The following is a 113,776-nucleotide window of genomic DNA, read 5'->3' as shown; positions in this document are numbered from 1 at the left end:
TGCTGGGGCTTGCGCAGCACCTCTTCCTTCGTGCCGCGCTCCACGCACCGGCCGCCGTACATCACCAGCACGTCGTCCGCGATGTCGGCGATGACGCCGAGGTCGTGCGTGATGAACACGATGGACGTACCGAACTCCTGCTGCAGGTCCTTGAGCAGATCGAGGATCTGGGCCTGCACCGTCACGTCGAGGGCCGTCGTCGGCTCGTCCGCGATGAGCAGCGCCGGGTCGCAGACCAGGGCCATCGCGATCATCGCGCGCTGCCGCATGCCGCCGGAGAACTGGTGCGGGTAGTCGTCGACGCGCAGATCGGGCTGCGGGATGCCGACCTTCGTGAGCATCTCGATCGCCCGCGCCCGCGCCTCCTTCTTGGAGGCCCCGGTGTGCTTGCGATACGTCTCCGCGATCTGCCGGCCGATGGTGTGGTACGGCGACAGGGAGGCCAGCGCGTCCTGGAAGATCATGGCCATCTTGTTGCCGCGCAGCCGCTCCAACTCCCGCTCGGAGGCGGTGAGAAGCTCCTGCCCGTCGAGGACGATCTCGCCCTCCAGGTGAGTGTGGGCCCGGTCGTGCAGGCCCAGGATCGCCATGTTGGTCACGGACTTGCCGGAGCCGGATTCGCCGACGATGCCGAGGGTGCGGCCGCGTTCGAGGGTGAAGCCGAGCCCGTCGACGGCCTTGACCACGCCGTCCTCCGTGGGGAAGTGGACGTGCAGGTCGCTGACGGCGAGGAAGGGTGCGCTCATGGGTGTTGCTCCTAGGCCAGCCGCACGCGCGGGTCGATGAGGGCGTAGACGGCGTCGACCACGATGTTGAAGACGACGATGGCCGCGGCGGCCACGAGGACGACGCCCAGCAGCGTCGGCAGGTCATTGGTGGAGACGGCCTTCACGGACAGCAGACCGATGCCCTGCAGGCTGAACGTGGACTCGGTGATGATCGCGCCGCCGAGCAGCAGGCCGAGGTCCATGCCGAAGATGGTGACGATCGGCCCCATCGCGCCGCGCCAGGCGAACCGGAAGAAGACCGCGCGCCGCGAGAGACCCTTGGCGCGGGCCGTGCGTACGTAGTCCTCGGTCAGCTTCTCGACCATCTGGGAGCGGGTCATGCGCGTGTAGTTGGCGGTCCAGATCAGGGAGAGCACGATCCACGGCAACAGCAGACCCTTGGCCCAGGCGCCCGGGTTCTGCGTGAACGGCGTGTAGGACGCGCGGTCGAGCAGGTGCCACTGGTCGACGAAGTAGTACGTGGCGATGATGCCGACGACGTAGATCTGCATCGAGGAGGCGACGAGGGAGGCCGAACTGGCCACCTTGTCCAGGGCCTTGCCCTGCTTGACGGCGGCCAGCATGCCGGTGCCGACACCGAAGATCACGAAGACCACGGCGGAGCCGATGGACAGCGAGATGGTGGTCGGGAAGCGGTCGAGGATCGTGCCGAGGACCGGCTCGCGGTTCTGGAAGGAGAAGCCGAGGCACGGCGCCGGGCAGTGCCCGAACGAGGAGTAGTCGCGGCCCACGAACACGCCCTGGAGCCAGTGCCAGTACTGCACCGGTATCGGATCGGCGATCCCCAGGTTCTTCTTCACCAGCGCCAGCGTCTCGGGCGTGCAGACCTTGCCGCAGGCGATGCGGGCCGGGTCGCGCGGGGCGGCGTAGAACAGGACGAACACGATGGCGCTGATGATCAGAAGGATCACCAGGGCGCCGATGGCGCGTCGAAGGATGAAGCGGAGCATGGCAGTTGGGTTTCCTGACGGATGCCGATGGGCCTCGGTGCGGCCTTGAGGAGACTCGAAGAGACCTGAGGAGGGCTCGGGGAGGAGGAGCGGCGGGGGCGCCCCGGGGGTGCGACGCCCCCGCCGGACGGGGTGCTCGTCAGGCCTTCACGAAGGTCTTGTAGAGCAGCGTGGCGGAGAAGTTCGGGTCGAACATCGCGCCGCCGACCTTGGAGCCGCTGATGTACCAGCGGCGCTGGAAGGTCTCGGGGATGATCGGCGCGACCTCCTTCATGATCCGCCGGTCGAGCGCGGACCAGGCCTTGCCGGCCTTCTCCTGGTCGCTGATCAACTCGTTCTTCTTGATGGTCTCGTCGATCCAGTCCACCTTGACCTGCGAGACGTTGTTCATGCCGTTGCCGATGGAGGCGCTGTCGAACAGCGGCTGCATCATGGTGAAGGCGGTCGGCCAGTCCGGGGACCAGCCGAACCACATCACGTCGTAGTTGTTGTCGACCTGCTGGACCTGGTCGTAGTACGTCGTGGAGTCGATCGGCTTCATGACGGGCTTGAAGCCGGCCTCGGTCAGCGCGTTCTCGATGACGACCTTGGTCTTGTCGTAGACCGGGTCCTGCTCGTACGCGTAGACGATCTTCGTGCCGAGCTTGCCGGCCTTCTTCAGCAGCTCCTTGGCGCGCTTCGGGTCGCCCGCGGGCTTCTTGAGCTTGCCGTAGAGGTCGTACTTCTCGTACCCGATGATGTCCGGGCTGAGGATGCTGGTCGCGTAGTCGCCGGCCGAGGTACCGCCGTAGATCTTGCGGATCTGCTCCAGCGGCCAGGCGATGTTGAGGGCCTGGCGCACCGCGAGGTCGGTGACGCGCTTGCAGTTGATGGCGTAGTAGTAGCTGCCGGTCAGCAGGCCGTTGAAGGTGCGCTGCTTGAGCTCCGGCGTGGTCAGGATCTTCTGCATCCGCTCGGCCGGGATGCCCTTGTAGATCGAGACGGCGTACTTGTCGTTGCCCTGGTCCGCGATGAGGCGGTCCGTGGAGTCCAGGCCCTCGACGCCGAAGGTGAACTCGAAGCCGTCCGGGTAGGCGTTGCGGATCGAGTCCGTTGCCGGGTCCCAGTGCTTGTTGCGCACGAGGGTCATCGACTTGTCGGTCGTGTGCGCCTTGATCTTGTACGGGCCGCAGGAGACCGGGTTCTTGTCGTACTTCTCCTTGGTGTCCAGCTTCACCGGCGTGGCGGCGTAGGTGTGCATCGCCAGGGTGAAGTTGAAGTCCGGACGCGCTTCCTTGAGGTGGAAGGTGATCGTCTTCTTCTTCTTGTCGGTGACGATCGCGTCCAGGTGCTTGCCCTTGTACGGGCCCTCGTAGTGGTCACGCCACTTGGCGTCGTCGCCGGTCAGGGCTATCTGCGCGAAGGTGGCGCCCTCGGTGATGAACGGGGCCCAGCCGCGCTCGAAGCCGTGCCGCACGTCGTCGACGGTCAGCTCGCTGCCGTCGTCCCACTTGAGGCCGTCCTTGAGCGTGAACGTCCACGTCTTGTTGCCGTCGGAGGCGGTGCCCGCGTCGGTGGCGAGGTCGCCGACGAGCTTCTGGTGCCCGGCCGAGTCGACCTTGTAGCCGGTCAGGCAGCGCGCGTAGAGCAGCGCGAGCGTCGAGTTGAACGCGTAGTAGATGCGCTGCGGGTCCAGGTGCGAGAAGTCGTCGGGCGAGTAGCCGTAGATCGTGCCGCCCTTGCGCGCGCCCTTGACCTCGGGCGCCGGGCCCTTGGAGTCGTCGGCCGTGCCGACCGCCACCTTGGCGCCCGTGTACTGGGTGGCGCCGCCCGCGCCGCCCTTGCCGCCGCCACCGCCGGCGTTGCCGCTGCTGCATGCCGTCAGGAGCGAGCCGGCGCCGATGGCGACGGACGTTCCGATGACGAAGTTTCTCCGCGAAAGGGACATGGCTTCCTGCCCTGGTGCTGGTTGGGGAGTGAGCTTGCCGGCCGGGCCCCGTCGCCCTGACCCGCATGAAGTGGGTGGAACCTGAGTGGGGGGAGCCTCAGCGTTTGGTCTTGGGGTCCATCGCGTCCCGGACCGAGTCGCCGAGCAGATTGAACGCGAGGACGAAGATGACCATCGTCAGACCCGGGACGAGCATGAAGGTGATGTCGGCCTGGTACGTCTTGGCGCCGTTCTGGAGCATCACGCCCCAGTCGGGCGTGGGGTTGGTGAGGCCGACGCCCATGAAGGCGAGGCCGGCCTCGGTGGTGACGTACATGGGGAGCGCGAGGGTCGCCTGGATCAGGATCGGCGTCCACAGGTTCGGCAGCAGTTCCTTGAAGATGATCCGTGCGGGGGAGGCGCCGGTGACCTTCGCCGCCTCGACGAACTCCCGCTCGCGCAGGGCGAATACCTCGCCTCTGAGCAGGCGAGCGACCGATGACCAGCCGAAGGCGGTCATCACGAGGATCAGGCTCAGTACGGTGAGCCAGACCGGAGTGCTGTCCGTCGGCGACACGAAGATCGAGATGACGACCGGCCAGAAGGCGATGAAGAACAGGGTCTGCGGGAAGGCGAGCAGGATGTCGATGAGCCAGCCGACGAAGTAGTCGGTCTTGCCGCCGAGATAGCCGGCGCTCACGCCGATGACGATGCCGAGCACGGTGGTCAGGATCGTCGCGATGCCCGCGATGAACAGCGAGTTGCGGATGCCGTAGAGCAGGAACGTGAAGACGTCCCGGCCGAGCTGCGGCTCGACGCCGAGCCAGAAGTCGCTGCTGATCCCGCCGTTGGCCTTGACCGGGTACCCGAAGTCGTTGAGCAGACCGCCCTGGTTCATTCCGTACGTGGTGTACGGGTCCTTGCCGTAGAGCTTGGCTATGAGGGGCGCCAGGATCGCGATCAGGACGAAGAAGGCGACGACGTAGGCCGACACCACGCCGGTGCGGTCCCGCTTGAAGCGCCGCCAGGCGAGCTTGCCGGGGGAGAGGCTCTCGTCGCCGCGGGTGACAGGCGGCTTCGGTGCCTGCGGTGCGTCGTCCTCCACCACCTCAAGGGAGGCGGTGGCGGGAGGAGTTGGGGTCGTCATGGTGCTCCAGGCCCTGAGGGGTCCACATGGGCACGGGCGACCCGTGCGCTCAGCGGGACCTTTTCAAGGCCCGGATGTACGGTCAACGAATTCTTGAGGTCTTGATCCCGTCTTTGAATCTTTGGTCCGGACTTTGCTCCGAGTAGGCATGCCGGTGGCGGGAGCTTGGCAGTACCCGGGGTCCAAAAGGGCGCTTATGGGTGCTACTTGGGGCGACAGGTTCGATATCCGGACGTGAGTGTCTCGCTATGCGTACACACTGGCCGCTCACCGCCCGTCCCGGTCACCCGCCTTCCCGTACCGGCGGAAATCCGCGGTGTCCACGGTCCAGGGGCCGAAGGGGACCGTGTCGCCGTAGATGTACGGCTCCTTCGAGAGGTAACGGCCGTTCGCGGGGTCGGAGTGGACCTCGACGGTGCCCGTGCGCGGGTCGACGATCAGGTAGTGCTCGATGCCCATCGCCGGGTAGTCGGCGAGCTTGTCGCGGTAGTCGTTGTCGGGGTTGGAAGGCGAGACGACCTCGATGACGGCCGGCACCTGTGAGGCGTCGACCGCGAGGCCCGCCTCGTCCAGGGACTCCTCCGGGATCACCACCGCGTCAGGGCGACGCATCCGACCGATGCCCGGGTGTTCGATCTCGTTCCTCGGCGATCGCGCGCATCTTCGCGTACTCCATGAGCCCACGGTAGCCGCGACGCCGAGCCCGTCGCCCCCGCGCCCGTGACTCACCTCATTCGGGTGACCCAGCAGGCGGCACCCGTTCACCGCAGGTCAAATGGCCCCAAGGCCCGTCCCCGCACCGCCCCCTGGAGGACCCTGATGCGCCTCGGCCTGCGTACCGGCGCCCTGGCCGCCGCCCTGGTGCTGGCCGTGCCCTGGCTGGCGTCCTGCGGGGCCACCGCCACCGAGTCGGGCATCGTGCGGGCGAAGTGGGGTGACCCGCAGAACCCGCTGGAGCCCGCGAACACCAATGAGGTCAACGGCGGCAAGGTCCTCGACATGATCTTCCGGGGGCTCAAGGTCTACAACCCCGAGACCGCCGAGCCCGAGTACGCCGTCGCCAAGTCGATCACCAGCGACGACGCGCAGAACTTCAAGGTCACCCTGAAGGACGGCTGGAAGTTCGCGGACGGCAGCAAGGTCACCTCGCAGTCGTTCGTCGACGCGTGGAATTACGCCGCCTACCTGCCGAATGCCCAGATCGGCGCCGACTTCTTCGGCTACATCGACGGGTACGACAAGCTCCACCCGGTCAAGGGCAAGCCCAGCGCCAAGAAGCTCTCCGGGCTCAAGGTCGTCGACGATCTGCACTTCACCATCAAGCTGAACCAGAAGTTCTCGCTGTTCCCCGACATGCTCGGGTACGCCGCCTTCTCCCCGCTGCCGAAGAAGTTCTTCACCGACCACGACGAATGGCTGGAGAAGCCGTTCGGCAACGGCCCGTACGCGGTGACGGACTACGAGCGCGGCGGCCGCATGAAGCTGCGGCTCAACCACGAGTACAACGGCACCAAGCCCCGCAACAAGGGCGTCGACCTGCTCGTCTACACCGACGACAACACCGCGTACACCGATGTCGTGGCCGGCCAGCTCGACGTGACCGACGCCGTGCCCGCCGAGCAGCTCAGCAACCTCCACAAGGACATCGACAACCGGTACATCAACACCCCGGCCGGCATCATCCAGACGCTGATGTTCCCCATGTACGACAAGCGGTGGGACACCGCCGACGCCCTCAAGGTCCGCCGGGGCATCTCGCTCGCCATCAACCGCGAGCAGATCACCGACAAGATCTTCCAGAAGACCCGGATCCCGGCCAAGGACTGGACGTCCCCCGTGCTCCGCGACGAGGGCGGCTACAACCCCGACATCTGCGGCGACCGCTGCGAGTACGACCCCAAGAAGGCCAAGCAGCTGATCGACGAGGGCGGCGGCTTCCCCGGCGGCAAGCTCGTCCTCAGCTACAACGCCGACACCGGCAACCACAAGCAGTGGATCGACGCCATCTGCAACAGCGTCAACCGGGTCATGGGCGACTCGAAGGCCTGCGTCGGCAACCCGGTGGGCACCTTCGCCGACTTCCGTACGCAGATCCAGAGCGGGAAGTTCAGCGGCCCGTTCAGGAGCGGCTGGCAGATGGACTATCCGCTGATCCAGAACTTCCTCCAGCCCGTCTACACCACGGGCGCCCCCAGCAACGACGGCAAGTGGAGCGACAAGCGGTTCGACGCGCTGATCAACAAGGCCAACGCGGACCCGGACCCGAAGAGCGCGATCAAGGACTTCCAGGACTCCGAGCGGATCCTCGCCGAGCAGCTCCCCGCGATCCCGCTCTGGTACCAGAACGGCACCGCCGTCTACGGCACCCGCGTGCACGACGTGAAGCTCAACCCCTTCAGCGTGCCGGTCTTCGAGGAGATGACCGTCGATGACTGAGTCCGTAAGCCGATCCGTGGACCCGAGGGAGGTGTCGTGGGGCGTTATGTGATCCGACGGCTGCTGCAGATGATCCCGGTGTTCATCGGCACCACGCTGCTGATCTTCCTCATGGTCAACGTCATGGGCGACCCGACCGCGGCGCTCTGCGGCGACAAGGCCTGCGACCCGGCCACCCAGGCGGCGCTGCGCGAGCAGTTCCACCTCGACAAGCCGCTGGTGCAGCAGTACCTGATCTATCTCGGCAACATCTTCCAGGGCGACTTCGGCACCGCCTTCAACGGGGACTCCGTCGCCGACCTGATGCTGCGCGCCTACCCCGTCACCATCAAGCTGACGTTCGTGGCGATCGTCTTCGAGATCGTCATCGGCATCGGCCTCGGCGTCATCACCGGCCTGCGCCGCGGCAAGCCCATCGACACGGGCGTCCTCGTCCTCACCCTGGTCGTGATCTCCGTGCCGACGTTCGTCACCGGGCTCGTCGCCCAGCTCCTGTTCGGCATGCAGTGGGGGATCGTCAAGCCCTCGGTGGCGTACGAGGCGCCGCTGGTCGAGCTGATCCTGCCGGGCCTCGTCCTCGCCTCGGTGTCCCTCGCGTACGTGACCCGGCTGACCCGCACGTCCGTCGCTGAGAACGCCCGCTCCGACTACGTCCGCACCGCCGTCGCCAAGGGCCTGCCCAGGCGCCGCATCATCTGGCGGCACCTGCTGCGCAACTCGCTGATCCCGGTCGTCACGTTCATCGGCACCGACATCGGCGCCCTGATGGGCGGCGCCATCGTCACCGAGCGGATCTTCAACATCCGCGGCGTCGGCTACCAGCTCTACCAGGGCATCCTGCACCAGTCCTCGCCGACGGTGGTCGGCTTCGTGACCGTCCTGGTGATCGTCTTCCTGCTCGCCAACCTCATCGTCGACCTGCTCTACGCCGTCCTTGACCCGAGGATCCGCTATGCCTGAGCCCGTCACCCCGGTCACCGTCGAGGCCCAGCTCACGCCCGGTACCCCCGAGGGCGGCGGCGCCGAGGGGCCCGCGCGCTCCCTGTGGTCGGACGCCTGGCGCTCGCTGCGCCGCAACCCCGTCTTCATCATCTCGGCGCTGATCATCCTGTTCCTGGTGATCGTCGCGATCTGGCCGCAGCTCCTCGCGAGCGGCGACCCCAACGACTGCGACCTCGCCCACGGCCAGGAGACCTCCACCTCCGGACACCCCTTCGGCTACGACGCCCAGGGCTGCGACGTCTATACGCGCACGGTGTACGGGGCCCGGGCCTCGATCACCGTCGGCGTGTGCGCCACGGCGGGCGTCGCGCTGCTCGGCGGGATCCTGGGCGCGCTCGCCGGCTTCTTCGGGCGGTGGGCGGACGCCCTGCTGTCCCGCGTCGCCGACATCTTCTTCGGCATCCCGGTCGTCCTCGGCGGCCTCGTCCTGCTGTCGGTCGTGACGTCGACGACGGTGTGGCCGGTGGTCGGGTTCATCGTGCTGCTCGGCTGGCCGCAGATCTCCCGCATCGCGCGCGGCTCCGTGATCACGGTCAAGGAGAACGACTACGTGCACGCCGCGCGCACGCTCGGCGCCTCCAACTCCCGGATCCTGCTGCGCCACATCCTGCCGAACGCCATCGCCCCGGTGATCGTCGTCGCGACCATCGCGCTCGGCACGTACATCGCCCTGGAGGCGACGCTCTCGTTCCTCGGTGTCGGCCTCAAGCCGCCCGCGGTGTCCTGGGGCATCGACATCTCCAACGCCGCCCCGTACATCCGCAACGCCCCGCACATGCTGCTGTACCCGGCGGGAGCGCTGGCCCTCACGGTCCTCGCGTTCATCATGCTCGGCGACGCGGTGCGCGACGCCCTCGACCCCAAGCTGAGGTAGCGCCCATGCCCCTGCTCGAAGTACGCGATCTGCACGTCGAGTTCCGTACGCGCGACGGAGTCGCCAAGGCGGTCAACGGCGTCAACTACACCGTCGACGAGGGCGAGACGCTCGCCGTGCTCGGGGAGTCCGGCTCCGGCAAGTCCGTCACCGCGCAGGCCGTGATGGGGATCCTGGACATGCCGCCGGGGCGGATCAGCAGCGGCGAGATCCTCTTCAAGGGCAAGGATCTGCTGACGCTCAAGGAGGAGGAGCGGCGGAGGATCCGCGGCGCCGAGATGGCGATGATCTTCCAGGACGCGCTCTCCTCGCTGAACCCCGTGCTCACGGTGGGGGAGCAGCTCGGCGAGATGTTCGTCGTCCACAAGGGGATGTCGAAGAAGGACGCGCGGGCCAGGGCCGTCGAGCTGATGGACCGGGTGCGCATCCCGGCGGCGAAGGAGCGGGTGAGCCAGTACCCGCACCAGTTCTCCGGCGGCATGCGCCAGCGCATCATGATCGCGATGGCGCTCGCCCTCGAACCCTCGCTGATCATCGCGGACGAGCCGACGACCGCCCTCGACGTCACCGTGCAGGCCCAGGTCATGGACCTCCTCGCCGAGTTGCAGCGCGAGCTCAACATGGGGCTCATCCTCATCACCCACGACCTCGGGGTGGTCGCCGACGTCGCCGACAAGATCGCCGTGATGTACGCGGGCCGGATCGTCGAGCAGGCGCCGGTGCACGAGATCTACAAGGCACCGGCCCACCCGTACACCAAGGGCCTGCTCGAATCGATCCCGCGCCTCGACCAGAAGGGGCAGGAGCTCTTCGCCATCAAGGGGCTCCCGCCGAACCTCATGAACATCCCGCCCGGCTGCGCCTTCAACCCGCGCTGCCCGATGGCCCGGGACGTGTGCCGCACCGACGTACCGCCGCTCGCCCAGGTCTCCGAGGAACGCCGCAGCGCCTGCCACTTCTGGAAGGAGACCCTCGATGCCGCAACACGGTAAGCACGTGAGCAAGGACGACCTGAAGCGCGAGGGCCGGATCGCCGAGCACCTCCTCCACAAGGCGCAGGCCGAGAACGACTACGCGCAGAACGGCTCGGTCTCGGGGCACGAACCGCTCCTCCAGGTACGCGGCCTGACCAAGCACTACCCGCTCACCCAGGGCGTCCTCGTCAAGAAGCAGATCGGCTCGGTGAAGGCCGTCGACGGAGTGGACTTCGACCTCGGGCAGGGCGAGACCCTCGGCATCGTCGGCGAATCCGGCTGCGGCAAGTCGACGGTCGCGAAGATGCTGGTGAACCTGGAACGGCCGACCGCCGGCGTCATCACCTACAAGGGCGAGGACATCACCACGCTGTCCGGCCGCGCGTTGAAGGCGGTCCGCCGCAACATCCAGATGGTGTTCCAGGACCCGTACACGTCGCTCAACCCCCGTATGACGGTCGGCGACATCATCGGGGAGCCGTACGAGATCCATCCCGAGGTGGCCCCGAAGGGCGACCGCAGGAAGAAGGTCCAGGACCTGCTCGATGTCGTCGGGCTCAACCCGGAGTACATCAACCGGTACCCGCACCAGTTCTCGGGCGGTCAGCGCCAGCGCATCGGTATCGCGCGCGGTCTCGCGCTGCGCCCCGAGATCATCGTCGCGGACGAGCCGGTGTCCGCGCTCGACGTGTCGGTCCAGGCGCAGGTCATCAACCTGATGGACCGGCTCCAGAACGAGTTCGACCTCAGCTACGTGTTCATCGCGCACGACCTGTCGATCGTCCGGCACATCTCCGACCGGGTGGGCGTGATGTACCTCGGCCGCATCGTCGAGATCGGTTCGGACGCCGAGATCTACGACCACCCGACGCACCCCTACACGCAGGCGCTGCTCTCCGCGGTGCCGGTGCCCGACCCGGAGGCGCGCGAGGGCCGCGAGCGGATCATCCTCTCCGGCGACGTGCCCTCGCCGGCCAACCCGCCGTCCGGCTGCCGGTTCCGTACGCGCTGCTGGAAGGCGCAGCAGAAGTGCACGGACGAGGTGCCGCTGCTCGCCGTGCCGGAGGTCTTCCGGGGCGGCGACACCCCGGCCAGTCACCCGTCGGCCTGCCACTTCGCCGAGGAGAAGCAGGTCGTGCCGACGGAGTAGCAGCGGCCGAGTGCGGTGACCGACGGGTCTTTACACGCAGGCAATCCGGTCGACGCGGCGCCGATATGTGACCGGGCCAGAGTGTCTGTTGTACGGCCGTGCGGGTGCCGTGAGCCGGGCCGGAGCGCATTGCGCTCCGGCCCGGTTGCCGTTCGTCAGAGCCCCAACGACCGCTTCAGGAAGTCGACCTGGAGCAGCAGCAGATTCTCGGCGACCTGCTCCTGGGGCGTCATGTGGGTCACGCCGGACAGCGGGAGCACCTCGTGCGGGCGGCCGTCCGCGAGCAGCGCGGAGGACAGCCGCAGGGCGTGCGCCACGACCACGTTGTCGTCCGCGAGCCCGTGCACGATGAGCATCGGACGGTGCTGCTCGGCGGCCTCCGTGAGCCCGTCGTCGGTCACCAGGGAACTCTTCGCGTACGTCTCCGGGGAGGCGGCCGGGTCGCCCAGGTAGCGCTCCGTGTAGTGCGTGTCGTACAGCCGCCAGTCCGTGACCGGGGCGCCCGCGATGCCCGCGTGGAAGACGTCCGGGCGGCGCAGCACGGCGAGCGCCGACAGATAGCCGCCGTAACTCCAGCCGCGCATCGCGACCTTGGAGAGGTCGAGCGGGAACCGCTCCGCCAGCGCGTGCAGCGCCGTGACCTGGTCGTCGAGGGTGAGCGTGAAGTCGCCGTGGATCGACTTCTCGCGGCCCGGCGAGACACCGGGCGTGCCACGGCCGTCCGCGACGATCACCGCGAAGCCCTGGTCGGCGAACCACTGCGAGGTCAGATGCGGGTTGTGGGCGGCCACGACGCGCTGCCCGTGCGGGCCGCCGTAGGGGTCCATGAGGACCGGCAGCGGACCGTCCCCCTCCTCGTAGGAGGAGGGCAGGAGAACGGCGCACGGGATGCCCGCGGCCTCCGTCAGCGTCACGCGCGGGGTGAGCAGCGGGCGGGCGGCGTGCGAGGCGATGTCGGTGACGTGCTTGCCCTCGCGCTCCACGCGCGCCCGCGCGCCGGGCGAGTCCGGCGTCGACGAGACGAGGACGGTGACGGCGCCGTCACCGGAGCGGACCGCGGAGTGGACGCCGGCCTCCGTGGAGACGCGCTGCGTCCCCAGCTCGTTGACCCGGTAGACGTGCACCTCGCCGGTCTCGGGCGACTCGGCGTCGACCCCGGCGGAGGCGGAGACGAGCACGTCGCTGTCGCCCACGTCGAGCACCGCACGCACGTGCAGCTGAGGCCCGGTCAGCGGCCGCTCGCCCACCGCGAGGACCCGCGCGCCGCCCTCGTCGGCGATCCGCACGAGCTGCCCGCTCGGCGACCAGCACGGCACCCCGGGCAGCAGTTCGAGCCACGCGTCGTCCTCGTCGGCGTGCACCATCCGCGTCGAGCCGTCGTCCGTGTTCACCGCGAGGTAGAGCGCGCTGCGCTGGTCGCGGGCCTGGACCAGGAGCAGCGGGGCGCCGTCCGCCGACCAGTGCACGCGGGCCAGGTACGGGTACGCCTTGCGGTCCCAGGTGACCTCGGTGCGGTTGCCCTCGAGGTCGTACGCGAAGAGGCGCACGTCGGCGTTGGGCGTGCCGGCGCGGGGGTAGGCGACGCGGGCCGGCTCCCGGTCCGGGTGCGCGGGGTCGGCGATCCACCAGCGCCGCACGTCCGCGTCGTCGGCGCGGGCCACGAGCAGGCGGTCCGAATCGGGCGACCACCAGTGGCCGCGGTACCGGGACATCTCCTCGGCCGCGGCGAACTCGGCGAGCCCGTACGTCACGGTGTCCGCTTCGGGAGTGGCCAGCGCCCGGTCGCCCTCGCCCTCCGCGCCGACGACGCGCAGCGCGCCCCGGGTGACGTACGCGATGTGCCGCCCGTCGGGGGAGGGGCGCGGGTCCAACACGGGCCCCGGCACGCGCAGTTCCCGCGCGGTACCGACCCGCAGCTCGGCCGTGAACAGCCGCCCCGACAGGGCGAACGCGGCCAACTCGGCGGTGGCGTCCGTCGCGTAGCCCACGATGCCCGCGCCGCCCTCGCGGCTGCGCTCGCGCCGGGCCCGCTCCTCGGCCGACAGGTTCTCCGCCGCCCCGCCGAGCAGGGCCACCGGGTCGGCGGCCACCCGTTCCTGACCACTCGCCACGTCAAGCACCCACAGCGCGTTCGCCCGATCGGTACCCGAGGAGGAACGCAGAAAGACGACACGCTCGCCGTCCGGCGCCACGGTGAAGGCACGCGGCGCCCCCAACGTGAAGCGCTGAGTGCGCGCGTGCTGACGGGGGAAGGTCTCGATGGTCATCCAGGCAGCCTAGGAGAGATGACGTCCGCGCGCCCCCGTGCGCTCCCGGTCGCATCGGGTGCTCCCCGATCGCGACTCGTGCGCGGGTACGGATAGTTATGATCGTTAGCGCTGTGTGGGTACGAGTCGGTCGGCGACCGGATCACTTTGGAGGAGGACCGCTGTGGCACTCTCGATCTCGGCCGTGGTGCTGTTCGCGATCATCGTCTTCATCCTGATCAAGAAGTCGGGACTGAAAGCGGGGCACGCGGTGGTGTGTGTGCTCCTGGGTTTCTACCTGGCGAGTTCGTCCGTCGCTCCGACGATCAAGGAGCTGACGACGAACGTGGCGGACATGGTCGGCGGCATCAAGTTCTAGCGCCCGTCTCCGCGCCGGGTATGTCGGTGGGGCGTTCTAGGCTGTGGGCATGACGGAAATGCCAGGTAGGCGCCTGCTCCTCGTGCATGCGCACCCCGACGACGAGTCGATCAACAATGGCGCCACCATGGCCAAGTACGCCGCCGAAGGCGCCCAGGTCACGCTGGTGACCTGCACGCTCGGCGAGGAGGGCGAGGTCATTCCGGGCGAACTGGCCCATCTCGCCCCGGACCGGGAGGACATTCTCGGCCCGCACCGGATCGGCGAGTTGGCCGCCGCCATGAAGGAGCTCGGCGTCACCGACCACCGCTTCCTCGGCGGCCCCGGCCGGTTCCGCGACTCCGGAATGATGGGCGCCCCGCAGAACGAGCGGGAGGGCGCCTTCTGGTCCACCGATTTCGACGAGGCCGCGGCCCACCTCGTCGCCGTGATCCGCGAGACCCGCCCGCAGGTCCTGATCACGTACGACCCCGACGGGGGCTACGGGCACCCCGACCACATCCAGGCCCACCGCGTCGCGATGCGCGCCGCGGAGCTCGCCGCCGAGACCGCCTTCCGGCGCGACCTCGGGGAGCCGCACGCGATCGCGAAGGTCTACTGGAACCGCGTGCCGCGCACGGTCGTCGAGGAGCGGTTCCGCCGGCTCGCGGGCGTGCTCGACGCCACACCCTTCGACGTCGCCGCCGTGGTGGACGACGTGCCCGGAGTCGTCGACGACGAGCGGATCACCGCGGCGATCGACGGCCGGCCGTACGTCGAGCGGAAGGCGGCCGCGATGCGCGCGCACGCCACCCAGGTCGACGTGCCGGACGCGGGCACCGTCTTCGCGCTCTCCAACGGGCTCGCGCAGCCGCTGTTCGACATCGAGTACTACGAGTTGGTGCGGGGCGAGCCCGGATCGCCGTACGAGAACGACCTGTTCGAGGGTCTTGAGGGAGTGACCGAGCGATGAGCGGCGACAAGAACGGGCGGGCCGCGGCGTCCAGCGGCAAGGCGGCTCCCGGCGGCAGGCCGGCTCCCGGTGGGCCGTCGGCGCAGAACGTCGACCTGCCCTTCGGCTTCGGAGGGTTCGGCGCCGGGCGGACGGTCGCCCTGCTTGTCCTTTTCGTCCTCGGCGCGGTCGTCGCGGTCGGCGGGGCGCTCGTCCAAGGGGGCTGGTTCCCGGGCGGGTTGCTGCTCGCGCTCCTCGGGGCGGCCGGACTGTTCCTCGCGGGGGCGCGCCTCGCGGGCGGTCGCGCGGGGGCGGTCGCGCCCGCGGCCGGCTGGGTGCTCGCGGTGATCCTGCTCACCGCGAGCCGTCCCGAGGGTGACTTCTTGTTCGGCGCGGGAGTCGGCTCGTACCTCTTCCTCCTCGGAGGGATGGCAGTGGCTGTGATGTGCGCCACCTTCTGGCTGCCCGGGCAACCACCCGCGCCCGCCGCCCGACTTGGGAAGTGACGTAGCACTTTGGGTCGTCGTGCGGCGCGCGCCGTTCCGGATTCGTCATCCGTCGCACCGTGACTTCCGGCGGCGGCCAGTATGGTGGTGCGCGCCGCCGAGCAGCCCGCGAGAGGTCGAGACGGGCGGCGGAGCCAACCGGGAGAACCTGCCTTGAGTCGTGAAACTGACAGTTCGTCCTCCGGGCCCCAGGGGCGCGGCGCTGCCGCCTACCCGTCGGGGACGCCTCCGTACGGATCGCCCGCGCAGGGCGCGGCGTCCGGTGACGCCGGTCCGACGCCGCCGGGCGACCAGGGCGCCCCGGAGTCACCCAAGACCGAGACGACGCTGACGACCCGGATCCGGATCAACATCCCCGGCTCCCGGCCGATCCCGCCGGTCGTCATGCGGACGCCGATGAGCGATGTCGACGCCAACCCGGAGAGCGGAGCAGGCAAGAGAGCCGACACAGGCCCCGCAGCCCCCGCCGCGCCCGCGCCCGACGCGACGCAGGGCGGCCGCCCCGCGCCGTCCGTGCCGTCCACGTCGTCCGCCTCGTACGGCGGCCCGGTGGACACGGGCTCCGCGCCCGCGGCCCCCGAGGCCTCCGCGCCCGCCGCTCCCGCGCCGCAGCGCGAGGAGAAGACGAGCGACTGGTTCGCGCCGCGCAAGCCGCGCGGCGGTGCGGGTGCTGCGGGCGGTCCTGCGACCGGCGCGGTTCCGACTGGCGGCACGGGTGGCCAGGGTGCCCCCACGCCGCCCGCCCCGGGCTCCAACGGCGGCGGCCCGTCCGGCACTTCGGGCGGCCCGATGGGCGGACCCACCGGCGGCCCGTCCGGCGGCCCCTCGGGCGGTCCGTCCGGCGGTTCCTCCGGCGGATTCGACGTGTCCGGCGCCGTGGCGGCGGGCCCGCTCGGTGCGGGCGGCGCCCCCGGCCCCCGCGACGACCTGCCGTTCTTCTCCGCCCACCAGGACCCGGGCGCGCCCGACCGTGGCGAAGGTCCCACCGGACCCTCGGGCCCCACCTCGGGCCCGACCGCCGGCGACGGCCCGATGGTGCCGCCCGGCGCCCCCAACCCGCCGGTCCCCGGCGCCGGTCAGTCGCCGCCGCGGATGAGCGACGACACCGCGATCCTCACGCCGCAGAAGCCGGCCCCGGAGCCGCCCGCGGGCGGCAACAGCTCCAGTGGCAACGTCTCGGGTGACACGCTCACCAGCGGCATGCGGGTCGTCCCCTCGGCCGGCGGCGGCCCCAAGACCCCCGGCGCATCCGACCCGTTCCAGCAGGGCCCCGACGGACCCGCGGTGCACACCCCGCCGAAGCTGCCCGACCCGGTGCCGTCCACCCCCGCGCCCAAGAAGAAGGGGCGCAACAAGCTGGTGCTGCTCGGCGCGGGCGTCGTCGGCCTGGCCGGAGTCGCGTACGGCGCGGGCCTGTTGATGAACCACTCCGACGTCCCGAAGGGCACCACCGTCGCGGGCGTCGACATCGGCGGCGGCACCCGCGACGAGGCGACCACCAAGCTGGAGAACGCCCTCGGCAAGCGCACCGAACAGCCGCTGAAGCTGCAGGTCGGCGGCAAGACGGTGCAGATGGCGCCGGAGCAGGCGGGCCTCACCCTCGACACCGCGTCGACCGTGGCCGCGGCCGCGGGCAGCGACTACAACCCGGTGTCGGTGATCGGCTCGCTGTTCGGCAACGAGCGGGTCGTGGCCCCGGTCATGCCCGTCGACGAGGAGAAGCTGGCCGCGTCCCTGCAGCGGGCCGCGGGCGGCGCCGCGGCCTCCGGCGAGGGCACGATCAAGTTCGCGCCGGGCAAGGCCGTTCCCGTCTACGGCAAGACCGGCAAGGGCCTCGACGTCGCCCAGTCCGCCGCCGCGGTCAAGGACGCGTACAACACGCAGATCGAGACCGGTGAGTCCCGGACGGTCCCGCTGGCGACGTCGACGCAGAAGCCGACGATCTCGGACGCCGAGGTCGACCGGAAGATGCAGCAGTTCGCCGAGCCCGCGATGTCCGGACTGATCACGGTCAAGGCGGGCGGCGCCTCGATCCAGTTCGGCCCCGACAAGTCGCTGCCGAAGATCCTGAGCGTGCAGCCGGTCAACGGGAAGCTGGTCGAGAAGTACAACCTCCCGGAGCTCAAGAAGCTGTACGGCACGACCTTCGACGGCGTCCTCGTCACCCGCGGCACCGGCAAGAAGACGCCGGTCCAGCCCACGGACGTGGCCGCCGCCATCGGCAAGGCGCTGCTCGGCAAGACCACCGCCGAGCGCACCGCGGAGATCCAGACGAACGCCTCGTAGCTCCGCCCGCGTCACGAGTCCCGCATGACATCCGTCATGCGGGACTCACGCTTTGCGACACTGCCGCGCACCCCCGCCCACCGGCGACGCTTACTGCCATGACGACACAGGCAGCGGTCACCTTCACCGGGGTGACGAAGACGTACGGGACGGTGCGGGCGGTCGACGACCTGGGCCTCGAACTGCACGCGGGGGAGACGGTCGCCCTGCTCGGCCCGAACGGCGCGGGCAAGTCCACCACCCTCGACCTGCTCCTCGGCCTGCGCCCCGCCGACACCGGCGAGGTCCGGGTCTTCGGCACGAGCCCGCGCGAGGCGATCACGGCGGGCCGGGTCGGCGCCATGCTGCAGAGCGGCGGCCTGATGGACGAGGTGACCGTGCGCGAACTCGTCCGGCTCGGCTGCGCCCTGCACCCGAAGCCGTACCCGGCCGACGAGGTCCTGGCCCGAGCGGGACTCGCGCAGATCGCCGACCGCAAGGTCAACAAGCTCTCCGGCGGCCAGGAGCAGCGCGTCCGCTTCGCCCTCGCCACGGCCGGCGACAGCGACCTCATCGTCCTCGACGAGCCGACGACCGGCATGGACGTGAGCGCCCGGCAGGCGTTCTGGGCGACCATGCGCGAGCAGGCCGAGCAGGGCCGCACGGTGCTGTTCGCCACGCACTACCTGGAGGAGGCGGACGCGATCGCCGACCGCGTCCTCGTGCTGCACCGCGGCCGCCTCCTCGCCGACGGCACGGCCGCCGAGATCAAGGCGAAGGCCGGCGCCCGCAGGGTCTCCTTCGACCTGGAGGGCGTAATCGACGAGGCCGCGATCAAGGGCCTGCCGTTCCTGACGAGTGTGGACGTCTCCGGCCAGACGGTCCGCATCCAGTCCACCGACGCCGACGCGACCGTGCACGCGCTGTACGGGCTCGGCGTCTACCCGCGAGGTCTCGAAGTCGCCGGACTCGGCCTGGAACAGGCCTTCGTGGCGATCACCGAGGCCGAGGAGGCCAAGTCGCTGTGAACGCTCTGATCAAGCTCGAACTCACCCGGGCCTTCCGCAACCGGAAGTTCCTGTTCTTCTCGGTGATCTACCCGTCCGTGCTGTTCCTGCTGATCGCGGGCAAGGCCGACACCGCCACCATGGTCGACGGCACGGGCCTGAGCCTTCCCGCGCTCATGATGGTCTCGATGGCCTCCTTCGGCGCGCTCACCGCCGTCCTCATGGGCAACAGCGAGCGCATCGCGAAGGAGCGGGAGAGCGGCTGGGTACGGCAGTTGAGGCTCACCACGCTGCCCGGACGCGGCTATGTCCTCGCCAAGACCGCGAGCGCCGCCGTCGTCTCGCTGCCGTCCATCGTGGTCGTCTTCGTCGTGGCCGCGGCCCTCAAGGACATTCGCTTCGACGCCTGGCAGTGGCTCGCGCTCACCGGCTCGATCTGGGCCGGCAGCCTCGTCTTCGCCGCGCTCGGCGTGGCCATCGGCTATCTCGCCTCCGGCGACGCCGTCCGCCCGATCACGATGATCACGTACTTCGGCCTGTCGATCCTGGGCGGCTTGTGGATCCCGATGAGCGGATTCCCGCAGTGGCTCCAGAACATCGCGGAATGGCTGCCCACGCACGCGTACGCTGCCCTCGGCCAGGCCATCGAGCTGGGCGGCGCCCCCGACGCCAAGGACGTCGCGCTGCTCGTCGCGTACTTCCTGATCTTCGCGGGCGGCGCGGCCTGGCTGTACCGGAAGGACACGTTGAAGGCGTGAGTACGGAACTGGACGGGCGGACCGGACCGGGCGGGCAGGACACGCTGCCGAAGATCGGCCAGCCGCCGGAGAACCGCCGGGAGACCTTCCTGAAGCTCCTCTGGATCGGCATGTGGCTGGCCTTCCTCGGCAGCCCGGTCGCCGACCTGGTGAAGGGCGAATACGGGCCGACGGCCACGGTCCTCGGCGCGCTCGGCCTGGTCGTCTTCATCGGCTGCTACGTCATCCTCGTCGTACGCCGGATGGCCCGGCCGGTGGGACGGTTCGCGGTGCAGGCGTCCCTGGCCGTGCTGCCGGTGCTCGCCGTGGTCCTCTCACTGACCCTCGGGGCCGACTGGCTCGTCCTGTTCGTGTACATCTCGGTGGCCTGCGGGGCGGTCCTGCCGCTGCGCTGGACCCGGCTCGCGATCCTCGTGACGGCGGCCGTCATGGTCGGCGTCGGACTGCTCCTCGACACGGAGCCGCAGTACTGGCTCCTGGTGCCCGCCCTCCTCGCCGGCTTCTCCATGATCGGTGTCCGCGAACTGGTCCGTACGACCAGGGAACTGCGGGAGGCCCGCGCCCAGGTCGCCCAGCTCGCCGCCAACGAGGAGCGGCTGCGCCTCGCCCGCGACCTGCACGACCTGCTCGGCCACTCCCTCTCGCTCATCACGCTCAAGAGCGAACTGGCCGGGCGGATGCTGCCCGCCCACCCCGACAAGGCGGCCGACCAGGTCGCCGACATCGAGAAGGTCAGCCGGCAGGCCCTGGTCGACGTCCGCGAGGCCGTCAGCGGCTACCGGCGCGCCCGCCTCACCACCGAACTCGCGGGCGCCCAGGCCGCGCTGACCGCGGCGGGCGTCGCCGCGGACGTGCCCCTTGAGGCCCCGGAGCTGCCCGAGGCGCAGGAGTCGGCGCTCGCCTGGACGCTGCGCGAGGCCGTCACCAACGTCGTACGGCACAGTGGCGCGCGGCGTTGCGTCGTGGACGTCACCCGGCGCGAGACCCTCGAAGGGCCCCGCGTCGAACTGACCGTGGAGGACGACGGTTCGGGCCCCTCCGGGGCGCCCCCGGGCAACGGCCTCACCGGCCTCGGCGAACGCCTCACCGCGGTCGGCGGGACCCTGGAGACGGGCGCGGCACGCGGCGGCGGCTTCCGGCTGGCGGCCCGGGTCCCGGCCGCCGTGGACGGGGGCGCCGCGGCTGCCCGTCTAGGATCCGGCGCATGAGCGTGATCAAGGTGTTGCTGGCCGAGGATCAGTCGATGGTGCGCGAGGCGCTGGCCGCGCTGCTCGGCCTGGAGGCGGACATCGAGGTCGTCGCGCAGGTGGCGCGCGGTGACGAGGTGGTGGCGGCCGCCCGCGCGCACGCGGTGGACGTGGCGCTCCTCGACATCGAGATGCCGGGCTGCACGGGCATCGAGGCGGCGGCCCAACTCCGCGAGGCCCTGCCGGAGTTGAAGGTCGTCGTGCTCACCACGTTCGGCCGGCCCGGCTATCTGCGCAGCGCCATGGAGGCGGGCGCGGCCGCGTTCCTGGTCAAGGACGCCCCGGCCGCGCAGCTCGCCGAGGCCGTACGGAAGGTGCTCGCGGGCGAACGCGTCATCGACCCCACGCTGGCGGCGGCGGCCCTCGCGGAGGGCGCGAACCCGCTCACCGACCGCGAACGCGAGGTGCTGCGCGCGGCGGCGGACGGCGCCACCAACGCGGAACTGGCGGCCGCCCTCCACCTGTCCCAGGGCACGGTCCGCAACTACCTCTCGGTGGCGATCCAGAAGCTGGCGGTGCGCAATCGCGCGGAGGCGGTGGCCGCCGCGCGGGAGAAGGGCTGGCTGTGAACTTCGCCGGACCGGCGGCTCAGTTCAGCATCGCGCGGGCCGCCCGCGCCTGCTCCCGCACCGACTCCGCCGCCGTCTCGTCGACGGCCCCGACCACGTCCGCGTACGCCTCCAGCTCCACCGCCCCGTTCACGAAGTCCCCGCGGCGTACGAGGAGCTGGGCCCGCTCGTAGCGCAGCCGCGCCGGGTGCGAGGGCAGCAGCAGCGACAGCTCGACGGCCCACAACGCCACATCGGAGCGCTCGGGCCGCGTCGCCGCCCACGCCCGGATGTTGTTGAGGATCCGCAGCACCACGTCCAGCGGATCGGCGGGCCGCAGCATCGACGGATCCAGCGGCCCACCCGTCGCCCCCGCCACGAGCGTCTGCGCGTCGGCCCCCGTCAGCACCCGGCCCCCGTCGAACGGGTCGGCCAGCACCTGCTCGTCGGCGGGACCGAAGCCGACCACGAAGTGCCCCGGCAGGGCCACCCCGCACACCGGCGCCCCGGCCCGCCGGGCCACCTCCAGCCACACCACCGACAACAGGATCGGCAGCCCTCTGCGACGCCGTACGACCTCGTGCAGGAGCGACGACTCGAGCCGCTGGTAGTCGTTCGGCGTGCCGTGGAAGCCGGTGCGCGCGCCGAGCAGCTCGGCGCACGCGGTGGCCCAGGCGCCCGGCGAGGCGGGCCGGTACGGCAGCCGCCCGGCGAGCTCGTCCAGCTCGATCTGCACGGCGTCCATGCCGGCCTCGTCGAGCGAGGGGTCGCCCTGCGCGGCGAGCAGCAGACACAGCTGCGCGAGGTCGGGCCGCTCGGCCCGCGCCTCTTCGGCGAACCGCCGCCGCAGCTCCGTGGAACGGGGGGAAAGGTGGGGGGACATACGTGCCTCGTGCCCTCTCAGGCCGATCGATACGGCAGCAACCGGTAAGGCATTCGTCGCTGAGGCATCAGCCGGCGTGCCGTTCCGGAGCACGGTAGTGGTGCTGTGTCTCCCGGGGGGCAACCCCCGGACCCCCGGCCGGAAGAGCGCGTCACCCGCCATGCCGTTCCGGAGCACGATAGTGGTGCTGTGTCTCCCGGGGGCAACCCCCGGACCCCCGGCCGGAAGAGCGCGTCACCCGCCATGCCGTTCCGGAGCACGATAGTGGTGGTACGTGTGATGCGTGGCGAAATCCATGCGGTCGTAGAGGGCGCGCGCCCCCTCGTTGTCCGCCTCGACCTGGAGCCAGGCCGCCGACGCGCCCTCGTCCAGCGCCTGCCGCGCGAGCGCCGTCATCACGTCCGTGGCGAGTCCCCGACGCCGCTGCGCTGGATCGACCTCGACGGCGGCGAACCCGGCCCACCGCCCGTCGACCACGCACCGCCCGATCGCGGCGGGCACGTCACCCTCGCCCGGCACGGTCGCGAACCACACCGAAGGCCCGGCGCACAGCACCTTCAGCGCGACCTCGCTCGCTCCCTTGCGCTGGTAGCGCGCGAGCCACGCCTCGTCCGGCTCGCGGCTCAGCAGCACGTGCGGCGCGTCCGGCGCGTCCCCGATGGGCGCGAGCGCGGCGACCCGCAGCTCGGCGCTCACCTCGCGCACCCACCCGCGCGCCTCCAACTCGGCGCACAGCACCTCCTGCGCCCCCTCCGCCCCGGTCGCCGTCTGCGCGTACGCCGGAAGGCCACGGGCCGCGTACCACTCCTGTACGTGGCCCAGCGCGTCGTCGAGCGGACACCCCGGGTCACCCAGAGGGAGTACGGAGTTGGCCCGACGGGTGAACCCGGCCGCGGCCCGCAACTCCCACTCGCCAAGCCGCTCGCTCTCGATCGGCTGCCACGCGCGCGAGGCGGCACGAGCGAGCTCCGGATACGTGGCCGAGGGGCCGCGGCGGCGGGCGGGCGCGGCCGGCACCACCTTCCCCGCGACCAGCGCGGACTCCTCGATCCGCACACCTTCACCGTTTCTCCGTGTGACGAGGAGCACACCGTCGTTCCACGATGTGAGAACTCCGACCGTGTCGGTGAACTTTCGACCCGCGGAACCCTCCCCGCTCACCCGTCGTACAGAGACGCGTTTCCCCACGTCAGCGCCTGTAATGCGGACTTCCAGGCGTCCGCCCGCAGTGAATTCCACAGCTCGGCCCACCCCTCCTGTTCGGATCATGCCCAGGAACGGAGATACTAGAGGCGGGCATCGACGACGCCGCGCTCCCGCGCGCCAGGCGGCGGAGCCTGCGGAGGCCCGCCAGCGCCCTATCGAGGAGGAACGACAGCGTGACCTACGTCATCGCGCAGCCTTGTGTCGACGTCAAGGACAAGGCGTGCATCGAGGAGTGCCCGGTCGACTGCATCTACGAGGGCAAGCGGTCCTTGTACATCCACCCGGATGAATGCGTCGACTGTGGCGCCTGTGAGCCGGTCTGCCCGGTCGAGGCGATCTTCTACGAGGACGACACTCCTGAGGAGTGGAAGGACTACTACAAGGCGAACGTCGAGTTCTTCGACGATCTCGGTTCGCCCGGTGGTGCCTCGAAGATGGGCCTGATCGACAAGGACTATCCGTTCATCGCCGCACTGCCGCCGCAGAACCAGTAACAGCGTTCAGCGGTACGCACAGGCGCTGCCCCGGTCCCGTACGGCTCTGACTGCCGTACGGGACCGAGGCATTTGTCCACCACGTCGCGAAGAGAGCCACGTCGCGAAGAAAGCATCACGAGGAAAGCGAGCCACCCAGGTGTCCACCGTCCCGGCCCCCATCGACCGCATCCCCGCCTTCCCCTGGGACAAGCTGGAGCCGTACAAGAAGACGGCCGCGGCGCACCCGGACGGCATCGTCGACCTCTCCGTCGGCACGCCCGTCGACCCGGTGCCCGAGCTGATCCAGAAGGCGCTGGTGGACGCCGCGAACTCGCCGGGCTACCCGACGGTCTGGGGCACTCCCGAGCTGCGTGACGCGCTCGTCGGCTGGTGCGAACGCCGCCTCGGCGCCCGCGGCTTCGACCACACGAACGTCCTGCCGGTCGTCGGCTCCAAGGAACTCGTCGCCTGGCTCCCCACCCAGTTGGGTCTCGGCCCCGGCGACAAGGTCGCCTACCCGCGCCTCGCGTACCCCACGTACGAGGTGGGCGCCCGCCTGGCCCGCGCGGACCACGTCGTCTACGACGACCCGACCGAGCTGGACCCGGCCGGCCTGAAGCTCCTGTGGCTCAACTCCCCGTCGAACCCCACGGGTCGGGTGCTGGCCAAGGGCGAGCTGAAGCGCATCGTGGACTGGGCGCGCTCGCACGGCATCCTGATCTTCTCCGACGAGTGCTACCTGGAGCTGGGCTGGGAGGCCGACCCGGTCTCGGTCCTGCACCCGGACGTCAACGGCGGTTCGCACGAGGGTCTCGTCGCGGTCCACTCGCTCTCGAAGCGCTCGAACCTGGCGGGGTACCGCGCGGCGTTCATCGCGGGCGACGCCTCGGTGCTCGGCCCGCTCCTCCAGATCCGCAAGCACGGCGGCATGATGACCTCCGCGCCGACGCAGGCGGCGGTCGTCGCGGCGCTCGGCGACGACGAGCACGTGCGGGTGCAGCGGGAGCGCTACGCGGCCCGCCGCGAGGCGCTGCGCGCGGCTCTGCTGGCCCACGGCTTCCGCATCGAGCACAGCGAGGCGAGCCTGTACCTCTGGGCCACCCGCGACGAGTCCTGCTGGGACACGGTGTCCGCCCTGGCCGACCTCGGCATCCTGGTGGCCCCCGGTGACTTCTACGGCGAGGCGGGCGCCAGGTTCGTCCGCGTAGCCCTGACGGCCTCGGACGACCGGGTGGCGGCTGCGGTGAGCCGCCTGACGTGACGGGGGCGGGGGCGCGGCGACGTCCTCCGGGACGTGGCGGCGGTGACCCGCTTGCCCTGACGGGGGCGGGGCCCGCGGCGACGTCCTCCGGACCGCGGCAGCGGTGACCCGCCTATCTCCCGCGCCCACCCGCCCCCTCCGGGGGCGTCGGCCCCACGGGGTGCCGCGCCCGCCTGGGGCACCGTGCCGTGCGGGTTCACGGGGTGCCGCGCTCGCCTGGGGCACGGTGCCGTGCGGGTTCACGGGGTGCCGCGCTCGCCTTGGGTCACCGTGCTGTGCAGGCCCACGGCCGCCCGCGCCCGCCTCTCGCACGCCTATCTCCCACCCGCCCGCCCCTCCAGGGGCGTCGGCCCCACGGGGTGCCGCCTCCGCCTGGGGCACCGTGCCGCGCGGGTTCACGGGGTGCCGCGTCCGTCTTGGGCCACCGTGCTGTGCGGGCCCACGGGCGCCCGCGCCCGCCTATCTCCCACCCACCCGCCCCCTCCGGGGGCGTCGGCCTGACGGGGCGCCGCCCCCGCCTGGGGCACCGTGCCGCACAGGCCCACAGGCCGCCGCCCGCCTAGGGGCACCGCGCCGCGCAGGGCCCACAGGCCGCTGCCCCCGCCTAGGGCACCGCGCCGCACAGGCCCACGGGCTGCCGCCACCCGACTTGGGCAATCTGCCGCCTTGGGCGGCAGGGTGGGCAAGGCGGCCCCCGGTGCCGCGCAACGATGACGAGGGGCGCCGACCCCGGCGAAGCGCCGAACCCCGGTGCCGCGCAACAGGTACGCCGACCCGGCGAAGCGCCGAATCCCGGTGCCGCGCAACGATGACGACAGGCGCCGACCCCGGCGAAGCGACGAATCCCGGTGCCGCGCAACAGTTGCGCACGCCCCGCCCACGGCACCACACCAAAACGGGGTGCCAGGAGCAGAACGCTCCCGGCACCCCGTCCGACCAAACCGGCGGTCAGCCGATCGGCAGGCCACCCAGCGCACCGGTCGGCAGACCGCCACCACCCACCGGCAGCCCACCATCGGTCGCCGCCCCGGCCGTCTCACCGAGCACGTCACCCGCGCTGCCGGCCGCCCCACCCGCAGCCTCCTGCGCGGCCGGCGCGGCGGTCTTCGCGCCCGAGCCCACGACCTTGCCCGCCGCCGGAACGGCCTTCTTGACGGCCTTGCCACCGGTGGAACCGGCGACACCGGTGACGTTCTGCGCCGCACCGTCGACGGTGTTGCCCACGTTCGCACCGTCCAGGGCGGTCACACCGCCCAGGTTCGACGTGGCCGGAAGGTCGACGGCGCTCGCGGAGCCGGCCGCACCGACCACGGGCGCCGCTCCTGCCGCTACGAGCAGCGCGGCACGGGCGATCCGACGGGTCAGGGGGAGGGACATGATGCTCCTTAGACGGGAGAGAACGTTTGATGCCCGGTTGCCGTGCGGCGATCGGACGCCGTGACAACCGCCCCAGGCCCCCGGAAGGTTGCGGGTCGGAAACGTAAAGGGTTCGCAATGTGTCGCATTATCAGTTGTGGGCAGAAACGGGCAAAGTACACGCATCGCCGACCGCTGCAGAACCCTTACACCGCCCCGCCCGCAAGGGTCTTGGGGGCGCGGCCCCACCTCACTCGAAGGTGCCCCGCCGACGTCCACGCGGCATGATCCGCATTACCCGTTCGGGTGAGCCCCGACTACTGCCCGGTGACGATCCGGACCTCGCCGACGGACATCGAGGCCGCCGGACCCGACCGTCCGCCCCGCTTCGCGGACGACGCCTTGCGCCATTTGTCCCCGGACTCACCGGCGGCCCACTCGCGGCCCGCGTAGGAGACCCGCTCGATGCGCAGCGCCGAGGAGTTGGCCACCGCCCACTGCGCCAGCTCCCAGCCGCGCTGCCGCTCCCCGCCCTCGGCCGAGTCGACGGTGGCGGGCACGGGAACGCGGACGGAACCCTCGCCCGACCCCTTCGCGGGCGCCACGTCCCGCCCGAAGTCACGGGTGAGCGCGGCCTTCACGCGCGCGGGTTCGCCGGACCGCGCACCGTCACCACCGACCGCCCGCCCGTCGCAGGTGAGCGACGCGGCCGCGCGACCGGTCAGCGAGGCGGCCAGCAACGTGGCATCCGGCTCGTGCTTCGCGTACGCCTGCGGATAGCCGCTGAGCTGCACGCGCTGCGCGGCCGCGGTCAGCGGGAGCCGCGAGTAGCCGGGGATCTTCGCCAGGTGCGCGTAGAAGCGCTCGGACGCGTACGCCGGATCCATGATCTGGTCCGCGGTGCCCCAGCCCTTGGTGGGGCGCTGCTGGAACAGGCCGAGCGAGTCCCGGTCGCCGTGCTCGATATTGCGCAGCCCCGACTCCTGAAGCGCCGTCGCGAGGGCGATCGTGACGGCGCGCTCGGGCATCCCGCGCGAGGTGCCGACGGCGGCGATCGTCGCCGCGTTGACCGCCTGCTCGGAGGTGAACGTGTACGTCGCCCCGTCCCCGTTCGCCGAGACGACCGTGCATCTCGGTTTGCCGCGGCCCCCGGTGGCGTACTGCACGGCCACGTACGTGGCCACGGCGAGCAGCACGACGACGGCCGCGCCGATACGAAGGAGGCGGCCGCGCCGGACGAGGGTGGGGGGCTCAGGCACGCGTCCAAGGTACTGGAGTCCACTGACACTCCAGCCGCCGAGCGGAAACCGCACGCGTATTAGGCTCGACACCATGGACCGCACCCCCCTTGACCTCACGCAGGACGCCGCTCGCCTCACCGCGCAGTTGGTCGACTTCGCCTCGCCCAGTGGAGCTGAGAAGGAGCTCGCCGACGCGATCGAGGAGGCCCTGCGGGAGCTGCCGCACCTCACGGTCGACCGGTACGGCAACAACATCGTGGCCCGGACGAACCTGGGCCACGACGAGCGGATCATCCTCGCGGGACACATCGACACGGTCCCGATCGCCGACAACGTGCCCTCGCGGCTCGACGAGAACGGCGTGCTGTGGGGCTGCGGCACCAGCGACATGAAGGCGGGCGTCGCGGTCCAGCTGCGGATCGCGCAGACGGTCCGTGAGCCCAACCGCGACCTCACGTTCGTCTTCTACGACAACGAAGAGGTCGCCGCACACCTCAACGGCCTCGGGCATGTGGCCGACGCCCACCCCGACTGGCTGGAGGGCGACTTCGCGATCCTCCTGGAGGGGACGAACGGCGATGTCGAGGGCGGCTGCCAGGGCACCCTGCGCGTCATCCTGAAGACGAAGGGCGAACGGGCCCACTCCGCGCGCGCGTGGATGGGAAGCAACGCGATCCACGCCGCGTCCCCCATCCTGGAGCGCCTCGCCGCCTACGAGCCGCGCAAGCCGGTCGTCGACGGCCTGGAGTTCCACGAAGGCCTCAACGCGGTCCGCATCGAGGGCGGCGTCGCCACCAACGTCATCCCGGACGAGTGCGCCGTCACCGTCAACTTCCGCTACGCGCCCGACCGGTCGATGGAGGAGGCCGAGCAGTTCGTCCGCGACTTCTTCGCCGGCTGCCCCATCGAGGAGTTCGTCGTCGACGACCACACGGGCGGCGCGCGCCCGGGCCTCAACCACCCCGCTGCCGCCGCCTTCGTGGCCGCGGTGGGCGGCGAGGTGCGCCCCAAGTTCGGCTGGACCGACGTCTCCCGATTCAGTGCCCTCGGCGTCCCCGCGGTGAACTACGGCCCCGGCAACCCGATCTTCGCGCACAAGATCGACGAGCGGGTCGACACCTCGCTCATCCTGGAGGGCGAGAAGCGCCTGGCCGCCTGGCTCACCGCTTCCTGATACGTCCAGGTCCCTCGTATGTAACCCGCGTAGACCTACCCTTGCTCTACGTAAGTGCGTGATAACTGCGCAGGAAGGGAGCAGACGATGAGCAACCCGGAGGGCAAGCGACGTCCTGTGGAGCAGCGGACGGGGCCGGTGGTCCGGCGCCGTGATCAGATGCAGCCAGGGACGAGCGACCAGCGTCTGCTCGACACCGAGGGCCCTTCGGGGTGGGTGCACACCGACCCGTGGCGGGTCCTGCGCATCCAGTCCGAGTTCATCGAGGGCTTCGGCACACTCGCCGAACTGCCGCCCGCGATCAGCGTGTTCGGCTCGGCGCGCACCCCGGAGGACTCCCCGGAGTACGCCGCGGGCGTCGCCATCGGCAAGGCCCTGGTGGAGGCCGGCTTCGCGGTGATCACAGGCGGCGGCCCAGGCGCCATGCAGGCGGCCAACCAGGGCGCCGTGGAGGCCAAGGGCACCTCGGTCGGCCTCGGCATCGAGCTGCCCTTCGAGCAGGGCCTCAACCCGTACGTCGACCTGGGTCTGAACTTTCGCTACTTCTTCGTACGGAAGACGATGTTCGTGAAGTACGCCCAGGGCTTCGTGGTGCTCCCCGGCGGCCTCGGCACGCTGGACGAACTCTTCGAGGCGCTCACCCTCGTGCAGACCACGAAGGTGACGCGCTTCCCGATCGTCCTGTTCGGTTCGCAGTACTGGAGCGGCCTGGTCGACTGGCTGAAGAACACGGTGATCGCCCAGGGCAAGGCCTCGGAGGCGGACCTGCTGCTGTTCCACATCACGGACGACGTGGAGGAGGCGATCACGCTGGTCACCAAGGAGACCGGCAAGTAGGGCCCTTCTGCCCCAGGCCCCTCAAGGAGGCCGTTACGCGAGTCCCCGGCGGGCGACCGCCGGGGGCCGGTGTCCCGCGATGGACGCCACCATGTCCAACACCTGCCGCGTCTCGGCGACTTCGTGCACCCGGTAGACCTGCGCCCCGAGCCACGCCGACACCGCGGTCGTGGCCAGCGTTCCGATGACGCGCTCCTTGACCGGCTTGTCGAGGGTCTCGCCGACGAAGTCCTTGTTGGACAGCGAGACGAGCACAGGCCACCCGGTGTCGACCATCTCCGGAAGCCGCCGCGTCGCCTCCAGGGAGTGCCGCGTGTTCTTCCCGAAGTCGTGTCCGGGGTCGATGAGGACGGACTCGCGCGGCACCCCCAGGGCGACGGCCCGCTCCGCGTACCCGACCGTCACGTCCAGGATGTCCGCCATCACGTCCTCGTACGTCACCCGGTGCGGACGCGTGCGGGGCTCGGCACCGCCCGCGTGCGTGCACACGAGGCCCACCTTGTGGCGCGCCGCGACCTCCGCGAGCTTCGGGTCGACACCGCCCCACGCGTCGTTGAGCACGTCCGCGCCCACCTCGCACACGGCGTCGCCGACCTCGTGCCGCCAGGTGTCGACGCTGATGATCACGTCGGGGAAGCGGCGTCGCACCTCGGCGACGAAGCCGACGGTCCGCCGCGCCTCCTCCTCGGCGGTGACCTCCTCGCCGGGGCCCGCCTTCACACCGCCGATGTCCACGATCATGGCGCCCTCGGACACCGCCTGCTCGACGCGGGCGAGCGCGGGCTCGTCGCGGAACGTGGCGCCCTGGTCGTAGAAGGAGTCGGGGGTCCGGTTCACGATCGCCATGATCACCGGCTCGTGCTCACCGAATTCGTGCTGGCCCAGCCTGAGCATCCCCTGTGACTCTCCTTGTCCTGACCGGTTGAACGTCGTCTGTGACCTTAACTGTCAGTGCGGCATGGCACGATCGAAGCCTGACGGTTGAGGGCCGCACGGCCCGGTCGAAGCAGGGGACGGCAGACATGGTCATGTTCTTGTTTCTGGTCGCCGCGCTGGTCGTGGTGATCGCGGCGGTGACGTTCGCGGTCATCGGCGGCGGCGACAGCGGCACGCTGCGCGACGAGCCGTCCCAGTTCTACGCGGACCCGCTGCCGCCCGACCGCCCCCTGGACCCCGCCGACCTGGACGCCCTCCGGCTGCCCACGGCGGTGCGCGGCTACCGGATGGCGGAGGTGGACGACGCGCTGAACCGCCTCGGGGCCGAACTGGCCGAGCGGGACGCGCGCATCACGGAGCTGGAGGCCGCCCTCACCTCGGCCCACACCCGGGCGGGACCGCAGCCGACCGAGCGGGGCCCGGACACGGGCTACGCGCCACCTGGTGACTACGGGTTCGGATACGAGACGGGGGAGGGGTTCCGGTGAGCGAGCCGACAGGAGGCGCCGTCCCGGGACCGGACGGAAAGCCGCGCTGCCCCTGGGGCCTTTCGACCGAGGACTACGTCGCGTACCACGACGAGGAATGGGGCCGCCCGGTCCACGGCGACGACGCGCTGTTCGAGCGCCTCTCCCTGGAGGCGTTCCAGTCGGGCCTGTCCTGGATCACGATCCTCAGACGCCGCGAGGGCTTCCGCGCCGCGTTCTCCGGTTTCAAGATCGCGGACGTGGCGGCCTTCACGGACACCGACCGCGAGCGCCTGCTCGCCGACACCGGCATCATCCGCAACCGGGCCAAGATCGACGCGACGCTGGGCAACGCGCGCGTGCTCGTGGACTGGTCGCCCGGCGAGCTGGACAAGCTGATCTGGTCGTTCGCGCCGGACGCCGCCACCCGCCCGGCCCCGAAGGTGCTCGGCGACGTGGCGGCGATCACCGACGAGTCGAAGGCGCTCTCCAAGGAGCTGAAGAAGCGCGGCCTGCGCTTCGTCGGCCCGACGACCGCGTACGCGCTGATGCAGGCGTGCGGGCTGGTCAACGACCACCTGGCGGACTGCGTGTCCCGCGCGCGTACGGATACGAAGGTGTGAGTCCGGTGTGAACCGGCTCAGCGCCCGAGGTACTTGGGTCGCTCCTTCGCGATGAAGGCCTGCACCGCGATCATGTGGTCCTCGGAAGCGCCGGCCCGGGCCTGCAGCTCGTCCTCCTTGTCGAGCGCCTCGTCGAGGGAGTGGGTCCCGGCGAAGGCGAGCGACTCCTTCAGTGCGGCGTAGGCGACGGTCGGCCCCTCGGCGAGCGTGCGCGCCAGCTTCCGGGCCTCCTCGGCGAGTTCGGCGGCGGGCACCAGCCGGTTCGCGATCCCCAGCTCGTACGCCTCCTGAGCCTTCAGGGAGCGCGGGAAGAGCAGCAGGTCGGCCGCGCGGCCGGGGCCGATCAGGCGCGGCAGCGTCCAGGAGACCCCGGAGTCGGCGGTGAGCGCCACGCCCGCGAACGAGGTGTTGAACGACGCGCTGTCCGCCACGATCCGGTAGTCCGCACAGAGCGCGAACCCGAATCCGGCGCCGGCCGCCACGCCGTTCACCGCGGCCACCACGGGCTTCGGCATCCGGGTCAGGGCCCGCACGATCGGGTTGTAGTGCTCGCGCACCGTGTTCATGGTGCGGCCCTCGCCGGACTCCCGGTCCGCGAGCAGCGAGCCGACGTGCTCCTTGAGGTCCTGCCCCACGCAAAACGCCCGGTCGCCGGCCGCCGTCAGCAGCACCGCCCGTACCGTCTCGTCCTCGGCGGCCGACTGCACCGCGTCGCGGAGGGCGACCTTGGCCTCGGTGTTCATCGCGTTCATCGCCTCGGGGCGGTTCAGCGTGATCGTCGCGAGCCCGTCGCTCACCTCGTAGAGCACGGTGTCGGCCATGGGACTCCTCCTATGCGGTCGCTCAGTCGTCCGTGCTCAGCATGACGTAGATCACGGCCCATGGAATGCCCTCGGCATGTGACCTGCGTCTAACGAATTCGCGTCGGCTTGGGTCCGAAGATGGCGCAGTATCGCAGTCGGATCCCCGAATTGAGTGGTTTTGGTCAAGCGCGTTGCGCAAGCGATGCCGACCGATGTTGGTCATCGGGTCCCGCGATGCGGGATAATGGCCTGGAAGCAATGTGTTCGATGCCGGTGACGTGTGCCCACCCAGAGGGCCGTCGGCTGACGATGAGCTGGTTTCAGGAAGGGGAACGAGCATGGCGGCCATGAAGCCGCGGACGGGTGACGGCCCGCTCGAGGTGACAAAGGAGGGGCGGGGCATCGTCATGCGCGTTCCGCTCGAAGGCGGCGGTCGGCTCGTGGTTGAGCTGACGCCGGACGAGGCCAGTGCCCTCGGTGACGAACTGAAGAAGGTAGTGGGCTGACACCTTCTGCGTCCGCGTCCGTTCCCCGGAGGTGGGGCTGGACCGGCCGTCGGCCGACGCGCGAGCGACCATACCTTTTCGACTGCCCCGGCACACATTTGATGCCGGGGCAGTCGTATGTGTAGTGGCAGGTGGGGCCGGGTGTCGCCGCCCCGCCCGCCTCAGCGCTTGACGGCGCAGAGTAGCCCGTCGCCGACCGGCAGCACCGAGGCCACCAGCTCGGGGCTCTCCCGCACGGCCCGCAGCAATTCGCGCTGGCGCAGCACCTCCACCGGCTGCGGCCCCGCGTCGACGGTCCGCCCCTCGGCGAGGACCCCCTGGAAGACGACCAGGCCACCGGGCCGGAGCAGGCGCAACGATTCAGCGAGGTAGTCGAGGCACTCCAGCCGGTCACCATCGCAGAACACCAGGTCGTACCCGCTGTCGGCGAGCCGCGGCAGCACCTCGAGGGCGCGGCCGGGGATGAACCGGGCCCGGTTGCTGGCGAAGCCGGCCGCGCGGAACGCCTGGCGCGCGAACTGCTGCCGCTCCGGCTCGGGATCGACCGTGGTGAGGACGCCGTCCGGCCGCATCCCGTGCAGCAAGTGGACCCCGGACACGCCCGTGCCCGTACCGATCTCGGCGACGGCCTTCGCCCCTACCGTGGCAGCGAGCATCCCCAACGTCGCGCCCGCGCCGGGGGACACCGGGCACAGCCCTGCCTCGCGGGCCCGGTCACGAGCCCAGCGAGTCGCGTCGTCCTCGGCGACAAAGGCGTCGGCGAACGCCCAACTCGTCTGCCGGTTGCCGGTAATGGCCCTCTCCCGTCCCCGTGGATGCCTGCGCGTGACTTTATCCGTTGGTGGCGGGAACTCGCAGATGGGACCGCGCGTTTGAAGTGGCAGGGGGAAAGAGCAGGCTGGACAAGGGGAACTGCGGGGGAGAACGCGATGGCGGCAGCCGTGCGGGCGGCGGTCGGGAACCGACCGGCAAATCTGAGTAAAAAACCTTATCCGGAGCTAACGGACGGAGTGGTTATGGTAGGTGCTCCACTGGACACCACCAGAGCCGATAGGGGAGGTGCGGCTGCGCCTGTGGATCGGAGGGGACGGCTTCGGCGTCTGCTCAGGTCGGCGGGTGAGCCGAAATCCGTGACCAACACCGCTGACCGAATCCGCACCGTTGACTCCGCGCAGACCGCGACCTTTGCCGCCGATGCGGAATCGCAGGCGTGGACTCCCCCCTCGTGGGAGGAGATCGTCAGCACGCACAGTGGCCGCGTCTACCGTCTCGCCTACCGCCTGACGGGGAACCAGCACGACGCAGAGGACCTCACGCAGGAGGTCTTCGTCCGCGTCTTCCGTTCGCTCTCGACGTACACGCCCGGCACCTTCGAGGGCTGGCTGCACCGCATCACCACGAACCTGTTCCTCGACATGGTCCGTCGCAAGCAGCGCATCCGCTTCGACGCGCTGGGTGACGACGCCGCCGAGCGGCTGCCCAGCAGAGAACCGTCGCCGCAGCAGGTGTTCAACGACGCGCACTTCGACGCCGACGTCCAGCAGGCGCTGGACACCCTCGCGCCCGAGTTCCGCGCCGCCGTCGTCCTGTGCGACATCGAGGGGCTCTCCTACGAGGAGATCGCCGCGACCCTCGGCGTGAAGCTGGGCACGGTCCGCAGCCGTATCCACCGCGGCCGCTCGCAGCTGCGCAAGGCGCTGCAGCACCGCTCGCCCGAGGCCCGCAAGGAGCGCCGCACGCTCGCGACAGCCGGTGGGACGGGCGCCTTTCCCATCCTCGGAGGAGGGGGCGCGACCGCGTGAGTGGATCACGTCTCAATCCTGCCGAACGCCAACAGACCGCGGCCGACGAACACCTGGGGGACAGGCTGGCCGCCCTGGTCGACGGCGAGTTGGATCACGATGCCCGTGAGCGCGTCCTCGCGCACCTGGCGACCTGTGCCAAATGCAAGGCCGAGGCCGACGCCCAGCGCCGCCTCAAGAGTGTCTTCGCGCAGGCGGCTCCGCCGCCGCCCTCCGAGAGCTTTCTCGCCCGCCTCCAGGGGCTGCCCGCGGGAGGTGACGCCGACGGTGGCTCGCCACCGTTCGGGGGAGGCGGATTCGGCAGTGGCCGACCCCTCGGCGGGATCCGGGGCTTCGGCCAGGGAGTCTTCGACGTAGACGCGGAGCCCTTCGGCTACGCGCCGTCCGGCGCGCACGCCGCCGTCCTCCCCAGCGACCAGCGCGGCTTCCGCATCCACGAAGTGACCCGTCCCGACCGGCACGAGAGCGACCGGGCCTCGCGGTCCCGCCGCTTCGCGTTCGCCGCGGCCGGTGCGGTGTCGCTCGCCGCGATCGCCCTCGGCGGGGTCACGACGGCGGCCCCGATCGACAGCACCGACGCGCGTGGTGGCGGCTCCGGCAGCAATGCCACGCCGCTGCGCAGCCAGCAGGCCGGTGCCGCCTCGGCGTCGGACACGCAGCGCCGCCGGACGAACCCCTCGCCGCTCGGCCAGCGCGGGGGCGCCCTCGCGGCGCCCGTATCGCCGACCGAGGCGGGTGCGCCGCTGCTGCCCGGCGGGGGCCACGCGGAGAGCGCGGGCTATCCGTTCTCGACGCCGCTGCTGGCCGGTGCGGCCCGTATGTCGCCTCTCATACGTCCCGCCGCCCCCGCCGTCGCGGTCTCGTACGCGCCGCGGCCCACCGTCCCGCCCTCGGTCTCGTCCGACGGCACCTCCTTCGGGGCGACAGGGTCCGGCCTGACCGCCGCCTCGGCATCCTCGCCGACCGCGTCGTCCCGTCCTTCGTCGCTGCGCTGACACACTCTGCGCCCGCGCCGTCGAACCTGGTTGAATCCAGGTGAGGCGGTGCGTCGGGTGCTGATCCGGGTCGCGCGCGTGGGAGCCGGCGGTGCGGTGCCGTGGGCCAGGCTTGGGGAGAGCGGCGGCATGGACGAGGGGAATCCCACGGGTGAGGTGTCGGGGCGGTCGACCGTTCCCACGTCACGGGGCTCCGCCCCGGACCCCGCTGCTCAATCGCCGCAGGGGCTTGAAATGCCCCACTCCGGCCCCTGGCACCAGCCGGACTTCGGGCCCGCACCGCCCCGGCGGAGGCGCAGGCTCGTGCTGGGGGGTGTGGTGATTGCTCTGGTCGCCGGGGGCATCGGTGGGGCCGTCGGGTCGTATGTGGAGCGGACCGGGGTCGGGGCGAACATCCAACTGCCGCAGGCCGGCGCCGAGTCCAAGCACCGGGACCCCGACAGCGTGGCCGGTATCGCGGCGCGCACCCTGCCCGGCGTCGTGACCATCCACACCGCGGGTTCGTCGGAGGAGGGCACCGGCACCGGCCTCGTACTCGACGGCCGGGGGCACATCCTCACGAACAACCACGTCGTGTCGTCGGCCGACTCCGACGGTGAGATATCGGTCACGTTCTCCAGCGGTGAGAGCGCCCGGGCCGATCTGGTCGGGCACGACAGCGGCTACGACCTCGCCGTGATCAAGGTGTCCGGGGTGCGGGGGCTCAAGCCGCTGCCCCTCGGCAACTCCGAGAACGTGCAGGTGGGCGACCCCGTCGTCGCCGTCGGCGCCCCCTTCGACCTGGCGAACACGGTCACCTCCGGCATCATCAGCGCCAAGGACCGGCCGATCACGGCGGGCGGCGAGAAGGGCGACGGGAGCGACGTCAGCTACGTGGACGCGCTGCAGACCGACGCGCCCATCAACCCCGGCAACTCGGGCGGCCCGCTGGTCGATGCGAAGGCCCGCGTCATCGGCATCAACAGCGCGATCCGGTCGGCCGACACCGGCGGTTCGGAGCTGCCCGAGGGGCAGTCGGGCTCCATCGGCCTCGGCTTCGCGATCCCGGTCAACCAGGCGAAACGCGTGGCGGAGGAGCTGATCAACGCCGGGCGTGCGACGCACCCGGTGATCGGGGTCACCCTCGACATGGACTTCTCGGGCGACGGCGCCCGCGTCGGCTCGAAGGGCAACAGCGGCGGCTCGGCCGTCAGCCCGGACGGCCCGGGCGCCAAGGCGGGGATCGAGCCGGGCGACGTGATCACCGAGGTCGACGGCGTCGGCGTGCACTCCGGCGAGGAGTTGATCGTCAAGATCCGCACCCACCGCCCCAAGGACAAACTGGTCCTCACGGTCGAACGGGGCGGAAAGGAACGGGAGATGTCGCTCGTTCTCGGTTCCGCCGACGGCGGCTGAGCGGATTCCGGCCCATCCCTGACTGTCCCCTGACCGGCGGCTGACCGGCTCTTGACCGGGTATGGCGCGGGATGCGCGATCCTGGAGGTTCCCCGGTGGCTACCGAATGGACAGGTGGGCCGGGTACCGTGGACCGGGTCCGCTGCCGGACCCTGCCGAAGACCTGCTGCTGATGTTCGACCGCGGGCCGAGGACACGCTAGGAGTGCAAGGTGTTCAACGATATTGGCCCGCTGGAGGTCGTGACGATCGTCGTGCTGGCCGTTCTCGTATTCGGCCCCGACAAACTCCCGAAGGTCATTCAGGACGTTTCACGCACTATCCGTAAGATCCGGGAGTTCTCGGACAGTGCGAAGCAGGACATCCGGGACGAACTGGGCCCGGAGTTCAAGGACTTCGAGTTCGAGGACCTGAACCCCAAGACGTTCATCCGCAAGCAGTTGGACAGCGACGAGCTGGGGCTCAAGGAGATTCGCAACGGGTTCGACCTGAAGAAGGAGATGGCCGACGTCTCCGACGCGGTGCACACCGTCGGTGAGCTGGAGGACTCCGGATCGTCGAGCCGCTCGGGCGGCGGCGGCAGCGTGGACATGCAGAAGCGGCCCGAGGCCGTCGACATGCAGAAGCGTCCCGAGAAGTCCGAGAAGCCGGCCGCCATCGATCCGCCGCCCTTCGACGCGGACGCGACCTGAACCACCGCGACCTGAACCCGCGATCCGAACCCCGCGTTCCGAACCCTCTCGAACCACCCCGAACACGGCTGAACCACGCCTGACGAAACCGGGCCCCGCGGACCCGGTGTGGCATCCTGCCTTCTTGTTGCGCGGACCGGACGTGAGAACGCCCGAGGGGGGCGGGCCGCGCCGGTCCGTAACTGAGCGAGGAGGCGGCCGGGTACATGGAGACGACGAGTCGGGTAGGCGCGCAGGCGCCGGCCACCGAGGGGGCCGGCGAGGCTCTCACGGCCCGGCGCACGGTCGACGGCTACCTGCTGGCGCCCTTCCCGTGGTACGGCCTCGACGAGGCCTTCACGGGACCGCGCTGGCTGATGCAGGTCGGCACCACGGCGGACGGTTCCGTCGAGCACGGTTCGATCGGGCACGGTGACGAGCCCTCCGTACGCAGCGAGCTCACGGAAGACACCGAGCGGTTCGCGGTCGTGGTGACCGTCGCCGCCAATCCGGTACGGCGCACCGCCGACGGCACCGGCGTCCTGGAGGCCACGTCGGTCTCCTCGGCGGCCTGGCTCGCCGGCGTCGGGCTGCTCTCCTACACCTGGCCCGTGCAGATGGACCACACGCTGCGCGACGACTGGCTGGAGCAGCAGACCGAGACGGCGTGGGTGCTCGCGGACGATCTCGCGTCCGAGGACTGGGCGACGCTGACGCTGCCGGTGGACGGGGTGCCGACCCCGTTCCACTACCGGGAGTCCGAGTACGGCTGGGTGCTCGCGGGCTCCACGCAGGCCGGGGTGCACCTGGGTGCGTACGGGCGGGGCATGAGCGCGTACGGGCTCGGGTTCTCGGTCGTGAAGGACATCACGGCGCTGGAACCGGAACCGGACGCGTGACGAAGAACGGCGGGCCGCCCGAAATGGGCGGCCCGCCGTTCTCTCAAGGCGTCGGACGGGACGTCAGAACTTATTGCGCGGCGTGATCCCCAGGGACATCCCCGACAGGCCGCGCTGGCGCCCGCCGAGCTTGTCCGCGATCCCGCGCAGCGCGGAGCCCGCGGGTGAGTCCGGGTCGGTCAGCACGATCGGCTTGCCCTCGTCGCCGCCCTCGCGCAGGCGTACGTCGATGGGGATGGAGCCGAGCACCGGCACCTCCGCGCCCGTGGTCCTCGTCAGGCCCTCGGCGACCAGCTTGCCGCCGCCCGTGCCGAACACGTCGACCATCTCGTCGCAGTGCGGGCAGGGCAGCCCGGACATGTTCTCGACGACGCCGACGATCTTCTGGTGGGTCTGCACGGCGATCGAGCCGGCCCGCTCGGCGACCTCGGCGGCGGCCTGCTGCGGCGTGGTGACGACCAGGATCTCGGCGTTCGGCACCAGCTGGGCGATCGAGATGGCGATGTCGCCGGTGCCCGGCGGCAGGTCGAGCAGGAGCACGTCCAGGTCGCCCCAGAACACGTCCGCCAGGAACTGCTGGAGCGCGCGGTGCAGCATCGGGCCGCGCCACACGACCGGCGCGTTGCCCGGCGTGAACATGCCGATCGAGATGACCTTCACGCCGTTCGCCGACGGCGGCATGATCATGTCTTCGACCTGGGTGGGCTTGCCCTCGGCGCCCAGCATGCGCGGCACGCTGTGCCCGTAGATGTCCGCGTCGACGACGCCGACCTTCAGCCCGTCGGCGGCCATCGCGGCCGCCAGGTTCACGGTCACCGAGGACTTGCCGACGCCGCCCTTGCCGGAGGCCACCGCGTACACGCGGGTCAGCGAGCCCGGCTTGGCGAACGGGACCTCGCGCTCGGCGGTGCCGCCGCGCAGCGCCGTTGCCAGCTCCTTGCGCTGCTCGTCGCTCATCACGTCGAGGGTGACCTGCACATCGGTCACGCCGTCGACGCGGGCGACGGCCTCGCGCACGTTGTTCTCGATCGTCGAGCGCATCGGGCAGCCAGAGACGGTCAGATACACGGTGACCGCGACGACTCCGTCCGCACCGATGTCCACCGATTTGACCATCCCCAACTCGGTGATGGGACGGTGGATCTCGGGGTCGTTCACTGTCGCGAGTGCCTCGCGCACCGCGTCTTCCGTAGCCATGCACCCGAGTCTACGGCGGGGTAACCCGCACCCGGAAAGCCCTGTCAGCGGTCGTCTACGTCACGTCCCCGCTCACGCTCCGCGGGGAATACCCCGGAGTCCGGGGCGGAGTGCCGCTGCTCCTCCAGTTCCTTGACGAGGTCCTGCAGCTCGGAGCGGATCCAGTCGCGTGTCGCGACCTCGCCGAGGCCGATCCGCAGGGCCGCCATCTCGCGGCTCAGATACTCGGTGTCGGCGATGGAGCGCTCGTTCTGCTTGCGGTCCTGTTCGAGATTGACCCGGTCGCGGTCGTCCTGCCGGTTCTGCGCGAGCAGGATCAGCGGGGCGGCGTACGAGGCCTGCAGCGACAGCATCAGCGTCAGGAAGATGAACGGGTACTCGTCGAAGCGCAGATCGGGCGGCGCGACGATGTTCCACACCACCCACACGATGATGATCACCGTCATCCAGACGATGAACCGGCCCGTCCCCAGGAAGCGTGCGATCCGTTCCGAGAGCCTGCCGAAGGCCTCGGGGTCGTAATCGGGGATCAGCTTGCGCTTCGGCGCGCGCGGCTGGTCGAGCCGGATGCGCGGCCTGCGCGGGGCGTCGCGCTCGCGTTCCTCAGTCGGCATGGTTCACCTCCCCTGACAGGTGAAATTCCTGTTCGCGCCAGTCGTCGGGAAGCATGTGGTCCAGTACGTCGTCCACGGTCACGGCGCCGAGCAGCGAGCCGCTGTCGTCGACGACGGGCGCGGCCACCATGTCGTACGTCGCGAAGAACCCGGCGATCTCCGGCAGTTGGGCCTCCGGGGACAGGGCCTGCAGATCCTCGTCGAGGATCGAGCTGACCATCGTGTACGGCGGATCGCGCAGCAGCCGCTGGAAGTGGATCGTGCCCAGGTACTTGCCGGTCGGTGTCTCGTCCGGCGGCCGGCACACGTACACCTGTGCGGCGAGCGCGGGGGACAGGTCGGGGTTGCGGATGCGGGCGAGGGCGTCCGCGACCGTCGAGTCGGGGCGCAGCACGATCGGCTCGGTCGTCATCAGGCCGCCCGCGGTCCGGTCCTCGTACGCCATGAGGCGACGCACGTCGGCCGCCTCGCTGGGCTTCATCAGGTCGAGGAGGCGTTCCTTGTCGTCCTCGGGGAGTTCGCCGAGGAGGTCGGCGGCGTCGTCCGGGTCCATCTCCTCCAGGACGTCGGCGGCGCGCTCCTCCTTCAGCTTGCCGAGCACCTCGATCTGGTCGTCCTCCGGAAGCTCCTCCAGGACGTCGGCCAGGCGTTCGTTGGTGAGCGCGGCGGCGACCTCCGCGCGGCGCTTGGGGGAGAGGTGGTGCAGCACGTTGGCGAGGTCCGCGGGGCGCAGCTGTTCGAACGTGGCGAGCAGGCTCTCCGCGCCCTGTCCGTGCTCCTCCAGGTTGAAGCCGTCGACGCCCGACCAGTCGACGGTGATCGCCTCTCCCTTGGCGCGCCGGAAGGCGCCGCGCTTCGAGGAGTTCTTCCGTACGAAGACCCGGTCGATCTCCCAGTCGCGGCGCGCGGGCAGCTGCTGGATGGAGACGTCGAGGACGGTGACCTCCTCGCCGGTCTCCACGAGCCGTACGCGCCGGTCGAGCATCTCGCCGAGCACGAGGCGTTCCGTGGGTCGCTGTTCGAAGCGCCGGACGTTGAGCACCCCCGTGGTGATGACCTGGCCCGACTCGATCCCTGTGACACGGGTCATCGGCAGGAAGATGCGCCGCCGGGTCGACAGCTCGACGACGAGGCCGAGCAGCCGCGGCGGTCTGCGGCTCACGCGCAACATCGCCACCAGGTCCCGCACCCGGCCCACCTGATCACCGTTCGGATCGAAGACGGCGATGCCGGCGAGGTGCGACACGAAGATCCGGGGAGCGCCTCCAGCCATACCGTCGCGCGCCTCCTTCCGCTTTCCTTCGCATTCGTCCGGATATGCAGGCAATTTCTCGCCCAGGCTAGCCGCTACCCGTTCCCCGCGCCTTTGCGCATCGGCCACCCGACCCGGGCGGGTAACCGCAGATCGCGGGGGTACGCTGCCGTACCTGCACACACCCAGCTGCCGTACGAGAGGTAGTCCGCCCGTGACCCTGCGCCCCCTCACCCGTCGTACCCGCAGGACACTCGTGGTGGGCGTGATGTGCACGGGGCTCGCGGTGGGCCTCGCGGCATGCGGCGAGGAGGACCCCGACGCGGGGACGAACGGGGTCGGCAAGCTGACCCCGGCCAAGATCCAGTCCCGTACGGTCAAGGCGGCCCGCGGCGCGGACGCGGTGCACGTCGCCGGCACGGTGGTCGTCAACAAGAAGACGTACAAGCTGGACATGCGGCTGAAGGGCGACGGCGGCACGGGGTCGGTGAGCACCGGCGGCGGCACGTTCGGGCTGCTGCGGGTCGGCGACCACCTGTACCTCAAGGCGGGCGCGGGTTTCTGGACGCACTCCGAGGACGGCAAGGAGGGGCACGGTTCGGGCAACGCCGCGCAGAAGCTCGACGGCAAGTACGTGCGGGTGCCGAAGGGCGACCCGGCCTACCAGCGGCTGAGCACGTTCACCGACAAGGGAGTGCTGCTCGACGGCCTGCTCACGCTGCACGGCACGCTCGCGAAGGGCGAGCGCGGCCGGGCGGGCGGCGTCCGCACGGTCGAGCTGACCGGCGACAAGGGCGCGGGCGGCACGCTCGATGTGTCCCTGGAGGGCGGCGCGTACCCGATGCGCCTGGAGCGCGCAGGGGGCGCAGGCACCATCCAACTCAGCGACTGGGGCACCGACTTCACCCTCCGGGAACCCAAGTCCACAGAAACGGTCGACTATGGGCAGGCGCTGCCGGGATAACCCGCTTCGGGGTCCATTGAGCCTTTCAAGCCCCGCCGTCGGCCGAGCCTTTCAAGCCCCGCCGTCGGCCGAGCCATTTGAGCCCCGCCGGCGTTTGAGCAATTTAAGCCCCGCCGGCGTTTGAGGCGCGGGGTCCGGGGCGGAGCCCCGAGGCGTCAACGCCGCTTCCGCCGCGCGAGCAACTTGGGCAGCCCGGCCGGCACGGCATTCCGGGTGATCGCGGGCGAGCCCACAGGAGGCGCCGCCAACGACCCGTGGGCCACCGGCTCCGTAGGCCCGCCCACCGGCTCGAGCCGCACCACACGGCACTCCCGCGCCCACCGGTCCAACATGGTCTCCGCGTCGGGCGCGTTGAGCCGCTTCCCCTTCAGCTCACCCACGACGGAGCCGTACGCCTCCGTACCCGCCGCCAGCTCGACCACCGTCGCCCGCCAGCCCACGAGCCGCCCGCCCTTGTCCTTGCTGCGCACGGTGACAACGGCCGTGCCGCCGTCGACGAGGTCGGGCAGCGGCTGCTCCCCGGGCCCGTCGCCGACGAGGCACGCCGCACCCTCGTGCCACACATGCCACAGGGCCCGCTCCACGCCCCGGCTCCCGCGCACCCAGATCAGCCCGGACTTCTTCGTGGCCTCCTCGACGAGGGCGGCATCGAGCAGTTCAGCAGTCGTCATACGGAAAGCGTAGCCGCGAGGCTCACAGCCACCCGTTGCGCTTCAGCGTCCGGTGGATCGTGAAGCAGACGCCGCCGATGAGCGCGAGCACCATCGGATAGCCGAACCGCCAGTGCAGCTCCGGCATGTACTTGAAGTTCATGCCGTACACCCCGCACACCATCGTCGGTACGGCGATGATCGCGGCCCACGAGGTGATCTTGCGCATGTCCTCGTTCTGGGCGACGGAGGCCTGCGCCAGATTGGCCTGGAGGATCGAGTTCAGCAGCTCGTCGAAGCCGATGACCTGCTCCTGTACGCGCTCCAAGTGGTCGGCGACGTCCCGGAAGTACTTCTGGATGTCCGGGTCGATCAGCCGCATGGGCCGCTCGCTGAGCAGCTGCAGCGGGCGCCGCAGCGGGGCGACGGCCCGCTTGAACTCCAGTACCTCGCGCTTGAGTTGGTAGATCCGGCCCGCGTCCGAGCCGCGCGGGGAGCCCTTGCCGGGCTGCGAGAAGACCTCGGTCTCGACCTCGTCGATGTCGTCCTGCATCGCGTCGGCCACGGCCAGGTATCCGTCGACGACGTGGTCGGCGATCGTGTGCAGCACGGCGCTCGGGCCCTTGGCGAGCAGCTCGGGGTCGTCCTGGAGCCGGTGCCGCAGCGCGCGCAGCGAGCCCTGGCCGCCGTGCCGGACCGTGATGAAGAAGTCCCGGCCGGTGAAGCACATGACCTCGCCGGACTCCACGATCTCGCTGGTGGCGGTGAGTTCGGCGTGCTCGACGTAGTGGATGGTCTTGAAGACGGTGAACAGCGTGTCGTCGTAACGCTCCAGCTTGGGCCGCTGGTGGGCGTGGACGGCGTCCTCGACGGCGAGCGGGTGCAGCCCGAACTCGGCGGCGATACCGGCGAATTCCTCCTCGGTCGGCTCGTGCAGACCGATCCAGGCGAAGCCGCCGTCGCGCCGCACCTGGTGCTTGGCGCCGCCGGGCGTGAGGCACTCGGAGGACGGGACGCGGACCCCGTCCCGGTACACGGCGCAGTCCACGACGGCCGAGCAGGCGGCCGTGTCACGGGTGAAGTCGTACGAGGTGCGGGCCTCGTTGGCGTACGGGGCGACGCTCTTGCGCAGCGAGGGACGGACGGCGGCTCGCAGGTCGCGCATCATCGACATGGGCAGGCTCCTTCGCGGGCGGGAGTCGCCGTACGTCGGGTGGAACCACCCGGAATGAGGACGTCCTGGCCAACCGGAAACCGGGACATGCTGCACGTCCACAAAGCGGGAAGCACCGCACCGACGCTGGGCGGCTTCGCTGACTGATTCAGATCGCGACGTCCGGGAGGGACGTCGATGAGATCAGGGGAACGAAGTGCTCTTCCGGCAGGCGCGGCCAGCACGGTGTGCAGCTGACTGCGGGTGAGATGAGGCCCTGGGCCCTACAGGCCGGAAGAACGGGTAGTACTGCACGGTCGACTTCGATCCATGACAGCCCCACCTCCTCCGGCCGGTCCCCCGTGGGGGACGTGAAACGGGTCGGTTTCTCGACGGGCCCGCGGGGGCCCTCGGCGGACACGCGCTGCGTGTTGTCCCGACCAGCGGCCAAGACTATCAGCCGACCGGCGAAAGCGGGCCCCGTCCTTACCCGTTGAGCGCGAGATCTATGCTCGCGGGATGGCAGAAGTTCTTGCGCTGGTGGAAGCGCGACTCCGGACAACCCTGGGTGAACCGGACGCGCGGGCGGCGGTCACCTTCCTCGGCACCGACCGCATCGAGGTGTTGCGCTTCACAGATGGCGACGTGGTGCGCTACGCCACCCTCGGCATGTCCGCGTCCCCGATGGCCGATCCCACGGCGGCCCTCGCCGACCCCGTCAAGGGCCCGCGCGCGGAGCTGGTCCTCACCGTCCGCGCCGGCCTCGCCGACACCGACAAGGTGCTGCGCCCGCTCGCGGTCCTCGCGGCCTCCCCGCAGGTCGAGGGCATCGTCGTGGCGCCGGGCGCGTCGCTCGACGTCGGCGAACCGCTGTGGCCCGCCGCTCCGTTCACCTCGGCCCTCGTCGCGGAGCCGGGCGGCCTGGTCGAGGACCTGGACCTGGACGAGCCCCTGGATCCCGTACGGTTCCTGCCGCTGCTGCCCATGACGCCGAACGAGGCGGCGTGGAAGCGGGTGCACGGCGCCGCCGCGCTCCAGGAGAAGTGGCTGAACAGCGGAACGGACCTGCGCGATCCGCTGCGCAAGTCCGTTCCTCTGGACTGACCGTCTGCTGTTCTTCTCGACCGACAGGCTTCTGTCGACCGATCGTCAGTTCGCGTAGACCGAGACGCTGTCCTCGGTGGCGTGCTTCGGCTCCAGCTCCTCGGCCTCGTGGGTGAGTGCGCTCCTGCGCACCCACACCACGACCGCGCCGAGCACCGCCGTGACCGCGGCGACCACGAACGGGATGTGGATGTTGCTCCACTCCTCGATCTTCGGGGCGAAGAACGGGGCGGCCGCGGCGGCGAACCACCGGACGAAGTTGTAGCCGGCGCTCGCCACAGGACGCGGCGCGTCCGAGACGCCGAGCGCGAGCTCGGTGTAGACGGTGTTGTTCACGCCGATGAAGGCGCCGGACAGGATCGTGCAGACGATGGCCGCGGTGTGGCTGCCGTACCCGAGGACGAGCACGTCCAGGGCGAGCAGCACGAGCGAACCGCCGAGCACCTTGAGCGAGCCGAACCTGGCCTGCATGCGCGGCGCGACGATCACCGAGAACAGCGCGAGCAGCACACCCCAGGCGAAGAACACCGCGCCCGACTTGTACGGGGTCATGTTCAGCACGAATGGCGTGAAGGCCAGCACCGTGAAGAACGTGTAGTTGTAGAAGAAGGCCGAGATCGCCGCGGACGCGAGGCCGCCGTGGCCGAGCGCCTTGATCGGATCGAGGATCGAGGTCTTCTGCGCGGGCTTCGGCTGTTCCTTGAGGAACACGGTGATGCAGACGAACCCGATGGCCATCAGCGCGGCCGTGCCGAAGAACGGGTAGCGCCAGCTGGCGTTGCCGAGCAGCGCGCCGACGAGCGGTCCGCAGGCCATGCCGAGCCCGAGTGCGGACTCGTAGAGGAGGATCGCGGCCGCGCTGCCACCGGCGGCGGCGCCGACGATGACCGCCAGCGCGGTCGACACGAAGAGCGCGTTGCCGAGGCCCCAGCCCGCGCGGAAGCCGACCAGCTCCCCGACGGAACCGGACGTGCCGGCGAGCGCCGCGAAGATCACCACGAGGGCGAGGCCGACGAGGAGGGTCTTCTTGCCGCCGATGCGGCTGGAGACGAACCCGGTCACCAGCATGGCGATGGCGGTGATCAGGAAGTACGAGGTGAAGAGCAGGGAGACCTGGCTCGGTGTCGCTTCGAGGCCCTTGGCGATCGACGGCAGGATCGGGTCGACCAGGCCGATGCCCATGAAGGCGACGACGGATGCCCCGGCGGTCGCCCAGACCGCCTTCGGTTGACGCAGGAGGCTGCCCGCCCCTGCGTCGAACGTGTCCCCTTCGGCGGGACCCCCTGTACTGCTGTGACTCATGCCTGCTGCTCCTTCGAGTCCTACGTGGATCGTTGGCGTATACACATAATAAGTTAGAGCAGCTAATTAATGCAAGCTACATCTATCTGTCCTGGTGGGCGCGCCACGGCGCTGCCCTCCGGACGGGTGATCGTCCTTGACGCGGCGCGGGACGGGGAGGACCGTGGGGCTCTATGAGGGGCGAACCCAGTTGCCCGAAGTGTGGTGGCCGGGTCAGGGCTCCCGGACTTTTTGCCGACTCCTGGCAGTGCGATGTGCACGGGACCGTGCATCCGATGCAGCCCGTGATCCCGCCCAGTGTCGAGGCGCTCAGCGTCGTGGTGCGGCGCGCACGGGTGCCGGTCTGGATGCCCTGGCCGCTGCCCGTCGGCTGGCTGTTCACCGGCGTGGCCAACGCGGGGGACGAGCGCCACGGCGGGCGTGCCACCGCCGTCGCCTGCTCGGGCCCGGGTCCGCTCGGCGGCCCCGGCGAGCTGGTGCTCGTCGCCGAGGAGCTGGGCGTCGGGCTCGGCGCGCGCTACGCGGGGATCGACGGCCCCGACCCCGGCCCGTACATGGAGGTCTCGGGGCCACCTCAGGCCAAGGTGCTCGCCGCGGGCCGGCCCACCCCGATGTGGCACGTCTCCGGCGCCCCGGACGACCGGGCGGTCTTCGCCGGTGAGGCGCGCGGCCTGTGGCTGTGGGCGGTCGTGTGGCCGGAGCAGACGGGGATGCTGATGTACGACGAGCTGGTGCTCACGGATCTGCGGGACGCGGGGGCCGAGGTGGACCTGCTGCCGTGCGGGGCGCTGTCGCCGCGCATCATGACGTGAGCCCCGGGGTGCCGGTGAGGTAAGGGTTCCGTGCCCGGTTCGGTGGTGACGGGGGTGCTGGAATCCCCGTTATCCTTGAGCGGTCCCCGTCAGTCCGTCGAGCCTGGAGTACGCAGCCGTGCGCATCGATCTGCACACCCACTCCACCGCCTCCGACGGCACGGACAGCCCGACGGAACTCGTGCGGAACGCCGCCGGCTCCGGCCTGGACGTCGTCGCGCTCACCGATCACGACACCACGCGCGGACACGCGGAGGCGATCGCGGCCGCGCCCGAGGGGCTGACCCTCGTCACCGGAGCCGAGCTCTCCTGCCGTCTCGACGGCGTGAGCATGCACATGCTGGCGTATCTCTTCGACCCCGAGGAGCCGGCCCTGCTCGCCGAGCGCGAGCTGGTCCGCGACGACCGGGTGCCGCGCGCCAAGGGCATGATCGCCAAGCTGAACGAGCTGGGCGTCCCGGTCACCTGGGAGCAGGTCGCCCGGATCGCGGGCGACGGTTCGGTCGGCCGCCCGCACATCGCCACGGCGCTGGTCGAGCTCGGTGTCGTACCGACGGTCTCCGACGCGTTCACCGAGGACTGGCTGGCCAACGACGGGCGCGCGTACGTCGACAAGCACGAGACCGACCCCTTCGAGGCGATCCGGCTGGTCAAGGCCGCGGGCGGGGTCACCGTCTTCGCGCACCCGGGCGCCGCCAAGCGCGGTCACACCGTTCCCGAGGCGTCGATCGCGAAGCTGGCGGAGGCCGGGCTCGACGGCATAGAGGTCGACCACATGGACCACGACGCCGCGACCCGCGAGCGCCTGCGCGGCCTCGCCGCCGACGTCGGCCTGCTGGTCACCGGGTCCTCGGACTACCACGGCAGCCGTAAGACGTGCGTGCTCGGCGAGTACACCACCGACCCCGAGGTCTACGGGGAGATCACGCGGCGCGCGACGGGCGCCTTCCCGGTGCCGGGCGCCGGCGGACGCGACGCCTGACGCGCCCCGTACGCACCTCGACCCACCCTTCCGCACCACTCTCGCAAGGCACCCCACCGTGTTCGACGCTGCCGTCTTCGGATCCCTTTTTCTCACGCTTTTTGTGATTATGGATCCCCCCGGAATCACCCCGATCTTCCTCGCCCTCACCGCGGGCCGCCCCGCCAAGGTCCAGAAGCGCATGGCCTTCCAGGCGGTCTGCGTGGCCTTCGGTGTCATCGCCGTGTTCGGCGTCCTGGGCAACCAGATCCTGGCCTATCTGCACGTCTCCGTCCCGGCCCTGATGATCGCGGGCGGTCTGCTGCTGCTCCTGATCGCGCTCGACCTGCTGACCGGCAAGACGGACGAGCCCAAGCAGACCAAGGACGTGAACGTCGCCCTCGTGCCGCTCGGCATGCCGCTGCTCGCCGGGCCCGGCGCGATCGTCTCCGTGATCCTCGCCGTGCAGGACGCGGACTCGGTGGGCGGCCAGGTCTCCGTCTGGTCCGCGATCATCGCGATCCACGTGGTGCTGTGGCTGGTGATGCGCTACTCGCTGGTCATCATCCGCGTCATCAAGGACGGCGGCGTGGTCCTGGTGACCCGGCTCGCGGGCATGATGCTCTCCGCGATCGCGGTGCAGCAGATCATCAACGGCGTGACGCAGGTGATTCAGGGCTCCTGACCGCCCTCGGCTCCCGAGGGCGCCGGAGCACAGCGAAGCCCCCGTACGCATCGTGCGTACGGGGGCTTCGAAGTGTGTAAGTCGCTTACGCCGTTACGAGGCGGACGACTCGGCCGGGCGGATGTAGAGGCGCTGCCCGATGGCGGCGGCCTGCTGAACGATCCGGTTGACGGAGGCGGCGTCCACGACGGTGCTGTCCACGGCGGTGCCGTCGACATCGTCGAGTCGCATGATTTCGAAGCGCATGGGCTTCTCCCTTCGTCTGGTGATCCTCCTGAAGGAGAACTACTCGTGCGGGGCTTCTCAGCTTGATCCCGCTGTACGGCCGGGCGGTTGCCCGGCCGTTAAGAGTGAATTGCGCGGCCTCAGTGCCGCGCGTTCCAAGGGGTACAACGAGTTGCCCGCTGCAAACATTCCCTACGCTAAGGAAATTTTTCGATCGGCTAATTACTCGTGCGTCAGCAGGGCTGCGAGGGGCTCGTGAGGTGCCGCGTGAGGTGCCGCGTGAGGTGCCGTCTACGCCGCCGGGTGGCGGTCCCAGAAGGCGGCGAGGGCGGCGGCCGTGACCCCCGGCCGGTCGGTATTGGGGGAGTGCTCGGCCCCGGCGACGACGGTGCGCTCCGCGCCGAGCCGCGCCGCCATGTCGTCGAGGAGCGGCACGGGCCAGGTGTCGTCCCGCTCGCCCGACAGCACATGTATCGCGAGGCCGAGCGCCGCGAGCTCGTCGACCCGGTCCGGCTCCGTGCGCAGCTGCCCCGCAGTGGCGATGAGCTGGGCCGGGCTGTTCCGCATCCAGCGGCGGCGCAGGTCCTCGCCGTCACCGCGGAGGTCGGCGGCGTCCTCCGGGGCGTCCAGGCCCTGGATCGCCTCCCACACCTGCGCCATGTCGAGCGCGGCGAGCGTGTCCTGGAGCAGTTTGGCGCGCTCCTGCTGGGGCTGCGCGACGGCCGCGGGGCCCGAGGACATCAGCGTGAGCGAGGCGAACGGGGTGGGGTCCTCGATGACCGCCGCGCGCGCGACGAGCCCGCCGAGCGAGTGGCCCAGCAGATGCACCCGGTCGGCTCCTGCGTCGGCTGCGCCGGCCTGGAGCGCCGCCACCTGCGCGAGCACGTCACGCGCCAACTCCCGCTGCTGGTACGGCCGTTCGTCGTCCTTCGGGCCTTCCGACTCGTACTGCCCGCGGCCGTCCACGGCGACGGTCCGGTAACCGGCCGCGCTCAACGGGGCGTGCAGCTCGATGAAGTCCTCCTTGCTTCCCGTGAACCCGGGCAGCAGCAGGGCGGTGCCCCGGACCGGGCCCTCGGCCGGCTCGCCGGTGAGCGCGGCGAAGTCGCCCCGGGCGGTGCGGAGGCGGTGCGCACGGGTGCCGGGCGGCGGGGTGAAGGTCGCGGGCCTGCTCATGTGCCGAGATTACGCGCAGCCACCGACAACGAAGGCCCGGACCCCGCAGCAGCGGGATCCGGGCCTTTCGCCGTGGATGATCAGGCCTCGGGGGCCGCGACCTTCTTGCGCGTACGACGCGGCTTCGCCTCGGTCGCCTCGGCGGCGGGCTCGGCCTTCTTCCGGGTCCGCGCGGGCTTCGCCTCGGCGGTCTCGGCGGCGGGCTCGGCCTTCTTGCGGGTGCGGGTCCGCGTGGCGGGCTTGGCCTCGGCGGCTTCCGCGGTGTCGACCGCGGCCTCCGCCTTCTTGCGCGTGCGACGCGGCTTCGCCTCGGTCACCTCGGCCGCCGCGGCGGTCTCGACGCTGTCGACGGCGGGTTCGGCCTTCTTGCGGGTGCGGGTCCGCGCGGCGGGCTTGGCTTCAGCGGCTTCCGCGGTGTCGACCGCGGCCTCCGCCTTCTTCCGCGTACGCGTGCGGGCCGGCTTCGCCTCGCTCGCGTCCGCCGCCTCGGCGACGGGCTCGGCCTTCTTGCGCGTACGCGCCGGCTTGGCCTCGGTGGCCTCGGCGGTGTCGACCGCGGCTTCGGCCTTCTTGCGCGTACGACGCGGCTTCGCCTCGGTCACCTCGGCCGCCTCGGCGGCGGGCTCGGCCTTCTTGCGGGTGCGGGTGCGCGTGGCGGGCTTGGCCTCGGTGGCCTCCGCGGTGTCGACCGCGGCCTCCGCCTTCTTCCGCGTACGGGTCCGGGCCGGCTTCGCCTCGGCGACCTCTGCAACCTCAGGGGCCTCGGCCGTGTCGACCGCGGCTTCCGCCTTCTTGCGGGTGCGCGCGGGCTTCGCCTTCGGCTCGGCCTGCTCCGGCTCCGCGGGCGCCGGCACGGCTTCCACCGTCTCGACGGCGGCCTCGGCCTTCTTGCGCGTACGGCGACGCGGCTGGGCGGGGATCTCCGCCTCGACCGTCTCCACGACGGCCTCGGCGGCGGGGGCCACCGGCGCGACCGACTGGGCGCCTGCGCCACCGCGCGTACGGCGACGACGGCGCGGGGTGCGCGGCTCGGTGGACTCCTCCGCCGGAGCGGGAACGGACGTCGGAGCGGACGCGGGGGCGGCCGTGGCCTCACCGGCGCCGACCGGCTCGCCACCGCGCATGCGGCGACGGCGGCGCGGCGTGCGCGCCGGGCGCTCACGCTGTTCGCGCTGCTCGCGGTCCCGATCACGGTCACGGTCGCCTCGACCACCGCGGCCGCCGCGCGAGGACGACGCCCCGCGGCCACCGGTCTCGCCCAGGTCCTCGATCTCCTCGGCCCCGAGCCCGGCGCGCGTGCGCTCCGAGCGCGGCAGGACACCCTTGGTGCCGGCCGGGATGTTGAGCTCCTCGTAGAGGTGCGGGGACGAGGAGTACGTCTCCACCGGGTCGTTGAAGTCCAGCTCCAGCGCCTTGTTGATCAGCTGCCAGCGCGGGATGTCGTCCCAGTCGACGAGGGTGATCGCGATGCCCTTGGCGCCCGCGCGGCCGGTACGGCCGATGCGGTGCAGGTACGTCTTCTCGTCCTCGGGGGACTGGTAGTTGATGACGTGCGTGACGCCCTCGACGTCGATACCGCGCGCGGCGACGTCGGTGCACACCAGCACGTCGACCTTGCCGTTGCGGAACGCGCGCAGCGCCTGCTCGCGCGCGCCCTGCCCGAGGTCGCCGTGCACGGCGCCGGACGCGAAGCCGCGCTTTTGCAGCTGCTCCGCGATGTCCGCGGCGGTCCGCTTCGTACGGCAGAAGATCATCGCGAGCCCGCGGCCGTCGGCCTGCAGGATGCGCGAGACCATCTCGGGCTTGTCCATGTTGTGCGCGCGGTAGACGTGCTGCTTGGTGTTCGCGACCGTCTTGCCCTCGTCGTCCGGCGCCGCGGCGCGGATGTGCGTGGGCTGCGACATGTAGCGGCGGGCCAGGCCGATGACGGCGCCCGGCATGGTCGCCGAGAACAGCATCGTCTGACGCTTCGCCGGAAGCATGTTGATGATCTTCTCGACGTCGGGCAGGAAGCCCAGGTCGAGCATCTCGTCGGCCTCGTCGAGGACGAGCGCCTTGACGTGCGAGAGGTTCAGCTTCTTCTGGCCGGCCAGGTCGAGCAGTCGGCCGGGCGTACCGACGACGACGTCGATGCCCTTCTTGAGGGCCTCGACCTGGGGCTCGTACGCACGCCCGCCGTATATGGCGAGGACGCGCACATTGCGCACCTTGCCGGCGGTCAGGAGGTCATTGGTCACCTGCTGGCACAGCTCGCGCGTCGGAACGACGACGAGGGCCTGCGGGGCGTCGGTGAGCTGCTCGGGCGTGGCCCGGCCCGCCTCGACGTCCGCGGGGACGGTGACGCGCTCCAGGAGCGGAAGGCCGAAACCGAGGGTCTTGCCCGTGCCGGTCTTGGCCTGGCCGATGACGTCCGAGCCCGACAGGGCCACGGGGAGGGTCATCTCCTGGATGGGAAAGGGGTTGATGATGCCGACGGCCTCAAGGGCCTCCGCGGTCTCGGAAAGAATGCCGAGCTGACGGAAAGTCGAAGTCTGCGTAGTCAGGGTGTTGCCTCTTCTGTGAGGTGCGGCGCGAGGCGAACGCGGGGGTCGTGACCGTGCCGGTCTGGTACACCGGACTCGAGCCGCGGTCTGCGGGGATCGGGTGGACCGGATGGCGCGGGACCACTGCCGACGCTCGAGCGCTCGTGCCGCTGAGGGCCCCTCCTCAGATTCGTACGCCTTGTGACGTACGACCCGGAGGGCTGTCGGGTCGGAGCCGATCGGGCCTCCGACCGGGCATCCTCATTCATGAGGCCCGTCCGAAGTGCGCACAGGCGCCTTGGAGGCGCCTTGCTCTCGGCGGGCTCTTTACCACCATACCCCGGATTCGCGCATGTGCGATGGCCGAATGGGTCACGTAGCCGTCGTCACACTCATTGACCAGGGACTTCCGCGACGCGGAGAGCGGGCTATTGTGCGCTTCATGGAGACGCCTGACAACGCCACGCCGACCGCCGAAGCAACCTCCGGGCTCACCGGTATCGCTGCCCAGGACTGGGCCACCGCGTCCGCGGACGAGAACTATCGCGCCGCCGTCGTCGACCTGCTGGGCGCGCTCGCGTACGGAGAGCTGGCGGCGTTCGAGCGGCTCGCCGAGGACGCGAAGCTGGCGCCCACGCTGGCCGACAAGGCGGAGCTGGCCAAGATGGCCTCCGCCGAGTTCCACCACTTCGAGCAGTTGCGCGACCGCCTCTCGGCGATCGGCGTGGAGCCGACCGCGGCGATGGACCCGTTCGTCGGCGCCCTCGACGGCTTCCACCGCCAGACCGCCCCGTCGGACTGGCTCGAGGGCCTGGTCAAGGCGTACGTCGGCGACTCGATCGCGTCCGACTTCTACCGGGAGGTCGCGGCCCGCCTCGACTCGGACAGCCGCTCCCTCGTCCTCGCCGTGCTCGACGACACCGGCCACGCGTCGTTCGCCATCGAGAAGGTGCGCGCCGCCATCGAGGCCGACCCGCGCGTGGGCGGCCGGCTCGCGCTCTGGGCGCGACGCCTCATGGGGGAGGCGCTCTCGCAGTCGCAGCGGGTGGTCGCGGACCGGGACGCGCTGTCGACGATGCTGGTCGGGGGCGTGGCCGACGGCTTCGACCTGGCCGAGGTCGGCAAGATGTTCTCGCGGATCACCGAGGCGCACACCAAGCGGATGGCAGCACTCGGCCTCGCCGCCTGACGACGCCTTTCGGTTCCTGCGGTCCTGCGATTCTTTCGAGTTTCCTGGTTCTCGCGGTTCCGTCGCTTCCGCCGCGTCTACGCGGACGGAGTCAGCTGCTGCCGCGCTCTGCCCCGGGTGGGGCGCAGCAGCAGCGAGAGCAGGGCAACGGACATCGCGACCGCGCCCACGAGCGTGGCGATCGCATGGTCAGGCCCCAGCGCGCTGTGGGTGACGAACGCCCCGAACAGGGCGCCCGCGATGCCGGTCGGCAGCACGAGCGTGCGTGACGGCAGCCTGTGCGGCAGTCGATGGCCCGCCCCGAGGGCGAGTGCCATGCCGAGCAGTACGGAGCCGAGAGCTTCGAGAAGCATGGTGCGGATACCTCCCGCGCGGCCGGTTGGGTGCACTTCGGACGTAGCCGGTCTACCCCTGGCCCCCCGGCCGCAACCCTCCCCGCGGGGATCGGCTGTGTGCTCGCTGTGAACATGCAAAAGGCCTGATGGCAGCAGTGCCATCAGGCCTTTCACGGTCTGTCCGCGCGTCCCTTCCGGGAGGCTCTACAGCGGGCCGAAGCCCACCTTCCGCGCCGACGGTTCGCCGAGCTCGACATAAGCGAGGCGCTCGGCGGGGACCAGGACCTTGCGGCCCTTCTCGTCCTTCAGGGAGAGGAGTTGGGACTTGCCGGACAGCGCCGCGGACACCGCGCTCTCGACCTCCTCGGCGGACTGGTCGCTCTCCAGAACGATCTCGCGAGGCGTGTGCAGCACGCCGATCTTGACCTCCACGGCCTTGTCCCTCCGACGATCCGTGATGTGCGCGGAAGACCGCGCCGTACCCAGCAAAGATTAGCCCGGCCAGGCGAGACTCCCGGCGCCACGGCTGCACGCCAAGAGCGAACAGCCGGACGGGAACAAAGTGAGCCGTGTGGTCGGGGCGTGTGCGCGCAGGCGCGTGCTCGGCGTGCGCGCGGGCGCGTACTGAGTCGGGCGCGTGCTCAGTGCTGCTCTGCGCCGTGCAGCGGGAAGCCCGCGATGCCGCGCCAGGCGAGCGACGTCAGCAGTTGCACCGCCGTGTCGCGCTCGACCGGGCTCGAGCTGGACAGCCAGTAGCGCGCGACGACCTGCGAGACGCCGCCGAGACCCGTGGCGAGAAGCATCGACTCGTCCTTGGACAGGCCCGTGTCCTCCGCGATCACGTCCGAGATCGCCTCGGCGCACTGCAGGCTGACCCGGTCGACGCGCTCGCGCACCGCCGGCTCGTTCGTCAGGTCGGACTCGAAGACGAGCCGGAACGCGCCGCCCTCGTCCTCCACGTACGCGAAGTAGGCGTCCATGGTCGCCGCGACGCGCTGCTTGTTGTCCGTCGTGGAGGCGAGCGCCGTGCGGACCGACTGCAGCAGGGACTCGCAGTGCTGGTCGAGCAGCGCCAGGTAGAGCTCGAGCTTGCCGGGAAAGTGCTGGTAGAGCACCGGCTTGCTGACGCCGGCCCGCTCGGCGATGTCGTCCATCGCGGCCGCGTGGTACCCCTGCGCGACAAAAACCTCCTGGGCGGCGCCCAGAAGTTGATTGCGTCGGGCACGGCGCGGCAGGCGTGTGCCCTTGGGGCGCGCTGCCTCCGTCTGCTCGATGGCTGTCACGCCGCCTCCCAAGATTGTCCGTGCGCGGTGTGCGCCGCGAGGCCATCGTACTTTTCGGTAACCCTGATGTGCGCGGTGCGAGCGCAGAATTTCACGGACCGGACTGCTGTGAAAACCGCATGTAGTGAGCCCGATGTCACGTCTGTGGTCACAAATGGGTGGATCGTGGCGCACCGCTCACCGGTAGTCGTCCTCGTCGATCGCGACGACGCGGGCCTGCTCCGCCCGGTCCGCCTCGTTCGCGGTGTCCGGGTCGGCCGTCGCGTCCGGCTCGTCGTCCTGCTCGGGCGCGAGGTCCGTGTGCTGCTCCGCGGTGTCGGCCTCGGGGGCCTCCACGCCCGCCTCGGTGGGGCGGTGCTCCGCGAAGGTCTCGGGGTCGCTCGGGTCGACGGTCATCGATGGCTCCCTTCCTCACTTGTCCGTGCGTGGGCGGGTGCCCTGATTCGAGCGTAGGAGACACCCGATCGGGGCGCTATGCGACCTTTCGTGGATCCCTTGAGTGAGTGCGGGGTCCTCCTGAGCGAATCCGCCCGGCCGTGCGGCGTTTGGATCTGTGACGGCGAACACGCGATCCACTGCGTGATCGTCTCGTAACATATGTCGCATGTCTTCGACCGAGTCGCCGCGCGTGCCTGCCGTCATCGCCGCCGCGACGCCCACGCCGGGCGCCGTCGAAGTCGCTGAGGGGGAGCACTTGCGATCGGTCGGACTCCCCGGCCTGACGCTGTCGGTCCGAGCCCGTCCCGGGGCGTACGAGGGGCTGCCGCCCGCGCTGTACGTGCACGGGCTCGGCGGCTCCTCGCAGAACTGGTCGGCGCTGATGCCGCTGCTCGAGGACACCGTCGACGGGGAGGCGGTCGACCTGCCGGGGTTCGGCGACTCGCCGCCACCGGACGACGGCGACTACTCGGTGACCGGGCACGCGCGCGCGGTCATCCGTTATCTCGACGCTCAGGGGCGCGGCCCCGTGCACCTCTTCGGGAACTCGCTGGGCGGAGCCGTCGCCACGCGCGTGGCCGCCGCGCGTCCCGATCTCGTCCGCACGCTGACCCTCGTGTCGCCCGCGCTGCCGGAGATCCGGGTGCAGCGCACCGCCCTGCCGACCGGCCTGCTCGCGGTGCCCGGCGTCGCCCCGCTCTTCACGCGCCTGACGAAGGAGTGGACCCCTGAGCAGCGGGTGCGCGGCGTCATGGCCCTTTGTTACGGCGACCCGAACCGGGTCACGCCCGAGGGCTTCAGAGCGGCCGTGGAGGAAATGGAGCGGCGGCTCCAACTGCCGTACTTCTGGGACGCGATGGCCCGCTCCGCGCGCGGGGTCGTGAACGCCTATACGCTCGGCGGGCAGCACGGCCTCTGGCGGCAGGCCGAGCGGGTGCTCGCGCCGACGCAGCTCATCTACGGAGGGCGTGATCTGCTGGTCTCGTACCGGATGGCGGCCCGCGCGGCACGTGCCTTCCGGGACTCGAGGCTGCTCACGCTCCCGGACGCGGGGCATGTCGCGATGATGGAGTACCCGAGTACGGTCGCGACGGCGTTCCGGGAACTCCTCGCCGACACCGAAGCGTTGAACAAGAGGCGCGGGAGCGCCAGTAGTGCCGGTGACGCCGCGAGTGACGCGTCCGGCACCGACGACCACACGACATTGGGGAGCTGAGGCGGCCTGTGGGACGGCATAGCCGCCGAGGATCGGCAGACGGCGCAGAGGACGCTGTCGACGTACATATGGAGGCCGAGGCGCATACCCCGCCCCGGCCGGGCGTGGGCACCGGGCGCAGGCGAAGGGGGCCCGCCGAGGCTCCGCCCCCGCCGGCTCCGCCGTCGGCGTCCGGACGTTCCCCCTTCCCGGGGCACACGTCCGCGCGTCCGGGAAGCGGGCCGGTGCGTGGTGGCCACCCCGAGCCGCGGGAGCCGGGCGGCGGCTGGGGCGCGTCCGTGCCGCGGGTCGCGGGCCCCGTCGCGTCGGCGCGCGGGCCCGAGCACGGTGTGACGGGCCCCGCCGATTCGGCGTTGCCGGGGCCACGGCCCCGGCAGGAGCGAGCGGATCAGGGCGCACCGGGCCAGGGGGCGCCGGACAGGGGTGCACCGGTTCAGGGGCATCCGCGGCAGGACTACATCGACGCGTTCGATGCCCCTGTTCGTGCGGGCTTCAACGCCCCCGTGGGCAACGCCCCTTCGGGTAGCGCCGCCGCGAGTAACGCTTCCGCGGGTTTCGACGTCCAGGCGGGTGCGGACCCGTACGCGCGCGTGAGCGAGTGGGACGCCGAGCCGCCCGCGCCGCCGGAGGACCAGGACCGGACGCCGGCCGAGTCCGGCGGCGGGCGCGAGAAGCGCGGCAGGGGGATGACCTTCACGGGCATCGCCGCCGCGGCCGTCACCACCGTGCTCGCCGTGGTCGTCGCGGGGCAGGTCGCCGACCGGGACAGCAGCTCCGCGCACGGCGCCCAGGCACAGGCCGCCGAGGGCGGTCGCCCGGGCGGCGGCTCCGCCTCGCGTACGGACGAACGGCCCGCCCCGAAGGAGACGGCGCAGGCCGCCCCGGCGACGTACGGGCAGAAGATGGCCAAGAAGTACCCGCTCGCGGCGGATCTCAAGGCCTCTGGTGCGTTCACGACGATCCCGGGGGACGACAAGGCGCCGGGCAGCGGGCAGAAGTTCCGCTACCGCGTCGACGTGGAGAAGGGGCTCGGGCTCGACGGGTCGCTGTTCGCGCAGGCGGTGCAGAAGACCCTGAACGACAAGCGGAGTTGGGCCCACGACAGCGCCCGCACCTTCGAGCGGGTCTCCTCCGGGAAGCCGGACTTCGTGATCACGCTCGCGAGCCCGGGCACGACGGCCGACTGGTGCGCGAAGTCGGGCCTCGACACGACGCAGGACAACGTGTCGTGCGACTCCGCCGCCACCGACCGCGTGATGATCAACGCGTATCGGTGGGCCCAGGGCTCGAAGACGTACGACGACGTGCTCGGCGACACGGCCATCCACCCGTACCGGCAGATGCTCATCAACCACGAGGTCGGGCACCGGCTCGGCTTCAATCACGTGACCTGCTCGCAGAACGGCGCGCTCGCGCCGGTCATGCAGCAGCAGACCAAGTTCCTGAAATCCGGCGGGATCACGTGCAAGCCCAACCCCTGGGCCTTTCCCAAGGGTTGACGCTACGTAGCTATCCGTAGTCGTTCGATCTCTTAGCGCGACCAAACGTCGCGCGTGCGGGAAAGTTACGCCCGTTCACCCCTTTTGGTGGCGTGATGGACAACCGTCCATCACGCCACCGGCATGTCCGCATACGTTCGTCCCGCTGCGAGCCGCCAACCCAACGGCGGCTCCCTGTACGGGAGATCGGGGGTGTACGCGTGCGCATCGGAATGCTTACCGAGGGTGGTTATCCGTATGTGAACGGTGAGGCCAGACTCTGGTGCGACCGGCTTGTGCGCGGGCTCGAGCAGCACGAGTTCGACATCTACGCGCTCGCCACCAGCCAGGAGCAGGAGGACGCGGGGTGGCTCGAACTGCCGCCTCAGGTCATGCGCGTGCGGACCGCGCCGATGTGGGCGGCCGGGAGCGAGAGCGGCGCGCGCGACGGCGCATTCGGGCGGCGGGCCCGGCGCCGGTTCGCCGCGTTGTACCGGGAGCTGGTCGAGGCCGTGGTGTCGGCCGGCGCGACCTCGGATGACCTGGGGTTGAGCGAGGCGGACCGTTTCGCCAACGCGTTGTACGGGCTTGCCGAACTCGCCCGCGACGAGGGCCCTCTCGGCGTCTCCCTGCGTTCCGAGGCCGCCGTGCGCATCCTGGAGCGCGCCTGCCGTGCGCCGGGCGCGCTCCGCGCCGTACGCGCGGCCCGCGTGCCCGATCTGCTCTCCTTCGCCGCGCATGTGGAGCGTGAACTGCGGCCGCTGTCCCTGGACTGGTACGAGGACGGGTCCGGGTTCGACGCTTCGGCTTCGGGCCACGCTTCGGCTTCAGGCCACTTGGCGGGTTCGGCGTCGGTGGTGGCCGGTGGTTCGGCGGCGGCGGCGGGGGCCGGGGCGGGGTCGGTGTCGGGGACTACCGGGGCTTCCGGGACTACCGGGGCTTCGGGGGCGGCGGCGGGCATGTCGTCGGGTGCTTCTTCGGCTTCTTCGGCTTCGTCTTTGTCTTCGGGCTCGGGTTCGGATTCGGGTTTCTCCACGGGGCTGTCCGGAGGGGGCGGGCTCGCGTCCGTCGATCTCTGCCACGCGGCCTCCGGCGGCGCGGCCGCCCTGCCCGGACTGATCGCCAAGCACTTCTACGGAGTGCCGCTGCTCGTCACGGAGTACGGGGTGCAGCTCAGGGCCCGGTACATCGCCGCGGGCGACGCCGAGTTGAGCGCGCCGGTGCGCGCGCTCCTCGCCGCCTTCCACGGCCGGCTCGCCGCCGAGGTCTACCGGCAGGCCGCCGTGATCACCCCCGGAAACGCGCACGCGCGGCGCTGGCAGGAGCGGTGCGGTGCCGACCGCGCCAAGCTGCGCACCATTCACCCCGGCATGGAGGCCGGACACTTCGCCGAGGTGGGCGAGCGGGAAGGGCCGGGCGACCCGGACACCCTCGTCTGGGTCGGGCGCATCGACCCCTCCAAGGACCTGATCTCCCTGCTGCACGCGTTCGCCGAGATCCGCAAGGAAGAGCCGAAGGCCCGGCTGCGCATCGTGGGGGTGCCGGAGGCGGGATCGGTTCCGGGCGCCGGAGCGGGCGCGGGCCTGGTGGACGGCGGTGGCTGGCCGGCCGACGGGTTCGTCTCGACAAGGGCGAGCAGTGGGCACGGCAGCGGTGGGGCGGACGCCTCGGATCTCGCGGCGGACCGCGAGGCCGCGCTGTACCTCGGGCACTGCAAGGCCCTCGCCGCGCAGCTCTTCCCGGACGAGGCGGAGGGGATCCACGCCGTGGGCGAGAACCCCGTCTCCTTCGAGGAACTGGGCGCCCCCGAGGCTCCCGACCTCGCCGATGTCTACGGCTCCTGCGGCATCGTCGTCCTGTCCAGCGTCGTCGAAGGCTTCCCGATCAGCCTGGTCGAGGCCATGTTCTGCGGGCGCGCGACGGTGTCCACGGACGCGGGCGCCGTCGTCGAGGTGATCGGTGGCACGGGGCTCGTGGTGCCGCCGCGCAACCCCCGCGCGCTCGCCGAGGCGTGCGTGGCGCTGCTGCGCGACCCCGCGCGGCGCGAACGGCTCGGTGCGGCGGCACGGGCGCGCGCCCTGGAGCTGTTCACCGCCGAACAGAACATCGCGGCATTTCACAGCATTTACCTGGAGATCGTTTCGCGCTGCCCGGTACGCCGGGACGTCGTCGACGACGCGGGCGCCCCCTTGCCGTTCGCCTACCCGCCAGAAGCCCATGTCCCGGGCCGCTGGACCACGCAGAGCACCGGTGACCGGGGCGGCGCGTGGCTGGCCGGGCGCTCGGGCGGGGCTGCCGGGACCAGTTGGGGAGCCGATGGCGGGGCGCGGGAGCAGTTGGCCGGGATGACACAGGGCTGCGGGAAGGCGGACGGATGACCGGGCGTATCAGCGAACGCACGAGTGAGCGTGCCGCGTTCGGCGCCACCGATACCGGGGGCGACGCCGATGCGCCCCGAGTACCGGTGAGCGCCGGGGCGTGGGGCGCCGGGTCGGCGGAGGCGCTGGGCGCGCGCGGTGTCGGTGCCGAAGGTGGCGGTGCCGGCGGTGGCGGGGCGGTGGGCGGCGACCTGGCCTCCACGGAACAGGTCGACCGGGAGGTTCCGGAGGACCTGGAGGCCCCGGAGGTTCCGGAGGATCTGGAAGTGGGATTGCTGCGTGATCCTGCCGCGTGGCGGTCGTCCGTTCTTGAGAACGGGGCCGGTGCGCCGGTCCTCGCGGGTGCTGCGGGTGCTGCGGGTGGCGACGGAGCGGGCGGTGGTGCCGGTACCGGTGTCGCGGGCCTCCTTGGCGCCGTGTCGAGTGACGTGGGGTCCCGAGACGTGGGGTCCCGTGACGTGGAGCGGAGTGGCGTCGAGCCCAGTGACGTCGAGCCGCGCGGCATCGAGTCCGGTGGCGCCGACATCAGCGGTACCGACTCCCGCAGCACCGATTTCCGCAGCGTCGACTCCCGTGACGTCGATTCCGCTGACCACGAATCCCGTACGGAGGCCGACCACCGTGCCGATGTCGCCCGGATCGTCGGTCCGCGCGACGCCGACTCCCGGGACGCCGATGCCCGCGGAGCCAACTCCCGCTCCGCGCACCGCCGTTCCGGTGCCGACCCGGTCAAGGGGCTGATGCACCGGCACCGCGAACTGTGCGAGCGGGCCGTCGACCCGCTGGAGATCGCCGCAGGTCTTGAGGCCCACGGCGTCACCGACAGGACCGCCGCCCGCTTCCGCCACAAGGACGTGTTCTCGCTCGCCGAGGAGATGTACGCCCGGGCGTCGAGGGACGCCGACCCGTACGAGCCCGTCGTCGAGGTCTCCGGACCCGCCCAGGGCAGGCGCGGCCTGTGGGCCGGGCTCGCGCTGCTGCCGGGCGCCGTCTGCGCCCTCACACTGTTCGGCCTGCACGCCACGGCGGGCACCGCACGCCTGGTCATCGGCCTCGTCGGTGTGCTGGCCACCCTCGTCGCCCTGCGCGCGACGCTGCGCCACGGCCCGCTGCGCGTGGTCGACGGCCCCTCCGCCCCCTCGGCCCGGCTCTGGTCCTGCTGGCTGCTCGCGTACGCGCTCCTCGGCGACGGCCTCCTCGACGCCGCGCTCGCGGGCGGGCCCGACGAACCCTGGGCCCCCGCGACCGCGCCGCTGGTCGCGCTCGCCGTCGCCGTGGCGCCCGCCACCTGGTGCACCCAGCTCTTCTCGGGCGGAGCGCGGCGCCGCCTCGCCACGAGCCGCGGGCTCGCCGAATTCGCCGCCTCCGTACGGCCGTTGCTCCTCGGGGCCGTGGCCTTGTTCGCGCTCGCCCTCGTCGCGCTCCTCGTGTCGGCCGGGGTCGTACTCGACGAGAAGGTGGACTACGCCGGAGTGGGCGCCCTGGGCGTTCTGCTGCTGCTCGCCCGCCTCCTCGCCGCGCACCGTCGTACGCACGCCCCCGCCGTCGCGCTGGGCGCCGCCGTCGCCGTCGAAGTCCTGGCCGTCGCCACGGTCTTCGCCGCCCGACTGCCCGGCTGCGACGTCCTGGGCCTGCCCGTCGAGACCGCGGTCGACGCGGTAGGCACGGGCGTCGTGCCGACGGTCGCCTGCGCCGTCGCCGCCCTCGTCCTCCTCGTGCACGCCACCCGCACCCTGACCCGGGCCTCCGCCCATGCGAACGCGGACGACCCGATCGGCTGGGCGCCATGACCGCCACCCCAGGCTCCGCCGCCTCCATCGGGCGCACCGCGCCACCGCGTCCAGCACTCGCCAGATGACCAGGACCACCCGCGGCCCGCGGGGCCGACACCGCGGGCCCATCCGAAGACCCAGGGCAACCCCCATAAGGAGAACGCCAGATGACCACCCCTCCTCCCGGAGGCGCCGGATACGCCGGATACTCCGGACCTCACGGGCAGCGCGGAACCCACGACCGGTGCGCCCCGCGCGCGGCGCGCGGAGTGCGCGGCGCCCTCGGAGCGCACCGAGGGACCGGAGCGCGACCCCTGGGAGGCACCCGATGAGGGTTCTGCTGATCGGAGCCAACGGGTATCTGGGCCGCTTCGTCACCGACCGCCTGCTGGCCGACCCCGCCGTGCAGCTCACCACGCTCGGCAGGGGCGACGACGCCGACGTCCGCTTCGACCTCGCCACCGGCAGCCCCGGCGCCCTCACCCGCTTCCTGGACGCCGTCCACCCCGGAGTGGTCATCAACTGCGCCGGCGCCACCCGCGGCGGCGCCCGCGAACTCACCCGGCACAACACCGTCGCCGTCGCCACCGTCTGCGAGGCCCTTCGGCGCAGCGGCTGCGGTGCCCGCCTCGTGCAGATCGGCTGCGGCGCCGAGTACGGGCCCTCGCAGCCCGGTTCGTCCACAGCAGAGGACGCGGTGCCCCGGCCCGGCGGCCCGTACGGCGTCAGCAAGCTCGCCGCCACCGAACTCGTCCTCGGCTCCGGCCTCGACGCCGTCGTCCTGCGCGTCTTCTCGCCCGCAGGGCCCGGCACCCCGGCTGGATCCCCGCTCGGCCGGCTCGCCGAGGCGATGCGTCGCGCCATGCAGGCCGGCGACGGTGAACTGAAGCTGGGCGGTCTCGGCGCGCAGCGCGACTTCATCGACGTACGAGACGTGGCGCGCGCCGTGCACGCCGCGTCGCTCTCCGCCGCGCAGGGCGTCATCAACATCGGCTCGGGCCGCGCCGTGCGACTGCGTGACGCCGCCGCCGTGCTCGCTCGCGTCGCCGGATTCGCCGGATCCCTCCACGAACTCGACGGACCCGCCGTCGGGATGCGGCCATCCGTCGGCCACCCCCGAACCGAATCGGACCACGGGATGCCTCCCGGGCCGAGCGCGTATCCGTACCCCGACGGCTGCGGCGGCTGGCAGCAGGCCGATGTGCGTACGGCCCGCGACCGGCTCGGCTGGCGTCCCCGCATCAACCTCGAAGAGTCCCTCGCCGACATCTGGATGGAGGCGGCATGCCGTATCTGACCCCGACCGCGACCGGCCTGTCGAGCACCGACGTACGACTCGGCTTCGGCATCCCCGGTTTCGCGCACCCCCTCGTCGCACCCGCGGAGTGGGCCGAACTCACCCGTCCCGCAACGCCTTTGCACTGGGTTGTTCTGAATGTCGCCAATGGTCCGGGCTCCCGCCCCGACCAGCACTGCCTGGAAGCGGCGGGGCGGCTCAGGCAGGCCGGAGTCCGTGTCCTTGGTCACTTGGACCTGACCTACGGAGCCCGCTCCTTCGGTGAACTCGTCTCCGACGCGCACCGCTTCCTCGACTGGTACCAGGTCGACGGCTTCTACTTCGACCGCTGCCCCACCGAGCGGGCCGCGCTCCCCGAGGTCCGGCGCGCCACCACGACCCTGCGCGCCCTCGTCGACGACGCGTACATCGTGTTCAACCACGGCACCCACCCATACCCCGGATACGCCGAGAGCGCCGACCAGTTGGTGACCTTCTCCGGCCCCTGGAGCGACTACCGCTGGTCCCAGGTCGCAGAGTGGACCGCCGACTACCCGCACGAGCGGTTCTGCCACTTCGTCCACGGAATGCCCCTCGGCCACCTCGAGGAGGCGCTGCGCATCGCGCGCTGGCAGGGTGCGGGCACGATCTACTTCACCGATCAGACGGATCGGGACGGCTCGACCGACCCCTGGGAGGCGATGCCCGGTTACTGGGACGAAATCGTCTCGCGCATCGGACGCGGTGTCTCGGAATGAAGGAGGGCGTGGCAGTGTTACAGGCGGAACAACCGTACGTAGATACCGACCAACGGAGTCCCCGTGTCGCTGCCACCCCTGGTCGAGCCAGCTGCTGAGCTCACCGTAGACGAGGTCCGCAGGTACTCCCGCCACCTGATCATCCCGGATGTCGGGATGGACGGGCAGAAGCGGCTGAAGAACGCCAAGGTGCTCTGTGTGGGCGCCGGTGGCCTTGGCTCGCCGGCCCTCATGTACCTGGCCGCCGCCGGCGTGGGCACGCTCGGCATCGTGGAGTTCGACGAGGTCGACGAGTCGAACCTGCAGCGCCAGATCATCCACAGCCAGGCCGACATCGGCCGGTCCAAGGCGGAGTCCGCGAAGGACTCGGTCCTCGGCATCAACCCGTACGTGAACGTGATCCTTCACGAGGAGCGGCTCGAGGCCGACAACGTGATGGACATGTTCAGCCAGTACGACCTGATCGTCGACGGCACGGACAACTTCGCGACGCGCTACCTCGTCAACGACGCGTGCGTGCTGCTCAACAAGCCCTACGTGTGGGGTTCCATCTACCGTTTCGACGGCCAGGCCTCGGTCTTCTGGTCCGAGCACGGGCCGTGCTACCGCTGCCTGTACCCGGAGCCCCCGCCCCCCGGCATGGTCCCCTCCTGCGCCGAGGGCGGCGTCCTGGGCGTGCTCTGCGCGTCCATCGGCTCCATCCAGGTCACCGAGGCGATCAAGGTCCTGGCCGGCGTGGGTGACCCGCTGGTCGGCCGCCTGATGATCTACGACGCCCTCGAGATGCAGTACCGCCAGGTCAAGGTCCGTAAGGACCCCGACTGCGCGGTCTGCGGTCCGAACGCGACCGTCACCGAGCTCATCGACTACGAGGCCTTCTGCGGCGTCGTGTCCGATGAGGCGCAGGAGGCCGCCGCCGGTGCCACGATCACTCCGAAGCAGCTCAAGGAGTGGATCGACGACGGCGAGAGCATCGAGATCATCGACGTCCGCGAGCCGAACGAGTACGAGATCGTCTCCATCCCGGGCGCCAAGCTGATCCCGAAGAACGAGTTCCTCATGGGTACGGCCCTGGAGAGCATGCCGCAGGACAAGAAGATCGTCTTGCATTGCAAGACGGGTGTCCGCAGTGCGGAAGTTCTCGCCGTGCTGAAGTCCGCGGGCTTCTCGGACGCCGTGCACGTCGGCGGCGGCGTCATCGGCTGGGTCAACCAGATCGAGCCGGACAAGCCGGTCTACTGAGCCTCGGCTCGGTCGCTGTGAGCTGATCGGACGGGCCTCGCGCACTGTGCGCGAGGCCCGTCCGCCGTTTCGGGGCGGACGCTCGCCGTCAGGAGCACACCTTGCCGTCGCGCGGTATTCGCCCCTCCAGGAGATACGCGTCGACCGCCGAGTCCACGCAGGCGCTGCCGGAGCCGTACGCCCCGTGCCCCTCGCCCTTCCACGTCAGCTCGATGCCGACGCCTTTGCCCAGCTCATCGGCCATGCGGCGGGCTCCTTCGTAGAGCGTGGCCGGATCGCCCGTGTTGCCCACGACAAGGATCGGCGCCGCACCCGGTGCGCTCACATCCGGGTCGTCCCACTGGCCCGGGACCGGCCAGTCATGGCACCAGACTCCGGTGTCCCAGCCCATGTACGGCCCGAACACAGGCGACATCTCCCGGAATTTCGCGAGCCGCTCCTTCGTCTCCCGCATCGTGGGACGCGCCTTGTCGTCGAGGCAGGAGATCGCGCGCTGAGAGTGGCTCGTTGTGTCGTAACGTCCGCTCGCGTCACGTTTGTTGTACGCGTCGGCGAGCGCGAGCAGGGTGGTGCCGTCGCCCCGCTCCGCGTCCCGCAGGCCCCGCGTCAGGGCGGTCCAACTGGTCTCGCTGTACAGGGTGACCGCGATGCCGGTCGTCGCGAGCGCCTCGTTCAACTCGCGACCGCTCGGGGTCGGCAGAGGTTTCGCGTCGAGCTTCTTGAGGAGCGCGGCGATCTCACGCGCACCTTCTTGGGGGTCCTTGCCGCGTGACCTGAAGTAGTTGTCGAGGGCCCGCTGGAATCCGCGGGCCTGGTTCTCGGCCTGCCCGACGCGTCCGACGCTCGGATCGACCACGGCATCCAGGGTGAGCCGGCCGACTTTGCCGGGGAACAACTGGGCGTAGATTCCGCCCAGTTCGGTGCCGTAGGAGACGCCCATGTAGTGCAGCTTCTTGTCCCCGAGAGCCTGACGCATCAGATCCATGTCGCGCGCGGCCTCGGTGGTCGACACATGGGCGAGCAGTGCGCCGGCCTGCTTGCCGCAGCCCTTGCCGAACGCGACGGCATCCCGGAGATACGCCGTCTCCTCCGCTTTGGTGTCAGGGGTGAGGTCGAGGGACTCGGCCGCCTGCGTCTCCTTGTCGCTTCGACAGCGCAGCCCTCGGCTTGCCGAGACGCCGCGCGGATCGAAGCCCACCAGGTCGTAGCGCTCGCGCAGCTTGGCGTACTCCGGGGCGAGGGCCGGCAGCAGATCCAATCCGGAGACACCGGGGCCGCCGAAGTTGAACAACAGGGACCCGATCCGCTTGCCCTGCTCGCCCCAAGCCTTGGCGCGGATGAGAGCGAGGTCGATCGTGGGCCCGGTCGGCTCGGCATAGTCGAGTGGTGCCTTGAGCGTCGCGCACTGCCAGTCGGAGCCGGGCGCGGGCGAACCCGCATGCGCACGGCAACGGCCCCAGTCGAGGTGCTGGTCGGTGAGTGACGAGGGGAAGGCAGGGGAGTCGCCGCCCGGTGCCACGTCGGCGGGCTGCGAGGCGGAGGCCGACGGTGGCTTCGCCCTGCCCCCGTCGGCACGCTCGCCCGAACCGCTGCAGCCCGCGACCGTCCCAACCGTCAGGCCGACGACCGCGGCCAGGGCGATCGCGCGGACGGCCTTTCCCCAGCGTGTGCGTGCTCCCGCGGGCGCACGCGAATCCTGTGCCGCCATGGCACCTCCCCCCCCTCAACTGCCCCCGTTCGAAAGACAGTCAAGCCATCGTAGGAGCGCCCACGGATATCCGACTCGGCCTGTGGACAACCCCGAGATCACTTGCAGACCGTTCCCTCGTTCGGGGGTTTCCCGCTGAGGAGGTAGGTGTTCACGGCGCCGTGCACGCACTTGTTTCCGCTGTCATAGGCCCCGTGGCCCTGGCCGTCGTACGTCAACTCGACGCCCGCGTCCTCGCCGAGCGCGTCGACCATCTTCTTCGCACCTTCGTACGGGGTGGCCGGGTCGCCGGTGTTGCCGACGACGAGGATCGGGGCGGAGCCGGGCGCATGGACGTCCGGGTGCTCGGCGGCCCCGTCGACGGCCCAGCCGGAGCAGTTGAGCATGCCCCAGGCCAGGTAGTCGCCGAACATCGAGGACGCCTCGCGGAACTCCGGCAGCTTCGCCTCGACGTCCTTCGCCGTGTAGCGGGGCTTGTCGTCGGCGCAGTTGATGGCGATGTTGGCGGCCTGGATATTGCTGTACTTGCCGTCCTCGTTGCGCCCGTTCATCGAGTCGGACAACGCCATGAGGATCTTGCCGTCACCGTTGTAGGCCTGCTGGAGGCCCTCGGTCAGGTACTCCCAGAAGTCCTGCGAGTACAGGGCCTGCGCGACTCCGTTGGTCGCCGCGGTCTGCGTGAGGTCGCGCGGGAAGATGCCCGGGATCGGCTTCTCCTCCAGCTCGTCGAACAGCTTGGCGATCTTGGCCTTGACGTCCTGCGGGGTGTCCCCGACGGGGCAGTCCTCGGCCTGGGAGGTGCAGTGCTGCGCGTAGTTGTCGAGGGCGAGCTGGAACCCCTTCGCCTGGCCGAGCGCCCCTTCCTCCGGGTCCTGGGTGGGGTCGACCACGCCGTCGAACACCGCGCGGCCCATCTTGTTGGGGAACAAGTGGGCGTAGACGCCGCCCAGTTCGGTGCCGTAGGAGATGCCGAAGTAGTGCAGCTTCTTGTCGCCGAGGACCTGGCGCATGAGATCCATGTCGCGGGCCGCGTCCGTGGTGCGTACGTGGGGGAGGATCTTGTCGGAGTTCTTCTCGCACGCGCCGTTGAACGTCTTGATGTTGTCGACGAGCTTCTTCTGCTCCGCGGTGTCGTCCGGCGTCGAGTCCTGTTGGAAGTACTCGTCGAGCTGTTTGTCGTCCTCGCAGGTGACGCCCGCGCTGCGGCCCACCCCACGCGGGTCGAAGCTGACGAGGTCGTAGCGGGTGCGCAGCTTCGCGTACTCGGAGCCGAAGGCCGGGAGGGTGGTGACCCCGGAGCCGCCGGGGCCGCCGAAGTTGAAGATCAGCGAGCCGATCCGCTTGTCCTTGTCCCCGCTCGCCTTGGCGCGGATCAACGCCAGGTCGATCGTGTCGCCCTTTGGTTCGTCCCAGTCGAGTGGCGCCTTCATGGTGGCGCACTGCCACTCGGCGCCGCCGGGAAGCGGGGAAGGCGCGTCTCCGCCGCCCTGGGACTCCGCCGGCGCGGGGCAGTCCTTCCAGCTCAGCTCCTGGGACGGAAGATCCACGTCGTCCTCCGTGTCGCTGCTGCACGCCGCGAGCGAGACGGACAGCAGGGTGGCGGCGGTCAGGGCAGCGGTACGGGACCAGGACGGATTGGGCATGCGTCCATCCTGCGGCGGCGGGGTGCGGGACGCTCGGGCTGCGGGCTGTGCGAGTGAGGTCCCGGCCGCCCGGGGAAGTCCGAACCCCTTAGAGAGCGCCCTTCCTTGTCAGGTGGTTGAAGAACAGCCATCCGGGGAGGACGGGGAGCCACAGAGTGAGCAGCCGGTACAGCAGCACCGCGGGCGCCGCCACTTCCTTGGGCAGACCGACCGCGATCAGACCCACCGTCAGGGTCGCCTCGACGGCACCCACGCCACCCGGTGTCGGAGCGGCCGAGCCGAGCGCGTTACCGGCGAGGAAGACCACCGCGACGCTGGCCAGGCTGATCGTGGTGGTTGTCTCGTCCCCGAAGGCGCGGATCGAGGCGTCGAGGCACATCACGAAGCAGGCGGTCAGCAGCAGCATGCCGCCGATACCGGTGAGCAGCTTTCGCGGACGCTGCAGCACATCGAGCATGCGCGGCACGACACCGGCGAAAAGTGAGCGCACGCGCGTGACGACGAATTTCCGCAGGAACGGAATCGACGTCACTACAAGGACGAGCACAGCGACGGTCAGCAGGCCCGCGATGACCGTGCGGGACGGCGACAAGGAAGGCGTCTTCTCCGTCCCTGTCAGGTAACCGAAGGTCAGCAGCAGCAGGATGTGGCTGCCCATGCCGAACAGCTGCGAGGCGCCCACACTCGCCACGGCGAGCCCCGGACGCACCCCCGCACGCTGCAGGAAGCGCGTGTTGAGTGCCACTCCACCCACCGCCGCCGGCGCCACGATCTTCACGAAGGACCCGGCGACCTGAGCCGCGACGGCCCGCATGAAGGGGACGCGTTCCGGCACGAAGCCGAGCAGGCTCATCGCGGCGGCTACGTAGCTGAGCGCGGAGAACAGCACCGCGAGGCCGACCCAGCCCCACTCGGCCTCGCCCACGATCGCCCCGAAGTCGATGTGGGTGAGCTGCGACAGCAGGAAGTACGCGCCGATCGCACCGGCGATGAAACTGATCAGCGTGCGCGGCCTGATGCGCTCCAGGCGAGCCGGTTCGACGGGTGCCTGTGGCCGGATGCGCAGCACCTGGTGGCGGATCTGGGTCAGCAGATCCTCCTCGCGGGCCTCTTCCAGGGCCTCGTCGAGGGCCCGCTTCTCGGCCTGTCGTTCCGCCTTCTCGGACTTCTTCTCGGCGCGTACAGCCGCCTTGCCGGTGTCGCCGGTGGTGGTCTCCTCGATGCGCGCCTGCTTGGCCTTGCTGGACGCCTCCAGGACGGCCTCGCGCTCGCGCTGGGCACGCTCACGTCCGAGCTTGCGCAGCGTCGCCCTGGTGGTGCGGGTGAGCGCGATCGGCTGCAGCAGCGGCAGACAGTCCGCGATGGTGTCCGGGCCGAGGACTCCCACGGCGGACGCGACGGTGCGCTCGGCGCCCGCCCGAAGGCCGAGCGTCGTGAGCAGCTGGGCGATGTCCATGCGGAGCACCAGGTCGCCCGCGGCGATCTCGCCGCCGCGCAGATCCGTGAGGACCACGGTGCCGGAACGATCCACCAGAATCGCGTCGCCGGCCAGCCTGCGATGCGCGATCCGCCGTGACTGGAGCGCCTGGACCTGGTGCCAGGTGTCGCGCATCAGCTCATCGGTGATCTCGTCGTCCGGCAGCGAGTCCAGGGAACGGCCGCCGACGTGCTCGTAGACGAGCATGACGGCATCGGGGCCGAGCTCGGACGTCGCGATCAGCTTCGGCGCGTTCGCCCCGGCGGCGATCGCCGCATAGGCGAGCAGCGCCTCCTGCTCCAAGGCCTGGCGCAGCGACTGGAGGCTGCGGCGCTGCGTGATGCCGCGCAGCGTCAGGCGCCTCCACACGCGGTAGAAGAAGCCCTGCGCCTGCTGCTCCCGGTCCACCACGGTGACGTCGAGCGGTGGACCGTCCTCCAGGGTGACGAAGTAGCGCCGCCCCCGGTCGCCGTTCTCCGTAGTGCCCTCATGGGCTTCCTCGCGGGAGGCGTTGACGGGGTGGAAGCCGACGTGGCGCAGGCCGGCGAGGAGCGTCTGCCCTGTAGGGCGCACGTTCGGGGAGCCGACGGCGTACAGCGTTCCGTAGGCGACGGTCCAGCCGATGAGGACCGTCAGGATGATCGAGAACGGTGTCGTGTAGCCGGTGACGAGCATCGCGAAGGCGTCGAGCAGCAGCACCACCCACAGCACGACGCGCCACCGTGGTCGCCGGGACATGCCGACGGCCGTCATGTACGCGATGACGGGCGCCAAGTAGCCGTGCACCGGGTCGGTCAGCGCGTGGATGTCGCCGGGCGACACCGTGGTGAGCGCTTCCTGGATGGACCGCGGGGCGGCCTTGGCGACCCAGAGATCCGTCGCGAGCGTCACCCCGTGCGCGAGGACCGCGGCGAGCACTCCGTCGGCGATCCGTAGGCCGTCGCGCTTGATGAGCCGCTCGATGGCGAACGCGACCGGCACCAACAGGATGGCGATGCTCGACGCGAGACCCGCGAACTTGGTCAGCAGGTCGGGCGCCTGGCCGGTGCCCTTGTCGATGTCCTGGGCGAAGCCCGAGGTCGTGCCGTGCGCGAACGCCGCGATCGCCAGGATCACGACGACGGCGAGCAGGCCGACGAGGAGCCGCATGAGGTCGGAGGGGCGGTGCACGCGCGCGGGGAGCAGCGGTTCGTCGCCGTCGACCTGCTCGGCGTGCGCGTCCCCCTCGGCACAGTCGGGGTCGTGCAACGGTTGCTCGTGCTTCGTTTCGGAGGCCTGATCGGCCGCTTCGTCAGGGCGCGCCGGTGCCACAGAGGTGCCCTCCGCCTTGTCGGGGTGCACGCTCTGCTGCTCCGTGGTCTCTTCTTGATCTCGTATCACCAGTCACCGCCCGCACGATGGTGGCATGCCGCACCGTCATAGGGGGGCATCAGGGTGCATTCGAGGAGGCGGGAGTCCTCGGCGGGCGCCGCTGCCCGCGTCTGTCCTGGCCGCCTCCCGTACGTCCCTCCGCACTGTCGGTGCCGTGCGGCAGGATGGGTCGGATGAGCAAGGAGAGCGAACCGGCGGGAGAGCTTCCCGCGTACGCGGAGCGGGTCCTGGACGTCGCGGAGACGATTCCGCGCGGGCGGGTCATGACGTACGGGGACGTGGCCGAATGGCTCGAGGAGGGCGGGCCCCGCCAGGTGGGGCGAGTGATGGCTCTCTACGGAGGCGCGGTTCCGTGGTGGCGTGTGGTGCGCGCGGACGGGCAGCTCCTGCCGGGGCACGAGCTGCGTGCGCTCGACCACTACAGAGAAGAGGGCACGCCCTTGCGCGAGGCCTCCCGGGCCGCCGAAGGACACGTGCCGCGCCTCGACATGAAGCGCGCGCGGTGGGACGGCCGGGCGGGTACGGAAGCTCACAATTGACAGCTTCGGCCATCCCGCGCGCGGGTGGGGTGCCTGTGGCCCGTATGGGGGAAACGGGGCATGCGGGGCACTTCGGCGCCCCCGTGTCCGTTGGTGAGACCGGGCACATATGGGCCCGGAGGAGTGCGGGAGAGGCACCGGAAGCCCGGCTTCCGCCACACTCGACGGCGTAGCGTCGACGGCACCGTCGATGGCAGACACCTCCTTCACCCCACGGCCACCGCTTCGCGCGGACGGCTCTTCGACCACCAGCAAACCCACCAGGACCAGCGATCCACGTGAGTTCCTCCTCGTCCACCCGGCACCTGTCGCAGCACCAGGTTCGACAGGCGCTCCCCGGTGCGTACCGACTGGTGCGTACCCCGCCGGCCCAGGTGGACCCCCCTCGTCTGGACGCACATCAGCGTGCGGTGGTTGACCATGCCCATGGGCCGCTCCTCGTCCTGGCCGGTCCCGGAACGGGCAAGTCCACGACTCTGGTGGAGGCCGTCTCGGCGCGCATCGCCAAGGGCACCGATCCCGAGCGCATCCTGGTGCTCACGTTCAGCCGCAAGGCCGCGGTCGAACTGCGCGACCGCATGGCGCAGCGCATCGGCGCCGCACACGCCCCACAGGCGACGACGTTCCACTCGTTCTGTTACGCCCTGGTCCGCGCGCACCAGGATGCGGACCTCTTCGTGGAGCCCTTGCGACTGCTGTCGGGTCCCGAGCAGGACGTCGCCGTACGGGAACTGCTCGCGGGGCAGATCGACCTGGAGCAGGCGGGGCTCGCGCATGTGCGCTGGCCCGACGAGCTGCGCGCGTGCCTCACCACCCGGGGCTTCGCCGACGAGGTGCGCGCGGTCCTCGCCCGGAGCCGGGAGCTGGGTCTTGGGCCAGGAGCCCTGGACGCCTTCGCGCGCCGCATCGGCCGCCCGGACTGGCGGGCGGCCGCCACCTTCCTTGCCGAATACCTGGACGTCCTCGACGCACAGGGTGTGCTCGACTACGCGGAACTGGTGCATCGCGCCGTGCTCCTCGCGCGCCGCACGGAGGTCGCGGACCGGCTCGCCACGCAGTACGACGCCGTGTTCGTCGACGAGTACCAGGACACCGACCCCGCCCAGGTGCGGCTGCTGCACGCGCTCGCGGGCGGGGGCCGCACGCTCGTCGCCTTCGGCGACCCGGACCAGTCGATCTACGCGTTCCGGGGCGCGGACGTGAACGGCATTCTGGACTTCCGCGGGGACTTCCCACAGGCGGACGGCGCCCCCGCCCCGGTCGAAGTGCTCACCACATCCCGGCGTTCCGGCGCCCGTCTCCTGGAGGCGACGCGCCGCATCACCCAGCGGATGCCCCTGACCCGGCTGCCCGCCCACAAGGTGCGTGCCCACCGTGAGCTGTCGCCCGTACGCGACGGAGGCAGGACCGAGGTCTACACGTATCCGACGTCCGGTACGGAGCTCGACAACATCGCGGACATCCTGCGGCGTGCCCACTTGGAGGACGGCATCCCGTGGAGCGACATGGCCGTCCTGGTGCGGGCCGGCTCGCGCAGCATCCCGGGGGTGCGGCGCGCGCTCACGGCGGCCGGCGTCCCCCTCGACATCGACGGCGACGACCTGCCGCTGCGCCACGAACCGGCGGTCACGCCGCTGCTGACGGCCCTCAAGGTGGTGGCCAGGGCGGATGCCCCGGACTCCCCGGATGCGTCAGATGCCTCAGACGCCTCAGACGCATCGGATACCTCGGACACCCCGGTCGCCCCGGACACCCCGGGCACCCCGGAAAACGAGTACCGGCTCGACACCGAGACGGCCCTCGAACTCCTCGCCTCGCCGCTCGCCGGGATGGACACGGCCGATCTGCGCCGCCTGGGGCGCGCGCTGCGCGAGGAGGAGCGCGCGTCCGGGAACGCGCTGCCGCCGCCCTCGGACGAGCTGCTCGCGCGTGCCCTCGTCGAGCCCGAGCGGCTCGCCCTGCACGACCCGGCGTACGCCCGTGGTGCGCAGCGTCTCGGCGCGCTCCTCGCCACCGCCCGCCAGAAGCTCGCCGACGGCGGCACCGCCGAGGAAGCCCTCTGGGAGCTGTGGAACGGCACCCCCTGGCCGAACCGGCTCGAGCGCGCCGCCCGTCGAGGCGGCGCGGCCGGGCGCAACGCGGACCGTGATCTGGATGCCGTCTGCGCCCTGTTCGCCGTTGCCTCGCGCGCGGAGGAGCGCACCGGAGGCCGTGGCGCCCGCAACTTCCTGGAGGAGCTGGAGGCCCAGGACATCGCGGCCGACACCCTCGCCGGACGCGCCGTGCGCCCCGATGCCGTGCGCCTGATGACCGCGCACCGCTCCAAGGGACTGGAGTGGCGGCTCGTCGTCGTCGCGGGCGTCCAGGAAGGGCTGTGGCCCGATCTGCGGCGCCGTGGCTCACTCCTGGAGGCCGACCGCATCGGACGCGACGGCCTCGCCGAACCGCTCACCCCCGGGGCGCTGCTCGCAGAGGAACGGCGCCTGTTCTACGTCGCCGCCACGCGCGCGAGGGAGCGGCTCGTCGTCACCGCGGTGAAGGCGCCCGCGGACGACGGCGACCAGCCGTCCCGGTTCCTGACCGAGCTGGGCGTGGAACCCAAGGACGTCACCGGGCGCCCGCGTCGCCCCCTGGCGGTGGCCGCGCTCGTCGCCGAGCTGCGCGCCACGACGGTCGACCCGCGCGTCTCCGAAGGGCTGCGGGAGGCCGCCGCGCGCCGCCTCGCCCGGCTCGCGGCGCTCAGCGACGACGACGGAAGGCCGCTCGTGCCGTCCGCCCACCCGTACCGCTGGTGGGGCATGTACGAGCCGACCGAGAGCAAGGTCCCGCTGCGCGACCGGGACAAGCCCGTCGTCCTCTCCGGAAGCGCCCTCGACCAGCTGGCCAACACCTGCGCCCTGCAGTGGTTCCTCGGCCGCGAGGTGAAGGCGGACGCCCCCGCCACGGCGGCCCAGGGCTTCGGCAACGTCGTGCACGTCCTGGCCGACGAGGTCGCCTCCGGGCGCACACCCGCCGACCTCGCCGTCCTCATGGAGCGCCTGGACTCGGTGTGGGACTCCCTCGCCTTCGACGCGCCCTGGAAGTCGGCGCAGGAGAAGGAGAACGCGCGCGTGGCGCTCGAACGGTTCCTTCAGTGGCACGTCATGGACCGCACGGGCCGCACCGCCGTCGCCAGCGAACACGACTTCGACGTGACGCTCGAAGCGGGCTCCTACGAAGTACGTATTCGCGGCTCCATGGACCGTGTGGAGCGGGACGCCGAGGGCCGCGCCTACGTAGTCGACTTCAAAACCGGCAAGCAGACACCGAGCGCCGCGGACGTCGCCCGCCACCCGCAGCTCGCCGTGTACCAGCTCGCCGTGAACGAAGGCGTGGTCGACGAGGTCTTCGACGGAGCTCGTCCGCACTCCGGAGGAGCGGAACTGGTGCAGCTTCGCCAGGGCGCCGCCAAGAAGGACGGCGGCGAGGCCCTGCCGAAGGTGCAGGCACAAGAGCCCCTGGAAGGGGAGTGGGTCGGCGATCTCCTCGCCACCGCGGCAGGCAAGGTCCTCGACGAACGCTTCGTGCCGACCACAGGGCAGCACTGCACGCACTGCGCCTTCCGTGCCTCGTGCAGCGCGCGACCGGAGGGCAAACACGTCGTCGAGTGACGTGTGCCTCCACTGAGCCGGAACAGGACGGCGCTGTCAGTGGTGCCCGTTAGCCTCGATGAGGTGACCACGCGCCTCACCGACCCCGAGCAGCTCAAAGAGCTGCTCGGGATCCCGTTCACCCCGGAGCAGACGGCCTGCATCACCGCGCCGCCCGCCCCGCAGGTGATCGTGGCCGGAGCGGGCTCCGGCAAGACGACGGTGATGGCAGCGCGCGTGGTCTGGCTGGTCGGTACAGGGCAGGTCGCCCCCGAGCAGGTCTTGGGCCTCACCTTCACCAACAAGGCGGCCGGGGAACTGGCCGAGCGGGTCCGCAAGGCCCTGATCAAGGCCGGCGTCACCGACCCCGACGCCATCGACCCGGACAACCCCCCGGGCGAGCCCGTGATCTCCACGTACCACGCCTTCGCGGGCCGGCTGCTGACCGACCACGGCCTGCGTATCGGGCTCGAACCCACGACGCGGCTGCTCGCCGACGCCACCCGCTTCCAGCTCGCCGCGCGCGTGCTGCGCGAAGCGCCCGGCCCGTACCCCGCACTCACCCGCTCCTTCGCCGACCTGGTCAGCGACTTGCTCACCCTCGACAGCGAGCTGGCGGAACACCTCGTACAGCCCGGCAAGCTGCGCGCATACGACCATGAGCTGCTGCGCGCCCTCGAAGGCGTCAAGCTCAGCAACGCAGACCTGCGAAAGGTGCCCGAGGCGGCCGCCGCGCGCCTGGAGCTGGCCGAGCTCGTGGGGCACTACAGGGCGGCCAAGCGCTCGCGGGACCTCCTCGACTTCGGCGACCAGATCGCCCTGTCGGCGACGCTGGCCGACACGCGGCCCGAGGTCGGCGAGATCATGCGCGACGAGTTCCGCGTGGTCCTGCTCGACGAGTATCAGGACACGTCGGTGGCCCAGCGGATCCTGCTCGCGGGCCTCTTCGGCGGGGGAACGGGCCACGCGGTGACCGCGGTCGGCGACCCCTGCCAGGCGATCTACGGGTGGCGCGGCGCCTCCGTCGCCAACCTCGACGACTTCCCGCGCCACTTCGCGTACGCGGACGGGCGCCCGGCCACCCGCTTCGCGCTCAGTGAGAACCGGCGCAGCGGCGGCCGCCTGCTCGACCTCGCCAACGGGCTGGCCGAGCCGCTCCGGGCGATGCACGCGGGCGTGGAGGCCCTGCGCCCCGCCCCCGGGGCCGAGCAGGACGGCGTCGTGCGCTGCGCCCTGCTGAGCACGCACAGCGAGGAGATCGACTGGCTCGCCGACTCCATCGGCCACCTCGTCGCCACGGGAACGGCGCCCGGAGAGATCGCCGTGCTGTGCCGCACCGCGACCGACTTCGCCGAGATCCAGGGCGCCCTGGTCGCCCGCGACATCCCGGTCGAAGTGGTCGGCCTCTCCGGCCTGTTGCACCTCCCGGAGATCGCCGACCTGGTCGCCATGTGCGAGGTCCTCCAGGACCCCGGTGCCAACGCCTCCCTGGTGCGGCTCCTGACCGGTCCGCGCTGGCGCATCGGCCCCCGCGACCTCGCCCTCCTCGGGCGCCGGGCACGCTTTTTGGTCTCCCACGCGCGCGGGGGAGAGGACGACGACCCGGACCGGCGCCTGGCCGCGGCCGTCGAGGGGGTCGATCCCTCCGAGGTGATATCGCTTGCGGACGCGCTCGACACGTTCCTGGAGACCTCGACCGACACCGAGGAGGACGCCGACGGGCTGCCGTTCTCGCCGGACGCGCGCGTGCGCTTCGCCCGGCTCGCCACCGAACTGCGCGAGCTGCGCCGCTCGTTGTCCGACCCCCTCATGGACGTGCTGCACCGCGTCCTGGCGGTCACCGGCCTGGAGGTCGAACTCTCCGCGTCCCCGCACGCGTTGGCGGCCCGGCGTCGCGAGACGCTGTCCAACTTCCTCGACATCGCCGCGTCCTTCGCGGCCAACGACGGCTCGGCGACGCTGCTCGCCTTCCTCGGATTCCTGCGCACCGCTGCGCAGTACGAGAAAGGCCTCGACAACGCGCTGCCCGGTGGCGAGGACACCGTGAAGGTGCTCACCGCCCACAAGTCCAAGGGCCTCGAATGGGATGTCGTCGCCGTCCCCGGCCTCGTCAACGGCACGTTCCCGAGCACGCAGGGCCGCGAGAAGTGGACGGCACAGGCCAAGGTGCTGCCCCATGAACTGCGCGGTGACGGCGCCACGCTGCCCGACATCGAGACGTGGGACTCCAAGGGCATGAAGGCCTTCCACGCCGACATGAAGGACCACCAGCACACCGAGGAACTGCGCCTGGGATACGTCACGTTCACGCGCCCGCGCTCCCTGCTGCTCGGCTCCGGGCACTGGTGGGGACCGTCCCAGAAGCGCACGCGCGGCCCGTCGGACTTCCTTCAGGCGCTGTACGAGCACTGCGCCGCCGGATACGGCGAGATCGAGGCGTGGGCGGACGAACCGGCGGAGGACGAGGAGAACCCGGCTCTCCAGGAGAATGCGGCCGAGCACGCCTGGCCGCTGCCGCTGGACGAGGAGGCGCGGGCGCGGCGCCGGGCCGCCGCCCACACGGTCCTCGCCCACCTGGAGCGCGCCCCGGGATCCGAGGCCGCGTACGCCCACACGGAGACCCACCCCGCCGCTCTCGATGAGCCGCCCTTCGAGGACCCCGACTGGCCCCCGCCGCCCGAGGACGACGAACCGCCCTACGACCCTTACGAGGACGGCTACGTCCCGGACGAGGGCGATCACGACCCCTACGAGGACGACCACGCCCCCTACGAGGACGACCACGCCCCCTACGAAGGCGACGCGTCCCCGGCCGGTGCCGTCGCGCGCGTGGCCGAGCACGAGCGAGCGGCCCCGGTCGTGCCGCATCCCGCTCCCGCCCCGGAAGCGGAGCTCACCCCGGAGGAAGCGCGCACCATCGCCTCCTGGGACCGCGACCTCGACGCGCTGACGGGCGAGCTGATGCGCGCCCGCGCCGCCGTGCGCGACGTTCCCGTCCCGCACACGCTCACCGCGTCCCAGCTGCTGCGGATGGCCGCCGACCCGGATGCCTTCGCCCAGGAACTCGCCCGCCCCATGCCCCAGCCGCCGCAGCCGGCGGCCCGCAGGGGCACCCGGTTCCACGCCTGGATCGAGGCGCGCTTCGAGGAGCTGCGGCTGCCCATGCTCGAGCCCGAGGAGCTCCCCGGCAGCGATGCCGAGATCGCGGACGAGCGCGACCTGGAGGAACTCAAGGAGGCCTTCGAGCGCACCCTGTACGCCCATCGCTCGCCCTACCGGGTCGAGACGTCCTTCCAGCTGGCCATCGCGGGCCGTGTCGTCCGCGGTCGTATCGACGCCGTCTACAAGGAGGGCGACGGCGACGAGGCGACGTACGAGATCGTGGACTGGAAGACGGCCCACCGGAAGTCCGCCGACCCCCTCCAGCTGGCCGTCTACCGGCTGGCCTGGGCCGAGCAGCAGGGCGTGCCCCTGGAGTCGGTGAGCGCCGCCTTCCTCTACGTACGCACCGGGGAGACGGTCCGGCCGCGTCGGCTGCCCGGCCGGGAGGAGCTGGAGCGGCTCCTGCTGGAGGACCCGCAGCAGCCGGCGGAGCCCGTGGAGGAACCGCCGGACGAACACGTTCGGGCGGGCGGATAGGCTCGTGACCATGAGCAAGCCCGTTGACACCGCCGTCAGCACAGTCCGTGCGTATGTCGAGAACAACCGTGAGGCGTTCCTCGACGACCTCGCCGCGTGGCTGCGGATCCCTTCCGTGTCCGCCCAGCCCGACCATGCACCGGACGTACGGCGCAGCGCCGACTGGCTTGCCGCGAAGCTCTCCGAGACCGGCTTCCCGACCACGGAGGTGTGGGAGACGCCCGGCGCCCCCGCTGTGTTCGCCGAGTGGCCCTCGGGCGACCCCGAGGCCCCCACGGTCCTCGTCTACGGACATCACGACGTGCAGCCCGCCGCTCGCGAGGACGGCTGGGACACCGACCCCTTCGAGCCGGTCGTCGTCGGAAACCGCCTCCACGCGCGCGGGGCGGCCGACGACAAGGGACAGGTGTTCTTCCACACCCTTGGCGTGCGCGCCCACCTGGCCGCGACCGGCCGCACCGCACCCGCGGTCAACCTCAAGCTCCTCGTCGAAGGCGAGGAGGAGTCGGGTTCCCCGCACTTCCGTGCCCTTGTGGAAGAGCGCAAGGAGCGCCTGGCCGCGGACGCCGTGATCGTCTCCGACACCGGCATGTGGTCCGAGGGCACCCCCACGGTGTGCACCGGCATGCGCGGCCTCGCCGACTGCGAGATCGAGCTGTACGGCCCCGACCAGGACATCCACTCCGGCTCCTTCGGCGGCGCCGTCCCGAACCCGGCGACCGCGGCCGCCTGCCTCGTGGCCGCGCTGCACGACGAGCACGCGCGCGTGGCCGTCCCCGGCTTCTACGACGGCATCGTGGAGCTCACCGGCCGGGAGCGCGAACTCTTCGCGGAGCTTCCGTTCGACGAGGAGCAGTGGTTGCGCACGGCGAAGTCCCACGCCACCTACGGAGAGGCCGGGCTCACCACCCTGGAGCGGATCTGGGCCCGCCCCACCGCCGAGGTCAACGGGATCGGCGGCGGCTACCAGGGCCCCGGCGGCAAGACGATCGTGCCGTCCTCCGCGATGCTCAAGCTCTCCTTTCGGCTGGTCGCCGGGCAGGATCCGGACCACATCGAGAAGGCCGTCACCGCCTGGGTCGCCGAGCAGCTGCCCGCGGGGATCCGCCACACCGTCACCTTCGGGGCCGCCACCCGCCCCTGCCTCACACCGCTCGACCACCCGGCGCTGCAGTCCGTCGTACGCGCCATGGGACAGGCCTTCGAGCAGAAGATCCGCTTCACGCGCGAGGGCGGCTCGGGACCCGCGGCCGACCTTCAGGACGTCCTCGACGCCCCGGTGCTCTTCCTGGGCATCTCCGTGCCCTCCGACGGCTGGCACGCCCCCAACGAGAAGGTCGAACTCGACCTCCTCATGAAGGGTGTCGAAACAACCGCCTATCTATGGGGCGATCTCGCGGAGAGCTGGGCAGATGCACACTGATTGAGGCCCCGCGCACCCACCTCGCCGAACCGCCCGCCGAACCACCCATTCCACCGGGGGAGTTGGAAGCACTCGTGACCACCTGGACCGACCGAACCGCCGACCTCGCCGCGACGCGACCCCTCTCGCTCTCCGCGCCGAGCGGAATCGACCGCGCCGCGCACCACCGCCTCGACGAGGCCTGGCTCGCCGCCGCGTGGAGCCACCCCACGACCCGCGTCTTCGTGGTCTCCGGTGGTCAGGCGCTCATCGACGAGACACCGGACGGCACGACGGAACTGGTCATGACCCCGGCCTTCGAAGCGCCCCTCACCGAGGCGCATCGCTACTTCCTGGGCACCGACGAGGACGGCGTGAGCTACTTCGCGCTCCAGAAGGACACGCTTCCCGGACGCATGGACCAGTCCGCGCGCCCGGCCGGCCTGCGCGAGGCGGGCATGCTCCTCTCGCAGCGGGACGCGGGCCTCATGGTGCACGCCGTCGCCCTGGAGAACTGGCAGCGCCTGCACCGTTTCTGCTCCCGCTGCGGCGAACGCACCGTCATCGCCGCCGCGGGCCACATCCGCCGCTGCCCGGCCTGCGGGGCCGAGCACTACCCGCGCACCGACCCGGCCGTGATCATGGCCGTGACGGACGAGCAGGACCGCATCCTGCTCGGTCGCCAGGTGCACTGGCCCGAAGGGCGCTTCTCGACGCTCGCCGGCTTCGTCGAGCCCGGCGAGTCCATCGAGCAGTCGGTGCGGCGCGAGGTCTTCGAGGAGGCGGGCGTCGTCGTCGGTGACGTCGAGTACGTCGCCAGCCAGCCCTGGCCGTTCCCGTCCAGCCTGATGCTCGGCTTCATGGCGCACGCCACGTCCTTCGAGATCAACGTGGACGGTGACGAGATCCACGAGGCGCGCTGGTTCTCCCGTGAGGACCTGCGGGCCGCCTTCGACTCCGGTGAGGTCATGCCCCCCTACGGGATCTCGATCGCGGCCCGGCTGATCGAGCTCTGGTACGGCAAGCCCCTGCCGAAGCCCAGCGACGCGCTGTGACTCATCTGCGGGCCCGCTGACCTCGTGCGAGGGTGGTCCCAGGAGCCCTGACGCAAGGGGGCAGGACCATGGCAGGCTCTGCGGAACAGCGCAGGCGCGAAGAGGAAGCGGCGGCCCGGCGGCGTGAGTGGGCGCTCAGGCGCCGGGGCAACCAGGACATCACCGGCAATCGCGCGGCGAACCTGCTGACGATGATCGTCCTGCTGGTCGTCCTTGCCGTGATGGTCGTGCTGCTGGTCGTCTGACCGTCAGACAGCGAAGAGCGGACAGCGGAAAGCCCCCGTACCCGTGGGCGGGCGGGGGCCGTTCGCGCATTCGCTCGGCGCAGGGTGGCTCAGGCGGCCATGGCCTGCTTGACCTGGGCCAGCGACGGGTTCGTCATGACCGACTCGGCGCCGCTGTCGGACACCACGAGGAGCGTGGGGACCGTCTGGTTCCCGCCGTTCGCCTTCTCGACGAAGGCCGCGGACTGCGGGTCGTGCTCGATGTTGACCTCGGTGTACCCGATGCCCTCACGGTCCATCTGCTTCTTCAGCCGCTGGCAGTAGCCGCACCACGTGGTGCTGTACATCGTCACAGTGCCCGGCATTTCCTCGTGCTCCTTCGGTGGCTGGGGGTGCGTGTTCGCAATGAGTCGAACGTATGCGATCCGGCGACCATTCCCGCACGTCGAACGCATTGGTACGACTAACGGTCGGCACCTGTGGACAACGCGGCGCATCCGTCCCCGCGGACCTGGCAGCATGGCGGGGTGACAGCAGCAACGCACTCCACCCTGTTCCCGCAGGTCCCGGAATCTGCCGACGCGGTGCTCGATGGCCTCGACCCCGAGCAGCGCGCCGTGGCGACGGCCCTGCACGGTCCGGTGTGTGTGCTCGCGGGCGCGGGCACGGGCAAGACGCGGGCGATCACCCATCGCATCGCGTACGGCGTCCGCGCGGGCATCCTCCAGCCCAATACGGTCCTCGCCGTCACGTTCACCAACCGTGCCGCCGGTGAGATGCGCGGCCGGCTCAGGCAGCTCGGCGCCGTGGGGGTACAGGCCCGCACGTTCCACTCCGCGGCCCTGCGCCAGCTCCAGTTCTTCTGGCCCAAGGCGGTCGGCGGGGAGCTGCCCCGGCTCGTCGACCGTAAGATCCAGCTCGTCGCCGACGCCGCGGCCGCCTCGCGCCTGCGCCTGGACCGTGGCGAGCTGCGCGATGTGACCTCGGAGATCGAGTGGGCCAAGGTCACGCAGACCGTCCCCGGTGACTACGCCGCGGCGGTGCACAAGGCAGGCCGTGAAGCACCCCGGCTTCCCGCGGAGATCGCCCAGATCTACTCCGCGTACGAAACCCTCAAGCGGGACCGCTCCGTCATCGACTTCGAGGACGTCCTGCTGCTCACCGTGGGCATCCTCCAGGACCGGCAGGACATCGCCGAGCAGGTCCGCGCCCAGTACCAGCACTTCGTCGTCGACGAGTACCAGGACGTCAGCCCGCTCCAGCAGCGCCTGCTCGATCTGTGGCTCGGCGAGCGCGACAGCCTCTGCGTCGTCGGTGACGCCAGCCAGACGATCTACTCCTTCACCGGCGCCACCCCCGACCACCTGCTCAACTTCCGCACGCGTCACCCTGGTGCCACCGTCGTCAAGCTGGTCCGCGACTACCGCTCCTCGCCCCAGGTCGTGCACCTGGCCAACGGGGTCCTGACCAGAGCGAGCGGTCGCGCCGCCGAGCACCGCCTGGAGCTGATCTCGCAGCGCGAGGCGGGCCCCGAGCCGACCTACGTCGAGTACGCCGACGAGCCCACCGAGGCCGAAGGCGCCGCAAGCCGCATCCGGGAGCTGATCGACTCCGGGGTGTCGGCCGGCGAGATCGCGATCCTGTTCCGGACGAACGGGCAGTCGGAGATCTACGAACAGGCGCTCGCCGACGCGGGCGTGCCCTACCAGCTGCGCGGCGCCGAGCGCTTCTTCGAGCGGGCCGAGGTGCGCAAGGCACACCACGAGCTGCGCGCGGCGGCCCGCTTCGGTGACAACGACGCGGGACTCGACGAGGCCGTCGATCTTCCCTCCCAGGTCAGGGCCGTTCTGTCCGGCGCGGGCTGGACCACGGAGCCGCCCGCGGGGTCCGGCGCCGTGCGGGACCGCTGGGAGTCGCTCGCCGCCATCGCCCGGCTCGCGGGGGACCTCGCGAGAGCCGAGCCCACCGCGACCCTGAGCGCGTTCGTGGAGGAACTCGACGCGCGGGCGAGCGCGCAGCACGCCCCGACCGTGGAGGGCGTCACCCTCGCTTCGCTGCACGCGGCGAAGGGCCTCGAGTGGGACGCGGTGTTCCTGGTCGGCCTCGCCGAGGGCATGATGCCGATCACCTACGCCAAGACCGACGAGCAGGTCGAGGAGGAGCGGCGGCTCCTGTACGTCGGGGTGACCCGCGCGCGGCGCCATCTCGGCCTTTCCTGGGCGCTGTCCCGCTCTCCGGGCGGCCGCCCGAACCGCAGACCGAGCCGGTTCCTCGACGGGCTGCGACCGGGGTCCACGGGCTCGGCCGGACGCGGGGCGAGCGTGGGGCGCGGCGGCATCGAGTTCGGGACCCGTGCGGGCACCCGCGAGCCGCTCGGCGCCACGCGCCCCAGAGGCGACCGGAAGGTGGCCCGCTGCCGCGTGTGCGGGCGCACGCTCGAGGCCGCCGAGATGAAGCTGATGCGCTGCGAGGACTGCCCGTCGGACATGGACGAGGGGCTGTACGAGCGACTGATCGAGTGGCGGGGCCGCACGGCGGAGGGCCTCGGCCAGCCCGCGTTCTGCGTCTTCACGGACAAGACCTTGATCGCCATCGCCGAGACCGCCCCCGAGGACGCGGCCGAGCTGTCCCGCATCCCGGGCGTCGGACGCCGGAAGTTTCGGACGTACGGCTCCGACGTTCTGGCCATTTGTGCAGGTCAGACGATTGGTGATCAGGTCGACGAGGAGGCCGCGGACGACTGACGCAAACTCGTCGAAAAAATAGTTTGCGCATGCCCCAACAATCCCCATAGGTTCTAAAGCACGAAAGCAGCGGCCTTCTCGAAGGCCCTGGTTCCGTGTTGTACTTGAATGCCGTCGGACCGGTTCGCACCGGTCCCCGAGACGCCGAGAGGAGGCGATTCCAGTGATCAGCATCAACGCCAGCTCCATCAGCACCGCCAAAATGACCGATCTCTCGGTCGTCGCTTCCTGCCTGCTCGGCTCCTCGAACCCGGGCACCGGTCTGTCTGGCGTCTCCGCCATGCGTCCGGAGTCCGGCCTGTCTCTCGCGGGTCTTCCCATTCGCGAGCGCAATGAGCGACCGACCAAGGCACCGGAAGCAGTAGCGACGGCACAGGCCCAGGCCTATGCCTTTGCGGCGGCCGGTGCCGGATTCCGGAAGCAGACGACGCAGCACCACACGATGTGGGCCTTCCGTGGGCCTAAACCCTGGAGCGATCCAGCCTGACGAGATCAGGCAGGCGCCTTCAGGGCCGCGGAACCCCATCCGGGATCCGCGGCCCTTCTGTTTTCCCGGAAGATCCAGCGATCTTCCGAGGAACCAGAGCACAGGGGCCTCGGGACAAGAAAAGAACCCGGTACCACCACCACCCGGCCCACCGGCCGGACGACCAGACGAGGAAGAAGACACCGTGCAACTCGAAGCGCACGCCCCGTCCGTACCGCCTTCAGACCCTCTTTCCCAGCCCGTGTCCACGGAGGACTCCACCTTGAACCCGCTGACCGCGCTCACCGCGCTCGACGACGCCATCGAGAACCTCGACGTGCCCGTCCCCTGCCGTGCCTACGACCCCGAGGTCTTCTTCGCGGAGTCGCCGGCGGACGTCGAGTACGCCAAGTCCCTCTGCCGTACCTGCCCGCTGATGGAGGCCTGCCTCGCCGGCGCCAAGGAGCGGCGTGAGCCCTGGGGCGTCTGGGGCGGCGAGCTGTTCGTCCAGGGCGTTGTCGTTGCCCGGAAGCGGCCGCGTGGCCGCCCGCGCAAGAACCCGGTCGTGGCATGAACACCCCCGGAACGATCGATCGCCCCCTGACGCACGACCCCAAGAAGCAGGCCCCGATGAAGCCGTCCACGAGCGAGCCCGCAGGCTCCGCCATCCCAGACTTCACCACTTCCGGCGCGCACGAGTCGCGCCAGAACAGGACCCGTCAGATGCAACTCATCCCAGAAGCCCTGGCTCGTGCGCATATGCACGAGAAGTTGCGTGAGGCCGAGAGCGAACGCCGGGCCGTGCGCCTGGCCACCGCCCGCCGGATGCAGCGCCGTGCCGAGCGCGCTTCGCTGCGCGCCCGACGTGCGCTCGCCATGGCCGTCATGCAGTAACCAACTGAAGCCGTCGACATCGGATTCGTCGACACAAGCCGCGACAGAGCGGCTGCTCCCTCGGGGCCGGTCCCAAGCGGACCGGCCCCGAGGCGTGTGGCGCCCGGCGCTCATCGGTTCATCGAGTTATCGTCGCCGAGTGACGTCTCTTCCTGGCGGGGACTCCGCGCAGCAGCCCGACCACCAGGCCCTCGCGTGCGCGCGGTGTGGCACGACAGCCCGGGAACTGCCGCTGACCTGGACGTGTTCCGTCGAGGGCGGCACCCGGCGGTACTTCTGTGACGCCTGCGCCCGAGAGAACATCAGGGCCATCGAGGGACGGCTCGACTCCGACTGGTGGTGATCAGGCCTCCGCCGCCGGCCAGTCCTCGACCTCCGTCGCATCCCCGGTGGCAAAGCCCGGTACCCAGGCCTCCAGTTCGTCCCGCAGCCGCACGGTGGCCCCGAGCTGGCACAGCACCCCGATCGTGCTGAGCGTCACCCGATGTATCAGCAGGTACGACGGCGGCAGGTTGAGCTGCTTGCCCAGTTGATGGGCGGGGGAGCGGGGGTCGGCTATCCGGGCCGCCTGATGGCGCATCCAGGAGCGGGTGAACGTGAAGGCGTCGACGCGAGCCGGTTCGATGATCGGCAGCAAGTAGTCGAGCACCGCGTCCGGTTCGAGCTCGATCGACTCCTTGACGAAGCCCTCCTCGCAGAGCAGCTCGTAGACCGCCTCCGCCTCACCGTCGAGTGTCCTGCGCAGGGAGACGCCGATCGGTGCGGGCAGGCCGCCGGGCAGTCGGTCGACCGTGCCGAAGTCGAGGACGCCGAGGCGCCAGCCGCCCTTCTCGTCCGGCAGCAGCCGGAAATTGCCCGGGTGGGGATCAGCGTGCAGCAGGCCCGTGCGCGCGGGCCCCGAGAACAGGAAGCGGGCCAGTAGCTGACCTGCGCGATCGCGCTCGTCCTCGCTGCCGTTGTCGATGATCTCGGCGAGCGGTGTCCCGTCGATCCACTCCGTCACCAGCACCTGCTCGCACTGGTGCACCACCTGCGGCACCACGACATCGGGGTCGTCGGCGAACTCTTCCGCGTGTGCCCGCTGGGCCCGCGCCTCCAGCGCGTAGTCCAGTTCCTCGGAAACCCTGTCGCGCAACTCGGTGATGAGCGGCTTGATGTCCATGCCCGGAACCAGCGGGCCCAACAGCCGCGCGAAGCGGCTCAGTTGGCCGAGATCCGACAGCAGGGCCTCGCCCGCGCCCGGGTACTGCACCTTCACGGCGACCTCGCGACCGTCGTGCCACACGGCGCGATGCACCTGTCCGATCGACGCGGCGGCCGAGGGTTTGTCCTCGAACTCGAGGAACAGCTCGCGCCATTGCCCGCCGAGCCGCTCGTCGAGCACCGCGTGTACGGTGCGGGTCGGCATCGGGGGTGCGGCTTCCTGAAGCTTCGTCAGGGCGGCGCGATACGGGCCCGCGACGTCCTCCGGGAGGGCGGACTCGAAGACGGACAGCGCCTGTCCGAACTTCATTGCTCCGCCCTTGAGTTCACCGAGGACCTTGAACAGCTGATCCGCCGTGCGCTGCTGCAGTTCCCGTCCGACGAGCTCGGCGGACTTGCCGCCGATGCGTCTGCCGATGCCCCAGGTCGCGCGACCCGCGAAGCCGATCGGCAGCGCTGCCAGCTTGGCGGTACGGGTAACCGCCTTCCGGGGAAGATCAGACATACACCCCTCCAAATGCCGAACAGTCATGCCGCGCATGCCCGGGTGCCGTGGTGCCGACAGCCATTGCCTACCCCGCCATTGTGTCGTGCGGCTCTGCTTCCACGGAGACCTCCTGCCCGTTACCTCTCTCACCCGCACCGCACGGGCACTGCGGATGTGGCCACACCGGTCGGGCGTGCCAGTCCAGGCCCGGCGCGGCCGCCTCCCAGCGCGCCCCGGTGCTCGACGGCAACTCCCCGTCGAGGAAGGCCAGTCCATGCGCCGCGGCGAGGCCCGCGACGGCGGTGGCAAGGCTCAGGTCGCAGGCCTGCACCTGACGACCGGCCGGGCCCGAACTCCACTGGGCGAGCAGCCGGGGCCAGGTCGGATCGCGGTCCGCGCGCCCGAGGAGCAGGCAGTGCGCGCAGCCCGTCCCGCCGGGCAGCACCAATGGTCCGACCACGCCGGTGGCCTCGACGACACCCGCGTACAGATGGGGAATTCCGGCCTCCAGCAGGTCCTCGGCCGCGGTCGGGTCGGGGGAGTGGACCGCGAGTCCGTCACGCGGAGCAATGATCACGAGGGAGAGCGGGGGCTCTTCGGGATCCGGCTCCGAAAGGCGCTCGGGGGCCGGCCTGCGCCGGTCGGGGCGCGGTGGCCTGGCCGGCGCCATCGAGCGCACCACCCGCCGTGCGGACACGTCCCGGCGCTCGCCCGTCGCCTCCACCGGGTGCCCGCCCGGTGCCACGTCCCATGGCTCGACGCATCCGCCGTCCCGCACGTCGACGTGGCCGACACCCGCGGACGCGAGCACCGAGGCGATCACCGTGCCCACCCGTCCGGCGCCTCTTACCTGGACCCGCATCGCGCGCCGGGCGGTCAACTTCAGTATCGCTTCGGCCGGTTCTGATGTCGTGACCGTCAGGGCGGCGTGGTCGGGGCGGAGCCGATCCATCGCGCGCGTCTGTTTGCGCAGTTCAGCGCCGGGCCTGCCGCCGCCGGTCGCGTCGTCGACGAGTCCCGCTCCGCTCAGCCGCTCCAGGAGCGCGTCCACATGCCCCTCCGGAAGGCCCATCCTCTGGGCCTCCTCCCGCAAGAGCGGGACCCCGCGGGTGCCGTCGAGCAGGGTCAGGAAGCTGCCGGTGGCCGTGTCGACCGGGCCGAGTACCACCGCGTGCGCCGGCGTGAGTCCGAACTGCACCGTGTTCAGGTCGTGCCAGCCGCGCCGCAGGGCCGGTTTCAGGATCGGATGCATGGCTGTCCCCCGTACTGTGCCGACGGCTTCGTTCCCGTCGATCGACCGCCAGCATGCCCGGGTGGCCGGAGCCGTGCGGAAAGTTGTCCACAGGCTGTGGGTGATAGTCGTACTAATCGAGAGGTGGATTGCGGGGCCGCACCGAAGACTTCCGGAGGCGGGACTTCCGCCCGGTCCAGCGGGTAACGTCGGGGCGTGTCCGCCGACCCACTGCACCGTGCCACGAACACAGCGCGCAGCACGACCAGCCCGCCCTCCGGCGGCCTGGGGGCGAGCGCGGTCGAGGTGCGCAGGAGCTCCCGGCGTCGCAGAACTGTCTCCGCGTACCGCGAGGGCGATCGCACCGTGGTGCTCATCCCGGCGCGCATGTCGGAGGCCGAGGAGAAGCGCTGGGTGGGCGTCATGCTCGACAAGCTCGCCGCGCAGGAGAGCAAGCGGGTGCTCGGCGACACCGAGCTGGCGGACCGCGCCGAGCGTCTGTCTGATCAGTACCTCGAGGGGAAGGCCCGCCCCGCTTCGGTGCGGTGGGTCACGAACCAGAACACCCGGTGGGGTTCGTGCACTCCGGCGGAAGGCAGTATCCGGCTCTCCCACCGGCTGCAGGGCATGCCCGAGTACGTCGTCGACTACGTACTCATCCATGAGCTCGCGCACCTGCTGGTCCCCGGTCACGGTCCGCGGTTCTGGAGGCTCCTGGAGGCGTACCCGCGAACGGAGCGGGCACGCGGGTATCTCGAAGGAGTGGTCGCGGCCGACCGGCTCCCGCATCTACCCGCCGCGCGCGGCGACTGATCGCCCTTCAGCGCGGCTTCTGTACCAGGGGTGTACCGACTTCTCCCGCTGTCGGTGTTTGCGGATAGCCTGGCGCGACGCAATCACCATCGGGATGGGGGACGGTCGTTACGCATGGCCAGGGAATTCCAACGCGGCCACAAGGCCAAGATCAGTGACCTCACCGCAGGCACGGATCTGTACGTGGGCGTACAGATCACCGGCCCCGGACTGAGCTTCGACATCAGCTGCTTCGGCCTCGACGCCGAGGAGCGGTTGTCCGACGACCGGTACTTCGTCTTCTTCAACCAGCCGAAAACGCCCGAGGAATCCGTCCAACTGCTCGGCGCACAGGCCGGTGACACGGAGTCCTTCCGCGTCACACTCGACAAGATCCCCGCGAACATCCAAAAGCTTTCGTTCACCGCGACCATCGACGGTGCCGGGCAGATGTCGCAGGTCGCTCCCGGATACATCCGTATCGTCGCCGGTGGTGAGGAAGTCGCGCGGTATTCCTTCCAGGGTGGTGAGTTCTCCACCGAGCGTGCGGTAATGCTGGGCGATTTCTATCTGAAGGACGTGTGGCGGTTCGCCGCTGTCGGGCAGGGCTTCGACGGGGGTCTGGATGCGCTGCTGAAGAACTTCGGCGGGGAGGTCGCAGAGGAGGAGCCCGCCGCCGCGCCGGAGCAGTCCGCAGCTCCCGGCTTCGCGGCTCCCGGCTTCGCGCCTCCCGCCCAGGCCGCCGCACCGCCGTCCTTCTCGGCCCCGGCAGCGCCTGCTCCCGCACCTGTGCCGCCCGCGCCGGCTCCGGCACCCGAGCCGATGCCGCAGAACAACGCCCCGGCGCCGGCCTCCACGCCCCCGCCGGCCCCCGCGCCCTCGGTGCACGCGGCGCCCACCATCGCCGCCCCGCTCGCCACGCCGCCCGGCACGGTCCCGCCGCCCCCGGCGCCGGCCGCTCCGAACCCGTACGGCCAGCAGCCGCCCCAGCAGCCGCAGTTCGGCCAGGTCCCCGGCCAGGGCGGCGCAACCCTGCCGCCCGGCTACGGCCAGCAGCCCCAGACTCCGCCCGCTCCGCAGGGCTTCGGGCAGCAGCCCCAGACGCCCCCTGCTCAGCATGTCTTCGGCCAGCCCCCGGCCGCTCCCGCCCCGCAGGGTGCGCCGCAGGGCATCCCACAGCAGGCCGCCGCGCCGGGCGTGGCCGCCGCCCTGGAGAAGTTCCGTGAGGCTCCGACGGGGCAGCGCTGGACGCTCCAGAACAAGAAGCTGATCCGGGTCGACCTCGGAGCCGGCGGCGACCAGCCCGTCCTCGCCCGCCAGGGCAGCATGGTGCTCTACCAGGGCAAGGTCGAATTCAGCTACAAGGGCGCCGGGTTCGCGGGCCGCATCGTGGGCAACGCCACCGGCCAGGAGATGCAGCTGATGCGCTGCTCCGGCCGTGGCCAGGTCTTCTTCGCGGAAGAGGCCACCCACGTGCACCCCATCGAGCTCCAGGGCGACGCGATCTGCGTCTCCGCGGAGAACGTCCTCGCGTTCGACGAGAGCCTGCAGCACGAAGTCCGCAGGATCGAAGGGCACGGCATCCCCGGAGGGGCCCTGTTCGTGCTCCAGTTCCAGGGCACCGGAACGGTGGTCGTGAAGACCCACGGCACGCCTGTCGTGCTGCCGGTCACGCCCACCACGTTCGCCGACTCCAACGCGGTCGTGGCCTGGTCCGCGGCCTCGCAGGCGATCGTCTCCAACCAGGTCCGCATGCGCCGCAACGCCTATCCGGGCGACAGCGGCGAAGGCGTCAACCTGCAGTTCCGGGGCGCACCCGGCAACTTCATCGTCGTCCAGCCGTACGAGGTCTGAGGGAGCCCGTCATGAACCAGCCGCTCGCGGGCTTCGCCCCGACCCCGGTAGCCGCCCGCATGGAGAACCACGGCAGCAACATGCTGAAGGTCGCCATGCAGACCGGAAACGACCTCTTCGCGCGCGTGGGCTCGATGGTCGCCTACGAAGGCTTCGTCCAGTACGAGCCCAACCCGCCCGCCGTCCGCCAGATCGCCCGTGACTGGATGACCGGTGAGGGCGCGCCCCTCATGAAGTGCTCCGGTGACGGCCTGCTCTACCTCGCCGACTACGGCGCCGACGTCGTCGTCATCAACCTCGGTGGCGAGTCGATCTCCGTCAACGGCACCAACCTCCTCGCCTTCGACGCGCACCTCCAGTGGGGCGTCGAGCGCGTGAAGGGCCTCGCCAAGTTCACCGGGCAGGGCCTGTGGAACATCACGGTCAGCGGGCAGGGGCACGTCGCCCTGACCTCGCGCGGCACCCCCATCGTGGTCGACTGCGGCCGCGGCGAGGACGAGACCTATGTGGACCCCGACGCGCTCATCGCCTGGTCGCCGAGCCTGAAGGTGAAGGGCAAGCGCAGCTTCAGGGCCGGCTCGCTCATCGGGCGCGGCAGCGGCGAGGCCTACCAGATGGGCTTCTCCGGGGAAGGCATCGTCGTCGTACAGCCCAGTGAGGACAGCACCGACCGCCTCCGAGTCCGGGGCTGAGGGGGAGCGAAGAACACCATGCAGAGTCCGCTTTTCGCGCACACCGAGCAGCAGACCCAGGAGCGCTACACGGTGCAGAACCCGCAGATGCTGCGGGTCGCCCTGGAAGGTCACGACGACATCCTCGCCCGCAAGGGCGCGATGGTCGCCTACCAGGGGCTGATGGAGTTCGACGGTGAGTACCAGACGTCCGGACAGCAGCGCGCCCGCGCGCACACCGGCGAGGGCCTCAGCCTGATGCGCTGCCACGGGCAGGGCACCGTCTACCTGGCGAACCTCGCCCAGTACATCCACGTAGTGGATGTCGAACAGGACGGCCTGACCGTCGACAGCAGCTACGTGCTGGCGATGGACTCCTCGCTGCACCATGAAGTCGTGGCCGTGGACAGCCAGTTCGGCATCTCCGGCTCCGGCAAGTACCAGCTCAACATCACCGGGCACGGCAAGGTCGCCCTGATGACGTCCGGCCAGCCGCTGATGCTCCAGGTCACGCCCGACCGGTACGTCAACGCCGACGCGGACGCCATCGTCGCCTGGTCCACCGGGCTCCGGGTGCAGATGCAGGCGCAGACGCATTCGTCCGGCGTCTGGCGGCGCCGGGGCAACACCGGCGAGGGCTGGGAGCTCAGCTTCATGGGAAGCGGCTACGCGCTCGTCCAGCCCAGCGAACTGCTGCCGCCGCAGCACGCGGCGACCGGCGGGGGCCTCGCCGCGCAGTACGGCATGGGGCAGCAGGGCGCCCGTGGCCAGAACCAGGGCAACGTCTGGAGCTAGGCAGGTAGGCATGCGTAAGGGGCGGCCACCATGGTGACCGCCCCTTACGCATGTCCTTCTAGAGCCGCGCTCGGGCTAGAGCCGTGCTCGGGTGGCTTCCACCAGACGGACGACAGAGGCGTCGGCGACCTCTGCGACCTCGGAGTACGGGAACCAGCGCAGGTCAAGGGACTCGTCGCTGATGGCTTCCGTGGCGTCCGCCGGGGCGAGCGCCGCGTACTGCACGTCCAGGTGCTGCGTGCACGGCCCCGGAATCGGGTGCCGGTCCAGACGGACCGGCCCGCCCTCGAGGAGCGTGAGGCCGGAGATGCCCGACTCCTCCGTCGCCTCGCGCAGGGCCGCGGCCCGCAGAGTCGGGTCGCCCTGCTCGCAATGGCCCCCCATCTGAAGCCACATCTGCAGCTTCTTGTGGAGCGTGAGCAGCACGCGCCCGCGCGCCGGGTCGACGACAAGGGCGCTCGCCGTGATGTGCCCCGAGGTGCAGGGCTTCCACAGGCCGTCGGCGCCGTGCTCCGACAGATGGTCCAGGTAGGCCTGGCGCAGTTCCGGCTGGTCCTCGTAGCTCTTGAGCACGAGGACCGTGTCGTCGTACAGGCTCACTTGTCGGAGTCGCCCTCGCTCTTGTCGCCCTCGCTCTTGTCGTCCTCGTCCTTCTTCAGGTTCGGCTTCTCGGTGGAGCCGCCGCTCGCCGCTTCGCCGAGCATCTTGTCGATCTCGGAGAAGTCCAGCTGCTCGTCGCGGTGCACGAAGCCGTCCGGGTCGTCCAGGTCGGACGCCGTCGGCAGCATGTCCGGGTGCGCCCACAGGCCGTCCCGCCCGTCCACACCGCGCGCGTCCGTGAGCGAGGCCCACAGGCGCGAGGCGTCACGCAGGCGCCGCGGACGCAGCTCCAGGCCGATCAGCGTCGCGAACGTCTGCTCCGCGGGGCCACCGGTCGCACGGCGGCGGCGCAGCGTCTCGCGCAGCGCGTCGGCGGACGACAGGCGCGGCTTCGCGGCCGCGTGGACCACCGCGTCGACCCAGCCCTCCACGAGCGCGAGAGCGGTCTCCAGGCGGGCCAGAGCGGCCTTCTGCTCCGGGGAGTCCTCCGGCTGGAACATGCCCTGCTGGAGCGCTTCCTGGATCTGCTCGGGGTTCTGCGGGTCGAACTGGCCGACGACGTCCTCCAGCTTCGAGGTGTCGACCTTGATGCCGCGCGCGTACCCCTCGACCGCACCGAACAGGTGCGAGCGCAGCCACGGCACGTGCGAGAACAGCCGCTGGTGGGCCGCCTCGCGCAGCGCCAGGTAGAGGCGGACCTCCTCCTGCGGGACGCCGAGGTCCTTGCCGAACGCCTCGACGTTCAGCGGCAGCAGCGCGGCCTTGCCGGCCGGGGCCAGGGGCAGGCCGATGTCCGTGGACCCGACGACCTCGCCCGCGAGCACGCCGATGGCCTGCCCGATCTGCTGGCCGAACATGGCACCGCCCATGGAGCGCATCATGCCGATCAGCGGGCCCGCCATGGCCTGCATCTCCTCGGGCAGCACGTCGCCCATGGCCATGCCGACGCGCTCGGCGACCGGGTCGACGAGCTCCTTCCACACCGGGAGGGTCGCCTCGACCCACTCGGCGCGGCTCCAGGCCACCGCCGAGTGCGCGCCCGAAGGCAGCGACGTCGCGTCGTCGAGCCACAGGTCGGCCAGGCGCACGGCCTCCTCGACCGCGGTGCGGTCGGCGGGGCCCACGCTGGTGTCCTTGACGCCGTCCTGCGTGCCCTGCGAGACGGTCTGGCGGGCGATGTCCTTGGCCATGTCCCAGTTCACCGGCCCGCCCTCGTAGGAGAGCATCTGGCCGAGCTGCTGGAACGCAGCCCCGAGATCGTTCGGATTCATCGAGCCGAACATGGCCGCGAACGGGTTGTCCCCGCCCTCGCCGCCCGGGCCGCCCGCGCCGGGCAGGCCCGGGAACCCGAATCCGAACGGGCCGGCCGGTCCCTGACCGCCACCGCCCTGCTGGTCCTTCTTCTTGCCCTCGTCGCCGTCTTCCGGCTCCTCCGGCGGAAGGCCGAAACCGAATGGGGTGTCACTCACGGGATTCCTCGGCTGGTTGGGCCGCCGGTTTTGGGCCCGGCGGCGACTGCCCGACTACACACCCAGCGTAGACACCATGACCGGATCGGGCCTCAGTGCTTCGCCGACTCATTGCCTGCGGCAGGATGGATGCCTCCTGGTACGTACGCGTCATACACGTACGTACTGAAGACAACCGCTGGAGACGCCCGGTGAGTTCCCCAGATCCGCAGGTTCGCGCAGCGCGAAACCCCGCAGCCAGTCCAGCCGTCCGCGGCCCCGTCGTCGCGGTCACCGGTGCCGCGTCCGGCATCGGCGCCCTGCTCACCGAGCGGCTCGCCGCGTCGGACGCGATCAAGCAGGTCCTCGCCATCGACGAGCGGCGCGGCGAGTGCACGTCAGCGACCTGGCACGTCCTGGATGTCCGGGACCCGGCCATCGCCGAGAAGCTGCGCGGCGCCGACGTCGTCGTGCACCTGGCCCTCGACCTCGACCTGGAGTCCGACCCCGCGGCCCGCACCGCGTACAACGTGCGGGGCACCCAGACGGTGCTCACCGCCGCGGCCGCCGCGGGCGTGCACCGCGTCGTCCTGTGCACCTCGACGATGGTCTACGGAGCCCTCGAGGACAACGAGCTCCCGCTCGCCGAGGACGCGGAACTGCGCGCCACCGCGGAGGCGACCGGAGTCGGCGACCTCCTGGAGGTCGAGCGGCTCGCCCGCCGCGCCCCGCGCGCGCACCCAGGCCTGAACGTCACGGTGGTGCGCCCGGCGGTGCTCGTCGGCGGTACGGACACGGCGCTCACCAGGTACTTCGAGTCGCCGCGCCTCCTTGTAGTGGCCGGTTCGCGGCCCGCCTGGCAGTTCTGTCACGTGGACGACCTGTGCAGTGCTCTGGAGCACGCGGCCCTGGAGAAGGTCGACGGAGAGTTCGCGGTCGGCTGTGACGGCTGGCTGGAGCAGGAGGAGGTCGAGGAGCTCAGCGGCATCCGGCGCATGGAGCTGCCCTCCGCCGTCGCCCTGGGCGCGGCGGCCCGGCTGCACCGGATCGGCCTGACGCCCTCCCCGGCGGGCGACCTCGCCTACACGATGTACCCGTGGGTGGTGAGCGGGAGCCGGCTGCACGAGTCCGGTTGGCGACCCCAGTGGACCAACGAGGAGGTCCTCGCGGAACTGCTCGAAGAGGTCGCGGGCCGGCGCACCGTCGCGGGCCGACGCCTCGGCCGCAAGGACGCGACGGCGGCAGGTGCCGCGGGCGCGACCGTCGCTCTCCTGGGCACGGCGGCCGTGGTGCGGCGCGTACGGAAGGCGCGGCGGCGCATCTGAGGCCGGCGTACCTGTAGGAGGCTCCAAGCCGGTACGCGCGCGTGCCGGTCGAAAACGCTATTCACGGTTGTCGGCGGCGTGCGGCACGATGAGGGCATGGCACCCACTGAGCACGACCACCCCGGCGAGCTGAGGGCACAGGACCCGATCCAGCTGCTCGCCATCCGAGAGACGCCGCTCTCCCTCGACGAGGTCTTCCGGGCCGTCGGTGACGACGCGGCGGGCGGCACCGCACTCTTCGTGGGGACCGTGCGCAATCACGACGGCGGGGCCGACGTGGACAAGCTGGGCTACTCCTGCCACCCCACCGCCGAGGCGGAGATGCGGCGTGTCGCGGAGAAGGTCGTCGCCGAGTACCCGGTGCGCGCCCTGGCGGCCGTGCACCGGGTCGGCGATCTGGCGGTGGGCGATCTCGCGGTCGTCGTCGCCGTGTCCTGCCCGCACCGGGGCGAGGCCTTCGAGGCCTGCCGCAAGCTCATCGACGACCTCAAGCACGAGGTGCCGATCTGGAAGCACCAGACGTTCTCGGACGGCACCGAGGAGTGGGTCGGCGCCTGCTAGGCCCTGTCCGGCCGACTCCGGTCGGGACCAAGGTCGTTCCGGTTGCGTAACCGCCCCCCGGCGGTGAGCGTTGGGACTGCGGATGGTTAATCTGCTGATACGTCAGTGGCAGTCGCTCATGGGGTCGGGAGGTCGGCATGGCAGCGCTCCTGTGGTTGCTCATCCCGGTTGTCGCTGCGGTGGCCGCCGGATTCTGGGGCATCTGGGCCGGCCGTCAGCGCCACAAGACCGGTGATGTCACGGAACTCAGTGGTTACGCGCGCTTCCGTGAGGCGATGGAGAAGTCGCACCAGGGGACCTGACGGGCCCGGCCCCACAGGTGCGCCGACAGAGTCGTCCCGTACTGTCGTTCCATGCCACGCCGCACTGCGACGATGCTCGCCTCGACCCTGATGCTGATCGCGCTCTTGTGCGCGGGGGTGCTCATCAAAGTGCCCTACGCGGAGATGTCGCCGGGACCGACGGTGAACACCCTCGCGGACCACGGCGGCGAACCCGTGATCCAGATCTCCGGCCACAAGACGTACGACGCCTCCGGCCACCTGAACATGACGACGGTCCGCGTCACCAGCGCCGACTACAACATGAACCTGGTGTCGGCCGTCTACGGGTGGCTCGCGCACGACAGCATCGTGGTGCCGCACGAGACGCTCTACCCGGACGGCCAGACCGAGCAGCAGTCCTCGCAGCAGAACGCTGAGGAGTTCAGCCAGTCCCAGGAGAGCGCCAAGGTGGCGGCGCTGCACGAGATGGGCATCCCCGTGAAGTCCTGGGTGATCGTCTCCAGTGTCGTCAAGGACAGCCCGGCCCAGGGCAGGCTGCACGCCGGTGACGTCATCAAGTCCGTCGACGGCACCAAGGTCACCAAGCCCGCCGACGTCGCCAAGCTCGTCACCAAGCACAAGCCGGGGGAGAACGTCGTCTTCACGGTCGTGCCCGTCAAGGAGGCGGCCGCCGCCGAGAAGGCCGGCAAGGAGGCGACCCGCACGAAGAACGTGACGATCAAGACGGAGAAGGCCGAGGACGACCGCGCGATCGTCGGCATCCAGGCGGGGACCGACCACACCTTCCCGTTCGAGATCGACATCAAGCTCGCCGACGTGGGCGGCCCGAGCGCGGGCCTGATGTTCTCGCTCGGCATCGTCGACAAGCTCACGTCGGACGACCTGACCGGCGGCAAGTTCGTGGCGGGCACCGGAACCATCGACGAGGACGGCAAGGTCGGCCCGATCGGCGGTATCGGCATGAAGACGGTCGGCGCGCGCGACAAGGGCGCCCAGTACTTCCTGACGCCGAAGGACAACTGCGCCACCGCGGCCAAGGACACCCCGGAAGGGCTGACGCTGGTCAAGGTGGACACCTTGGACGACGCGATGGACGCCCTGAAGGACATCCGCAGCGGCAACACGGCGGACCTGACCACCTGCACGGCCAAGGGCTGAACAGGCGCAAACACCGCACTACGTAGAGGGGCGCCACCGGAAACTCCGGTGGCGCCCCTCTACGTAGACGAGGAAAACGTCTCTACGTAGACGAAGAAAGCGTCAGTCGGCGAACGTCACCGACAGGGCCTCCGCGAGCCCCGGTACGAGGTTCGAGCCCGTGAGGACCTCCGTCGTCGCGTCCTTCTCGCGCAGCCGCAGCGCCGAGTCGCGGGTGCCGTCGCGCAGCACGCCGACCGTCATGCGGACCTCCTGGCGGTCCGGGTGCTCGGCCACCCACTTCGTGAGCTTCGCGTCGCTGAGGCCCTCCGGGACGGACGCCTCCGCCGACGGCGGCAGCATGAGGCGCTCGACCGTCAGGGCGCAGCCCACGACGGCGTCAGGCCACGCGATGGTGCCGAGGAACTCGTCCAGCGGCTTTCCGGCAGGGATCTCGTCCTGCTCGATCGGGGTGAGGCCCGGGGCCTCCTGCTCGCCCTCGAGCCCGAGCTGGGCGGCGAGAGCGGGTTCCTGGGCGCGCAGCGCGGCGGTGTCGACGAGGGCGAAGAGGCGAGCGGGCTGGTCCCAGCCAAGCCCGGCGGCGTACTCATCGATCTCGAGTACGGCTCGGGTGAGGGGGCTCGCTGCCATGGGAGTGTTGGACATGGTCACAATCCTGCCTCGTTCGTCCCCCGAAGCGGGAACTGAGTAAAGCGTGAGTAAGTTGCATAGGTGATGGGTCCGCGTTCTCGGGGGCCCGACCGACCGACCGAATACCGAACTTCGAGGTGCACACCTTGGCTTTCCAGATGCCGGACCGCGGCGGGGGCCCGACGGGACCGCGGATCAGAGTCGGCCGACCCTCCCGGCGTGCCCGAACGCTGTTGTTGACGCTGGGCGTCCTGGCCGTGCTCGGCATGGCCTTCGTCATGTTCGCCGGATTCTGGACCGACTGGCTCTGGTACCGCTCGGTCAAGTTCTCGTCCGTCTTCACGACTCAACTGTGGACGAAGATCGGGCTCTTCTTCGTCTTCGGACTGCTGATGGCGCTCGCCGTCGGCGTGAACGTCTGGCTGGCGCACCGGTTGCGCCCGCCGCTGAGCGCCATGTCGATGGAGCAGCAGAGCCTCGATCGCTACCGGATGGGCATCGCACCCTTCAAGCGGTGGCTGCTCGTCGGCATCACCGCCCTTGTGGGTCTGATCGCGGGAGCCTCGGCCGCCAGCCAGTGGCGTACGTGGCTGATGTTCGTGAACGGCGTGCCGTTCAACCAGAAGGACCCGCAGTTCCACATGGACGTGTCCTTCTACGCGTTCGATCTGCCCTGGTACCGCTTCCTGCTCGGCTTCGGGTTCGCGGCGGCCGTGATCGGCCTGGTCGCCGCCGCGCTGACGCACTACCTGTACGGCGGCCTGCGGATCACCAGCCCGGGGGCGCGTGCCACGGCCGCGGCGACGGGGCACCTCTCCGTCCTGCTGGGCGTGTTCGTCGCCCTGAAGGCGGTCGCGTACTGGCTCGACCGGTACGGGCTCGCGGTGAAGCAGAGCGACTTCAAGGCGACGGACAACTGGACGGGCCTCAGGTACGTCGACGCGAACGCGTATCTGCCGGCGAAGACGATCCTGTTCTGCATCGCCGTCATCTGCGCGATCCTCTTCTTCGCGACCCTGTGGCGGCGCACCTGGCAGCTGCCGGTCATCGGCTTCGGCCTGATGGTGCTCTCGGCGATCCTGATCGGCGGCCTGTACCCGGCCATCGTCCAGAAGTTCCAGGTCCAGCCGAACGAGCAGTCCAAGGAAGCCCCGTACATCAAGAAGAACATCGAGGCGACCCGTAAGGCGTACGGCATCGACAAGGCCAAGCCCGTGGACTACAAGGGCAAGGGTTCGGACGACGCCGCGAAGCAGCGGACGGAGTCCGACTCGGCGGCCAGCTACCGGCTCAACGACCCGAACATCGTCTCGCCGACCTTCCAGCAGCTCGAGCAGCAGCGGAAGTACTACCAGTTCCCGACGACCCTGGACGTGGACCGCTACAACGGCCAGGACACCGTGGTCGGCCTGCGCGAGCTGAACCTGAGCAAGCTCGACAAGCGCAACTGGATCAACGACCACTTCGTCTACACGCACGGCTACGGCGCCGTGACGGCGAAGGGCACGGCGACCTCCGGGGGCGCCCCGCAGTTCACCGAGTCGGGCCTGCCGACCACCGGCGACCTCGGCGACTACAACCAGCGCATCTACTACGGCGAGAAGACCTCGCAGTACTCGATCGTCGGTGGGCCGCAGAAGGAGCTGGACTACGAGCAGGACGACGGCACGCAGAAGACGACCAGCTACAAGGGCAAGGGCGGCGTCAATCTGGCGAACCCGCTCAACCGCGCCGCGTATGCCGTCGCCTTCAGCGAGCCGCAGATCCTGTACTCGGGGGCCATCGGTGAGGGCTCGCGGATCCTCTACAACCGCACTCCCAAGGAGCGCGTCGAGGCCGTCGCGCCGTGGCTGACGATCGACGGGGACCCGTATCCGACGGTCGTGAACGGCAAGATCAAGTGGGTCATCGACGCCTACACGACGTCGAACGGCTATCCCTACGCGTCCCGTACGACGCTGGGCGACAGCACCGCCGACTCGCTCAACGAGGCGGACAGCCAGCGCGCCGTGGTGGCCCAGCAGAACCAGGTCAACTACATCCGCAACTCGGTGAAGGCGACCGTCGACGCGGGCACGGGCGAGGTCAAGCTCTACACGTGGGACGACAAGGACCCGGTCCTCAAGACCTGGAAGAAGGCGTTCCCCGGCACGGTCGAGCCCAAGAGCGCGATCCCGGCCTCCTTGAAGGAGCACCTGCGCTACCCGCAGGACATGTTCAAGGTCCAGCGTGAGCTGCTGAGCCTCTACCACGTGACGAACTCGAACCAGTTCTACAACGCGTCCGACGCGTGGCAGGTGCCGAACGACCCGACCAAGAAGGACAACAGCGCGGTCCCGCCGTACTACCTGTCCATGAAGATGCCGGGTCAGACCAGCCAGCAGTTCTCACTGACGACGACGTTCACACCGAGCGGGCGGCCCAACCTGAGAGCCTTCATGGCGGTGGACGCCGACGCGACCAGTAAGGACTACGGCGCCATAAGGCTGCTCAGAGTCACCGAGGACAAGGTCGCAGGACCCGAGCAGGTGCAGAACACGCTCAACTCCTCGGGCTCCGTGGCCAACTGGGTGCGCGATATGAAGGGTGCCGACTCGACGGTCCTGTACGGCAATCTGCTGACGGTGCCGCTCGACAAGGGCTTCCTCTACGTAGAGCCGATCTACGCCCAGGGCCGCAATGCCGAGTACCCACTCATGCGCAAGGTCGCGGTCTCGTACGGCAACAAGATCGGTTTCGCGGACTCGCTGTCCGCGGCGCTCAACGAGGCCTTCGAGGTGGACGGGGACACGCCGGCCGAGCCGGAGAAACCCGGCGGGGACACGAGCGAGACGCCGGAGAACTCGACGGTGAAGGAAGCGCTCGCGGATGCCGACAAGGCCTTCAAGGACGGCCAGGAGGCCCTGAAGGACAACGACTGGACCGCCTACGGCAAGGCCCAGGACCAGCTGCAGGACGCCTTGCAACGCGCCGAGGACGCGCAGAACAAGGCCGACAAGGCGGCAGGGGACAACAAGAACGACAAGAACAGCGGCAACGGGGACAACAAGGAGGCGGCCGGCGGCTGACCGGTCAAGTGACCCCTCCGCGCCGTGGTACGGTTTCAACACAACGGCGCGGGGTGGAGCAGCTCGGTAGCTCGCTGGGCTCATAACCCAGAGGTCGCAGGTTCAAATCCTGTCCCCGCTACTGATGATCGAAGGCTCGGAAGCTAAGGCTTCCGGGCCTTCGGTGCGTCGGGGCCCCCTGCTGTCATGAGCCCCTGGCATGTGCGAAGCATGTGCGAACGATGCTCCCCTCGGGGGGAGTTGAGAAAACTGTGTTTCACTTGTCTCCCTGTGGGCATGTCGACAAAACGCTGAAGTGACCTCACTGGCTGCGGTATACGAGGTGTACCCAGGTTGCAGGTGGTGCGACGATGGACGTTATGGGGGACAAGGCAACTCTGTTGGAGACAGGGCGGTTTGTGCAGCCGGCAGATCGGGACGAACCCGGCGAGGCTGCGGAAGAAGCACGCCAGCGGCTGGCCGCGGAGGCCGGCGACGTCGAGGCGATGAGCGTCCTCGGCGCCATGCTGCTGCGCCGCGGAGATCTCGACGGAGCCGAGCCCCTTCTTCGTGCTGCCACCGGAGCCGGTGACCGGGCCGCGGCCAACAACCTCGGAGTCCTGCTCCACACGCGCGGCTACGCGGAAGAGGCCGCGGGCTGGTGGCGCGTCGCCGCCGTCGCGGGCTCCGCGCCCGCCGCGCACGCCCTGGGCCGGCACTTCCGCGAGCGCGGCGACGAGCCCGCCGCCGAGTACTGGCTGCGCCAGGCCGCCGAGCACGGCCACACGCTGGGCGCGTACGCGCTCGCCGATCTCCTGGAGCACCGCAGCGACGTCGGCGCCGAGCGCTGGATGCGGGTCGCCGCCGAGCGCGGGCACCGTGAGGCCGCGTACCGGCTCGCCCGCGCGCTCGACCGGAAGGGCGGCGCCGATGTGCTCGTCTCCGGCGACGGCAAGAACCCGGCCGAGGAGGCCGAGCAGTGGTACCGGCAGGCCTCCGCGCGCGGACACCGGCGGGCAGCCCTGCACCTCGGTTCGATCCTGGAGAAGCGCGGCGAGCTGAAGGAGGCCGGGCGCTGGTACCTGACGTCCGCCAAGGACGGTGAGGCGCGCGCCGCGTGCGCCCTCGCGTTCCTGCTGCGCGACGCCGGTGACGAGGAGAGCGCGGCCGTGTGGTGGCTGCGGGCCGCCCAGGACGGTGACGGCAACGCGGCGAACGCGCTGGGCGCCCTGCATGCCGAGCGCGGCGAGACGCAGACCGCCGAGCGCTGGTACCGCGCGGCCATGGACGCGGGCGACAACAACGGCGCGTACAACCTCGGCCTGCTCTGCGCCGAGCAGCACCGCACCGCGCAGGCCGAGGGCTGGTACCGCCGCGCCGCCTACGCGGGTCACCGCGAGGCGGCCAACGCGCTGGCGGTGCTGCTCCTGCAGAACGGGGACGCGGTCGGCGCCGAGCCCTGGTTCTCCAAGGCCGCGGAGGCCGGGAGCGTCGACGCCGCATTCAACCTGGGGATCCTGTACGCGAGTCGGGACGACGAGGCGGCCGCGCTGCAGTGGTACGAGCGGGCCGCGGCCGGCGGGCACACCGAGGCGGCGCTGCAGGCCGGCATCGCGCGGCAGCGTGAGGGCGACGAGCAGGCCGCCGAGCGGCACCTGCGGTGTGCGGCCGGGGGCGGCAGCGCGGAGGCCGCGTATCGGCTCGCCTCGCTGCTCGATGTGCGGCGGCCGCCCGCGGTTCGGCACGAGCTGGGGGAGCCCGTCACCGAGAAGAGCGAGTGCGAGGAGTGGTACGAGCGGGCCGCCGAGCACGGGCACCGGCGGGCGCAGGTGCGGGTCGGGATGCTGGCCGCCGCGCGGGGCGATGTGGTGGAGGCGGCGCGGTGGTACCGGGAGGCCGCGGAGGCCGGGTCGCGCAACGGAGCGTTCAACCTTGGGCTGCTGCTCGCCCGTGAGGGGAGCGAGCCGGAGGCGGCGTTGTGGTGGACGCGGGCGGCCGATGCGGGGCACGGGCGTGCGGCGTTGCGGTTGGCGTTGCTGTGCGCGCGGCGTGGGGATCTCGCCGAGGGGCAGAAGTGGGCGTCCCGGGCGGTCGAGTTGGGCCCGGCGGAGGTTGCGGAGCGGGCGGGGCGGTTGCGGGATGCGTTGCGGCAGGAACTGTCGGCGTAGGGCTCCGCCTGACTCGACTGGGGGTTCCGGCGCACCGGGGTGTCCGGCCGCACCGGGGTGGGGGTCGATCGAAGGCGCTGCCCGCGCCGGGGTGCCGCCTTGCCCACCCTGCCGCCCTTGGCGGCAGATTGCCCAAGGCGACCGGGGTGGCGGCGGATTGCCCAAGGCGGCCGGGGTGGCGGCGGATTGCCCGAGGCGGCGTGCGGCCCCCGTGATGCCCAGGCCCCCACGCGAAGTGGTTTGCGCTGGTCGGGGGCATGACGTAAGGTTGTGAACACAACGGCGCGGGGTGGAGCAGCTCGGTAGCTCGCTGGGCTCATAACCCAGAGGTCGCAGGTTCAAATCCTGTCCCCGCTACTGAAAGTCCGAGGCCCGGATCCTTCAAGGATCCGGGCCTCGGCGTTTTCACGGCTTGTGGCCGACCGCCTCCTCGTACAGCTTCCTGTTCACCGTCTTCGACTCCGGCAGCGGATCGCCCTCGGAGACGCCCGCCGCCTTGTACGCGGCCTGCAGCCGGTCCGTCGTGCCGGAGCGGATCTCCCAGTCCATCCGCAGGGACGGTGTCTCCTCCAGGACCTTCTTGTCCGTCTTCAGGAGGCGGGCCAGTTCGGCCACGAAGGCGGGGTCCTTCTTGTAGTCGTCCCTGAAGTACGTGTTCACGGTCCGGATGTACGCGCGCAGGAACGCGACGCCCGCGTCCGGGTCCTTGTTGAGCAGGTTCGGCCCGTACAGGAGGCCGCCGAGCGGCTCGCCCTGAGGCTGGCCGCCGAGGAACGCGTAGCGCTTGTCGCCGTCGACCTTGCGCCAGATCGGGTCGAGGAGCCAGGCCGAGTCGACCCCGCCGTTCTGAAGGCCGGTCAACACGTCGGCCGAGCCGAGCTGTTGGAACTGGATCTTGCTCAGGCCGCCTTCGTGCTTCTTCAGGGCGATGTTCATCGGGTACGAGGCGACCGAGCCCTTGCCGATCAGCGTGCCCATCTTCTTGCCCGCCATCCGGACCTGGGACGCGCTCTGCCCCTTCTTGAGGCGCACCCACAGCCCGCTCTTGGACTTGGGGTCGGGGGAGAAGTTGCCGGACACCCACTTGATGTCGAAGCCGCCGAGGATGCCGTTCATGACCGCCGCCTCCGGGGCGGCCCACTGGGCGTCGATCTCGCCCTTGGCGAGGAGGGGCAGTGCGTCGGGCGTGGGGAGGACCTTCAGCTTCACATCCAGGCCCTCCTTCTTGAACTCGCCCTTCTTGACGGCCATTTCGAGCGGGGCCACGTACTCGGCGCTCAGCGTGCCCGTCGCGATCGTCAGCTTGCGCGGCTTGCTGAGCTTGACCGGGGCGGGCGCGCCCTTGTCGCAGCGGGCCGGCTTCCGGTCGGGGGAGCGGTCCGCCGGATCCGTCCAGGAGCCCTTGCCGCAGCCCGCGACCGCCTTGATCGCGCGGGGCTTCGCGGCGGCGTCGGACGGGGTGTCGGTCTTGGCGCAGGACGTCGTGCCGAGCAACAGGGCGCCGGCCGCGAGCAGGGTCGTACCCACGTATCTGGTGCGCATGGAGCCTCCGTACAGAAGGGCTGAGAAGAGGAGTCAGGACTGGCCGCGGCCCCGGTCGCGCGGGGCCCAGGGGGTGAGGAACCGGCCTGCCAGGCGCACCAGTTCGGAGAAGAGGACGCCGAGGGCGGCGACGCAGACGATGCCGACGAACATCACGTCGTTCTGGAAGAGGGCGCGGGCGTCGAAGATCAGATGGCCCAGGCCGTCGTTCGCGGCGATCTGCTCCGAGGCGACGATGACCAGGACCGCGACGCCCGCCGCGATGCGCGCGCCCACCAGGACGGCGGGGAGCGAGGCGGGCAGCAGGATGTGCCGGAACATCTGCCAGGGGGACGCGCCGAAGACCTGGCCGGCGTCCCGGTGGCCGGTGGGGACGGAGATGACCGCCGCCATGGTCGAGATCCATACGAAGAAGAAGACGGTCGCCGCGACGAGTGCGATCTGCGGCCCCTCGCCGAGCCCGAACATGTTCAGGAAGATCGGGAGGAGGGCCAGCTTCGGGACGACGTAGAGGGCGTCGAGGAGGGGTTCGAGTGCCGCGCGGACCAGGGAGATCGAGCCCATGAGGAGGCCGAGGAGGTAGCCCGACACCGTGCCGATGACGTAGCCGGCGAGGACCCGCTTCAGGGTGGCCCAGACGTCCGGCCACAGTTCGCCGTCGGCCGCGCGCTGCCAGCCGTCGGCGAGGATCGTGGACGGGGCCGGGTAGATGCGCTCGTCGATCCAGGACTGGGAGGCCGCGAGCTGCCAGAGCAGGATCAGGACCACGGGGACCGCGATCGCGAGGGAGAGTTCGAGGGCGCGGCGTTTGCGCCGGGCGCGGGTGGGGTGGAGCTCCTGGGGGCCAGGCGCGCGGACCAGAAGGTCGTCGTCCGTGGCCTTGGTCGGAATCAGGTTGGTCATGGGCGCAGCCCATTCGTCGAAAGGGCGGTGGTGGGTGACGGGAGGGCACTCATGCCGGGACCGCCTCCTGGTGCACCTCGCCGCGCAGCAGATCCCACAACTCGCCCTTCAGGGACGTGAATTCGGGGGTGTCGCGGATGTCTCCGGTGCGCGGGCGCTCGAACGGCGGCCTGCGCTCGGCGATCACGCGGCCGGGGCGGGCCGACATCACGAGGACCCGGTCGCCGAGGACGATCGCCTCCTCCAGGCTGTGCGTGATGAAGAGCGTGGTGGTCTGCGTCGTCTGCGTGAGCGCCAGCAGCTCGTCCTGGAGGATCGTGCGGAGCTGGGCGTCGAGGGCCGCGAAGGGCTCGTCCATGAGGAGGATCTCCGGCTCCACCGCCAGCGCCCGCGCGATCGCGACGCGCTGGCGCATGCCGCCGGAGAGGGCGGACGGGTAGGCGTCGGCGAAGTCGGCGAGGCCCATCCGGGCGAGCCAGTCGCGGGCGCGGGCGTTCGCCTCCTTGCGCGGGGTCTTCTGGATGTCGAGGCCGAAGCGGACGTTGGCCAGGACGGTCTTCCAGTCGTAGATCCCGTAGTCCTGGAAGATCATCGCGGCGGGGCGGGGGCTGCCGGTGCGGATCTCCAGGGTGCCGCCGGAGGGGCGGGTGAGGCCCGCGGCTATCCGGAGCAGGGTGGACTTCCCGCAGCCCGAGGGGCCGACCACGCAGACGAACTCGCCGGGGGTGACCGTCAGGTCGAGCGGGCCGAGGGCGTGCGTGCTGCCGAAAGTCCTGGTGAGTGCGCGGGCTTGGAGCTTGGGATGCATGGGCCCTCCGGGGTGCGGCGGATTCTCGTGGGCGACCGCGAGAATATGACGACCCGTCAGATTGCGGAAGGGGGTGCGTGGCCCATGCATGGTGAGGGTGCAACGCAAAAGGCCCGCACCTCGCGGTGCGGGCCTTTCGGAGTTGAGGGTGCCGGGTGAGGGGCTACACCTTCGCGGCGCAGTTCGGGCACAGTCCCCGGTAGGTGACCTCGACGTCCGAGATCGTGAAGCCGAAGCGCTCGTCGGACGGCAGGGCCGTCAACGGATTGCCCGTCGGGTGCACGTCGCGGATCTGGCCGCACAGGTCGCAGACCAGGTGCTGGTGCGGGCGGTGCGCGTTCGGGTCGTAGCGCTTGGCGCGCTTGTCCGTCGCGACCTCGATCACCTCGCCGAGCGAGACCATCTCACCCAGCGTGTTGTAAACGGTGGCCCGTGAGATCTCCGGCAGCTTCGCCGTCGCGCGCGCATGCACCTCGTCAGCGGTGAGGTGGACATGGTCCCCGTCGAGGACCTCGGCCACGACGCGCCGCTGCGCGGTCATCCGCCAGCCGCGTCCGCGCAGCCGTTCCAACAGGTCACTCATAAGGGCCAGCCTAACAGTCGGGGGCTCTGGGCCCCGATTGGATGTGACTTTGGAGCTTTCCTTGACTTAGACATTGTCCATTGTAGGATCAGGCTCGGCTATAGCCAAGCGACAGGACGACTCGGGAAGGGCACCCAATGTCCGAGAATCACCAAGAATTTGTCACGGACCCCAACGCGGAGGCGGGCGGTTGTCCGGTCGCGCACGGCCGAGCGGCGCACCCGACGCAGGGTGGCGGCAACCGCCAGTGGTGGCCTGAGAGCCTCAACCTGAAGATCCTTGCGAAGAACCCGGCCGTGGCGAACCCGCTGGGTGAGGAGTTCGACTACGCCGAGGCGTTCAACTCCCTGGACCTCCCGGCCGTGAAGCGCGACATCGCCGAGGTCCTGACCACTTCCAAGGACTGGTGGCCGGCCGACTTCGGTCACTACGGCCCGCTGATGATCCGGATGGCCTGGCACTCCGCCGGTACGTACCGGATCAGCGACGGCCGCGGTGGTGCGGGCGCGGGTCAGCAGCGCTTCGCCCCGCTCAACAGCTGGCCGGACAACGGGAACCTGGACAAGGCCCGCCGGCTGCTCTGGCCCGTGAAGAAGAAGTACGGGCAGAGCATTTCCTGGGCCGACCTTCTGATCCTCACCGGCAATGTCGCCCTGGAGACCATGGGCTTCGAGACCTTCGGCTTCGCCGGCGGCCGCGCCGACGTGTGGGAGCCGGACGAGGACGTCTACTGGGGCCCCGAGCAGGTCTGGCTCGACGACAAGCGCTACACGGGCGACCGCGACCTCGAGGACCCGCTCGGCGCGGTCCAGATGGGTCTCATCTACGTCAACCCCGAGGGTCCCAACGGGAACCCGGACCCGATCGCCGCGGCCCGCGACATCCGTGAGACGTTCCGCCGCATGGCGATGAACGACGAGGAGACCGTCGCCCTCATCGCCGGTGGCCACACCTTCGGCAAGACGCACGGCGCGGGTGACGCGGACCTCGTCGGCGCCGAGCCCGAGGGCGCGCCCATGCAGCAGATGGGCCTCGGCTGGAAGTCCGGCTACGGCAAGGGCAAGGGCCGCGACGCCATCACCTCCGGCCTCGAGGTGACCTGGACCGAGACGCCCACCCAGTGGAGCAACTACTTCTTCAAGAACCTCTTCGAGTACGAGTACGAGCTCACGCAGTCCCCGGCCGGCGCCAACCAGTGGGTGGCGAAGAACGCCGAGGCGATCATCCCGGACCCCGAGGACTCCTCGGTCAAGCGTCTGCCCACGATGCTCACCACGGACCTCTCGCTGAAGTTCGACCCCATCTACGAGCCGATCTCGCGGCGCTTCTACGAGAACCCGGAGGAATTCGCGGACGCCTTCGCGCGCGCCTGGTACAAGCTGACGCACCGCGACCTGGGCCCGGTCGTCCGTTACCTCGGCCCGGAGGTCCCCTCCGAGGAGCTGCTCTGGCAGGACCCGCTGCCGGCGCGCGAGGGCGAGCTCATCGACGCCTCCGACATCGCGACGCTCAAGCAGCAGGTGCTCGCCTCCGAGCTCACGGTCCCGCAGCTGGTGTCCGCGGCCTGGGCTTCCGCCTCCTCCTTCCGCGGCGGCGACAAGCGCGGCGGTGCCAACGGCGCCCGGATCCGCCTCGAGCCGCAGCGCGGCTGGGAGGTCAACAACCCGGAGAGCCTCGCGCAGGTGCTCCGTGTGCTGGAGGGCATCCAGGAGTCCTTCAACGCCGCGGGCGGCAAGAAGGTCTCCCTGGCCGACCTGATCGTGCTCGCGGGCTCCGCGGCCGTCGAGCAGGCCGCCAAGGACGGCGGCGTCGAGGTCGAGGTGCCGTTCACGGCGGGCCGTGTCGACGCCTCGCAGGAGCAGACGGACATCGAGTCCTTCTCGGCCCTCGAGCCGAAGGCCGACGGCTTCCGCAACTACGTGGGCAAGGCCAACCGCCTCCCGGCGGAGTTCCTGCTCACCGACAAGGCGAACCTGCTGACCCTCAGCGCGCCCGAGATGACCGTCCTCGTCGGCGGCCTGCGCGTCATCGGGATCAACACGGGCGGGTCGAAGCACGGTGTCCTGACCGACCGTCCGGGCACGCTGAGCAACGACTTCTTCGTCAACATCACGGACATCGACACCCAGTGGGAGTCGACGTCGTCCGCGCAGGACGAGTTCGAGGGCCGCGACGCCTCGGGGCAGGTCAAGTGGACCGGCACCCGCGCCGACCTGGTCTTCGGTGCCAACTCCGAGCTGCGCGCGCTCTCCGAGGTGTACGCGAGCGACGACGCCAAGGAGAAGTTCGTGAAGGACTTCGTCGCGGCGTGGGCCAAGGTCATGGACCTCGACCGGTTCGACGTGCGCTGATCGAGAAGCGTTGAGCAAAGAGGGCCGGCTCCCTTCGGGGAACCGGCCCTCTCTGTCGTATCGGACCCGTCGTGTTCGACCCGTCGTGTCCGGGCATCCTGCCCGGACGCCGTGTCTATGCCGGGAGCGGAGCGGGCTGTTGGCGGGCCGGGGCCCAGCGGCGGATGATGTCGCGGACCGAGACGATGCCGACCGGCTCCTGCCCGTCGAGCACGATGAGATGCCGGAAGCCGCCGTGCGCCATGGCGGCCGCGGCCTCCTCCACGGTCCACGACGGGGACGCGAAGACGACGTCCGTGGTGGTGTGGGTGCCTGCGGTCTCCAGGTCCGGATCCTGGTTCTGCCCCAGGGCGTTGAGGATGTCGCGCTCGGTCAGGATCCCGACGCCGCAGCCGTCCGGATCGAGGACGACGGCGGCGCCGACGTGCCGCGCGGACATCAGCCGGGCCGCCTGGCGCAGGGTGTGGTTGGGGCCGATGGTGAGGACCATCGTGCTCATGGCGTCACGGACGAGCATGGATGGAGCCACCTTCCTGTGTGAGGCACTTGTGGCGTCGGTCCCGTACGGAACGAGAAACGGTTCACAAGTTCACAAGTGGGGGGACTCTCAGAGTTGCAGGTAAAGGGAGTGCCAACAAGGGGGCGCGAGAGGTGAGTTCAGGCGCGCGAGGAGCTCAACCCGCGCCGGCCCCGCATCACACCGAAGCGCGCAGATAGCTCAGCAGTTGGTCGTGGAGCAGGCCGTTCGAGGCCGCCGCGTTGCCACTGTGCGGGCCGGGGCGTCCGTCGAGCCCGGTGTAGCTGCCGCCCGCCTCGGAGACGACGATCGCGGGCGCCGCCATGTCCCACAGCGAGAGCTCCGGTTCGGCGCACATGTCGATCGATCCCTCGGCGACCATCATGTACGGCCAGAAGTCCCCGTAGCCGCGCGTGCGCCACACGGCCCGCGTCAGGTCGAGGAAGCCGTCGAGCCTGCCCTGCTCCTCCCAGCCGGTCAGCGAGGAGTACGCGAACGAGGCGTCCTCCAGGCGGCCCACCTTGGAGGCGTGGATGCGCGACGCGGAGGTCAGGCTGCGGCCCGTGTACGCGCCCGCTCCCTTCGCCGCCCACCAGCGGCGCTGCAGTGCCGGGGCGGAGACGACGCCGACGACCGGCTGGTAGCCGCCCTCGCCGGCCTCCATCAGAGAGATCAGCGTCGCCCAGACAGGGACGCCGCGCACATAGTTCTTGGTCCCGTCGATCGGGTCGATGACCCAGCGGCGCGGGCCCGTGCCCTGGATCCCGTACTCCTCGCCCAAGATCGCGTCACGCGGCCGTGCCCGTTGGAGATTGCCGCGGATCAACTCCTCGGCGGCCTTGTCAGCCTCGCTCACCGGAGTCATGTCCGGCTTGGTCTCCACCTTCAGGTCGAGAGCCTTGAACCGGTCCATCGTCGCGGCATCGGCGACGTCCGCGAGGACGTGGGCGAGCCGCAGATCATCTTGGTAGTCGGGCATGAGTGAACAGTATCGATCGTGGTACGCCGACTGCTACAGGGACCGATCCGACGCCGGGCCCTGTGCGCTCGACGTGGGGGATTGACACCGCGTACGAGCGCGTCAACTCTGGCCACACAGGCCTGACGAAACCCGGCGAACCGGGGAGGCGACGATGCCTGCAGCGCGGGAGTCCCTACTGGAAGCGGCCTACACGGCGCTCGGTCGGCGGCCGTGGGGCGGGGTACGGATGGTCGACGTGGCAGCGCTCGCCGGGGTCTCCCGGCAGACCCTCTACAACGAGTTCGGCAGCAAGGAAGGGCTCGCGCGCGCCCTCGTACGCCGCGAGGCCGATGCCTATCTCGCGGGCGTGGACCGGGCGTTGAAGGAGGGCGGGCTCGACGGGGTGGCCGAGTGGACCGTCGCCAGTGCGCGGCGCAACC

101 protein-coding genes, 2 tRNA genes and 1 pseudogene (2 of these 104 running past the window's edge) are annotated in these 113,776 nt (G+C 70.7%); 63 read left to right on the top strand and 41 right to left on the bottom strand.

Annotation, left to right across the window (positions count from 1 at the left end; all coding sequences use genetic code 11):
* The 5 genes from ACOKM3_RS16925 to ACOKM3_RS16905 all read right to left on the bottom strand — a co-directional run.
* Positions 1–746: the 5' portion of an ABC transporter ATP-binding protein gene (locus ACOKM3_RS16925; protein ID WP_426901329.1), read on the bottom strand. It extends 292 nt beyond the left edge of the window; only the first 746 of its 1,038 coding nucleotides appear in the window; its start codon is at positions 744–746; its stop codon lies beyond the left edge, outside the window.
* An 11-nt stretch (positions 747–757) separates the two neighbouring features.
* Positions 758–1,738, bottom strand: coding sequence for an ABC transporter permease (locus ACOKM3_RS16920; RefSeq protein WP_426901327.1), 981 nt, complete (start codon positions 1,736–1,738; stop codon positions 758–760).
* A 139-nt stretch (positions 1,739–1,877) separates the two neighbouring features.
* Complete coding sequence (locus ACOKM3_RS16915; RefSeq protein ID WP_426901325.1) at positions 1,878–3,665, bottom strand: ABC transporter substrate-binding protein; 1,788 nt, start codon at positions 3,663–3,665, stop codon at positions 1,878–1,880.
* A gap of 97 nt (positions 3,666–3,762) precedes the next feature.
* On the bottom strand, positions 3,763–4,791 hold the full coding sequence (locus tag ACOKM3_RS16910; protein ID WP_426901323.1) for an ABC transporter permease: 1,029 nt from the start codon (positions 4,789–4,791) through the stop codon (positions 3,763–3,765).
* Between the two features lie 267 nt (positions 4,792–5,058).
* Positions 5,059–5,475 carry a Uma2 family endonuclease gene (locus tag ACOKM3_RS16905; protein ID WP_426906813.1) on the bottom strand — a complete coding sequence of 139 codons (417 nt, stop codon included), beginning with the start codon at positions 5,473–5,475 and terminating at the stop codon, positions 5,059–5,061.
* 135 nt (positions 5,476–5,610) lie between these two features.
* Here ACOKM3_RS16905 and ACOKM3_RS16900 point away from each other — a divergent pair, with 135 nt between their 5' ends.
* The 5 genes from ACOKM3_RS16900 to ACOKM3_RS16880 are packed head-to-tail and all read left to right on the top strand — an operon-like array spanning position 5,611 to position 11,227.
* The gene (locus ACOKM3_RS16900; protein ID WP_426901321.1) at positions 5,611–7,227 is read left to right on the top strand and encodes a peptide ABC transporter substrate-binding protein; all 1,617 of its coding nucleotides are present in this window, start codon (positions 5,611–5,613) and stop codon (positions 7,225–7,227) included.
* A 36-nt stretch (positions 7,228–7,263) separates the two neighbouring features.
* On the top strand, positions 7,264–8,187 hold the full coding sequence (locus ACOKM3_RS16895) for an ABC transporter permease (RefSeq protein WP_426901319.1): 924 nt from the start codon (positions 7,264–7,266) through the stop codon (positions 8,185–8,187).
* Positions 8,180–9,103: an ABC transporter permease gene (locus ACOKM3_RS16890; RefSeq protein ID WP_426901317.1), complete on the top strand. Its 924-nt coding sequence runs from the start codon at positions 8,180–8,182 to the stop codon at positions 9,101–9,103. The genes ACOKM3_RS16895 and ACOKM3_RS16890 overlap by 8 nt, the downstream gene beginning before the upstream one ends.
* Before the next feature lie 5 nt (positions 9,104–9,108).
* Complete coding sequence (locus tag ACOKM3_RS16885) at positions 9,109–10,095, top strand: ABC transporter ATP-binding protein (protein ID WP_426901315.1); 987 nt, start codon at positions 9,109–9,111, stop codon at positions 10,093–10,095.
* A complete protein-coding gene (locus ACOKM3_RS16880; RefSeq protein WP_426901313.1) occupies positions 10,079–11,227 on the top strand; it encodes an ABC transporter ATP-binding protein in 1,149 nt (382 codons plus the stop codon). The genes ACOKM3_RS16885 and ACOKM3_RS16880 overlap by 17 nt, the downstream gene beginning before the upstream one ends.
* A gap of 155 nt (positions 11,228–11,382) precedes the next feature.
* On the opposite strand, the gene ACOKM3_RS16875 is transcribed toward ACOKM3_RS16880, so the two are convergent.
* The gene (locus ACOKM3_RS16875; protein WP_426901311.1) at positions 11,383–13,494 is read right to left on the bottom strand and encodes a S9 family peptidase; all 2,112 of its coding nucleotides are present in this window, start codon (positions 13,492–13,494) and stop codon (positions 11,383–11,385) included.
* 163 nt (positions 13,495–13,657) lie between these two features.
* On the opposite strand from ACOKM3_RS16875, the gene ACOKM3_RS16870 reads away from it, so the two are divergent.
* The 8 genes from ACOKM3_RS16870 (at position 13,658) to ACOKM3_RS16835 (ending at position 21,135) form a co-directional block, all read left to right on the top strand.
* On the top strand, positions 13,658–13,852 hold the full coding sequence (locus tag ACOKM3_RS16870; RefSeq protein ID WP_351333402.1) for a hypothetical protein: 195 nt from the start codon (positions 13,658–13,660) through the stop codon (positions 13,850–13,852).
* A gap of 49 nt (positions 13,853–13,901) precedes the next feature.
* Complete coding sequence (gene mshB / locus ACOKM3_RS16865; RefSeq protein WP_426901309.1) at positions 13,902–14,804, top strand: N-acetyl-1-D-myo-inositol-2-amino-2-deoxy-alpha-D-glucopyranoside deacetylase; 903 nt, start codon at positions 13,902–13,904, stop codon at positions 14,802–14,804.
* Positions 14,801–15,289: a DUF6113 family protein gene (locus ACOKM3_RS16860; protein ID WP_426901307.1), complete on the top strand. Its 489-nt coding sequence runs from the start codon at positions 14,801–14,803 to the stop codon at positions 15,287–15,289. The genes mshB and ACOKM3_RS16860 overlap by 4 nt, the downstream gene beginning before the upstream one ends.
* Before the next feature lie 153 nt (positions 15,290–15,442).
* Positions 15,443–17,575, top strand: coding sequence for a hypothetical protein (locus ACOKM3_RS16855; protein WP_426901305.1), 2,133 nt, complete (start codon positions 15,443–15,445; stop codon positions 17,573–17,575).
* A gap of 98 nt (positions 17,576–17,673) precedes the next feature.
* Positions 17,674–18,582: an ABC transporter ATP-binding protein gene (locus ACOKM3_RS16850; RefSeq protein ID WP_426901303.1), complete on the top strand. Its 909-nt coding sequence runs from the start codon at positions 17,674–17,676 to the stop codon at positions 18,580–18,582.
* Positions 18,579–19,319 carry an ABC transporter permease gene (locus ACOKM3_RS16845; protein ID WP_426901301.1) on the top strand — a complete coding sequence of 247 codons (741 nt, stop codon included), beginning with the start codon at positions 18,579–18,581 and terminating at the stop codon, positions 19,317–19,319. The genes ACOKM3_RS16850 and ACOKM3_RS16845 overlap by 4 nt, the downstream gene beginning before the upstream one ends.
* A complete protein-coding gene (locus tag ACOKM3_RS16840; RefSeq protein WP_426901299.1) occupies positions 19,316–20,527 on the top strand; it encodes a sensor histidine kinase in 1,212 nt (403 codons plus the stop codon). Before ACOKM3_RS16845 ends, ACOKM3_RS16840 begins: the two co-directional genes overlap by 4 nt.
* On the top strand, positions 20,524–21,135 hold the full coding sequence (locus ACOKM3_RS16835) for a response regulator transcription factor (protein WP_426901297.1): 612 nt from the start codon (positions 20,524–20,526) through the stop codon (positions 21,133–21,135). Before ACOKM3_RS16840 ends, ACOKM3_RS16835 begins: the two co-directional genes overlap by 4 nt.
* 19 nt (positions 21,136–21,154) lie before the next feature.
* Here the strand turns inward: ACOKM3_RS16835 and ACOKM3_RS16830 are convergent, their stop codons facing one another.
* A complete protein-coding gene (locus ACOKM3_RS16830; protein ID WP_426901295.1) occupies positions 21,155–21,997 on the bottom strand; it encodes a transglutaminase family protein in 843 nt (280 codons plus the stop codon).
* 234 nt (positions 21,998–22,231) lie between these two features.
* A complete protein-coding gene (locus tag ACOKM3_RS16825) occupies positions 22,232–23,236 on the bottom strand; it encodes a GNAT family N-acetyltransferase (RefSeq protein ID WP_426901293.1) in 1,005 nt (334 codons plus the stop codon).
* A gap of 140 nt (positions 23,237–23,376) precedes the next feature.
* On the opposite strand from ACOKM3_RS16825, the gene fdxA reads away from it, so the two are divergent.
* Together fdxA and ACOKM3_RS16815 are read left to right on the top strand one after the other, a co-directional pair.
* Positions 23,377–23,697 (top strand): ferredoxin, encoded by a 321-nt coding sequence (gene fdxA / locus ACOKM3_RS16820; protein WP_266713752.1) that lies wholly within the window; start codon positions 23,377–23,379, stop codon positions 23,695–23,697.
* Positions 23,698–23,836: 139 nt separating this feature from the next.
* Complete coding sequence (locus tag ACOKM3_RS16815) at positions 23,837–24,940, top strand: bifunctional succinyldiaminopimelate transaminase/glutamate-prephenate aminotransferase (RefSeq protein WP_426901291.1); 1,104 nt, start codon at positions 23,837–23,839, stop codon at positions 24,938–24,940.
* A gap of 948 nt (positions 24,941–25,888) precedes the next feature.
* Here ACOKM3_RS16815 and ACOKM3_RS16810 read toward each other — a convergent pair.
* A complete protein-coding gene (locus tag ACOKM3_RS16810; protein WP_426901289.1) occupies positions 25,889–26,317 on the bottom strand; it encodes an ATP-binding protein in 429 nt (142 codons plus the stop codon).
* Between the two features lie 296 nt (positions 26,318–26,613).
* The gene (locus ACOKM3_RS16805; RefSeq protein WP_426901287.1) at positions 26,614–27,555 is read right to left on the bottom strand and encodes a heavy metal transporter; all 942 of its coding nucleotides are present in this window, start codon (positions 27,553–27,555) and stop codon (positions 26,614–26,616) included.
* A gap of 73 nt (positions 27,556–27,628) precedes the next feature.
* On the opposite strand from ACOKM3_RS16805, the gene dapE reads away from it, so the two are divergent.
* Entirely contained in the window at positions 27,629–28,711 is a 1,083-nt protein-coding gene (gene dapE / locus ACOKM3_RS16800; protein ID WP_426901285.1) for a succinyl-diaminopimelate desuccinylase, read from the top strand.
* 87 nt (positions 28,712–28,798) lie between these two features.
* On the top strand, positions 28,799–29,548 hold the full coding sequence (locus ACOKM3_RS16795; RefSeq protein ID WP_326013995.1) for an LOG family protein: 750 nt from the start codon (positions 28,799–28,801) through the stop codon (positions 29,546–29,548).
* Positions 29,549–29,581: 33 nt separating this feature from the next.
* Here ACOKM3_RS16795 and folP read toward each other — a convergent pair whose 3' ends face one another.
* Positions 29,582–30,442, bottom strand: a complete 861-nt coding sequence (gene folP / locus ACOKM3_RS16790; RefSeq protein ID WP_426901282.1) for a dihydropteroate synthase — start codon at positions 30,440–30,442, stop codon at positions 29,582–29,584.
* A 128-nt stretch (positions 30,443–30,570) separates the two neighbouring features.
* Between folP and ACOKM3_RS16785 the strand changes: the two genes are divergently transcribed.
* Both ACOKM3_RS16785 and ACOKM3_RS16780 read left to right on the top strand, forming a co-directional pair.
* Positions 30,571–30,972 carry a DivIVA domain-containing protein gene (locus tag ACOKM3_RS16785; protein ID WP_426901280.1) on the top strand — a complete coding sequence of 134 codons (402 nt, stop codon included), beginning with the start codon at positions 30,571–30,573 and terminating at the stop codon, positions 30,970–30,972.
* Positions 30,969–31,574: a DNA-3-methyladenine glycosylase I gene (locus ACOKM3_RS16780; protein WP_426901278.1), complete on the top strand. Its 606-nt coding sequence runs from the start codon at positions 30,969–30,971 to the stop codon at positions 31,572–31,574. The genes ACOKM3_RS16785 and ACOKM3_RS16780 overlap by 4 nt, the downstream gene beginning before the upstream one ends.
* Before the next feature lie 17 nt (positions 31,575–31,591).
* On the opposite strand, the gene chcB is transcribed toward ACOKM3_RS16780, so the two are convergent.
* The gene (gene chcB, locus ACOKM3_RS16775) at positions 31,592–32,395 is read right to left on the bottom strand and encodes a 2-cyclohexenylcarbonyl CoA isomerase (RefSeq protein WP_426901276.1); all 804 of its coding nucleotides are present in this window, start codon (positions 32,393–32,395) and stop codon (positions 31,592–31,594) included.
* A gap of 320 nt (positions 32,396–32,715) precedes the next feature.
* Here chcB and ACOKM3_RS16770 point away from each other — a divergent pair, with 320 nt between their 5' ends.
* Complete coding sequence (locus tag ACOKM3_RS16770; protein WP_266713770.1) at positions 32,716–32,883, top strand: DUF3117 domain-containing protein; 168 nt, start codon at positions 32,716–32,718, stop codon at positions 32,881–32,883.
* A gap of 161 nt (positions 32,884–33,044) precedes the next feature.
* On the opposite strand, the gene ACOKM3_RS16765 is transcribed toward ACOKM3_RS16770, so the two are convergent.
* Positions 33,045–33,743: an O-methyltransferase gene (locus tag ACOKM3_RS16765; RefSeq protein WP_426906812.1), complete on the bottom strand. Its 699-nt coding sequence runs from the start codon at positions 33,741–33,743 to the stop codon at positions 33,045–33,047.
* Between the two features lie 156 nt (positions 33,744–33,899).
* On the opposite strand from ACOKM3_RS16765, the gene sigE reads away from it, so the two are divergent.
* From sigE to ACOKM3_RS16740, 5 genes and pseudogenes are all read left to right on the top strand, one after another.
* Positions 33,900–34,685, top strand: coding sequence for an RNA polymerase sigma factor SigE (gene sigE, locus ACOKM3_RS16760; protein ID WP_426901274.1), 786 nt, complete (start codon positions 33,900–33,902; stop codon positions 34,683–34,685).
* Entirely contained in the window at positions 34,682–35,680 is a 999-nt protein-coding gene (locus ACOKM3_RS16755) for an anti-sigma factor family protein (protein ID WP_426901272.1), read from the top strand. Before sigE ends, ACOKM3_RS16755 begins: the two co-directional genes overlap by 4 nt.
* A gap of 300 nt (positions 35,681–35,980) precedes the next feature.
* Positions 35,981–37,075 (top strand): annotated as a pseudogene (locus ACOKM3_RS16750) (S1C family serine protease); the annotation flags it as partial.
* A 211-nt stretch (positions 37,076–37,286) separates the two neighbouring features.
* On the top strand, positions 37,287–37,766 hold the full coding sequence (locus ACOKM3_RS16745) for a sec-independent translocase (protein ID WP_426901270.1): 480 nt from the start codon (positions 37,287–37,289) through the stop codon (positions 37,764–37,766).
* Between the two features lie 206 nt (positions 37,767–37,972).
* Positions 37,973–38,644, top strand: a complete 672-nt coding sequence (locus tag ACOKM3_RS16740; RefSeq protein ID WP_426901268.1) for a hypothetical protein — start codon at positions 37,973–37,975, stop codon at positions 38,642–38,644.
* Positions 38,645–38,707: 63 nt separating this feature from the next.
* Here ACOKM3_RS16740 and ACOKM3_RS16735 read toward each other — a convergent pair whose 3' ends face one another.
* Genes ACOKM3_RS16735 through ACOKM3_RS16725 form a run of 3 tightly spaced genes read right to left on the bottom strand, consistent with a single transcriptional unit; the run spans position 38,708 to position 41,728 of the window.
* A complete protein-coding gene (locus ACOKM3_RS16735) occupies positions 38,708–39,841 on the bottom strand; it encodes an Mrp/NBP35 family ATP-binding protein (protein ID WP_426901266.1) in 1,134 nt (377 codons plus the stop codon).
* Between the two features lie 44 nt (positions 39,842–39,885).
* Positions 39,886–40,455 carry a DUF1003 domain-containing protein gene (locus tag ACOKM3_RS16730; RefSeq protein ID WP_426901264.1) on the bottom strand — a complete coding sequence of 190 codons (570 nt, stop codon included), beginning with the start codon at positions 40,453–40,455 and terminating at the stop codon, positions 39,886–39,888.
* On the bottom strand, positions 40,445–41,728 hold the full coding sequence (locus ACOKM3_RS16725; protein WP_426901262.1) for a magnesium transporter MgtE N-terminal domain-containing protein: 1,284 nt from the start codon (positions 41,726–41,728) through the stop codon (positions 40,445–40,447). The genes ACOKM3_RS16730 and ACOKM3_RS16725 overlap by 11 nt, the downstream gene beginning before the upstream one ends.
* 247 nt (positions 41,729–41,975) lie before the next feature.
* Here ACOKM3_RS16725 and ACOKM3_RS16720 point away from each other — a divergent pair, with 247 nt between their 5' ends.
* Positions 41,976–42,671 carry a hypothetical protein gene (locus ACOKM3_RS16720; protein WP_426906811.1) on the top strand — a complete coding sequence of 232 codons (696 nt, stop codon included), beginning with the start codon at positions 41,976–41,978 and terminating at the stop codon, positions 42,669–42,671.
* Between the two features lie 155 nt (positions 42,672–42,826).
* On the opposite strand, the gene ACOKM3_RS16715 is transcribed toward ACOKM3_RS16720, so the two are convergent.
* Together ACOKM3_RS16715 and ACOKM3_RS16710 are read right to left on the bottom strand one after the other, a co-directional pair.
* Positions 42,827–43,342, bottom strand: coding sequence for a hypothetical protein (locus ACOKM3_RS16715; RefSeq protein WP_426901260.1), 516 nt, complete (start codon positions 43,340–43,342; stop codon positions 42,827–42,829).
* Positions 43,343–43,364: 22 nt separating this feature from the next.
* Entirely contained in the window at positions 43,365–44,495 is a 1,131-nt protein-coding gene (locus tag ACOKM3_RS16710) for a magnesium and cobalt transport protein CorA (protein ID WP_426901259.1), read from the bottom strand.
* A 498-nt stretch (positions 44,496–44,993) separates the two neighbouring features.
* Here ACOKM3_RS16710 and ACOKM3_RS16705 point away from each other — a divergent pair, with 498 nt between their 5' ends.
* A complete protein-coding gene (locus ACOKM3_RS16705; RefSeq protein ID WP_327661706.1) occupies positions 44,994–45,578 on the top strand; it encodes a suppressor of fused domain protein in 585 nt (194 codons plus the stop codon).
* Between the two features lie 45 nt (positions 45,579–45,623).
* Here the strand turns inward: ACOKM3_RS16705 and ACOKM3_RS16700 are convergent, their stop codons facing one another.
* On the bottom strand, positions 45,624–46,880 hold the full coding sequence (locus ACOKM3_RS16700) for an MFS transporter (RefSeq protein WP_426901257.1): 1,257 nt from the start codon (positions 46,878–46,880) through the stop codon (positions 45,624–45,626).
* A gap of 173 nt (positions 46,881–47,053) precedes the next feature.
* On the opposite strand from ACOKM3_RS16700, the gene ACOKM3_RS16695 reads away from it, so the two are divergent.
* From ACOKM3_RS16695 to ACOKM3_RS16685, 3 genes are all read left to right on the top strand, one after another.
* Positions 47,054–47,692 (top strand): DUF6758 family protein, encoded by a 639-nt coding sequence (locus ACOKM3_RS16695; protein ID WP_426901255.1) that lies wholly within the window; start codon positions 47,054–47,056, stop codon positions 47,690–47,692.
* Positions 47,693–47,810: 118 nt separating this feature from the next.
* Positions 47,811–48,674 carry a PHP domain-containing protein gene (locus tag ACOKM3_RS16690; RefSeq protein WP_426901253.1) on the top strand — a complete coding sequence of 288 codons (864 nt, stop codon included), beginning with the start codon at positions 47,811–47,813 and terminating at the stop codon, positions 48,672–48,674.
* Positions 48,675–48,732: 58 nt separating this feature from the next.
* Positions 48,733–49,338, top strand: a complete 606-nt coding sequence (locus ACOKM3_RS16685) for a MarC family protein (protein ID WP_327671521.1) — start codon at positions 48,733–48,735, stop codon at positions 49,336–49,338.
* Positions 49,339–49,431: 93 nt separating this feature from the next.
* On the opposite strand, the gene ACOKM3_RS16680 is transcribed toward ACOKM3_RS16685, so the two are convergent.
* From ACOKM3_RS16680 to ACOKM3_RS16670, 3 genes are all read right to left on the bottom strand, one after another.
* Positions 49,432–49,584 carry a hypothetical protein gene (locus ACOKM3_RS16680; RefSeq protein WP_306317966.1) on the bottom strand — a complete coding sequence of 51 codons (153 nt, stop codon included), beginning with the start codon at positions 49,582–49,584 and terminating at the stop codon, positions 49,432–49,434.
* A gap of 270 nt (positions 49,585–49,854) precedes the next feature.
* A complete protein-coding gene (locus ACOKM3_RS16675; RefSeq protein WP_426901251.1) occupies positions 49,855–50,739 on the bottom strand; it encodes an alpha/beta fold hydrolase in 885 nt (294 codons plus the stop codon).
* Between the two features lie 80 nt (positions 50,740–50,819).
* Positions 50,820–53,180, bottom strand: a complete 2,361-nt coding sequence (locus ACOKM3_RS16670) for a DEAD/DEAH box helicase (RefSeq protein WP_426901249.1) — start codon at positions 53,178–53,180, stop codon at positions 50,820–50,822.
* Between the two features lie 514 nt (positions 53,181–53,694).
* Here ACOKM3_RS16670 and ACOKM3_RS16665 point away from each other — a divergent pair.
* The gene (locus ACOKM3_RS16665) at positions 53,695–54,450 is read left to right on the top strand and encodes a ferritin-like fold-containing protein (RefSeq protein WP_426901247.1); all 756 of its coding nucleotides are present in this window, start codon (positions 53,695–53,697) and stop codon (positions 54,448–54,450) included.
* A gap of 77 nt (positions 54,451–54,527) precedes the next feature.
* Here ACOKM3_RS16665 and ACOKM3_RS16660 read toward each other — a convergent pair whose 3' ends face one another.
* The 4 genes from ACOKM3_RS16660 to ACOKM3_RS16645 form a co-directional block, all read right to left on the bottom strand.
* Positions 54,528–54,803, bottom strand: a complete 276-nt coding sequence (locus tag ACOKM3_RS16660; protein ID WP_426901245.1) for a hypothetical protein — start codon at positions 54,801–54,803, stop codon at positions 54,528–54,530.
* Between the two features lie 186 nt (positions 54,804–54,989).
* Positions 54,990–55,217 (bottom strand): DUF3107 domain-containing protein, encoded by a 228-nt coding sequence (locus ACOKM3_RS16655; RefSeq protein ID WP_326013968.1) that lies wholly within the window; start codon positions 55,215–55,217, stop codon positions 54,990–54,992.
* Between the two features lie 209 nt (positions 55,218–55,426).
* Positions 55,427–56,068, bottom strand: a complete 642-nt coding sequence (locus ACOKM3_RS16650) for a TetR/AcrR family transcriptional regulator (protein ID WP_267069320.1) — start codon at positions 56,066–56,068, stop codon at positions 55,427–55,429.
* A gap of 177 nt (positions 56,069–56,245) precedes the next feature.
* Positions 56,246–56,464, bottom strand: coding sequence for a hypothetical protein (locus ACOKM3_RS16645; RefSeq protein ID WP_426901243.1), 219 nt, complete (start codon positions 56,462–56,464; stop codon positions 56,246–56,248).
* Positions 56,465–56,672: 208 nt separating this feature from the next.
* Between ACOKM3_RS16645 and ACOKM3_RS16640 the strand changes: the two genes are divergently transcribed.
* The 7 genes from ACOKM3_RS16640 to moeZ all read left to right on the top strand — a co-directional run bounded on the left by ACOKM3_RS16640 (position 56,673) and on the right by moeZ (position 66,626).
* A complete protein-coding gene (locus ACOKM3_RS16640) occupies positions 56,673–57,722 on the top strand; it encodes an alpha/beta fold hydrolase (protein ID WP_426901241.1) in 1,050 nt (349 codons plus the stop codon).
* A gap of 8 nt (positions 57,723–57,730) precedes the next feature.
* Positions 57,731–59,221 (top strand): DUF3152 domain-containing protein, encoded by a 1,491-nt coding sequence (locus tag ACOKM3_RS16635; RefSeq protein ID WP_426901239.1) that lies wholly within the window; start codon positions 57,731–57,733, stop codon positions 59,219–59,221.
* 239 nt (positions 59,222–59,460) lie between these two features.
* On the top strand, positions 59,461–61,578 hold the full coding sequence (locus ACOKM3_RS16630; protein WP_426901237.1) for a DUF3492 domain-containing protein: 2,118 nt from the start codon (positions 59,461–59,463) through the stop codon (positions 61,576–61,578).
* Positions 61,575–63,368: a hypothetical protein gene (locus ACOKM3_RS16625; protein ID WP_426901235.1), complete on the top strand. Its 1,794-nt coding sequence runs from the start codon at positions 61,575–61,577 to the stop codon at positions 63,366–63,368. Before ACOKM3_RS16630 ends, ACOKM3_RS16625 begins: the two co-directional genes overlap by 4 nt.
* Before the next feature lie 310 nt (positions 63,369–63,678).
* Entirely contained in the window at positions 63,679–64,647 is a 969-nt protein-coding gene (locus ACOKM3_RS16620) for an NAD-dependent epimerase/dehydratase family protein (protein ID WP_426901233.1), read from the top strand.
* A complete protein-coding gene (locus ACOKM3_RS16615; protein ID WP_426901231.1) occupies positions 64,635–65,384 on the top strand; it encodes a spherulation-specific family 4 protein in 750 nt (249 codons plus the stop codon). Before ACOKM3_RS16620 ends, ACOKM3_RS16615 begins: the two co-directional genes overlap by 13 nt.
* A gap of 63 nt (positions 65,385–65,447) precedes the next feature.
* Positions 65,448–66,626, top strand: coding sequence for an adenylyltransferase/sulfurtransferase MoeZ (gene moeZ / locus ACOKM3_RS16610; protein WP_426901229.1), 1,179 nt, complete (start codon positions 65,448–65,450; stop codon positions 66,624–66,626).
* A gap of 88 nt (positions 66,627–66,714) precedes the next feature.
* Here the strand turns inward: moeZ and ACOKM3_RS16605 are convergent, their stop codons facing one another.
* The 3 genes from ACOKM3_RS16605 to ACOKM3_RS16595 form a co-directional block, all read right to left on the bottom strand.
* Entirely contained in the window at positions 66,715–68,334 is a 1,620-nt protein-coding gene (locus ACOKM3_RS16605) for an alpha/beta hydrolase (RefSeq protein WP_426901227.1), read from the bottom strand.
* A gap of 98 nt (positions 68,335–68,432) precedes the next feature.
* Positions 68,433–69,977 carry an alpha/beta hydrolase gene (locus ACOKM3_RS16600; protein WP_426901225.1) on the bottom strand — a complete coding sequence of 515 codons (1,545 nt, stop codon included), beginning with the start codon at positions 69,975–69,977 and terminating at the stop codon, positions 68,433–68,435.
* A gap of 88 nt (positions 69,978–70,065) precedes the next feature.
* On the bottom strand, positions 70,066–72,834 hold the full coding sequence (locus ACOKM3_RS16595; protein WP_426901223.1) for a lysylphosphatidylglycerol synthase transmembrane domain-containing protein: 2,769 nt from the start codon (positions 72,832–72,834) through the stop codon (positions 70,066–70,068).
* Positions 72,835–72,998: 164 nt separating this feature from the next.
* Here ACOKM3_RS16595 and ACOKM3_RS16590 point away from each other — a divergent pair, with 164 nt between their 5' ends.
* From ACOKM3_RS16590 to ACOKM3_RS16565, 6 genes are all read left to right on the top strand, one after another.
* Positions 72,999–73,364, top strand: coding sequence for an MGMT family protein (locus tag ACOKM3_RS16590; protein WP_426901221.1), 366 nt, complete (start codon positions 72,999–73,001; stop codon positions 73,362–73,364).
* Between the two features lie 278 nt (positions 73,365–73,642).
* Positions 73,643–77,014 (top strand): ATP-dependent helicase, encoded by a 3,372-nt coding sequence (locus ACOKM3_RS16585; RefSeq protein WP_426901219.1) that lies wholly within the window; start codon positions 73,643–73,645, stop codon positions 77,012–77,014.
* Between the two features lie 63 nt (positions 77,015–77,077).
* Complete coding sequence (locus ACOKM3_RS16580) at positions 77,078–80,632, top strand: ATP-dependent DNA helicase (protein WP_426901217.1); 3,555 nt, start codon at positions 77,078–77,080, stop codon at positions 80,630–80,632.
* A gap of 10 nt (positions 80,633–80,642) precedes the next feature.
* A complete protein-coding gene (locus ACOKM3_RS16575) occupies positions 80,643–82,055 on the top strand; it encodes a dipeptidase (RefSeq protein ID WP_426901215.1) in 1,413 nt (470 codons plus the stop codon).
* Positions 82,056–82,129: 74 nt separating this feature from the next.
* Positions 82,130–83,089, top strand: a complete 960-nt coding sequence (gene nudC, locus ACOKM3_RS16570; RefSeq protein WP_422474048.1) for an NAD(+) diphosphatase — start codon at positions 82,130–82,132, stop codon at positions 83,087–83,089.
* Between the two features lie 68 nt (positions 83,090–83,157).
* Positions 83,158–83,334, top strand: a complete 177-nt coding sequence (locus ACOKM3_RS16565; RefSeq protein WP_266713840.1) for a hypothetical protein — start codon at positions 83,158–83,160, stop codon at positions 83,332–83,334.
* 89 nt (positions 83,335–83,423) lie between these two features.
* On the opposite strand, the gene ACOKM3_RS16560 is transcribed toward ACOKM3_RS16565, so the two are convergent.
* Positions 83,424–83,678: a glutaredoxin domain-containing protein gene (locus tag ACOKM3_RS16560; protein WP_385768617.1), complete on the bottom strand. Its 255-nt coding sequence runs from the start codon at positions 83,676–83,678 to the stop codon at positions 83,424–83,426.
* A 162-nt stretch (positions 83,679–83,840) separates the two neighbouring features.
* On the opposite strand from ACOKM3_RS16560, the gene ACOKM3_RS16555 reads away from it, so the two are divergent.
* The 5 genes from ACOKM3_RS16555 (at position 83,841) to ACOKM3_RS16535 (ending at position 87,760) form a co-directional block, all read left to right on the top strand.
* The gene (locus ACOKM3_RS16555) at positions 83,841–86,057 is read left to right on the top strand and encodes an ATP-dependent DNA helicase UvrD2 (protein ID WP_426901213.1); all 2,217 of its coding nucleotides are present in this window, start codon (positions 83,841–83,843) and stop codon (positions 86,055–86,057) included.
* 163 nt (positions 86,058–86,220) lie between these two features.
* On the top strand, positions 86,221–86,544 hold the full coding sequence (locus ACOKM3_RS16550; protein WP_426901211.1) for a hypothetical protein: 324 nt from the start codon (positions 86,221–86,223) through the stop codon (positions 86,542–86,544).
* A gap of 184 nt (positions 86,545–86,728) precedes the next feature.
* The gene (locus ACOKM3_RS16545; RefSeq protein ID WP_266713846.1) at positions 86,729–87,097 is read left to right on the top strand and encodes a WhiB family transcriptional regulator; all 369 of its coding nucleotides are present in this window, start codon (positions 86,729–86,731) and stop codon (positions 87,095–87,097) included.
* Positions 87,094–87,417, top strand: a complete 324-nt coding sequence (locus ACOKM3_RS16540; RefSeq protein WP_426901209.1) for a hypothetical protein — start codon at positions 87,094–87,096, stop codon at positions 87,415–87,417. Before ACOKM3_RS16545 ends, ACOKM3_RS16540 begins: the two co-directional genes overlap by 4 nt.
* Positions 87,418–87,556: 139 nt before the next feature.
* A complete protein-coding gene (locus ACOKM3_RS16535; RefSeq protein WP_426901207.1) occupies positions 87,557–87,760 on the top strand; it encodes a hypothetical protein in 204 nt (67 codons plus the stop codon).
* On the opposite strand, the gene ACOKM3_RS16530 is transcribed toward ACOKM3_RS16535, so the two are convergent.
* The gene (locus ACOKM3_RS16530) at positions 87,761–89,125 is read right to left on the bottom strand and encodes an ABC1 kinase family protein (RefSeq protein WP_426901205.1); all 1,365 of its coding nucleotides are present in this window, start codon (positions 89,123–89,125) and stop codon (positions 87,761–87,763) included. It abuts the gene before it with no gap.
* 67 nt (positions 89,126–89,192) lie between these two features.
* Positions 89,193–90,359 carry a TOMM precursor leader peptide-binding protein gene (locus tag ACOKM3_RS16525; RefSeq protein ID WP_426901203.1) on the bottom strand — a complete coding sequence of 389 codons (1,167 nt, stop codon included), beginning with the start codon at positions 90,357–90,359 and terminating at the stop codon, positions 89,193–89,195.
* Between the two features lie 195 nt (positions 90,360–90,554).
* On the opposite strand from ACOKM3_RS16525, the gene ACOKM3_RS16520 reads away from it, so the two are divergent.
* From ACOKM3_RS16520 to ACOKM3_RS16505, 4 genes are all read left to right on the top strand, one after another.
* The gene (locus ACOKM3_RS16520) at positions 90,555–91,151 is read left to right on the top strand and encodes a M48 metallopeptidase family protein (RefSeq protein ID WP_426901201.1); all 597 of its coding nucleotides are present in this window, start codon (positions 90,555–90,557) and stop codon (positions 91,149–91,151) included.
* A 114-nt stretch (positions 91,152–91,265) separates the two neighbouring features.
* Positions 91,266–92,984 (top strand): TerD family protein, encoded by a 1,719-nt coding sequence (locus ACOKM3_RS16515; RefSeq protein WP_426901199.1) that lies wholly within the window; start codon positions 91,266–91,268, stop codon positions 92,982–92,984.
* Between the two features lie 11 nt (positions 92,985–92,995).
* Positions 92,996–93,676 (top strand): AIM24 family protein, encoded by a 681-nt coding sequence (locus ACOKM3_RS16510; protein ID WP_266713860.1) that lies wholly within the window; start codon positions 92,996–92,998, stop codon positions 93,674–93,676.
* An 18-nt stretch (positions 93,677–93,694) separates the two neighbouring features.
* The gene (locus ACOKM3_RS16505; protein WP_426901197.1) at positions 93,695–94,450 is read left to right on the top strand and encodes an AIM24 family protein; all 756 of its coding nucleotides are present in this window, start codon (positions 93,695–93,697) and stop codon (positions 94,448–94,450) included.
* A gap of 75 nt (positions 94,451–94,525) precedes the next feature.
* On the opposite strand, the gene ACOKM3_RS16500 is transcribed toward ACOKM3_RS16505, so the two are convergent.
* Positions 94,526–95,050: an NUDIX hydrolase gene (locus ACOKM3_RS16500; RefSeq protein ID WP_426901195.1), complete on the bottom strand. Its 525-nt coding sequence runs from the start codon at positions 95,048–95,050 to the stop codon at positions 94,526–94,528.
* Positions 95,047–96,519 carry a zinc-dependent metalloprotease gene (locus tag ACOKM3_RS16495; protein ID WP_426901193.1) on the bottom strand — a complete coding sequence of 491 codons (1,473 nt, stop codon included), beginning with the start codon at positions 96,517–96,519 and terminating at the stop codon, positions 95,047–95,049. The genes ACOKM3_RS16500 and ACOKM3_RS16495 overlap by 4 nt, the downstream gene beginning before the upstream one ends.
* 191 nt (positions 96,520–96,710) lie before the next feature.
* Between ACOKM3_RS16495 and ACOKM3_RS16490 the strand changes: the two genes are divergently transcribed.
* The 4 genes from ACOKM3_RS16490 to ACOKM3_RS16475 all read left to right on the top strand — a co-directional run bounded on the left by ACOKM3_RS16490 (position 96,711) and on the right by ACOKM3_RS16475 (position 99,826).
* Complete coding sequence (locus tag ACOKM3_RS16490) at positions 96,711–97,823, top strand: SDR family oxidoreductase (RefSeq protein WP_426901191.1); 1,113 nt, start codon at positions 96,711–96,713, stop codon at positions 97,821–97,823.
* Between the two features lie 96 nt (positions 97,824–97,919).
* Positions 97,920–98,384, top strand: a complete 465-nt coding sequence (locus tag ACOKM3_RS16485) for a molybdenum cofactor biosynthesis protein MoaE (protein WP_426901189.1) — start codon at positions 97,920–97,922, stop codon at positions 98,382–98,384.
* Between the two features lie 137 nt (positions 98,385–98,521).
* Positions 98,522–98,686, top strand: coding sequence for a hypothetical protein (locus ACOKM3_RS16480; RefSeq protein ID WP_266713872.1), 165 nt, complete (start codon positions 98,522–98,524; stop codon positions 98,684–98,686).
* Positions 98,687–98,737: 51 nt separating this feature from the next.
* The gene (locus ACOKM3_RS16475) at positions 98,738–99,826 is read left to right on the top strand and encodes a YlbL family protein (RefSeq protein WP_426901187.1); all 1,089 of its coding nucleotides are present in this window, start codon (positions 98,738–98,740) and stop codon (positions 99,824–99,826) included.
* Between the two features lie 102 nt (positions 99,827–99,928).
* On the opposite strand, the gene ACOKM3_RS16470 is transcribed toward ACOKM3_RS16475, so the two are convergent.
* The gene (locus ACOKM3_RS16470) at positions 99,929–100,471 is read right to left on the bottom strand and encodes a PPA1309 family protein (protein WP_426901186.1); all 543 of its coding nucleotides are present in this window, start codon (positions 100,469–100,471) and stop codon (positions 99,929–99,931) included.
* 143 nt (positions 100,472–100,614) lie between these two features.
* Between ACOKM3_RS16470 and ACOKM3_RS16465 the strand changes: the two genes are divergently transcribed.
* The 4 genes from ACOKM3_RS16465 (at position 100,615) to ACOKM3_RS16450 (ending at position 106,028) form a co-directional block, all read left to right on the top strand.
* On the top strand, positions 100,615–103,524 hold the full coding sequence (locus tag ACOKM3_RS16465) for a UPF0182 family membrane protein (RefSeq protein WP_426906810.1): 2,910 nt from the start codon (positions 100,615–100,617) through the stop codon (positions 103,522–103,524).
* Between the two features lie 47 nt (positions 103,525–103,571).
* Positions 103,572–103,645, top strand: a tRNA-Met gene (locus ACOKM3_RS16460).
* A 229-nt stretch (positions 103,646–103,874) separates the two neighbouring features.
* Positions 103,875–105,671 carry a tetratricopeptide repeat protein gene (locus ACOKM3_RS16455; protein WP_426901184.1) on the top strand — a complete coding sequence of 599 codons (1,797 nt, stop codon included), beginning with the start codon at positions 103,875–103,877 and terminating at the stop codon, positions 105,669–105,671.
* Between the two features lie 283 nt (positions 105,672–105,954).
* Positions 105,955–106,028, top strand: a tRNA-Met gene (locus ACOKM3_RS16450).
* A gap of 48 nt (positions 106,029–106,076) precedes the next feature.
* Here the strand turns inward: ACOKM3_RS16450 and ACOKM3_RS16445 are convergent.
* From ACOKM3_RS16445 to ACOKM3_RS16430, 4 genes are all read right to left on the bottom strand, one after another.
* Positions 106,077–107,213, bottom strand: a complete 1,137-nt coding sequence (locus ACOKM3_RS16445) for an ABC transporter substrate-binding protein (protein WP_426901182.1) — start codon at positions 107,211–107,213, stop codon at positions 106,077–106,079.
* Positions 107,214–107,246: 33 nt separating this feature from the next.
* Positions 107,247–108,116: an ABC transporter permease gene (locus ACOKM3_RS16440; protein WP_426901180.1), complete on the bottom strand. Its 870-nt coding sequence runs from the start codon at positions 108,114–108,116 to the stop codon at positions 107,247–107,249.
* 49 nt (positions 108,117–108,165) lie between these two features.
* Positions 108,166–108,924, bottom strand: a complete 759-nt coding sequence (locus tag ACOKM3_RS16435) for an ABC transporter ATP-binding protein (protein ID WP_426901178.1) — start codon at positions 108,922–108,924, stop codon at positions 108,166–108,168.
* 163 nt (positions 108,925–109,087) lie between these two features.
* Positions 109,088–109,507, bottom strand: coding sequence for a Fur family transcriptional regulator (locus ACOKM3_RS16430; RefSeq protein WP_426901176.1), 420 nt, complete (start codon positions 109,505–109,507; stop codon positions 109,088–109,090).
* Between the two features lie 137 nt (positions 109,508–109,644).
* Between ACOKM3_RS16430 and katG the strand changes: the two genes are divergently transcribed.
* A complete protein-coding gene (gene katG / locus ACOKM3_RS16425) occupies positions 109,645–111,858 on the top strand; it encodes a catalase/peroxidase HPI (RefSeq protein ID WP_426901174.1) in 2,214 nt (737 codons plus the stop codon).
* A 115-nt stretch (positions 111,859–111,973) separates the two neighbouring features.
* Here the strand turns inward: katG and ACOKM3_RS16420 are convergent, their stop codons facing one another.
* Positions 111,974–112,375: a CBS domain-containing protein gene (locus ACOKM3_RS16420; protein ID WP_426901172.1), complete on the bottom strand. Its 402-nt coding sequence runs from the start codon at positions 112,373–112,375 to the stop codon at positions 111,974–111,976.
* Positions 112,376–112,553: 178 nt separating this feature from the next.
* Positions 112,554–113,354 (bottom strand): histidinol-phosphatase, encoded by an 801-nt coding sequence (gene hisN / locus ACOKM3_RS16415; RefSeq protein WP_426901171.1) that lies wholly within the window; start codon positions 113,352–113,354, stop codon positions 112,554–112,556.
* Between the two features lie 154 nt (positions 113,355–113,508).
* Between hisN and ACOKM3_RS16410 the strand changes: the two genes are divergently transcribed.
* Positions 113,509–113,776, top strand: partial view of a TetR/AcrR family transcriptional regulator gene (locus ACOKM3_RS16410; protein WP_426901170.1) — the 5' portion only. It continues 314 nt past the right edge of the window; 268 of the gene's 582 nt are visible here — the first part of the coding sequence; it begins with the start codon at positions 113,509–113,511; its stop codon lies off the right edge, out of view.

The sequence above is a fragment of the Streptomyces nidicola genome, from assembly GCF_050106155.1.
Lineage (GTDB): Bacteria > Actinomycetota > Actinomycetes > Streptomycetales > Streptomycetaceae > Streptomyces.
Note: the sequence above shows the minus strand (reverse complement) of the source record. Positions and strands in the feature narration are given on the sequence as shown.

Coding starts and splice junctions, on each gene's coding strand:
- folP (WP_426901282.1), bottom strand. CDS start 30,442: ATGCTCAGGCTGGGCCAGCACGAATTCGGTGAGCACGAGCCGGTGATC.
- mshB (WP_426901309.1), top strand. CDS start 13,902: ATGACGGAAATGCCAGGTAGGCGCCTGCTCCTCGTGCATGCGCACCCC.
- ACOKM3_RS16455 (WP_426901184.1), top strand. CDS start 103,875: ATGGACGTTATGGGGGACAAGGCAACTCTGTTGGAGACAGGGCGGTTT.
- ACOKM3_RS16575 (WP_426901215.1), top strand. CDS start 80,643: ATGAGCAAGCCCGTTGACACCGCCGTCAGCACAGTCCGTGCGTATGTC.
- ACOKM3_RS16420 (WP_426901172.1), bottom strand. CDS start 112,375: ATGCTCGTCCGTGACGCCATGAGCACGATGGTCCTCACCATCGGCCCC.
- ACOKM3_RS16670 (WP_426901249.1), bottom strand. CDS start 53,180: ATGACCCTCCCCGTGGCCCTGTCGGGCTCGGACGTCATCGGCCAGGCC.
- sigE (WP_426901274.1), top strand. CDS start 33,900: ATGGTAGGTGCTCCACTGGACACCACCAGAGCCGATAGGGGAGGTGCG.
- ACOKM3_RS16515 (WP_426901199.1), top strand. CDS start 91,266: ATGGCCAGGGAATTCCAACGCGGCCACAAGGCCAAGATCAGTGACCTC.
- ACOKM3_RS16560 (WP_385768617.1), bottom strand. CDS start 83,678: ATGCCGGGCACTGTGACGATGTACAGCACCACGTGGTGCGGCTACTGC.
- ACOKM3_RS16675 (WP_426901251.1), bottom strand. CDS start 50,739: ATGAGCAGGCCCGCGACCTTCACCCCGCCGCCCGGCACCCGTGCGCAC.
- ACOKM3_RS16525 (WP_426901203.1), bottom strand. CDS start 90,359: ATGCATCCGATCCTGAAACCGGCCCTGCGGCGCGGCTGGCACGACCTG.
- ACOKM3_RS16640 (WP_426901241.1), top strand. CDS start 56,673: ATGTCTTCGACCGAGTCGCCGCGCGTGCCTGCCGTCATCGCCGCCGCG.
- ACOKM3_RS16810 (WP_426901289.1), bottom strand. CDS start 26,317: ATGTCCCTCCCCCTGACCCGTCGGATCGCCCGTGCCGCGCTGCTCGTA.
- ACOKM3_RS16435 (WP_426901178.1), bottom strand. CDS start 108,924: ATGCATCCCAAGCTCCAAGCCCGCGCACTCACCAGGACTTTCGGCAGC.
- ACOKM3_RS16445 (WP_426901182.1), bottom strand. CDS start 107,213: ATGCGCACCAGATACGTGGGTACGACCCTGCTCGCGGCCGGCGCCCTG.
- ACOKM3_RS16695 (WP_426901255.1), top strand. CDS start 47,054: ATGAGGGGCGAACCCAGTTGCCCGAAGTGTGGTGGCCGGGTCAGGGCT.
- ACOKM3_RS16680 (WP_306317966.1), bottom strand. CDS start 49,584: ATGCGCTTCGAAATCATGCGACTCGACGATGTCGACGGCACCGCCGTG.
- ACOKM3_RS16430 (WP_426901176.1), bottom strand. CDS start 109,507: ATGAGTGACCTGTTGGAACGGCTGCGCGGACGCGGCTGGCGGATGACC.
- ACOKM3_RS16900 (WP_426901321.1), top strand. CDS start 5,611: ATGCGCCTCGGCCTGCGTACCGGCGCCCTGGCCGCCGCCCTGGTGCTG.
- ACOKM3_RS16600 (WP_426901225.1), bottom strand. CDS start 69,977: ATGCCCAATCCGTCCTGGTCCCGTACCGCTGCCCTGACCGCCGCCACC.
- ACOKM3_RS16720 (WP_426906811.1), top strand. CDS start 41,976: ATGTGCACGGGGCTCGCGGTGGGCCTCGCGGCATGCGGCGAGGAGGAC.
- ACOKM3_RS16795 (WP_326013995.1), top strand. CDS start 28,799: ATGAGCAACCCGGAGGGCAAGCGACGTCCTGTGGAGCAGCGGACGGGG.
- ACOKM3_RS16860 (WP_426901307.1), top strand. CDS start 14,801: ATGAGCGGCGACAAGAACGGGCGGGCCGCGGCGTCCAGCGGCAAGGCG.
- ACOKM3_RS16565 (WP_266713840.1), top strand. CDS start 83,158: ATGGCAGGCTCTGCGGAACAGCGCAGGCGCGAAGAGGAAGCGGCGGCC.
- ACOKM3_RS16530 (WP_426901205.1), bottom strand. CDS start 89,125: ATGTCTGATCTTCCCCGGAAGGCGGTTACCCGTACCGCCAAGCTGGCA.
- ACOKM3_RS16475 (WP_426901187.1), top strand. CDS start 98,738: ATGCCACGCCGCACTGCGACGATGCTCGCCTCGACCCTGATGCTGATC.
- ACOKM3_RS16700 (WP_426901257.1), bottom strand. CDS start 46,880: ATGAGTCACAGCAGTACAGGGGGTCCCGCCGAAGGGGACACGTTCGAC.
- ACOKM3_RS16785 (WP_426901280.1), top strand. CDS start 30,571: ATGGTCATGTTCTTGTTTCTGGTCGCCGCGCTGGTCGTGGTGATCGCG.
- ACOKM3_RS16890 (WP_426901317.1), top strand. CDS start 8,180: ATGCCTGAGCCCGTCACCCCGGTCACCGTCGAGGCCCAGCTCACGCCC.
- ACOKM3_RS16915 (WP_426901325.1), bottom strand. CDS start 3,665: ATGTCCCTTTCGCGGAGAAACTTCGTCATCGGAACGTCCGTCGCCATC.
- ACOKM3_RS16620 (WP_426901233.1), top strand. CDS start 63,679: ATGAGGGTTCTGCTGATCGGAGCCAACGGGTATCTGGGCCGCTTCGTC.
- ACOKM3_RS16705 (WP_327661706.1), top strand. CDS start 44,994: ATGGCAGAAGTTCTTGCGCTGGTGGAAGCGCGACTCCGGACAACCCTG.
- ACOKM3_RS16715 (WP_426901260.1), bottom strand. CDS start 43,342: ATGACGACTGCTGAACTGCTCGATGCCGCCCTCGTCGAGGAGGCCACG.
- ACOKM3_RS16910 (WP_426901323.1), bottom strand. CDS start 4,791: ATGACGACCCCAACTCCTCCCGCCACCGCCTCCCTTGAGGTGGTGGAG.
- ACOKM3_RS16485 (WP_426901189.1), top strand. CDS start 97,920: ATGGCACCCACTGAGCACGACCACCCCGGCGAGCTGAGGGCACAGGAC.
- dapE (WP_426901285.1), top strand. CDS start 27,629: ATGGACCGCACCCCCCTTGACCTCACGCAGGACGCCGCTCGCCTCACC.
- katG (WP_426901174.1), top strand. CDS start 109,645: ATGTCCGAGAATCACCAAGAATTTGTCACGGACCCCAACGCGGAGGCG.
- ACOKM3_RS16710 (WP_426901259.1), bottom strand. CDS start 44,495: ATGTCGATGATGCGCGACCTGCGAGCCGCCGTCCGTCCCTCGCTGCGC.
- ACOKM3_RS16730 (WP_426901264.1), bottom strand. CDS start 40,455: ATGCCGACTGAGGAACGCGAGCGCGACGCCCCGCGCAGGCCGCGCATC.
- ACOKM3_RS16880 (WP_426901313.1), top strand. CDS start 10,079: ATGCCGCAACACGGTAAGCACGTGAGCAAGGACGACCTGAAGCGCGAG.
- ACOKM3_RS16735 (WP_426901266.1), bottom strand. CDS start 39,841: ATGGCTACGGAAGACGCGGTGCGCGAGGCACTCGCGACAGTGAACGAC.
- hisN (WP_426901171.1), bottom strand. CDS start 113,354: ATGCCCGACTACCAAGATGATCTGCGGCTCGCCCACGTCCTCGCGGAC.
- ACOKM3_RS16510 (WP_266713860.1), top strand. CDS start 92,996: ATGAACCAGCCGCTCGCGGGCTTCGCCCCGACCCCGGTAGCCGCCCGC.
- chcB (WP_426901276.1), bottom strand. CDS start 32,395: ATGGCCGACACCGTGCTCTACGAGGTGAGCGACGGGCTCGCGACGATC.
- ACOKM3_RS16505 (WP_426901197.1), top strand. CDS start 93,695: ATGCAGAGTCCGCTTTTCGCGCACACCGAGCAGCAGACCCAGGAGCGC.
- ACOKM3_RS16625 (WP_426901235.1), top strand. CDS start 61,575: ATGACCGGGCGTATCAGCGAACGCACGAGTGAGCGTGCCGCGTTCGGC.
- ACOKM3_RS16590 (WP_426901221.1), top strand. CDS start 72,999: ATGAGCAAGGAGAGCGAACCGGCGGGAGAGCTTCCCGCGTACGCGGAG.
- ACOKM3_RS16605 (WP_426901227.1), bottom strand. CDS start 68,334: ATGGCGGCACAGGATTCGCGTGCGCCCGCGGGAGCACGCACACGCTGG.
- ACOKM3_RS16850 (WP_426901303.1), top strand. CDS start 17,674: ATGACGACACAGGCAGCGGTCACCTTCACCGGGGTGACGAAGACGTAC.
- ACOKM3_RS16770 (WP_266713770.1), top strand. CDS start 32,716: ATGGCGGCCATGAAGCCGCGGACGGGTGACGGCCCGCTCGAGGTGACA.
- ACOKM3_RS16470 (WP_426901186.1), bottom strand. CDS start 100,471: ATGTCCAACACTCCCATGGCAGCGAGCCCCCTCACCCGAGCCGTACTC.
- ACOKM3_RS16660 (WP_426901245.1), bottom strand. CDS start 54,803: ATGCTTCTCGAAGCTCTCGGCTCCGTACTGCTCGGCATGGCACTCGCC.
- ACOKM3_RS16540 (WP_426901209.1), top strand. CDS start 87,094: ATGAACACCCCCGGAACGATCGATCGCCCCCTGACGCACGACCCCAAG.
- ACOKM3_RS16725 (WP_426901262.1), bottom strand. CDS start 41,728: ATGGCTGGAGGCGCTCCCCGGATCTTCGTGTCGCACCTCGCCGGCATC.
- ACOKM3_RS16835 (WP_426901297.1), top strand. CDS start 20,524: ATGAGCGTGATCAAGGTGTTGCTGGCCGAGGATCAGTCGATGGTGCGC.
- ACOKM3_RS16830 (WP_426901295.1), bottom strand. CDS start 21,997: ATGTCCCCCCACCTTTCCCCCCGTTCCACGGAGCTGCGGCGGCGGTTC.
- ACOKM3_RS16480 (WP_266713872.1), top strand. CDS start 98,522: ATGGCAGCGCTCCTGTGGTTGCTCATCCCGGTTGTCGCTGCGGTGGCC.
- ACOKM3_RS16920 (WP_426901327.1), bottom strand. CDS start 1,738: ATGCTCCGCTTCATCCTTCGACGCGCCATCGGCGCCCTGGTGATCCTT.
- ACOKM3_RS16885 (WP_426901315.1), top strand. CDS start 9,109: ATGCCCCTGCTCGAAGTACGCGATCTGCACGTCGAGTTCCGTACGCGC.
- ACOKM3_RS16740 (WP_426901268.1), top strand. CDS start 37,973: ATGGAGACGACGAGTCGGGTAGGCGCGCAGGCGCCGGCCACCGAGGGG.
- ACOKM3_RS16615 (WP_426901231.1), top strand. CDS start 64,635: ATGCCGTATCTGACCCCGACCGCGACCGGCCTGTCGAGCACCGACGTA.
- ACOKM3_RS16645 (WP_426901243.1), bottom strand. CDS start 56,464: ATGACCGTCGACCCGAGCGACCCCGAGACCTTCGCGGAGCACCGCCCC.
- ACOKM3_RS16440 (WP_426901180.1), bottom strand. CDS start 108,116: ATGACCAACCTGATTCCGACCAAGGCCACGGACGACGACCTTCTGGTC.
- ACOKM3_RS16875 (WP_426901311.1), bottom strand. CDS start 13,494: ATGACCATCGAGACCTTCCCCCGTCAGCACGCGCGCACTCAGCGCTTC.
- ACOKM3_RS16465 (WP_426906810.1), top strand. CDS start 100,615: ATGCCGGACCGCGGCGGGGGCCCGACGGGACCGCGGATCAGAGTCGGC.